Origin of the sequence: Paenibacillus sp. FSL H7-0918 (genome assembly GCF_038007025.1) — a bacterium.
In the GTDB taxonomy this organism is placed as follows: Bacteria; Bacillota; Bacilli; order Paenibacillales; family Paenibacillaceae; genus Paenibacillus_AQ; species Paenibacillus_AQ odorifer.
The window spans coordinates 749,047-864,389 of sequence record NZ_JBBOWJ010000002.1 but is presented as its reverse complement, the minus strand read 5'-3'; the positions used below and the strand labels follow the sequence as shown (position 1 = coordinate 864,389).

104 protein-coding genes and 2 tRNA genes (1 of these 106 running past the window's edge) are annotated in these 115,343 nt (G+C 45.0%); 60 read left to right on the top strand and 46 right to left on the bottom strand.

The window, feature by feature from the left end; translation table 11 throughout:
* Positions 1 to 145: 145 nt before the first annotated feature.
* Positions 146 to 1,915, top strand: coding sequence for a M3 family oligoendopeptidase (locus tag MHI15_RS17865; RefSeq protein ID WP_341164662.1), 1,770 nt, complete (start codon positions 146 to 148; stop codon positions 1,913 to 1,915).
* Here the strand turns inward: MHI15_RS17865 and MHI15_RS17860 are convergent.
* Entirely contained in the window at positions 1,912 to 3,489 is a 1,578-nt protein-coding gene (locus MHI15_RS17860) for a bifunctional metallophosphatase/5'-nucleotidase (RefSeq protein ID WP_341164661.1), read from the bottom strand. The genes MHI15_RS17865 and MHI15_RS17860 overlap by 4 nt on opposite strands.
* Positions 3,490 to 3,666: 177 nt before the next feature.
* Here MHI15_RS17860 and MHI15_RS17855 point away from each other — a divergent pair, with 177 nt between their 5' ends.
* The 5 genes from MHI15_RS17855 (at position 3,667) to MHI15_RS17835 (ending at position 8,062) form a co-directional block, all read left to right on the top strand.
* Positions 3,667 to 4,644 carry a phosphate/phosphite/phosphonate ABC transporter substrate-binding protein gene (locus MHI15_RS17855; protein ID WP_038568963.1) on the top strand — a complete coding sequence of 326 codons (978 nt, stop codon included), beginning with the start codon at positions 3,667 to 3,669 and terminating at the stop codon, positions 4,642 to 4,644.
* Positions 4,645 to 4,773: 129 nt separating this feature from the next.
* The gene (gene phnC / locus MHI15_RS17850) at positions 4,774 to 5,556 is read left to right on the top strand and encodes a phosphonate ABC transporter ATP-binding protein (RefSeq protein WP_038568965.1); all 783 of its coding nucleotides are present in this window, start codon (positions 4,774 to 4,776) and stop codon (positions 5,554 to 5,556) included.
* Position 5,557: 1 nt separating this feature from the next.
* The gene (phnE, locus tag MHI15_RS17845; RefSeq protein WP_036676482.1) at positions 5,558 to 6,349 is read left to right on the top strand and encodes a phosphonate ABC transporter, permease protein PhnE; all 792 of its coding nucleotides are present in this window, start codon (positions 5,558 to 5,560) and stop codon (positions 6,347 to 6,349) included.
* A complete protein-coding gene (phnE, locus tag MHI15_RS17840) occupies positions 6,346 to 7,149 on the top strand; it encodes a phosphonate ABC transporter, permease protein PhnE (RefSeq protein WP_036676480.1) in 804 nt (267 codons plus the stop codon). Before phnE (MHI15_RS17845) ends, phnE (MHI15_RS17840) begins: the two co-directional genes overlap by 4 nt.
* Before the next feature lie 181 nt (positions 7,150 to 7,330).
* Positions 7,331 to 8,062 (top strand): ZIP family metal transporter, encoded by a 732-nt coding sequence (locus tag MHI15_RS17835; protein WP_036676473.1) that lies wholly within the window; start codon positions 7,331 to 7,333, stop codon positions 8,060 to 8,062.
* Between the two features lie 100 nt (positions 8,063 to 8,162).
* On the opposite strand, the gene MHI15_RS17830 is transcribed toward MHI15_RS17835, so the two are convergent.
* Positions 8,163 to 9,152: an aldo/keto reductase gene (locus MHI15_RS17830; RefSeq protein ID WP_282579691.1), complete on the bottom strand. Its 990-nt coding sequence runs from the start codon at positions 9,150 to 9,152 to the stop codon at positions 8,163 to 8,165.
* 94 nt (positions 9,153 to 9,246) lie between these two features.
* Positions 9,247 to 10,095, bottom strand: a complete 849-nt coding sequence (locus MHI15_RS17825) for an AraC family transcriptional regulator (protein ID WP_341088583.1) — start codon at positions 10,093 to 10,095, stop codon at positions 9,247 to 9,249.
* 200 nt (positions 10,096 to 10,295) lie between these two features.
* Here MHI15_RS17825 and MHI15_RS17820 point away from each other — a divergent pair, with 200 nt between their 5' ends.
* Positions 10,296 to 10,847 carry a general stress protein gene (locus tag MHI15_RS17820; RefSeq protein ID WP_341164660.1) on the top strand — a complete coding sequence of 184 codons (552 nt, stop codon included), beginning with the start codon at positions 10,296 to 10,298 and terminating at the stop codon, positions 10,845 to 10,847.
* 89 nt (positions 10,848 to 10,936) lie between these two features.
* Here MHI15_RS17820 and glpX read toward each other — a convergent pair whose 3' ends face one another.
* The 4 genes from glpX to MHI15_RS17800 form a co-directional block, all read right to left on the bottom strand.
* Positions 10,937 to 11,932 (bottom strand): class II fructose-bisphosphatase, encoded by a 996-nt coding sequence (gene glpX / locus MHI15_RS17815; RefSeq protein WP_076187316.1) that lies wholly within the window; start codon positions 11,930 to 11,932, stop codon positions 10,937 to 10,939.
* A gap of 44 nt (positions 11,933 to 11,976) precedes the next feature.
* A complete protein-coding gene (locus tag MHI15_RS17810) occupies positions 11,977 to 12,783 on the bottom strand; it encodes a pyruvate, water dikinase regulatory protein (RefSeq protein ID WP_076130626.1) in 807 nt (268 codons plus the stop codon).
* A gap of 12 nt (positions 12,784 to 12,795) precedes the next feature.
* The gene (locus MHI15_RS17805) at positions 12,796 to 13,470 is read right to left on the bottom strand and encodes a helix-turn-helix transcriptional regulator (protein ID WP_076282071.1); all 675 of its coding nucleotides are present in this window, start codon (positions 13,468 to 13,470) and stop codon (positions 12,796 to 12,798) included.
* 125 nt (positions 13,471 to 13,595) lie between these two features.
* Entirely contained in the window at positions 13,596 to 14,528 is a 933-nt protein-coding gene (locus MHI15_RS17800) for a DMT family transporter (protein WP_076130627.1), read from the bottom strand.
* 168 nt (positions 14,529 to 14,696) lie between these two features.
* Here MHI15_RS17800 and MHI15_RS17795 point away from each other — a divergent pair, with 168 nt between their 5' ends.
* Together MHI15_RS17795 and MHI15_RS17790 are read left to right on the top strand one after the other, a co-directional pair.
* Positions 14,697 to 16,106, top strand: coding sequence for an aminotransferase-like domain-containing protein (locus MHI15_RS17795; RefSeq protein WP_076130628.1), 1,410 nt, complete (start codon positions 14,697 to 14,699; stop codon positions 16,104 to 16,106).
* 220 nt (positions 16,107 to 16,326) lie between these two features.
* A complete protein-coding gene (locus MHI15_RS17790) occupies positions 16,327 to 17,067 on the top strand; it encodes a hypothetical protein (protein WP_341164659.1) in 741 nt (246 codons plus the stop codon).
* A gap of 828 nt (positions 17,068 to 17,895) precedes the next feature.
* On the opposite strand, the gene MHI15_RS17785 is transcribed toward MHI15_RS17790, so the two are convergent.
* The 9 genes from MHI15_RS17785 to MHI15_RS17745 form a co-directional block, all read right to left on the bottom strand.
* Positions 17,896 to 19,305: a nucleoside recognition domain-containing protein gene (locus MHI15_RS17785; protein ID WP_076220490.1), complete on the bottom strand. Its 1,410-nt coding sequence runs from the start codon at positions 19,303 to 19,305 to the stop codon at positions 17,896 to 17,898.
* The gene (locus MHI15_RS17780; protein ID WP_341164658.1) at positions 19,283 to 20,014 is read right to left on the bottom strand and encodes a FeoB small GTPase domain-containing protein; all 732 of its coding nucleotides are present in this window, start codon (positions 20,012 to 20,014) and stop codon (positions 19,283 to 19,285) included. The genes MHI15_RS17785 and MHI15_RS17780 overlap by 23 nt, the downstream gene beginning before the upstream one ends.
* The gene (locus MHI15_RS17775; RefSeq protein WP_036679839.1) at positions 20,011 to 20,265 is read right to left on the bottom strand and encodes a FeoA family protein; all 255 of its coding nucleotides are present in this window, start codon (positions 20,263 to 20,265) and stop codon (positions 20,011 to 20,013) included. The genes MHI15_RS17780 and MHI15_RS17775 overlap by 4 nt, the downstream gene beginning before the upstream one ends.
* A 226-nt stretch (positions 20,266 to 20,491) precedes the next feature.
* The gene (locus MHI15_RS17770; RefSeq protein ID WP_076195143.1) at positions 20,492 to 20,950 is read right to left on the bottom strand and encodes an SRPBCC domain-containing protein; all 459 of its coding nucleotides are present in this window, start codon (positions 20,948 to 20,950) and stop codon (positions 20,492 to 20,494) included.
* Between the two features lie 105 nt (positions 20,951 to 21,055).
* Entirely contained in the window at positions 21,056 to 22,012 is a 957-nt protein-coding gene (locus MHI15_RS17765) for a helix-turn-helix transcriptional regulator (RefSeq protein ID WP_076280460.1), read from the bottom strand.
* 147 nt (positions 22,013 to 22,159) lie between these two features.
* Positions 22,160 to 24,106, bottom strand: coding sequence for an ABC transporter permease (locus MHI15_RS17760; RefSeq protein ID WP_341164657.1), 1,947 nt, complete (start codon positions 24,104 to 24,106; stop codon positions 22,160 to 22,162).
* Positions 24,081 to 24,851, bottom strand: coding sequence for an ABC transporter ATP-binding protein (locus MHI15_RS17755; RefSeq protein WP_036679832.1), 771 nt, complete (start codon positions 24,849 to 24,851; stop codon positions 24,081 to 24,083). The genes MHI15_RS17760 and MHI15_RS17755 overlap by 26 nt, the downstream gene beginning before the upstream one ends.
* Positions 24,852 to 25,090: 239 nt before the next feature.
* Positions 25,091 to 26,089: a sensor histidine kinase gene (locus tag MHI15_RS17750; protein ID WP_076187328.1), complete on the bottom strand. Its 999-nt coding sequence runs from the start codon at positions 26,087 to 26,089 to the stop codon at positions 25,091 to 25,093.
* Complete coding sequence (locus tag MHI15_RS17745) at positions 26,086 to 26,784, bottom strand: response regulator transcription factor (protein ID WP_076303434.1); 699 nt, start codon at positions 26,782 to 26,784, stop codon at positions 26,086 to 26,088. Before MHI15_RS17745 ends, MHI15_RS17750 begins: the two co-directional genes overlap by 4 nt.
* A gap of 1,417 nt (positions 26,785 to 28,201) precedes the next feature.
* Between MHI15_RS17745 and MHI15_RS17740 the strand changes: the two genes are divergently transcribed.
* A complete protein-coding gene (locus MHI15_RS17740) occupies positions 28,202 to 29,107 on the top strand; it encodes a GNAT family N-acetyltransferase (RefSeq protein ID WP_340012005.1) in 906 nt (301 codons plus the stop codon).
* A gap of 305 nt (positions 29,108 to 29,412) precedes the next feature.
* Here MHI15_RS17740 and MHI15_RS17735 read toward each other — a convergent pair whose 3' ends face one another.
* Positions 29,413 to 30,567 (bottom strand): phosphodiester glycosidase family protein, encoded by a 1,155-nt coding sequence (locus tag MHI15_RS17735; RefSeq protein ID WP_076219736.1) that lies wholly within the window; start codon positions 30,565 to 30,567, stop codon positions 29,413 to 29,415.
* A gap of 246 nt (positions 30,568 to 30,813) precedes the next feature.
* Here MHI15_RS17735 and MHI15_RS17730 point away from each other — a divergent pair, with 246 nt between their 5' ends.
* Positions 30,814 to 31,401 carry a histidine phosphatase family protein gene (locus MHI15_RS17730; protein WP_076282062.1) on the top strand — a complete coding sequence of 196 codons (588 nt, stop codon included), beginning with the start codon at positions 30,814 to 30,816 and terminating at the stop codon, positions 31,399 to 31,401.
* A 125-nt stretch (positions 31,402 to 31,526) separates the two neighbouring features.
* Positions 31,527 to 32,297 (top strand): GGDEF domain-containing protein, encoded by a 771-nt coding sequence (locus MHI15_RS17725; RefSeq protein WP_341164656.1) that lies wholly within the window; start codon positions 31,527 to 31,529, stop codon positions 32,295 to 32,297.
* Positions 32,298 to 32,364: 67 nt separating this feature from the next.
* On the opposite strand, the gene MHI15_RS17720 is transcribed toward MHI15_RS17725, so the two are convergent.
* The 7 genes from MHI15_RS17720 to MHI15_RS17690 form a co-directional block, all read right to left on the bottom strand.
* On the bottom strand, positions 32,365 to 33,597 hold the full coding sequence (locus tag MHI15_RS17720) for an SLC45 family MFS transporter (RefSeq protein ID WP_036680370.1): 1,233 nt from the start codon (positions 33,595 to 33,597) through the stop codon (positions 32,365 to 32,367).
* 4 nt (positions 33,598 to 33,601) lie between these two features.
* Positions 33,602 to 34,339, bottom strand: coding sequence for a glycerophosphodiester phosphodiesterase (locus tag MHI15_RS17715; protein WP_076129570.1), 738 nt, complete (start codon positions 34,337 to 34,339; stop codon positions 33,602 to 33,604).
* A 102-nt stretch (positions 34,340 to 34,441) separates the two neighbouring features.
* Positions 34,442 to 35,308: an STM4011 family radical SAM protein gene (locus tag MHI15_RS17710; protein WP_341164760.1), complete on the bottom strand. Its 867-nt coding sequence runs from the start codon at positions 35,306 to 35,308 to the stop codon at positions 34,442 to 34,444.
* On the bottom strand, positions 35,305 to 36,654 hold the full coding sequence (locus MHI15_RS17705; RefSeq protein WP_341164655.1) for an STM4012 family radical SAM protein: 1,350 nt from the start codon (positions 36,652 to 36,654) through the stop codon (positions 35,305 to 35,307). The genes MHI15_RS17710 and MHI15_RS17705 overlap by 4 nt, the downstream gene beginning before the upstream one ends.
* A gap of 32 nt (positions 36,655 to 36,686) precedes the next feature.
* Complete coding sequence (locus MHI15_RS17700; protein WP_076129567.1) at positions 36,687 to 37,469, bottom strand: STM4013/SEN3800 family hydrolase; 783 nt, start codon at positions 37,467 to 37,469, stop codon at positions 36,687 to 36,689.
* Positions 37,469 to 38,806 (bottom strand): STM4014 family protein, encoded by a 1,338-nt coding sequence (locus MHI15_RS17695; protein WP_254848861.1) that lies wholly within the window; start codon positions 38,804 to 38,806, stop codon positions 37,469 to 37,471. The genes MHI15_RS17700 and MHI15_RS17695 overlap by 1 nt, the downstream gene beginning before the upstream one ends.
* On the bottom strand, positions 38,766 to 39,611 hold the full coding sequence (locus tag MHI15_RS17690) for an STM4015 family protein (RefSeq protein WP_076309565.1): 846 nt from the start codon (positions 39,609 to 39,611) through the stop codon (positions 38,766 to 38,768). Before MHI15_RS17690 ends, MHI15_RS17695 begins: the two co-directional genes overlap by 41 nt.
* A gap of 169 nt (positions 39,612 to 39,780) precedes the next feature.
* On the opposite strand from MHI15_RS17690, the gene MHI15_RS17685 reads away from it, so the two are divergent.
* Entirely contained in the window at positions 39,781 to 41,256 is a 1,476-nt protein-coding gene (locus tag MHI15_RS17685) for an amidase family protein (RefSeq protein WP_076282059.1), read from the top strand.
* A gap of 36 nt (positions 41,257 to 41,292) precedes the next feature.
* Positions 41,293 to 41,823: an NAD(+) diphosphatase gene (locus MHI15_RS17680; RefSeq protein ID WP_076219685.1), complete on the top strand. Its 531-nt coding sequence runs from the start codon at positions 41,293 to 41,295 to the stop codon at positions 41,821 to 41,823.
* Between the two features lie 48 nt (positions 41,824 to 41,871).
* Here the strand turns inward: MHI15_RS17680 and MHI15_RS17675 are convergent, their stop codons facing one another.
* The 5 genes from MHI15_RS17675 to MHI15_RS17655 all read right to left on the bottom strand — a co-directional run bounded on the left by MHI15_RS17675 (position 41,872) and on the right by MHI15_RS17655 (position 47,782).
* On the bottom strand, positions 41,872 to 43,560 hold the full coding sequence (locus MHI15_RS17675) for a glycoside hydrolase family 13 protein (RefSeq protein WP_076219686.1): 1,689 nt from the start codon (positions 43,558 to 43,560) through the stop codon (positions 41,872 to 41,874).
* A 34-nt stretch (positions 43,561 to 43,594) separates the two neighbouring features.
* The gene (locus tag MHI15_RS17670; protein ID WP_172628781.1) at positions 43,595 to 44,416 is read right to left on the bottom strand and encodes a carbohydrate ABC transporter permease; all 822 of its coding nucleotides are present in this window, start codon (positions 44,414 to 44,416) and stop codon (positions 43,595 to 43,597) included.
* Positions 44,413 to 45,279: a carbohydrate ABC transporter permease gene (locus tag MHI15_RS17665; protein WP_038568998.1), complete on the bottom strand. Its 867-nt coding sequence runs from the start codon at positions 45,277 to 45,279 to the stop codon at positions 44,413 to 44,415. Before MHI15_RS17665 ends, MHI15_RS17670 begins: the two co-directional genes overlap by 4 nt.
* A 77-nt stretch (positions 45,280 to 45,356) precedes the next feature.
* A complete protein-coding gene (locus MHI15_RS17660; RefSeq protein ID WP_076129561.1) occupies positions 45,357 to 46,622 on the bottom strand; it encodes an ABC transporter substrate-binding protein in 1,266 nt (421 codons plus the stop codon).
* Between the two features lie 155 nt (positions 46,623 to 46,777).
* Positions 46,778 to 47,782: a LacI family DNA-binding transcriptional regulator gene (locus MHI15_RS17655; RefSeq protein WP_036680403.1), complete on the bottom strand. Its 1,005-nt coding sequence runs from the start codon at positions 47,780 to 47,782 to the stop codon at positions 46,778 to 46,780.
* 346 nt (positions 47,783 to 48,128) lie between these two features.
* On the opposite strand from MHI15_RS17655, the gene MHI15_RS17650 reads away from it, so the two are divergent.
* The 11 genes from MHI15_RS17650 to MHI15_RS17600 all read left to right on the top strand — a co-directional run bounded on the left by MHI15_RS17650 (position 48,129) and on the right by MHI15_RS17600 (position 59,455).
* Complete coding sequence (locus MHI15_RS17650; protein ID WP_076195168.1) at positions 48,129 to 49,082, top strand: AraC family transcriptional regulator; 954 nt, start codon at positions 48,129 to 48,131, stop codon at positions 49,080 to 49,082.
* Between the two features lie 6 nt (positions 49,083 to 49,088).
* A complete protein-coding gene (locus MHI15_RS17645) occupies positions 49,089 to 50,165 on the top strand; it encodes a Gfo/Idh/MocA family protein (protein WP_312150345.1) in 1,077 nt (358 codons plus the stop codon).
* A gap of 51 nt (positions 50,166 to 50,216) precedes the next feature.
* The gene (locus MHI15_RS17640) at positions 50,217 to 50,948 is read left to right on the top strand and encodes a ThuA domain-containing protein (RefSeq protein ID WP_038569006.1); all 732 of its coding nucleotides are present in this window, start codon (positions 50,217 to 50,219) and stop codon (positions 50,946 to 50,948) included.
* Positions 50,949 to 51,917 carry a sugar phosphate isomerase/epimerase family protein gene (locus tag MHI15_RS17635; protein WP_036680409.1) on the top strand — a complete coding sequence of 323 codons (969 nt, stop codon included), beginning with the start codon at positions 50,949 to 50,951 and terminating at the stop codon, positions 51,915 to 51,917.
* 1,435 nt (positions 51,918 to 53,352) lie between these two features.
* Complete coding sequence (locus tag MHI15_RS17630) at positions 53,353 to 54,264, top strand: L,D-transpeptidase family protein (RefSeq protein WP_076129557.1); 912 nt, start codon at positions 53,353 to 53,355, stop codon at positions 54,262 to 54,264.
* Between the two features lie 378 nt (positions 54,265 to 54,642).
* Positions 54,643 to 56,493: a ribosomal protection-like ABC-F family protein gene (abc-f, locus tag MHI15_RS17625; RefSeq protein ID WP_341164654.1), complete on the top strand. Its 1,851-nt coding sequence runs from the start codon at positions 54,643 to 54,645 to the stop codon at positions 56,491 to 56,493.
* 147 nt (positions 56,494 to 56,640) lie between these two features.
* Positions 56,641 to 56,940, top strand: a complete 300-nt coding sequence (locus tag MHI15_RS17620) for a hypothetical protein (RefSeq protein WP_341088592.1) — start codon at positions 56,641 to 56,643, stop codon at positions 56,938 to 56,940.
* Between the two features lie 4 nt (positions 56,941 to 56,944).
* Positions 56,945 to 57,472, top strand: coding sequence for a hypothetical protein (locus MHI15_RS17615; RefSeq protein ID WP_341164653.1), 528 nt, complete (start codon positions 56,945 to 56,947; stop codon positions 57,470 to 57,472).
* Positions 57,473 to 57,507: 35 nt separating this feature from the next.
* Positions 57,508 to 58,047 carry an RDD family protein gene (locus MHI15_RS17610; protein ID WP_341088593.1) on the top strand — a complete coding sequence of 180 codons (540 nt, stop codon included), beginning with the start codon at positions 57,508 to 57,510 and terminating at the stop codon, positions 58,045 to 58,047.
* Between the two features lie 117 nt (positions 58,048 to 58,164).
* Complete coding sequence (locus tag MHI15_RS17605) at positions 58,165 to 58,599, top strand: MarR family winged helix-turn-helix transcriptional regulator (protein WP_076129552.1); 435 nt, start codon at positions 58,165 to 58,167, stop codon at positions 58,597 to 58,599.
* 46 nt (positions 58,600 to 58,645) lie between these two features.
* Positions 58,646 to 59,455, top strand: a complete 810-nt coding sequence (locus MHI15_RS17600; protein WP_076129551.1) for an SDR family NAD(P)-dependent oxidoreductase — start codon at positions 58,646 to 58,648, stop codon at positions 59,453 to 59,455.
* 77 nt (positions 59,456 to 59,532) lie between these two features.
* Here MHI15_RS17600 and MHI15_RS17595 read toward each other — a convergent pair whose 3' ends face one another.
* From MHI15_RS17595 to MHI15_RS17585, 3 genes are read right to left on the bottom strand one after another with little or no spacing between them, the layout of a single operon-like run.
* Positions 59,533 to 61,824 carry a carboxypeptidase-like regulatory domain-containing protein gene (locus MHI15_RS17595; protein ID WP_341164652.1) on the bottom strand — a complete coding sequence of 764 codons (2,292 nt, stop codon included), beginning with the start codon at positions 61,822 to 61,824 and terminating at the stop codon, positions 59,533 to 59,535.
* Positions 61,814 to 62,152 carry a hypothetical protein gene (locus MHI15_RS17590; RefSeq protein WP_076307400.1) on the bottom strand — a complete coding sequence of 113 codons (339 nt, stop codon included), beginning with the start codon at positions 62,150 to 62,152 and terminating at the stop codon, positions 61,814 to 61,816. Before MHI15_RS17590 ends, MHI15_RS17595 begins: the two co-directional genes overlap by 11 nt.
* On the bottom strand, positions 62,149 to 62,676 hold the full coding sequence (locus tag MHI15_RS17585; protein ID WP_341164651.1) for an RNA polymerase sigma factor: 528 nt from the start codon (positions 62,674 to 62,676) through the stop codon (positions 62,149 to 62,151). The genes MHI15_RS17590 and MHI15_RS17585 overlap by 4 nt, the downstream gene beginning before the upstream one ends.
* A gap of 553 nt (positions 62,677 to 63,229) precedes the next feature.
* Here MHI15_RS17585 and MHI15_RS17580 point away from each other — a divergent pair.
* The 4 genes from MHI15_RS17580 to MHI15_RS17565 all read left to right on the top strand — a co-directional run bounded on the left by MHI15_RS17580 (position 63,230) and on the right by MHI15_RS17565 (position 67,806).
* Positions 63,230 to 63,946, top strand: a complete 717-nt coding sequence (locus MHI15_RS17580; protein ID WP_340034067.1) for a YjgB family protein — start codon at positions 63,230 to 63,232, stop codon at positions 63,944 to 63,946.
* Positions 63,947 to 64,094: 148 nt separating this feature from the next.
* On the top strand, positions 64,095 to 65,246 hold the full coding sequence (locus MHI15_RS17575; protein WP_076220633.1) for a winged helix-turn-helix domain-containing protein: 1,152 nt from the start codon (positions 64,095 to 64,097) through the stop codon (positions 65,244 to 65,246).
* A 74-nt stretch (positions 65,247 to 65,320) separates the two neighbouring features.
* Positions 65,321 to 66,622 carry an MFS transporter gene (locus MHI15_RS17570; protein ID WP_076309083.1) on the top strand — a complete coding sequence of 434 codons (1,302 nt, stop codon included), beginning with the start codon at positions 65,321 to 65,323 and terminating at the stop codon, positions 66,620 to 66,622.
* A gap of 617 nt (positions 66,623 to 67,239) precedes the next feature.
* Positions 67,240 to 67,806: a histidine phosphatase family protein gene (locus MHI15_RS17565; RefSeq protein WP_076221148.1), complete on the top strand. Its 567-nt coding sequence runs from the start codon at positions 67,240 to 67,242 to the stop codon at positions 67,804 to 67,806.
* A gap of 895 nt (positions 67,807 to 68,701) precedes the next feature.
* On the opposite strand, the gene MHI15_RS17560 is transcribed toward MHI15_RS17565, so the two are convergent.
* The 5 genes from MHI15_RS17560 to MHI15_RS17540 form a co-directional block, all read right to left on the bottom strand.
* Positions 68,702 to 69,484 (bottom strand): TatD family hydrolase, encoded by a 783-nt coding sequence (locus tag MHI15_RS17560; protein WP_341164650.1) that lies wholly within the window; start codon positions 69,482 to 69,484, stop codon positions 68,702 to 68,704.
* Positions 69,481 to 70,614: a copper amine oxidase N-terminal domain-containing protein gene (locus tag MHI15_RS17555; protein WP_340034069.1), complete on the bottom strand. Its 1,134-nt coding sequence runs from the start codon at positions 70,612 to 70,614 to the stop codon at positions 69,481 to 69,483. The genes MHI15_RS17560 and MHI15_RS17555 overlap by 4 nt, the downstream gene beginning before the upstream one ends.
* A gap of 103 nt (positions 70,615 to 70,717) precedes the next feature.
* Complete coding sequence (locus MHI15_RS17550) at positions 70,718 to 71,029, bottom strand: hypothetical protein (RefSeq protein WP_341164649.1); 312 nt, start codon at positions 71,027 to 71,029, stop codon at positions 70,718 to 70,720.
* 12 nt (positions 71,030 to 71,041) lie between these two features.
* Positions 71,042 to 71,689, bottom strand: coding sequence for a hypothetical protein (locus tag MHI15_RS17545; protein ID WP_312150327.1), 648 nt, complete (start codon positions 71,687 to 71,689; stop codon positions 71,042 to 71,044).
* Positions 71,690 to 71,860: 171 nt separating this feature from the next.
* Positions 71,861 to 72,280 (bottom strand): MarR family winged helix-turn-helix transcriptional regulator, encoded by a 420-nt coding sequence (locus tag MHI15_RS17540; RefSeq protein WP_076219269.1) that lies wholly within the window; start codon positions 72,278 to 72,280, stop codon positions 71,861 to 71,863.
* 218 nt (positions 72,281 to 72,498) lie between these two features.
* Here MHI15_RS17540 and MHI15_RS17535 point away from each other — a divergent pair, with 218 nt between their 5' ends.
* From MHI15_RS17535 to MHI15_RS17470, 14 genes are all read left to right on the top strand, one after another.
* Positions 72,499 to 73,065, top strand: coding sequence for a sigma-70 family RNA polymerase sigma factor (locus MHI15_RS17535; protein WP_076129539.1), 567 nt, complete (start codon positions 72,499 to 72,501; stop codon positions 73,063 to 73,065).
* A complete protein-coding gene (locus MHI15_RS17530; protein ID WP_076309080.1) occupies positions 73,062 to 74,024 on the top strand; it encodes a DUF4367 domain-containing protein in 963 nt (320 codons plus the stop codon). The genes MHI15_RS17535 and MHI15_RS17530 overlap by 4 nt, the downstream gene beginning before the upstream one ends.
* Before the next feature lie 653 nt (positions 74,025 to 74,677).
* A complete protein-coding gene (locus tag MHI15_RS17525) occupies positions 74,678 to 75,265 on the top strand; it encodes a sigma-70 family RNA polymerase sigma factor (protein ID WP_076303361.1) in 588 nt (195 codons plus the stop codon).
* Positions 75,252 to 76,010 carry a DUF3600 domain-containing protein gene (locus MHI15_RS17520; RefSeq protein WP_076309079.1) on the top strand — a complete coding sequence of 253 codons (759 nt, stop codon included), beginning with the start codon at positions 75,252 to 75,254 and terminating at the stop codon, positions 76,008 to 76,010. Before MHI15_RS17525 ends, MHI15_RS17520 begins: the two co-directional genes overlap by 14 nt.
* A gap of 255 nt (positions 76,011 to 76,265) precedes the next feature.
* Entirely contained in the window at positions 76,266 to 77,651 is a 1,386-nt protein-coding gene (locus MHI15_RS17515) for a helix-turn-helix domain-containing protein (RefSeq protein WP_076309078.1), read from the top strand.
* A 147-nt stretch (positions 77,652 to 77,798) separates the two neighbouring features.
* The gene (locus MHI15_RS17510; protein ID WP_076129534.1) at positions 77,799 to 77,972 is read left to right on the top strand and encodes an aspartyl-phosphate phosphatase Spo0E family protein; all 174 of its coding nucleotides are present in this window, start codon (positions 77,799 to 77,801) and stop codon (positions 77,970 to 77,972) included.
* 205 nt (positions 77,973 to 78,177) lie between these two features.
* A complete protein-coding gene (locus tag MHI15_RS17505; protein ID WP_076129533.1) occupies positions 78,178 to 79,263 on the top strand; it encodes a LolA family protein in 1,086 nt (361 codons plus the stop codon).
* A gap of 188 nt (positions 79,264 to 79,451) precedes the next feature.
* Entirely contained in the window at positions 79,452 to 80,633 is a 1,182-nt protein-coding gene (gene alr, locus MHI15_RS17500) for an alanine racemase (protein WP_036686775.1), read from the top strand.
* A gap of 215 nt (positions 80,634 to 80,848) precedes the next feature.
* Positions 80,849 to 81,130, top strand: coding sequence for a CopG family ribbon-helix-helix protein (locus tag MHI15_RS17495; RefSeq protein WP_025698676.1), 282 nt, complete (start codon positions 80,849 to 80,851; stop codon positions 81,128 to 81,130).
* A gap of 3 nt (positions 81,131 to 81,133) precedes the next feature.
* Complete coding sequence (locus MHI15_RS17490) at positions 81,134 to 81,484, top strand: type II toxin-antitoxin system PemK/MazF family toxin (protein WP_036686777.1); 351 nt, start codon at positions 81,134 to 81,136, stop codon at positions 81,482 to 81,484.
* Between the two features lie 156 nt (positions 81,485 to 81,640).
* Entirely contained in the window at positions 81,641 to 82,249 is a 609-nt protein-coding gene (locus tag MHI15_RS17485) for a TetR/AcrR family transcriptional regulator (RefSeq protein WP_081383506.1), read from the top strand.
* Between the two features lie 171 nt (positions 82,250 to 82,420).
* Complete coding sequence (locus tag MHI15_RS17480; RefSeq protein WP_076100052.1) at positions 82,421 to 83,620, top strand: MFS transporter; 1,200 nt, start codon at positions 82,421 to 82,423, stop codon at positions 83,618 to 83,620.
* A 172-nt stretch (positions 83,621 to 83,792) separates the two neighbouring features.
* Positions 83,793 to 86,021 carry a Tex family protein gene (locus tag MHI15_RS17475; protein ID WP_076129532.1) on the top strand — a complete coding sequence of 743 codons (2,229 nt, stop codon included), beginning with the start codon at positions 83,793 to 83,795 and terminating at the stop codon, positions 86,019 to 86,021.
* Positions 86,022 to 86,205: 184 nt separating this feature from the next.
* Complete coding sequence (locus MHI15_RS17470) at positions 86,206 to 86,547, top strand: hypothetical protein (RefSeq protein ID WP_076219274.1); 342 nt, start codon at positions 86,206 to 86,208, stop codon at positions 86,545 to 86,547.
* 42 nt (positions 86,548 to 86,589) lie between these two features.
* Here MHI15_RS17470 and MHI15_RS17465 read toward each other — a convergent pair whose 3' ends face one another.
* Complete coding sequence (locus tag MHI15_RS17465) at positions 86,590 to 87,645, bottom strand: GIY-YIG nuclease family protein (protein WP_076305356.1); 1,056 nt, start codon at positions 87,643 to 87,645, stop codon at positions 86,590 to 86,592.
* A 169-nt stretch (positions 87,646 to 87,814) separates the two neighbouring features.
* Here MHI15_RS17465 and MHI15_RS17460 point away from each other — a divergent pair, with 169 nt between their 5' ends.
* Complete coding sequence (locus MHI15_RS17460) at positions 87,815 to 88,585, top strand: hypothetical protein (protein WP_341164648.1); 771 nt, start codon at positions 87,815 to 87,817, stop codon at positions 88,583 to 88,585.
* 1,775 nt (positions 88,586 to 90,360) lie between these two features.
* Here the strand turns inward: MHI15_RS17460 and MHI15_RS17455 are convergent.
* Together MHI15_RS17455 and MHI15_RS17450 are read right to left on the bottom strand one after the other, a co-directional pair.
* Complete coding sequence (locus tag MHI15_RS17455) at positions 90,361 to 91,332, bottom strand: S-layer homology domain-containing protein (protein ID WP_076187528.1); 972 nt, start codon at positions 91,330 to 91,332, stop codon at positions 90,361 to 90,363.
* An 85-nt stretch (positions 91,333 to 91,417) separates the two neighbouring features.
* Positions 91,418 to 92,209 (bottom strand): SDR family oxidoreductase, encoded by a 792-nt coding sequence (locus tag MHI15_RS17450; RefSeq protein ID WP_076220605.1) that lies wholly within the window; start codon positions 92,207 to 92,209, stop codon positions 91,418 to 91,420.
* 187 nt (positions 92,210 to 92,396) lie between these two features.
* Here MHI15_RS17450 and MHI15_RS17445 point away from each other — a divergent pair, with 187 nt between their 5' ends.
* From MHI15_RS17445 to MHI15_RS17435, 3 genes are all read left to right on the top strand, one after another.
* Positions 92,397 to 94,376, top strand: a complete 1,980-nt coding sequence (locus tag MHI15_RS17445; RefSeq protein WP_341164647.1) for a translation factor GTPase family protein — start codon at positions 92,397 to 92,399, stop codon at positions 94,374 to 94,376.
* Between the two features lie 61 nt (positions 94,377 to 94,437).
* Complete coding sequence (locus tag MHI15_RS17440) at positions 94,438 to 94,923, top strand: DUF6933 domain-containing protein (RefSeq protein WP_076129525.1); 486 nt, start codon at positions 94,438 to 94,440, stop codon at positions 94,921 to 94,923.
* A 61-nt stretch (positions 94,924 to 94,984) separates the two neighbouring features.
* The gene (locus MHI15_RS17435; protein ID WP_341164646.1) at positions 94,985 to 95,512 is read left to right on the top strand and encodes a GNAT family N-acetyltransferase; all 528 of its coding nucleotides are present in this window, start codon (positions 94,985 to 94,987) and stop codon (positions 95,510 to 95,512) included.
* A 310-nt stretch (positions 95,513 to 95,822) separates the two neighbouring features.
* Here MHI15_RS17435 and MHI15_RS17430 read toward each other — a convergent pair whose 3' ends face one another.
* Positions 95,823 to 96,386 (bottom strand): CGNR zinc finger domain-containing protein, encoded by a 564-nt coding sequence (locus MHI15_RS17430; protein ID WP_076305362.1) that lies wholly within the window; start codon positions 96,384 to 96,386, stop codon positions 95,823 to 95,825.
* Positions 96,387 to 96,606: 220 nt separating this feature from the next.
* On the opposite strand from MHI15_RS17430, the gene MHI15_RS17425 reads away from it, so the two are divergent.
* From MHI15_RS17425 to MHI15_RS17395, 7 genes are all read left to right on the top strand, one after another.
* Entirely contained in the window at positions 96,607 to 97,101 is a 495-nt protein-coding gene (locus MHI15_RS17425) for a DinB family protein (RefSeq protein WP_341164645.1), read from the top strand.
* Between the two features lie 354 nt (positions 97,102 to 97,455).
* Complete coding sequence (locus tag MHI15_RS17420; RefSeq protein ID WP_370510724.1) at positions 97,456 to 99,162, top strand: cache domain-containing sensor histidine kinase; 1,707 nt, start codon at positions 97,456 to 97,458, stop codon at positions 99,160 to 99,162.
* The gene (locus MHI15_RS17415) at positions 99,159 to 99,947 is read left to right on the top strand and encodes a response regulator transcription factor (RefSeq protein ID WP_341164644.1); all 789 of its coding nucleotides are present in this window, start codon (positions 99,159 to 99,161) and stop codon (positions 99,945 to 99,947) included. The genes MHI15_RS17420 and MHI15_RS17415 overlap by 4 nt, the downstream gene beginning before the upstream one ends.
* 111 nt (positions 99,948 to 100,058) lie before the next feature.
* Entirely contained in the window at positions 100,059 to 101,381 is a 1,323-nt protein-coding gene (locus tag MHI15_RS17410) for an extracellular solute-binding protein (RefSeq protein ID WP_038569072.1), read from the top strand.
* 101 nt (positions 101,382 to 101,482) lie between these two features.
* The gene (locus MHI15_RS17405) at positions 101,483 to 102,364 is read left to right on the top strand and encodes a carbohydrate ABC transporter permease (protein WP_036686803.1); all 882 of its coding nucleotides are present in this window, start codon (positions 101,483 to 101,485) and stop codon (positions 102,362 to 102,364) included.
* A 13-nt stretch (positions 102,365 to 102,377) separates the two neighbouring features.
* Positions 102,378 to 103,268, top strand: a complete 891-nt coding sequence (locus MHI15_RS17400) for a carbohydrate ABC transporter permease (protein WP_076219626.1) — start codon at positions 102,378 to 102,380, stop codon at positions 103,266 to 103,268.
* Between the two features lie 121 nt (positions 103,269 to 103,389).
* Positions 103,390 to 103,584, top strand: coding sequence for a hypothetical protein (locus MHI15_RS17395; protein ID WP_036686806.1), 195 nt, complete (start codon positions 103,390 to 103,392; stop codon positions 103,582 to 103,584).
* Between the two features lie 26 nt (positions 103,585 to 103,610).
* Here the strand turns inward: MHI15_RS17395 and MHI15_RS17390 are convergent, their stop codons facing one another.
* The 3 genes from MHI15_RS17390 to MHI15_RS17380 form a co-directional block, all read right to left on the bottom strand.
* On the bottom strand, positions 103,611 to 104,096 hold the full coding sequence (locus tag MHI15_RS17390; RefSeq protein ID WP_076280204.1) for a hypothetical protein: 486 nt from the start codon (positions 104,094 to 104,096) through the stop codon (positions 103,611 to 103,613).
* A 96-nt stretch (positions 104,097 to 104,192) separates the two neighbouring features.
* Positions 104,193 to 104,324, bottom strand: coding sequence for a cortex morphogenetic protein CmpA (cmpA, locus tag MHI15_RS17385; RefSeq protein WP_094903512.1), 132 nt, complete (start codon positions 104,322 to 104,324; stop codon positions 104,193 to 104,195).
* A 64-nt stretch (positions 104,325 to 104,388) separates the two neighbouring features.
* Positions 104,389 to 104,751 carry a hypothetical protein gene (locus MHI15_RS17380; RefSeq protein ID WP_036686808.1) on the bottom strand — a complete coding sequence of 121 codons (363 nt, stop codon included), beginning with the start codon at positions 104,749 to 104,751 and terminating at the stop codon, positions 104,389 to 104,391.
* 120 nt (positions 104,752 to 104,871) lie between these two features.
* Here MHI15_RS17380 and MHI15_RS17375 point away from each other — a divergent pair, with 120 nt between their 5' ends.
* Entirely contained in the window at positions 104,872 to 105,333 is a 462-nt protein-coding gene (locus MHI15_RS17375) for a SprT family protein (RefSeq protein ID WP_081383508.1), read from the top strand.
* On the opposite strand, the gene MHI15_RS17370 is transcribed toward MHI15_RS17375, so the two are convergent.
* A complete protein-coding gene (locus MHI15_RS17370; protein ID WP_341164643.1) occupies positions 105,323 to 105,961 on the bottom strand; it encodes a pentapeptide repeat-containing protein in 639 nt (212 codons plus the stop codon). The genes MHI15_RS17375 and MHI15_RS17370 overlap by 11 nt on opposite strands.
* 203 nt (positions 105,962 to 106,164) lie before the next feature.
* On the opposite strand from MHI15_RS17370, the gene MHI15_RS17365 reads away from it, so the two are divergent.
* Positions 106,165 to 113,010 carry an S-layer homology domain-containing protein gene (locus MHI15_RS17365; RefSeq protein ID WP_341164642.1) on the top strand — a complete coding sequence of 2,282 codons (6,846 nt, stop codon included), beginning with the start codon at positions 106,165 to 106,167 and terminating at the stop codon, positions 113,008 to 113,010.
* A 421-nt stretch (positions 113,011 to 113,431) separates the two neighbouring features.
* On the opposite strand, the gene MHI15_RS17360 is transcribed toward MHI15_RS17365, so the two are convergent.
* Complete coding sequence (locus tag MHI15_RS17360) at positions 113,432 to 113,860, bottom strand: Lrp/AsnC family transcriptional regulator (RefSeq protein ID WP_076277914.1); 429 nt, start codon at positions 113,858 to 113,860, stop codon at positions 113,432 to 113,434.
* A 129-nt stretch (positions 113,861 to 113,989) separates the two neighbouring features.
* On the opposite strand from MHI15_RS17360, the gene MHI15_RS17355 reads away from it, so the two are divergent.
* From MHI15_RS17355 to MHI15_RS17340, 4 genes are all read left to right on the top strand, one after another.
* Positions 113,990 to 114,742, top strand: a complete 753-nt coding sequence (locus MHI15_RS17355) for an MBL fold metallo-hydrolase (protein ID WP_076277915.1) — start codon at positions 113,990 to 113,992, stop codon at positions 114,740 to 114,742.
* Between the two features lie 143 nt (positions 114,743 to 114,885).
* A tRNA-Asn gene (locus MHI15_RS17350) sits at positions 114,886 to 114,961 on the top strand.
* Between the two features lie 7 nt (positions 114,962 to 114,968).
* A tRNA-Ser gene (locus tag MHI15_RS17345) sits at positions 114,969 to 115,057 on the top strand.
* 175 nt (positions 115,058 to 115,232) lie between these two features.
* Positions 115,233 to 115,343 carry the 5' end (the start) of an oxidoreductase gene (locus MHI15_RS17340; RefSeq protein ID WP_076220227.1) on the top strand. Its footprint extends 336 nt past the window's final position, so the window shows 111 of its 447 coding nt (coding positions 1–111); it begins with the start codon at positions 115,233 to 115,235; the stop codon falls past the right edge of the window.

The window sequence follows — 115,343 nt, the reverse complement described above, 5'->3', positions numbered from 1 at the left end:
TTATAATATAGACTTTGACCCTGCCGGACGTTGGCAGGGTCCTTTTTTTGTGTATGAAGAGAAGAAGTACATTATGTCGATGCACTTTTCTGGTGGTATGGATTATGCTTAGAAGAATAGGAATCGAAGGGGGTGAGATTTGCGAATGAATATGACATGGAACTTAGATAGTTTATATCCTTCCTTTGAATCGGAGCAGTTAAAAAGGGATCGCAAGCTACTGGGCCAGCATATACAAGATTTAAAGCGGTGGGCTGAGAACCATTTGAAAGTAAAAGACGTTACAGCCATGTCTGTGGAGGGCTTTTTAAGAATTTATAATGATTATAAAAGCATATATGTATGCTTGTTAGCTTATGCAGAGTTAACACTCAGCGCAGATCGTGGCTCCGAGGAAGCCATGAATCTTGCTGATGATATTGAGGAGGCCAATTCAGAAATCATCGGGGTAGTTGTGGCTTTTAAGCGCTGGTTTAGCACTTGTGATCATATGGATGAGCTTATCGTTAGCTCACCTTATCTAATGGAGCATCAATTTTATTTGCGAGAACTCCTGTTACAATCCCGCTATGAGTTAAGCGAAGAACTTGAAATGGCCATAGCCAAAATGCAGAGTACAGGATCCAAAGCATGGAGCAGACTGTATATGGAGAGGACTTCAAGTGCACTTGCAGATCTAGTGGTAGATGGGGAAACTAGACAAGTGACACTTGCGGAGCTAAGAAGTATGGCTTATGAGAATAATACCAGCTTAAGAAAAGCTGCTTATGAAGCGGAGGCAGAAGCCTGTAGTCGTATTGCTGAGGTCTGCGCAGCCAGCTTAAATGGCATTAGTGGTGAGGCGCTGACGATTTATGGCATGCGGGGTTATCAATCTTCTCTGGAAAAAGTGTTAATCGCTTCGAGAATGGACAGTGAGACTTTAGCCGCTATGCTCACTGCTCTTCGGGAGAGCCTGCCAGCCTTTCATACCTATTATCAAAAGAAAGCCGAGCTGCTGGGACATCCGGCAAAGCTGCCTTTTTACGATATTTTTGCACCAGTCGGTGTAGAAAACGGGAAAATTACATACGCTAACGCCAAAGATACAATCTTCTCGAGCTTCGCAACCTTTAGTGAGGAACTGGCTTGTTTTGCTCAGAAGGCTTTTGATCAGCAATGGATTGATGCAGAACCTAGATCAGGCAAAGGGGGGTATGGACTTTGCATTGATATTTTTCCGATTGGCGAGAGCAGAATTATGACCCAGTTCACCGGAAATGCCATAGATATTAGTATCCTTGCCCATGAGCTCGGCCATGCCTATCATAGCTCCTGTCTGGCTAATGAAACGATGCTGAATACGGATTACCCGATTCCGATTGCTGAAACGGCTTCGATTTTTTGTGAGACGATAGTGAACCATGCCATAATTACAAATTCAACGGAGAAGGAAGCTCTGCTTATTCTGGAGAGAAGTATTTCTGATGCCGGTTATTATCTTGTAGACTTTTATGCCCGTTATTTATTTGAGATCAAATTATATGAGAGAAGAGCATTAGGCCCGCTGTCTGTTCAAGAGCTAAATGAATTGATGATTGCCTGTATGGTGGAAGCCTATGGTGAGGGCATTGACCCGGGTACAATCCATCCGTACATGTGGATGAACAAAGCTGGATATTTTATGGCTAGTAATGAATTTTTGAATTTCCCGTATTCCTTTGGTTTGTTATTCTCTAAAGGACTGTACGCGGAATATTTAAAGAGGGGCGAAGAGTTCGCCCCTAAGTATCGCCAGTTCCTTAGGGATACCAGCAAACATAATATTGTTGATGTAGCAAAAACAATGGATCTAGATGTTCACTCCGTCGACTTCTGGAGAAGTGCATTGAAGTTAATAGAGAGCGACATTGGGGTGTTCATCGCTAAAGCCTAAACAACTCTCCAATTATGGTCACAGGTAGCTTCAATTTGGCCATGCTTTTCAATGTAGTCCGTGACAATTTCAGATATGTCGATCATAATTTCTTGAACAATCGGTTTACCCTTATACATCTCATAATCTCCGCCACCGCTGGCTCTATAATTGTTCATAACAACCTCATATTCTTTAGAGTCCTCTATAGGCTGACCTTGGTACAGCAGATGGAGGACTCTTTCGCCTACAGGTCTAGCGGTATCAAGCTCGTATTGTATTCCTTCCCACATATCATAATTGTAATGCTGCGGTTTAGGCTCGATGTAGGCGGGGTTAACGATTATTATTCCGTTCTCGTCTTGTTGGAAATAGTTAGCGGTTTGTTCTAAGGCCTCTCTAATATCTTGTCCTGTCAGTCTTAGGACGGTTAAGGTGTTGGGATAAATGAAGTTCGATAAAATGTCTCTGCGTGTGATGGTTTCGCTGAAACCCTTGCAATCGTTACTGAGTAAGGCTGCTGTAGAAATATCTATGCCAGTAGCCTCCATTTGTACCTTATTCATAAATTCTATAAAAGGGTGGTCAGCTAAGCGGCATTCATCAGCACTGGAAATAGACAGGTCCCCGATAACCGTTCCTATTCTCTCATCCAGCCAAGTTTGTGTTTCTGATTCAAGAGTACTGCTCAGCTCTAGGATTATTTCATCTGCAGCTGTTGTCTCATTAACGTTAAGGAGCTCGGCATGTTTACGCTGAATCTTCCAGTGTGTATTTTCTTTTTGGAAAATAACCGAAATTTTACCGAGGGAAAGTCCATTACAACCAGGTTGTATGATTGTAACACCGTTCAACTCCCCAGCTATGGAGCGGTGCTGATGTCCGGTAATTAGCACATCTATGCCCTCTACCTCTGTACACATGGCGTAGGCTTGATTCTCCCCCGTTAGTCTTTCTACAGGTTCTCCACTGCTTAGATCGCGTTCGAATCCGCCGTGGTAAGCTACAACGAGCAGATCAGGCTGCTCTTCTGCCCGTATAATGGCACACCAATGTTTTACAGTCTCTAGCGAATCCTCAAATTGAAGCCCTTCAATATGGCTAGGGTTCTCCCAGTGGGGGATGTAATGCGTCGTAACCCCTAGAACGGCTACTTTGATTTTATCTACCCATTTGATGATATAGGGTTTACCAAAGGCGGGTTGATTTGTCGTGTTATCTATAATTCCAGCTGATAACCAAGGAAAGCAGGAATCCTGAACGGCTTTATTCAGCAGAGTTTTGCCAAAATTGAATTCATGGTTGCCAATAATTGCAGCGTCATATTTCAATTCATTTAGTGCAGCTATGCCCGGATTCAGCTCATTACTATAATGTGTAGCTGCATAATAAGTTAACGGTGTGCCTTGAATAAGATCACCGTTATCTATAAGGATCAGCTCAGGAGTATGGGATCTTTCTTGTTTAATGAGGGTAGCAATTGTTGCTAAGCCTGCTGGTCGTTTCTCCCCCGTGCGGTAATCGACGGGCCCAAAATGTCCATGTAGATCACTTGTTACGAGGATTTCACAGGTTATTGAATTCTCTTTATTCATAGGTAGCCCCTCCTGATAATAAGTTCAGACCTCATTCTAGCAGATAATTTGGTAACTTTAAGAGATTGGAATAAATTTTACATATATTTGATGCTTGGTTGCTATTGATTTAATAAAACACATCTATAGTTTAGAAGTACTCAAAAATAAAAATAGAAAACAGTGGAGGTCTTTCGTTTGAGAAAAATCAGTAAATTCGTATTGCCGCTAATGATGTCTATTACATTGCTTAGTGGTTGTGGCGCTAACAACACTACAAATAATGCAAACCAAGGATCGACGGACGGGGCAAATGCACCGAAGGAAACGGCAGCTCCTGTAGCAGAGGGTTATGTTCCAGAGAAGCTTACTGTACAATTTGTTCCTTCTCAAAATGCAGATACGCTCGAAGCTAAAGCGAAACCTCTTGAAAAATTACTGGGTGACAAGCTCGGTATTCCTGTAGAAGTAAGTGTCTCTACTGATTACAACACCGTTATCGAAGCTATGGCCTCTAAAAAAGTGGATGTAGGTTTCCTTCCTCCAACTGCTTACGTGTTAGCTAAAGAAAAAGGAGCAGCTGAGGTTATTCTTCAGGCTCAACGTTTTGGTGTAAATGATGAAACCGGTGGTCCAACAGATGAATTAGCGGATTTCTATAAATCTATGATTATCGTCAAGAAGGATTCTGCGATCAAATCGGTTGCCGATTTGAAAGGTAAAAAAATTGCCTATCAAAACGTTACATCCTCAGCAGGTTTTGTATGGCCGGCTGCAACACTAATGGATGCAGGACTTGATCCGTTGAAGGATGTACAAGCCATTACGGTTAAAGGTCATGATCAAGGCGTGCTTGCTGTGCTGAATGGTGACGTAGATGCAGCAGCTATTTTCCAAGATGCCCGGAACACGGTCGTTAAGGATTATCCAAAAGTATTTGAAGATACTCAAGTTCTCGCCTTTACTGATAAAATTCCTAACGATACGATTTCGGTCCGTTCAGATATGAATAAAGAATGGATAGAAAAAATCCAGCAGGCATTCATTGATATCGCAGCTGACACAGAAGGCCATGAGATTATCAAAGACATTTACTCTCATGAAGGTTATGTGAAATCACAAGACAGCAACTTTGACATTGTTCGCGAATACAACAGTAAAGTAAAAACAGAGTAGAACAGGCCGTTCAAGGATACAACGATGTTGGTGTATAACAGGCATTAAGGATAGCCAGCTCCGGATTCCCCCCCGGATCTGGCTATCTCTTTTATACGAATATACGAAAACACATAAAGGGATGATTTCATGATAGAGCTTCGTAATGTATCCAAAACGTATCTAAACGGAACCAAAGGATTAAACAACATTAACCTGACCATTCCAGCCGGAGAATTTGTAGCTATTGTTGGTCTTTCGGGAGCAGGGAAGTCGACCTTGCTGCGTTCCATTAACCGGCTTCATGATATTTCCGAAGGTAATATTCTTATTAACGGGCAGTCCATCACGAATGCAAAAGGAAGCCGGCTACGAATGATCCGTAGGAATATCGGAATGATCTTTCAAAGCTTCAACTTAGTGAAACGTACGACGGTGCTTCGTAATGTTTTGGCAGGACGGGTGGGCTATCATTCCACACTGCGGACGATACTTGGCAGATTCCCACAAAAGGATATCGATTTAGCCTTCGAATCCCTTGATCGGGTAAATATCGCCGAGAAGGCCTATACACGTGCAGATCAGCTATCTGGAGGTCAGCAGCAACGTGTAGCTATTGCCCGTGTTCTTGCGCAGGAGGCACAGATTATCCTCGCAGATGAACCTGTAGCTTCACTAGATCCGCTCACAACCAAGCAGGTTATGGATGATCTAAAGAAGATTAATATGGAACTCGGGATTACAACCATTGTGAATTTGCATTTTATTGATCTGGCTAGAGAATACGCTACCCGGATTATCGGGCTCCGGGCAGGAGAGGTTGTCTTCGATGGTCCTGTATCAGAGGCAACCGATGAGAGGTTTGCTGAGATTTACGGCAGACCGATTCATCAGGATGAGTTGTTAGGTGAGCCTGTACTCGGAGGCGTGTGAGATGAGTGTGAATGCAGAGAAGCTACATCCCAAACCGCCAAGGAAGATAAAACATTATTTCACAGCCATTATATTAGTAGTATTACTGTGGAGAAGTGCTGTCTTAACCGATTCATCCTTCGGGGAGCTGATCTCCGGTCTGCCGAATATGCTTGATTTGCTTAAGGAAATGTTTCCCCCGAACTGGGGGTATTTTGACAACATTATAGATGCGATGCTGGAGACGATCCGGATGGCGCTGGTTGGCACAACGTTTGGTGCCATTCTTGCGGTTCCGGTTGCGCTGTTGTGTGCAAGCAATATTACGCAAAGCCGTTGGCTTCATTATCCGGTCCGTATGCTGCTGAACCTGATCCGTACGATTCCCGATCTGCTGTTGGCTTCTATCTTTGTGGCTATTTTCGGCCTCGGTGCGCTTCCTGGGATATTTGCATTGACGATATTTTCGTTGGGGCTGATCGCTAAGCTTACCTATGAAACGATGGAGACGATTGATCAAGGACCTTTGGAAGCAATGACTTCAGTGGGGGCTAATAAGATTCAACGCATTATGTTCGGAGTCATTCCACAGGTACAGGCTCATTTTATGTCTTATGTCCTATATGCCTTCGAGATTAATGTTCGTGCTGCGGCGGTTTTAGGTCTGGTAGGAGCGGGTGGGATCGGCCACTATTATGAAGTTACCCTAGGCTTTTTGGAATACGATAAGACTTGCACCATCATCTTGTTCACATTAGCAGTAGTACTGATTATTGATTATGTAAGCACTAAGCTGCGGGAGAAATTAATATGAGTAAATCATGGAATACCCTTGTCCCTAAACCCCGTAAAAATCGTTTTCGTTGGCTGATTTATGTAGCCCTAGCCGCGTTATATATTTGGGCTTTTTCGGGAGTGCCGTTTAATGGATTCAAAGAAACCGCCGGGATCATTACTAAAGCAATTTTTGCCGGGATATTCTCACCTGACTGGGCCTTCGTTTATTTACCAGATGGGGAGGATCTCCTGCGGGGATTGCTCGAGACGTTAGCTATTTCAATCCTAGGCACTTTTATCTCGACCTTTTTATGTATTCCTTTTGCATTTTGGGCTGCAGTTAACATGAGCAAGGGAAAGGTAATTTCAGGTTCCGGCAAGCTGATGTTGAGCTTTATACGAACCTTCCCTGAGATTATTATGGCTTTGTTATTTATCAAGGCTGTTGGACCGGGTTCTTTTGCAGGTGTGCTGGCTCTGGGACTACATTCGGTGGGCATGCTCGGCAAATTGTTCGCGGATGAGATTGAGAATATCGACAACGGTCCACTCGAAGCTTTAATTTCTTCTGGTGCCAGCCGCATGCAGGTATTGTGGTTTGCGGTGTTGCCGCAGGTGCTGCCGGGATTCTTATCCTATACCTTATATAGATTCGAAATTAACGTTCGTTCGGCTACGATTCTAGGTGTGATTGGAGCAGGGGGGATCGGCACACCGTTAATCTTCGCGCTCAGTTCACGGAATTGGGACCGCGTGGGGATTATACTGCTAGGTATCATTGCGATGATCACAATTATTGATTTGATTTCCGGCAAGATCCGGAAGAAGCTGGTGTAACCGAGTTGCATAATGATATGTAAGACAAAGACCTCCTTAGGGTATGAACCGAACCTAGGGGAGGTCTTTTATGATATGATCCATACTATATTGGACCATTCGAAAATGTATGAGAAAGTAATAATTATTTTTTCTGAAACATATGTTGGTCTATCCGACTTGTACCAAAGGAGTTGAAGGTTTGGAATCTGCGCTTATTGGCAGCTTTGTATCGGCAATGGCTACCGTTCTTGGAGCATTTCCGATCCTGTTCGTGAAGAGGTTATCCGAGAAGTGGAAAGATATCCTCGTAGCCTTCACTGCGGGGATTATGGTGTCCGCCTCCACGTTTGGACTCATGCCGCAATCGATCAAAGAATCGGGGATTATCGCTTTAACCTTGGGCTTGATTACCGGAGTGCTGCTGCTTGATTTAATTGAAAATAACATCCCACATATCGATGTGGAGAATAAGCCCGGTTATACCAATATGGATTCAAAAGCGCTGCTTGTTATGATTGCGCTGTTCATCCACAACATACCAGAAGGCCTCAGTACAGGTTTCAGTTATGCCAGCGAACAGGCCAGTTTAGGTCCTACCGTGGCGATTGCCATTGGCGCACAGAATATGCCGGAAGGTTTGATTCTTGCGGTCTTTCTGATGAATTCGCGAACTAGCAAGCTAAAAGCCTTAGGAATCGTTACACTTACCGGCTTGATGGAGATGGTATCTGCGGTGATCGGGTATTTTACTGCTAGTTACCTGCATAATGTTGTGGGTTATGGTCTAGCTTTTGCAGCCGGGGCTATGCTCTTTATCGTTTACAAGGAGCTGATTCCGGAGAGTCATGGCCATGGTTATGAGCGGCCTTCGACGTATTCGTTTATTTTTGGATTATTGATCATGGTGTACATCACGCAGATATTTGGGTGAGCAAATAGAACTCTAATCTATAAAAAAGAAGACCAATGAAATGCCAGAGCAGCTTTAAGCTGCCTGACCTCATTGGTCTTTGTCTTGTTATAACTAAGCTTTATCCCCGCAGAATTGCCTCAATTTGCTCTAGTTCTTCAGCGCTAAGCTCTGGGGCATTTAAGGAAGCGACGGCATCTTCAATCTGGCTTACCTTACTTGCGCCGATCAATGCAGAAGTTACTTTGTCTCCACGGAGTACCCAAGATAACGCTAGCTGAGACATTTTTTGTCCACGTGCAGCAGCAATCTCGTTCAGTTTGCGAACCTTGCCGATCGCCTCTTCGGTAATGGCATTCTCAGACAGGAATACACTTGGACCAGCGGCACGGGAATCAGGAGCGATTCCGTTTAGATAGCGATCGGTCAGTATGCCACCTTGTAGCGGGGAGAACACAATGGAGCCGATGCCTTCTTCAGACAATACATCCTGCAAGCCATCTTCAATCCAGCGGGACATCATGGAATAGTTTGGCTGATGAATCAGGCATGGCGTGCCAAGTCGACGCAGAATTTGTGCCGCTTCGCGTGTTTGTTCAGGTCCGTAATTCGAAATCCCGACATACAACGCTTTACCTTGGCGTACCACGAGGTCCAGCGCAGCCATGGTTTCTTCCAGTGGTGTATTTGGATCTGGGCGGTGGTGATAAAAAATATCAACATAATCCAGTCCCATACGTTTTAAGCTTTGATCTAGGCTGGAGACGAGATATTTTTTGGAGCCCCATTCACCATAAGGACCAGCCCACATATAATAACCAGCTTTAGTAGAGATAACCATCTCATCACGATAAGGGGTCAGATCCTTTTTAAGAATTTGGCCAAAACTTTCTTCGGCGGAGCCTGCAGGTGGACCGTAATTATTGGCAAGGTCAAAATGAGTGATTCCAAGATCAAAAGCTCTTCTTACCATGGCGCGGCCATTCTCAAATAAGTCGTTGCCGCCAAAGTTATGCCATAGACCAAGCGAGATCGCTGGCAGGAGTAGACCGCTCTTTCCGGTGCGATTATATTTCATATTGTCATATCTGGTAGCGCTTGCGTTATACATGATTTATTCCTCCTCTAAACACTTATTACTTAGTACGTTACGTCCTTATTGTAGCGAAAGATCGCGGACAAACGTATGTCAGCAAGGAAGAAGTTTATAGTACAATGTCATTTTCGAGATGACGGCTACGGTATTCTTTTGGCGAACAACCTTTCACCTTCTTGAACATCCGCGAAAAGAGTAAGGGGTCCTGATAGCCCACAGAACGTGAGATTTCACCAATCGTGCATAGGGTCTCTGTCAGCAGCTCGCACGCCTTAGCGATGCGGAAATTTAATAAATACTGCTGTGGTGGCATACCTATTGTCCGTTTGAACAAGGAGGATAAATATTTGCGATCCAGCTTGAGCGAAGAGGACATCATCTCAACCGAAATATTTTCACAATAATGTGTATGCAAAAAGTGCAGGCATTGCTCGACGTAAATACTCTTTTGACGTGGTAAAGGAAGTACATCTGGAACTGCTGGCACCGCTCGAAGTAACAGAGAAAAGAACTCATACATAATTGCTTTTAGAGGTAGATCCAGACTGTCCGAAGCTTCAGCTGCTTGTGTCAGGAGCTCGTATAAATTCGGCATAAGCTGTTCATCCATTGGAAAGATCGGGTGCTCAGGTGACAAGGCGGTTTTGGCCAAAATATAATCAACCTGCTCCCCGGTAAAAGCTACCCAAGAATAGGCCCATGGATTTGCTATGTCTGCTGTGTAGGCAGTTACGATATGCGGATAGGTGAGAAAAGCTTGTCCTGGCCTAAGATAATGGGTCTGTTCACCCACAGTAACTTCACCTGTTCCTGCATGGATAAAATGTATTTTATATACGTCACGGACCCCAGGTCCAAAAAAATGTCCGGGAAGACACTGCTCCCGCCCCCAGTAATGGAGATGCAGGTCGGGATTGCCTCGGAAGGGACGCTCAGAATTATAGTTAAATATCGCCATGGATGATTCCTTCTCTTTCTTCTATAGATTTAATCAAGGTAGTTGTACCCGCTTACTTTTATTATACAGCATATTTTAGAAGGAATATTAACTCGGAATTGCAGACAATTCAAAGATCGTAGTTTATCCCTGTCCAGTTTGGTTAAGTAAGCTATGAAGCTGAACGTATGAGCTAACTACATCAATAGGAGGTAATGGAGATGAATAAGAGAATAGTGGGTGTCTTTGCTGCCGAATACGAAGCTTCGCGAGCTATTGAGGAGTTGAAGCGTCAGGGCTGTAGGACAGAGGATATTTCGATTATCGCGAGAAATAAAGCGGATGAGGAAACTCTTAGAGACGAGTCAGGAACCGTGGCCCCGGAGGGTATGGCTACAGGTGCAGCTACTGGTGGCCTGCTGGGTGGAGTAACGGGGCTGCTGATGGGAATTGGTGCTTTGGCTATTCCTGGTATTGGACCTATTATTGCAGCCGGACCTCTTGCGGCAACACTAGCCGGAGCGGCGATAGGCGCAGGCAGTGGCGGGTTAGTCGGCGGACTTATTGGCCTTGGCATCCCTGAAGAGGAAGCAGAGAGCTACGATAATTACGTGGATGAAGGTCATATTCTAGTAATGGCGGATGTGGAAGGCGAGCAGAAGGAGCAAGAAGTGAAACAAATCTTGGCAAAGTATAACAGCCTGAACGCAGAACGCTTTGAGAAAGTTGCTAATATAGATCCATTAGCGAGTGAACGTATTGGAAATAAATAAGAAGCAATTAGCATTCAGTGTAAAAAAACAAAACAGGCTATCTCACTAGCAAAGGATACTGCTAGTGAGATAGCCTGTTTTTTGTGGTTTTATAGAGAGACAGCATTTTGCCTAACGGTTAGCGCAGTCGGTATTTCTTTTCCTGGCAGGAAATGAATGCTGCGGATATAGCGGATCGTCCCGCTCTGTGCCCGCATAATTACCGAATGTGTCTCCGCGCGTTCTTTACCGATGAAACGGACGCCGTTCAGGAACTCACCTGACGTTACACCCGTGGCGGCAAAGAGCACGTCGCCCGTGCCAACCATGTCTTCCATGTATAGCACTCGCGTTGGATTGGCAATTCCCATGCGTACACAGCGCTGTAGCTCTACTGGTCCATCCGGGAGCAATCTGCCCTGCATTTCACCACCAAGGCATTTCAGTGCAGCGGCAGCAAGAACACCTTCGGGTGCTCCACCGGAACCCATATATAAATCGACATCGCTGTCTGGCAGTGCAGCCGCAATAGCGCCAGCGACATCTCCGTGACCAAGCAGCTTAATTCGTACCCCGGCTTCACGCAGGCTATTAATCAGCTGCTCATGCCGTTTGCGATCCAGCACCATTACGGTTAACTCGGAGAGAGATTTGCCAGTGTAATGGCAGGCTTTTTGCAGAGTGATCTCTACAGGGTCCTCGAGTCTAAGCTTACCGGCAAGTTCAGGCCCGCAGGCTAACTTTTCCATATAAATGTCCGGGGCATGCAGCAGGCTGCCTTTATCTGCTATAGCAATAACAGATTGCGCATTATGCAGGCCGCAGGCAACAACCTCAGTTCCTTCGAGAGGATCGACGGCTACATCGACAGCAGGACCTTTTTGGTTCCCGACTTTCTCACCAATATAGAGCATTGGAGCATCATCCATCTCTCCTTCACCTATCACAACAGTTCCGTCGATGGACACAGAATCGAACATGGAACGGATCGCAGTCGTGGCTGCATCATCTGCCGCATTTTTATCGCCCCGCCCAATCCAACGAGCCGAGGATAAAGCACCTAGTTCAGTTACCCGTACAATCTCAAGGGCCAGTTCGCGCTCCATTCTAATTCCCTCCAGTGCATTCTATATATTTTGTAAACTGAAATTTAGATATAACCCATAATAATACCAGCGGTTTCTTCTATAGCCTTGTCAGTAATATCAATTACAGGACAGCCCAGCTTGTTGAACAATGAAGCGGCGTATTCCATCTCTTCGGTGATCCGCGCCAGACTTGCATATTGGGAACCTGTCGGTAATCCGAGAACCTTAAGCCGCTCAGAGCGGACCTTCAGCATGTACTCGGGTTTCATGGTTAATCCGATAAGCCGGTTCGGCGGCAAGCTTAATAGTTCTTGCGGAGGACCAATCTCCGGGATAATCGGATAGTTAACGACTTTTTTTCCTCTATGGGCCAAAAAGATGCTAAGCGGTGTTTTTGAAGTACGGGACATGCCCAGCAGAACGATATCGGCTTTGAGCATGGCGCCCAGATCACGGCCGTCATCACAGGCGACGGTGAATTCTATAGCTTCTATGCGGCGGAAATAATTCTCGTCGAGCTGGTGTAGAAGACCTGGCCGCTGCTGAGGAGCATCGTCGAAGGTATCAATGAAGGCCTGCATCATAGGGCCCATGATATCAACGATCCGTAAATCAAGACGTACCGCTTCCTCGCGGATCATTTCTCTTAATTCTGGCTGCACTAATGTATAGGCGACAAAACCTTTATGCTGAGCTGCTTCTTCCATAAGCTTGCGTAGCTCGTCTTCATGCCTAATATTGCCGTATCTTTTAATGGTGACCTGCTGATTCTGAAATTGGTGAATAACGGCCTGCACGACAGCCTCTGCCGTATCTCCTATAGAATCCGAGCATATCGTTATTAAGTTGGAAGATTGCTCGATGCTCATGGGTTCCTCCTGTTATCCTTTGGCTTCAAGTTCGAGGAGAAGTTTGATGATGGAGGTTTTTGTTAAACGTCCTACCACATCCAGTTTTGTACCGCCGTCTTCAGCGGCGCTGGGAACAACCACCGGCAAACTGTCTACCTCGTGAAAAATCATCTTATGTGCAGCTTCAAGCACCGGCTCATCCGGTGAAGTTGTGACCACTTTGGGCTGGCGCGTCATAACCATGCTTACGGGCATGGAGACTGCACTGGGGTTGCCCAAGGTTACCTTTAGGAAATCCTTACGTGAAGCAACGCCCGTGAGTTTACCCTCTTCGTCACAGATAATAAGAGTGCCTACATCCTGTAGAAAAAGCGTAACTACGGCATCTTGAATAGTTGTGGTCTCACGGATAACTATAGGTACACTTTGAATTTCTTTGACCATCGTTTCCTGCAGCAGATAACCGCTTCCCTGACGACTGGATGATTTCAATCCTGGGAAGTACCCGACCTTCGGCTTGGCGTCGATATATTTGAGCATAACCAAAACAGACAGATCCGAGCGAATTGTAGGCCGGGTAAGGTTCAAACTTTCGGCAATCTGTTCGCCGGTAATCGGAGCTCTTTTGTTAACGATATCGATAATCTCTATTTGACGTGATGTCAGTTCGATCACAATTCCCTCCACTTCCGATAAAAAAGGCATTCCTCTTTAGAAAAGAAGCGCCGTTAAGCGAATCCTCCTTTCATATATGAGTCATATTTAGCTGTGTTTAATTTAACTTGTTTATATAATACGCAATAGTGGTCATAAATGCAATATATAGTACGTCATATATTTGATTTTTTTAACGCAACAGTGTTGATCTTCTTTTTTTGCAGTAATTGCTTTAAAGCATCAGCATTCACTAGGATCGTTCCGGCAATGATGGTGAACACTCCAAGAATTGTAATCCAAGATACGGACTCCTTGTAAAAGAAAAAGCCTACACCCACGGCAATCGGTGGAGAAATATAAAGCCAGGTAGAAGGAAACACTGGGTTGGTCTTAGCTACGAGCCAGTAGAACAAGGTATGGCCGACCATGGAGCCGATAACTGTGAGATAGAGCAGTGAACCTGCTGTCTCGAATGAGAAGAGAAATGCAGGATGTACTTTTTCCGTGGCAAAAGAAAGAATGAATAACAACGCACCGCCATACATCATTTGAGCCGCATTCAGCGCAATCGGTGAGACCTCAGGCATACTGTTAATTACTTTTTTGGAGTAAATCGCACCTACAGCATAGCAACACTCTCCAATTAGGACTACGGCGCAACCGATGAGCCACAGTGGTGAAATATCAACGGCGAGATTGGGGAGAACCAGCAGCAGTACGCCAGTGAAGCCGATGATGCAGCCATATAGGGAGATGGCGGGTGCTTTTTGCCGAAGAATAGAGGTTTGGAGCAGCAGGATCATGATCGGACCAGTGGCAGAGAGTACAGCTGCAAGCCCTGAAGAAACATATTGTTCAGCCCAGTAGAGACCCGCGAAGGTGCCGAAGGTTAGAGCAGACCCGGTGAACAACATTTCTTTGCGCAACAGCAAGGAGAAGCTGGCTTTTCGTTTCCAGACCATCCATAGGAATAGAACAGCGCCTGCGACAAAAAATCTTAAGCCCGCTGAAAAGAAAGGAGGCGCACCGGCATCTACGCCGATTTTGATAGCTAGAAAGGTCGTGCCGAAGATCAGACATACAAGTGCATAAGCAAATAAGATCATTTTGAAAGTCCCCTTTTGTGTGCTTTATAAAATATAAGAATTTATAAGCTGGCATTTTGTTAATCATATAGGGGAGAGGACAGAACAGATTGCCTTGTGTAGAACAGATTAATTCGGAAATCGTGTACAATATGATTACAAGGTTGTTCGGAGAGGAGTTGTAGCCAGATGAAAAAGGTTGTGGGAGCGGAGCATAATCATCCTTTGTTTCGGCAGGTCTATGAATTTCTATTAAATCGCATGGAGCGAGGGGAGTGGGTCGCACATGATAAGCTTCCTTCTATACGGCTGCTGGCGGAGGAGCTTAAGGTACATCGACTGACCGTATTCAAAGCGTACAGACGGTTGACGGAGGATGGAAAGGTTTATGTAAAAGATAAATCAGGATATTACGTGGCACCCATAATCTCGCTTCCTGCTATTGAAGTAGGAGCCGCAGTATCGGCTTATGCGCTCACTAATCCGCTGTCTGATATTCAGAGAGTGCCAGTTAAGTATCAGTTCTCGCAGGCGCTGATTGATCCGGGGCTGCTGCCGAATCTTTTTCTATCTGACTATGTCAAAAAAGTGTTCGATCTATATCCCAAGGTAATGGGAACGTATGCCTCGGTCCAGGGGGATAACGAGCTGCGTGAGACGTTAAGCCACCACTTTCGGAAGCAACATCGGCTGCAGTTAACTTCGGAAGAGCTGCTTATTACCTCGGGTGCGCAGCAGGCGATCAATCTGATTGCCCGGATTGTGCTTGGTCCTCTGGATACGGTGCTTGTGGAGCGGCCTACTTATAGTGTTGCTATGGATATTTTTCGCCGGGAGGGGGCACGGTTGGTTCCGGTTGAGATCACTCCGGAGGGATATGATCTGGAGGAAGTAGAAGCTTTGATGAAAAAGCATAAACCGCGTATGTTCTACATTAATCCAACGCATCACAATCCAACTGGATACACGGTGCCTGTGCAACAGCGCAAGCTGTTGGTAGAACTGGCCGAACGTTATCGCTGTTTACTGGTGGAGGATGACCCGTTCCGCGATATGTATTTTGATGAGGAGCCGCCGCCGCCCTTTTTTGCTTATGATACGGAGGGGTGGGTGATCTATATCAGCAGCTTCAGTAAATATGTAGCCCCTGGCTTACGAATCTGTGCGGTGGCCTGCCGATATCCATTTATGGAGCGTCTGATCACGGCCAAATCACTCGCGGACAATGGCACTCCGCTGCTGAATCAAAAAATATTTCTACATTACTACACCTCCCCACGCTTGCAACAGCATCTCGGTAAGCTGCGCATTGCACTTCAAGTGCATAAGGAAATTGTAGAAGAGGAGCTGGCGGGGACTGGCTGGGAATGGACGACTCCGCAAGGCGGACTAAATCTATGGGTGAAACTACCGGAGCATCTTACGATGGATCGCCTGTTTGCTTCAAGTATGGCGCAGTCGATCGCTTTTGTTCCTGGGGAGTTATTTGATCCACTGGGGGAAATGAAGTCAAGGCTTCGCCTAAGTTATTCCTTTGCAAGCGAAGGGGTGCTGCGCGAAGGAATACAGCGTTTGATTGGGATCGCGCACAGTCTGTGAGTGGTACAGCAGGTATGGGGGATTAAAGAAGAGGATATGAGGAGTTAAAGAAGATTAGAGGAATTAAAGAAGAGGATATGAGGAGTTAAAGAAGATTAGGGTAATTAAAGAAGAGGATTAGAGGAGTTGCTACCGGATAAACTTGTATCACTTGTTTGGGAATTCCTGTAACACTTTCCACATTTGCTCCGTCTGTAAGGTAAAGAAGGGGGTTATCAAAGTGCGAAAGATCAATTTCCGAAAGATCAATTTCCGAAAGATCAATTTCCGAAAGATCAATTTCCGAAAGATCAATTTCCGAAGTCCAATGATGATATTTCTAGGTGTCCTATTAATATTTACGGCTTTGCTGACGGTACGGCCCTCGGTCACTTACGCCTGTTCCTGTGTTATGCCTGCGGAGCCACTGGAAGCTCTTGAGAAAAGTACAGCTGTTTTTGTCGGGAAAGTAGTGGATATGAAGGAGCCGTCACAGGGGAACATAATTTCTTCTGCTGATCCAGTAAAGGTAACCTTTGAGGTGGATTCCAGCTGGAAAGGGGTCAAGGGGAATCAAGTTACATTAACTACGGCTTTATCTTCTGCAAGCTGCGGCTTTGAATTTGTGGAAGGGGAAAGTTACATTGTCTATGCTTATGCTAGAGACGGCGGAGACTCTGGTAATCTGGAGGCTAGTTTATGCAGTCGAACTAAGCGGCTAACCGCTGACTCAGTGGATCTAAAAGAGCTGGGACCGGGTATTTCGCCTACAACGCCTACCGCTTCTCCGGAGGTAACTCCGAATAATTCACCGGAGTCAGGAGCTGGGAGTAATGAGCCTGATCAAACGGGGAACCCGGCTGGGGACAGTGATTCCTTTCCACTTGTTAATGTGGGGATTAGTGGAATAATTATCGTTCTAGTGGCTATAGCTGGGGCTGTTCTATACCGTCGTAGAAATGATGGAACGCGCAAAAAATGACTCTAACTGTAGAGTCACGTCATGTAATGTAATGGTGGGATCAAGTTAGGACGTAAGAATATATAAGGGGTTGTGATAAAATAAGCGGTCGCTCGGGATAAACATCCGAGCGACCGCTTATTTGTTTGAGAAGACCTTGAGTAACTGGTGTTGGGCTGTGTTGGTGGACCAGTGGTGGAGTATGTTGGTGGGCGAAAAGGTACTGATGCTAATGCTGGTGTGTGCTGAAGGGCGGCGTAGGTCTAGAGTTGGTATGTGTGGAAGGGCGATGCAGGTCTAGTGCTGGTGCTGGTGCTCAAGTGTAGCTCGGAACCATCTAGAATCAATAATTAGGGAAATCCTCCCTGATTTTATCGTGTTTTACTCATTATTAGCGATAATTGGGGAATTGCTCCCTAAAATTCTGCGGAAATTGCCTTTTTTGCCTATAATCGGCTAATTATTAGGGAGAAATTCCGCAAAAAGTTCAATATGTGCTTATAAAGTTCGATTATTAGGGAGAAATTCCGCAAAAAGTTCAACGTGTGCTTATAAAGATCGATTATCAGGGAGAAATTCCGCAAAAAGTTTAACGCGCGCCTATAAAGTTCGAATTTGAGGGAGAATCTCCTTAAACATCAGTTCAAGGAGGGCAGAATTTTGTGAAGCAAGTTGCACTTTAGATTGTAAGGTAAAGTAAGGTGAATTCCGTGTAGCAAGGTTAATTTGGGTGATGTGATTAAGGTGAATTTAGTGAGTTAATGATGAATTTTTGCGATGTAAGTTGAAATCAGTTGAAGTCAGTTGTGATGTCACTTGAGTTTAGATCGCAAGCCTACCTCACCCTCGTCACACCCACCCAAATAACCGGGCAAGCTGAGCGACAGCAAAGGTTACTCCGATGGCGATACCCAGCGGAATGACTGCTGAGAGAACGGCCCACTTCATGCTTTTTGTTTCCTTGTAAATGTTCACGAGTGTCGTACCACAAGGATAGTGGAGCAGGGAGAACAGCATCATGTTGAGTGCGGTCAGCCAGGTCCAGCCATGTGAGAGAAAGACATCTTTGATACTGCCTAAGCTGTCGATATCAACCATAGCGCCTGAGGACATATAGCCCATAAGCAGGATAGGCAATACGATTTCATTCGCAGGAAGTCCAAGAATAAAGGCCATGATGATAAAGCCATCCATGCCAAGCAAATGTGCGAACGGATCAAAGAATGCAGCCATATGATTCAGTACAGAATCGCCGCCAATAAACAGATTGCCTAGAATCCAAGTGATAATCCCGGCAGGGGCAGCAACGACGATAGCCCGAGTAAGTACGTTAAGGGACTTATCTTTGGAGGAAATAAGTATGGTCTTCCAGATTTGTGGACGGCGGTAGGGAGGAAGCTCCAATGTGTAATGTGTGGGAACCCCACGCAGCGCAGTTTTGGACATGACCCAGGAAACGGTTAAGGTAACAATGATGCCGATTAGAACCATTCCCATTAGGACGGAGGCAGTGGTGAATGTACGAAGCGCCCCTGTCGTAGCGGCTCCTGCCATAAATAAGGAAGACAATAAAATCAGCGTGGGCCAGCGGCCGTTGCAAGGGACAAAATTGTTGGTCAGTATAGCCAGCATTCGTTCACGCGGCGATTCGATGATTCGTGTGGAGAGGATAGCGGCCGCATTACAGCCGAAGCCCATGGACATGGTTAAAGCTTGCTTGCCATGACCACCTGATTTTTTGAACAGTCGGTCCATGTTAAACGCAACGCGTGGCAGATACCCGAAATTCTCAAGCAGAGCGAATACGGGGAAAAAGATCATCATCGGTGGCAGCATGACACTGATTACCCATGAGGTGCCTCGATACAAGCCAAGCACAAGCACGCCGTGCAGCCAAGCTGGGGCATGGAGAGCCTCAAATCCCGCTGTCAGATATCCTTCGATGAAGCCAAAGAAGGAAGCGAGCCAGCTAGAAGGGTAGTTAGCCCCGGCAATCGTAATCCAGAATACGACACCGAGAATGGCGAGCATGATGGGAAAACCCCAAATTTTGGAGGTCACGATATTATCCAGCTTATAAGTGCTGTTCAGTTTCTTCTTATCCCGATAAGTAACTGCATCTCCGCAGATGCCTGCGGATACGCCATATATACCACTGACAATCTCATCCCGAATGGCTCCGCCGTCAGCGAGCTTTTTTGCGGTGGACAATAGGGAATCTAGAGCGTCAGATCCCTTAGTGATAGGCAGTGACTCCATGGCCGATGACCTCCTTTGCTTCGGGTAAATCCTTGCTTTTCATATGCTCTTTAAGTGAAGTAAGCAGGCTGTCATCACCGTCCAATAAGCGCAGTGCAATCCAGCGAGCGGGATATTTGGTACCGATGGTTTGCTCTACCAATGGTGTAAGCTCGGCAATTCCCCGTTCGATCTCTTCGTTGTAACTAATCCGCAGCGGCTGCGCTGTGAATGAGCCTGTAGCCATTCGCTCCACTTGATCCAATAAGGCATCGATCCCTATTTTATTGCGCGCCGATATCGCAACGACGGGTACGCCGAGACGTTTGGAAATACTCTTCAGGTTGATGTCGATGCCCAGCTTACGTGCTTCATCAATGAGGTTGATGCAGACAACCGCCCGTCCGGTAATCTCCAGTACTTGCAAGGCAAGATTGAGATTACGTTCCAGCGAAGTAGCGTCAAGCACTACAAGTGTCACGTCTGGCTGTTCAAAAATAATATAATCTCTAGCCGCTTCTTCATCCGCGGAATTTGAGTATAGGGAGTACGTTCCTGGTAAATCTACCGCGAGGTATGAATGGTTATTGTGTTTGAATTCGCCTTCGGCAGTAATGACGGTTTTACCTGCCCAGTTTCCAGTATGCTGTCGCATGCCGGTTAGCAGGTTGAATAGTGTGCTTTTTCCGGTGTTAGGATTGCCTGCAAAAGCGACGGTGAACTGACTCATGCTTCTACACCTCCAATTAATTCTCCGAATATTAAAGAGCTTTCTTCTCTACGCAGTGCAATGGTCGTATTGCTTACCCGAAAAGCTATAGGATCTCCTAATGGACTACGCCGCAACACCTCTACGATATTCCCGACTACGAACCCGAGGTCCAGTAATCTTCTTCTAAGCACACCTTGAACTTCAATGTCGCTGATGCGCAGCGTGCTACCCTTTGCAGCCTCTGATAAAGGAATAGTTGTTCCAGTCATGAGATCCCTTCTTTCATTTATATTTTTACCGCCTACGGTTTTTATTTTGTGTATTAGAACATTTCTTGTAGTCTGGCACAACATTAGTATATGGCAACAACTTTGTCCCTGCAACAAGAATGTTTCCCTTAGGCAAAATAAAATTAAGCAAAAAAAGCCCCTGACGAAAGAGGGCTTGTACGCTCTTTTCCGCAGGGTTGAGCTTAATTCTTAATTAACATTAAAATTACGACCAGCTGCCAAAATCAAGTGTACGTCCGGTCTCGACCAAGGTTTTAATATTACTCAGAACCTGCCACCAGGCGTTGATACTGCCAGCATATGAAGGATCATCAGGATGCCATTCATCGTGGATAAGCGTAAGCTTAGTAGTTCCACCCACCGCTTCAAGCAGCCAAGATATACGCGATTCATATCTTTCTGTACCCTTATGATAGGAGGGGCCGACCTTATGCGTGAAACGAAACGCTTTTTGTGGAGTGAACTCCAGCAGAGTCCCATATACATGTATCGTTTCATCGCCATCTGCACCGGGACCAACATATTCCAGCAATTCACCTTCTTTAAAAGTGGATTGGATTACGCTCCCGTAGTAAATCTGTTTAGTACCTTCGGGAGAGATCAAAGTCTCCCATACCTGCTCAGGTGTTCCGCCAATATAAAATTCATAGTGAAGTTCTTTCATTCCTTATTCCTCCTTGGTTTGTACAATCATTTATTCCCTTAGACTTATTTACACTATACAAAAGGATCACTGACAACTACGGTCAGTGATCCTAAAATAATCATTTTAAGTTTTATAATAAGCTGCCAGATCGGTAGCTATAGCGGACAGCTTTTGTTTCAGAGCTAAAGGCTCTAGGATTCGTAGTGTTGATCCATAAGGCAACAAGAAGTAAGGCGCATAAGTCAGTAAGGAGGTCTCATCGACTTGAAAACGGGCTTGTCCGTCAATGCGCTGCACCAGCGCATGTCCAAACAGCCAATGACTGCATAGATCGTTCAGGATTCCTTCATCGGCGGCGATGACTACTGCTATGAGTTTCTCTGGAGTATTTGGTGTGGGCAGCAAGCTTTTTAACAAAAAATCACGTGCAGAGAAGTCAGCAGGACGGGCAAACAGAGCTTCTGTGCGGTGCAGTTCAGTTATTCTATCGACTCGGAAAGACCGAATTTCTTGCCTCTGATGGCAATAAGCAACGGTGTACCATTGCCCTTTCCACAGGACAAGTCCATAAGGATCAATAGCGCGGGAAGAAATCGTCTCCCCGTTTCCCTTCCGATATTCCATCTGGAGGGTATGTCCGTTCGCCGTCGCTAATTCAAGCTCTTGCAGTAGGTGGGGAAGCGGCGCAGCAGGGGAGTGGATGGTTTCTATCCCGCTCTCATGACGCTCCATCTGTTCTAATTGCTGCGCATTGCTGTACCGTTTCAGTTTGGCGATTGCTTGATCTAGAGCTTCTACATAAGGATATCCAGTTCCCCGCGCAAAGGAGGCGGCTTGCAGGAGGGAACGTTGTTCGTCGGAGTCAAAGAATAACGGGACCTCGGAAAAATGCTCCGGAAGGCTATAGCCACCACCAGGTCCACTATCCGCGATAATGGGTACGCCACTGATGCATAACGCGTCGATGTAACGATAGACAGAGCGGACACTGATCTCTAGCGCTTCTGCTAGTTCCCCGGCGGTTCTTCCCCGTTGCTTGAGCATCCAGAGAATGGATAACATGTGATCAGCCTTGGACATAAATCAGGAACCTCCTTGCCTCATTAATTAGTAATAGTTTACTAACTATAGCAAATTGCCTATTGATCAGCTAGAGAACCTTTTGGTGCTGCCATAAGTTCCAAGCCGCGAAGTACATCCAGGGTTACGATTCTTTTCAACATGGTGTTACACCATTATTTTCTTGAGACTATGAATGTACCGTGATCTCGCAATAAGGAAATAGATAGTTTGCACAACCAGAAATACAGCAGATGTAGTAAGCACGGGCACAGTTACATTTGTGATATTAATCTGTTTCAGTATCGGGCGTATCACGACAAGGGTCTGAATGGTGGCAATAATAATCGGAATATAGAAAAGCACAGAAATCTGTTTGGTAGCAGAAGCTGACATTTCTTTAGTACTTAAACCGATTTTGGACAAAGCATTATACATTTGCTTATCTGTGTTGAGCTCAGTATGAAGCTTGAAAAAGAGAAAGCTGGCGGATGATAGCGAGAAGATCAGTGCGATAAAAATTCCTATAAAGCTAAGCATGGCGGCTCCCTGTTTGGTCGATAGATAGCTGTCTGCTCGCGATCCCAGTATAGAGCTGTATTGATGGTTAGCCTTGTTAGCGGCTTTATTCCATTGGATAAGGTCTCTGGTGACAACAGCTTCAGCTGAGCTGTCATTAGGTGTAGGACCGTCCCATGCAGGGATTTTGTATAGATATCTCACATAAGGTCTCGTGTACTTCTCTGCTGAATTTGAAATCTTATGATATAAGTTGTCATCTACGATTAGAAGTGAGGTGGCCATTGGATCTACTGGATGCACCTTTGGTGTTCGTAATTCTTTTAACATCAGTTCCTCATCTTTTTGAACCTTCAAATGAATCGCTCGATTAGCAGCATAATTCTGTGAATCCATATGTGGGTTCAGCAGCAATACAGATTCTTTTTCAGACAAGGGTCCAACCTCGGACACATCCATCTGTAAGCCCAGTTGATTGAACTGTGAGCGGGAGATCAGATCAATTCCAAGTATTATTTCCTTATCGATTCCTTGAATGGAAGCAGAGATTAGATCTACTTTATTCTCTGTATACTCGACTTTAGCATTCTTTAATTTAGTGTGAATGGGCTCTAAATCTGGTGCTTCATCCTTCGGATCATAAATCGTATAACTCACAGCGAATGGGGATTTTTTATAGAGGTCTGAGTTCGCTTGATTAATCGATAAAAGAATTCCCGAAGCCATACAGGCAAGCGAGGTAACCACAGTTACAAGGAACAGCATTCTTGCATTGTCTTTAATCTTATAACTCATCTCGGAAATCCACAGCAGATTGGTTCCGCGCCACAACCGTTTGCGTCTTAGTTTTAGTAGGCGAATGCCCAATACAGATAACTGAGAGTAGAAAAAGTAGGTTCCAGCGATACCTGTGACAGCGGCGACTAACAGTGAGGACGGGGACAATTGCTTCCGAATCGCGAGAGCGCCGACGGTCAACAGTAGAAGCCCAAAGAGCGAGAACAACAAGGAGACACGGGGTTCTTTTTTAGGTTTAACATTTCCCTTAAGCAGTTCAAGAACTTGATGTTTACGAATGAACAATAATGTGAAGACCGAAATGACCAGAAATAATGAAATGAAAGAGATAGAAGTAATCATTAACGCCTTCATTGGCCAATAAAAGGGTAGTGGCTCCATGCCCATAATTGTCGTGCTTAGCAGCAAGAATAACTTGGATAAAAGCATGCCGAAAGACACACCTGTTACTATAGAGAGCAGTCCGATCAGCATGTTTTCTATAAGAATCAGCTTGTTGATCTGGCCAGGGCGTGCGCCTAAAATCATCAGTATGCCGAACTCCAGATTACGCATTTTCAGAAACGCACTAATCGAATATAGTACGAAAAAGAACGCAAAGATAAACACAATGTAAGAAGCAATTTGCATGCCGGAGGCTGAATTCGCACCCAGCGCGATGTTGGTAATACTAGGGTGATAAATAAAGACTGAATAAGAGAAAAAGATCATGACCATAAAAGCACTGCTTAAGAAAAAAGCAAAATAAGCGCGCGAATTACGGCGTACATTATTAAACGCGAATTGAGGAAAGTTCATGACTATTCCCTCCCCAGAACGAAAGTGTGTCGATAATCTTTTGGAAGAAGGCCTGACGGTTATCTCCCCGGTGAATTTCGGCTGCTAGTTTGCCGTCTTTTATAAAAACAATTCGGTTGCAGTAGCTCGCTGCCAGTGGATCATGTGTTACGAGCATTAGCGTGGTGCCTTCTTTGTGGTTAATATCCTCCAGCGATTCCATCACCATCCGCGAAGAATTGGAGTCAAGCGCACCCGTAGGCTCATCGGCCAAAATAATCGAAGGAGAGGTGATGATCGCCCGGGCAATTGCGGTCCGCTGACGTTGTCCCCCTGAAATTTCATAAGTGCGTTTGCTCAGAATATCGGTAATGTTTAAGCGTTCAGCGACTCTTTGAAGCAAGATTTCCATCTGTGAGAGCTTACGGTTATCCAAAGTCAGGGGCAGCACAATATTTTCGGCGACGGTTAATGTCTCAAGCAGGTTGAAGTCCTGAAACACAAAGCCTAGCTGTTTTCGGCGAAAGTGAGCGAGCTCTTTTTTATTCAAAAGATAAGGGTTGCTGCCATTGATATTCACTTCGCCAGAGGACGGCTGGTCGATTGTGGATACCATATTGAGCAGTGTTGTTTTACCGCTACCAGACGGTCCCATAATTCCGACAAATTCACCTTTTTCAATATTAAGATGAATATCGGTGAGGGCTTGGGTCACTATTTTGCCAGGGTATACCTTATGAAGTCCTTTGACTTCCAATACGTTCATATCATTCATTCCTTCCAATACAAAAATGATTTCATCCGCCTTATTCGGGGAACGGGTTATGTATATAATTTATAAGATCGAGAGATTAGCTGCTATGGATTTACCTTAAGGTTTCCTTACAGAGACGTTAAGGTTATGTTCGCCATTCTCCTTGTGGGGAATGGGTTGAGAGATAAGTAGCCTATAAAGAAGAAGGAGGCTTCAAAGCCATGAATAATGACGATGAAGTCCCCTCAATATTATTTCTGTAGATGATCACTGTTGCTAAAAATAAGTCGCACGCGGGTTCCTTCCCCGAGCCGGGACTGAATATCCACCTTGTGTTCGAGCCTGTTGCAAATCTCCCGGACGAGATACAGTCCCATCCCCGTCGATTCATGATAATGTCGTCCGCGGTCACCCGTAAAGTAGGGATTAAAGACCCGCTTCAGATCCTCAGGAGAAATGCCGATCCCTTGATCGGTAATATCCAGAATCGTGTCGGTGCCTACACGCTGAGCTGAGAGGGTAACGGTCTTGCCAGTACCGGAGGTATAGTTTACGGCATTGGTTAAGATTTGGGCCAGCATAAACATTAACCATTTAGCATCGCTATATACCGCGAGATTGGCATCCACCTGTACATCTACTTTTATACCCCGGCGTATGAATAGTCTGCGATTTTCGGCTACCGCCTCACTAACGGTTTTGCGCAGAAGTAACGGTTCAACTTGAAAATCATTTTCAAATCGGTCAAGTCTTGAAGTGTAGATAACCATCTCCAGCCCTCTGCGCAGACGTTCCAGTTCCTCCTGAATACTTGCGGCAGCCTCCTCTTCAAGATCCTTTAGCGTAAGCTGAATTACAGAGAGCGGGGTCTTCATTTGATGAACCCAGCGATTCATGAATACGATATGCTGATCCATCTGGCGCGCATGCGCATTCACTTGCTCCTGATACTGGCGGTCAATCAGCTGCAATAACTCATGGATAGCTTCTGAAAGAGGAGTGTCTCCTAAGGAAACAAGATGTTTTTGGAGCATGTCCATAGGTTCGCTTAATGCTGCATACAATCTCCGGTGCTGAACGTATCGGTAGCCTAGATATAGCAGTAGAACTACGGTACTCAAGGCGATTCCATAAAGCATGATAGAGATCGGTCTGTTCTCACCAGACAGCCAATACAGCAAAGGGATAAGCAGCATCTGAAGCAGATAGAATAGGATCAGTGAGATCTGGTCTCTCCAAAAAAGCCTCATGGCGTATCCTTAGAAACATTAAGCCGATAGCCAGCGCCTCTTACGGTTTCCACAATGTCGCCAAGACCGAGATCCTTGAGCTTTTTGCGGACACGGGTTATGTAGACATTTAATGTATTGTCATCTATGAAATGCTGATCCTTCCACATGAGATCGAGCAGACGCTCCCGGTTAACCACTCGTCCTTCCTTAAGCAGTAAAGCTTCCAGTAGAACCGCTTCCTTCTGGGTTAGCTCACTCGTGTGCCCGTCGTATTGGATCATATATCGTTCAGGATAGAGGATTAAACCTCCAGATTGGAGTTTATGCTCTTCTTGAGTCTGTGAGTATGAACCATATGCTCTACGTATGTGGCTGCGGATTTTGGCAAGTACAACCTCATAGTGAAAAGGCTTAGTGATATAATCGTCCCCGCCATTCTCAAGCGCCATCACCTGATCCATTCCACTATCCCGTGCAGAAATGAACAGAATCGGGCAGAGTGAGAGGGAACGAATCTGGCGGCACCAGTAGAACCCATCGTATTTAGGCAGATTGACGTCCAGTAAGATAAGGTCAGCCGAGCTTTCATTAAAAGTCTCCAGCACCCTGTTGAAATCCTCTACAATAATTGTATGGAACCCATATTTCGATAGGTACGTGCTCAGCAAGCTTGCCAGCTTGGCATCGTCCTCTATGATTAGAATCGTCTCCATATTTTCACTCCTTTGTTCAGTTATACAGTAACATGTACAAGGAAAATTATGCAAAAAGAGTACTCTTATTCGTGGTCAACGTAAGAATCTAGCTAGACTTACCGAAGGGGAATTTGGCTGATCTAAGCCTAGCTGATCTAGCTCTAGCTGGCCTAGTCTAGCTGGTCTAGCCTAGCTGGCCTAGCTCTAGCTGATCTAGCTCTAGCTGATCTACCGCTAATCGATCCAAATCTAACTGATCTAAAATCTAACTCATTTAGATCTAAGCAATCCAGATTTAGCTCAAGCAGCTTATTCAGACTTAATTGCACTTTGTACACTTATTTCTGCGTAGATAGACCCTAGAAGCCGTTTAGTTGCACTTCGTGCAGCTAAAAAGGGTGAATTCGGTGCAATTAAAGGAAAACCGGAAATTTAACTGCACGAAATACAACTAAACTAACTTTTGAAGGAGCATTCTGAGGAATAGTTGCACTAAATGCAGTTAACGGATGCGTGGAGCTCATAATTATCGCTTGGAAATAGTTGATCAGTGACTATTTCCTCCCGAAGAAGAACGCCCACTCCAAAACTTACTCTAATTGCACTTTGTACACTTATTTCTGCATAGATAGTCCCTAGAAGCCATTTAATTGCACTCTGTGCAACTAAAAAGGGTAAACTGGGTGCAATTAAAGGAAAACCAGAAATTTAACTGCACGAAATACAACTAACTATTTTTTTAAGTAACATTCTGAGGAAATAGTTGCACTAAATGCAGTTAACGGATGCGTGGAGCTCATAATTATCGCTTGAAAAAGCTTGATCAGTGACTATTTCCTCCGGAAGAAGACCGCCCACTCCAAAACTTTCTCTAATTGCACTTTGTACACTTATTTCTGCGTAGATCGTCCCTAGAAGCCATTTAATTGCACTTCGTACAACTAAAAAGGGTGAATCTAGTGGAATTAAAGGAAAACCGGAAATTTAACTGCACGAAATACAACTAAACTAACTTTTGAAGGAGCATTCTGAGGAATAGTTGCACTAAATACAGTTAACGGATGCGTGGAGCTCATAATTATCGCTTGAGAAAGCTTGATCAGTGACTATTTCCTCCGGAAGAAGATCGCGCACTCCAAAGCTTTCTCTAATTGCACTTCGTACAACTAAAAAGGGTGAATCTAGTGGAATTAAAGGAAAACCAGAAATTTAACTGCACGAAATACAACTAACTATCTTTTTAAGTAACTTTCTGAGGAATAGTTGCACTAAATGCAGTTAACGGATGCGTGGAGCTCATAATTTCCACTCGAGAAATGTTTGTTTTGTGAACGTACGGATCATATTAGGTAGTATAAAATAATAATAACTAATTATGATATATGCTTCATTTTGCATCCCCCTTAATATGAAATTAAAGAGAGGGGCGTGGAAAATGAACATTAATTTTAGAAGCTACCGTTCTGAAGATCTGCTAAAGGTACGTCATTTTCTTATACAAAGTTACAGTAAGCTAAAGACTCCAAATACCTGGCTTATAGACCGCTGGGAATTTGTTATTTTTTTTCAGGAGACGAGAAGTGGAACGCTGGAGCAGTGGGAACAAAAAGTGGGCTTATGGGAGTATGAGAATGGAGAGCTTGCAGCTGTAGTGTGCAGGGACGATGGGTTCTATTTTCAGTGTGCTGAGATGAATCCTCCGGAAAAATTACTTGAAGAAATGTTCGCTTTTGCTGAACAAAAAGCTGAGGAAGAGAACGGTGGTTACGTAGAGCTGTATGTGCCAATACCGGAGAATATGACTTCTGCGGCGGAGGTTGCTCGTAAGAGGGGGTATCATCAAACGGGTGGTAAGGAAAGCGTAAACTCCTTGCGATTGGATGAGGAATTCCCTGTGGAGCTCCCCTCTGGCTTTAGAATATGCAGCGGAGATGAGATCGAGGTTACTGCAAAAGCGCTCGGACATATCATGGCCTTCGACTATGCAGAAACGGCGGAGGCAGAGCTCACGCTGCTGCATTATGGGAATATGAGTAACGCTCCAAGCTATAATCCGCAGCTCGATCTTAGCGTTGTGAATGACACGGGCGAAGTGGTTTCCTTTTGTAATATTTTTTGGGACAGCAGCAATAGAATTGGTGCTCTGGAGCCTGTAGGCACATCCATTAACTATCGAAAGCTGGGACTGGGACGGGCGGTTCTACACGAAGGATTTAACCGTTTAAAACAACTCGGAGCTAGTAAAGTTTACGTAGGTTCTATGCAGCCTTTCTATGAGGAATTGGGCTTTACTACAGAAGTTTGGTTACAGGTGTGGGAATATTCAGGTCACACAGATTAAGTTGCACCGGCTGCCCCCGATATTGGATCTGTCAGCAGTACCTAAACTGGCAACGTACTATGAAAAATCCCCTTGATGGGTAAGTCATCAAGGGGATTTTTGGGTTTGAGCTCGGCAATCATACGCTGCACAGTAATCTCATACGTCGCACAGCAATCATACCGCCAGAGCAATTATGCGCTGCAAACTGCCTCTGATTGCACTTTGTACAATAGAATCATATATTCTTAGTAGCCATAGTCGAGCAGTAGCTGAGTCAAATCACAAAGCTCAGCACTCGCAACTAGCCGTCTGGCCCAGAGATTTTATTGATATTTGACTACAATTGCATTGCTGATCTGACGCCCAGGGGACGTAAGATATTTGCCGTTGTAGTAGAGCCCGCTGGATGCACCACCATCCAGATTCATGGCTTGATACGCTCCAGCTTGCTTCATCATTTCTGCCAGCTGTGGGATGGTGGCTCCACCAGTGGTCAGTAGAATGAGCTTATGGTCGCGTGTTAATCCGAGCGCGCTGCGTGCTCCGCCGCCGGTTAAGATTTTTGGATCTTTGAAGCCTTCTGCCGCGACATTTAGGGATACCTTGCCGTTCACAAGAAGACGCGGGCCGGCTTGAAGAGCTCCTTCCATGGAGCCGGAAGCGAAGCGGCTTGTGAATTCCAGCCCAGGAATCAGTGACGCCAGATGGTTACTGTCATAGGTAAAAATCGTCCGGCGATCCCCGGAGCTATTTTTAAGCATTTTTCCGCCGCTGACAATGTACCCGTATGGAGCTTTGTATGCTCCTTTTGTATAGGCATCAAAAAATGTTCCGTTAATCGCAACTACGGCATTATTACGTTTAGCCAGACTGCTTAGGTCCTCTACTTTTCCGACCGTATTTCCAGCCAGTACGACATCAAGTTTCACCTTAGGATGCAGCAGGGACACTGTAACCGTCTGGGCTTTGAAGGATCTGCCGCCAACTTTGAAGGTTTTACTAGCGCTGACAACTGGTGAAGAATCTGCTTTGATTAGTGCGCCGGACTGTACAGGAACAGTGGTTGCAATATCATTACTCTTAAGGGTTAATGAAGAGGCTTCCTTATCCCAGGTTAATTGAATGCCAAGCGTTGTGCTGATAAAAGACAACGGGATATATACCGTGCCATTATCACTGAAAGCAAGATCAGTTAGCGTAACCGACTTTTCATTGACGAGCGCAGCGGTTTGACCTAATGTAAGCGTTATGGTGGTGTCTGCATTCGTAATGCTTATACGTTTTTCGTTAGGATTCCATACAGACTGTATACCAGTGAAGCTATTTAAGAGACGCAGTGGTATGTATGAATGGTTATTCTTGTCCACATAGACGGTGTTTTTAGGAACTGGTGTTGCACCAACAGTGGATGGGCAAGTGGCGACAAGTGGAACGAGCAGTAAGAAGGTAAGAAACAGAGTGGACCCTAGCTTTTTCATCATAAACAATTACTCCTTATCTTGTAGCTGTTGTAAAAAACGACAAGGTTTATTATACCTCATGTTCAAAAACTTGGATAACCTTTATTTTTAAATGTTCATAGGGTGAATCTGATAGAATATAGATTATATTATTTATATTAGCACTGAAATTGCACTGAGATTAGCACAATAACCAGCACAATAACCACCACAATAACCAGCATCACAATTGCCACTAGACTCAATAGCTAAAAGGAGATTTTTATGACTACGATAGGTTTAATTCGCCATGGAAGTACCGCGTGGAATAAAGAAGGCAGAGTGCAAGGGCATACAGATAATTCATTGGATGCTGAAGGCCTGCAACAGGCACAACTACTGGCTGAACGTCTTAGCACAGAACAATGGGATTACATATATTCAAGTGATTTACTCAGAGCGCGGCAAACGGCAGAGGTTATTGCAGAAAGATTAGGCCTTGAGATCACGGGTTTAGCGTCGGGCATTCGAGAGATGTATGCGGGACTTATTGAAGGAACTACGCAGCAAGAGCGGATTGAACGATGGGGAACCGATTGGAAGACGTTAGATTTGGGTTTGGAAACTCCAGAAGCCAGCGAGCTCAGAGGCAGCGAAGTGATTGAAGAAATTGCGGCGAGACATTCAGGCAGTCATATTCTGATCGTTAGCCATGGTGCAATTTTACGCAGTAGCCTTAGAAGACTACTTCCAGAACTGGACGGCACAGTATTATTGAACAATACGTCAATTACGCGAATAACAAAATCCGAATCGGATGGCTCCTGGAACTGCGAGTTATATAATTGTGCGCGGCATTTGGAGAAAGAGTAAGTGTTCAGATAATGTTCAGAGCTTTTTTATATATTGGTATCGCAGTACAGTAAGCTAATTATTTGTAGTTCAGAAGGATGTGCGAATTAAAGGTGGTAGAGGTTCAGATTTATTTACAAACGTTAATGTCCATTATCATCGCAGGGGTTGTAGGTTATTTAGTATTGAGATTTTACCGGGATGTTGCTAGTAAGGAACCAAAACAAAGAGCGGTTTATACGGGCCTTTCCATTATAACTATCGTCGTTGGATTGTGGGCAATGCATCAGCTAGGCAAAAAAACCTTAGAAGAAACTATAGAGGTCAATGGGGGGATTTTCACTCCGTTATTGATATACGCGCTTACGATAGCTGTTTTAATGTTTTTGCTTACACGGCTGAACCTTGTTTTGGCGGAAAGAGAGCAGCTTAAGGAACTTGCCTATAAGGATGGCTTGACGGGGCTCTTAAACAAGAATGGAATGGATCACTTTTGGGATCGCTGCAAAGTAAATGAGCAACTAGCCGTATTGTTTATGGATTTGAACCGTTTCAAATCGATCAATGACAGCTTAGGACATCATGTGGGTGACTTACTGCTGCAAGAGGTGGGAGGAAGGTTAAGTCAATTCTCCAGCAAAAGAAAACGCCATATTTTCCGCATAGGCGGTGATGAATTTGTGATTGTAGCTAAAGGCTGCAATCAGAAGGAAGCGGAGCAGTTAGCGGTGCAGATTCTGGAGAAGACGACCAGACATTATCAGCTGGGAGAGCACAACCTCTTTGTATCTGCGAGCATAGGCATCAGCATTAGTCATGGCAAGGTGGATCATTTCAGGCTGCTGCACGAAGCAGATACAGCGATGTACACCGCCAAACAGCTGGGTACAGGTCGTTATTCAGTTTATAAAAATTAGTTTGTTAAGTGTAAAATATAAGCGTCAGCTCTGGACATAAATAGATGTCTAAGGCTGACGCTTTTTTTTAGGCTCCCGGTGTGTGAAACTTGTGGGGGACTTGCTTGCGTCCCTTCATCAAGAAGAGGCAGAGCAGGGCAACGGCCATACTAATCGCTGCTACATAGAACAGGATGGAGTAATCAAAAATATCAATCATTAGCCCCAGCAAAGGTGGCGAGCTGATCGCTGCCAGTGAAGAGACCAAATAATACATCCCTGTTCGAGTACCGATACTCTCCTCAGTTCCCGTTGCAACAACATAAGGATAAGAGTTGATGTTGATACAAGCCCAGAAGATTCCTCCTGTCAGGAGTAACGCTCGAAGCACCAGCAGGTCCTGTGCAAACCCAACAAGCGCAAAGACCGTCATCAGGCCACATACGCCGACGATAATGATCTTCTTTTTCCCGAATCGCCCACCCAGCCAACCGCTCGGAATAGCGAACAGCACAAAGGCAAGGGAGAAGAAGGTAAGGGAGAAGGAGGCTGCTTGTTCACTGAGGCCCAGATGGTTTTTGCCATACAATGTAAACAAGGTTTCGACCCCTTGATAAGCTACAAACCAGAAGAAAATCGCTGCCAGTAGAAAGACTGTAGTACGATCCAGCTGGCCGCGAAAGGAGACTCTGGAAGGCTTAACTATCGTCGCAGAAGGGCTCCCCGCTGTATCGGATAGAAGCGTAGGGCTTATATTCACACCATCCCGTTTTTCTTTGATGAAGCGCGATACGATAAACAGACATAACAGGGTAATCAGTCCAGCAACGAGAAATGGCAGCGCAGGATTTGATTTATAGAGGATCGAACCCACGCCGAAAGCCAGAATTGATCCGAATCCACCCATGAAATTAATTAATCCGTTAGCCTTTGTACGCTGCTCTTCAGGTGTTATGTCGGGCATGAGAGCGACGGTAGGGGAACGGTATAAACTCATGGCTAGATTCATCAGCATCATAAATAAAAGCAGTGTAAATAGTCCGGTATGAAACGGAATCAGCATAGTCAGCACGGCAGCGAAGGGCATACCGATCATAAGATAAGGCATTCTGCGTCCAAAACGCGAGGTCGTGCGGTCACTCCGATTGCCGATCCAAGGCTGCAAGAATAAGGCGAAGTAATTATCAATCGTCATCATGAAGCTGATTAGGGCCACGCTATGTACATATTTTTCGAGGAAAAAAGGTACAAATGCGTTATACAGACTCCATGTAATGCTGATGCTGAAAAAGCCGAATCCGAGCAGCCAGACTTTTTTCACACCATCACACTCCCTTGTCAGCCAGAAGTCCAGCGAGTAGGTCTGGATGATCGGTAATAATGCCTGATACACCAGCTTCAATTAAATATTTCATCCGCTCGGGATCGTTAACGGTCCAGGGATGGTAGACAACGCCATGCTTCGCCGCTTCTTCGACGAATTCAGGCAGTACTGCAAAATGATACGCATGCAACGCAGTCGCTCCAAGTGTAGCTGCATAATCCCAAGGACGATACAAGCCTTCCCCGTACAGAATTCCTGTTCTGATCTCCGGTGCCAGCGACTGACAGTAAGCTAGTGAATAATGGTTGAAGCTCGAAAAAATGACGCGATCGCTCATCTTGAAATCCCGTACGGCCGCGATCACTTTTTCCTCCATACCCGGATATAAAAAAGTGCCATTTTTAAGCTCGATATTTAGTATGGTATCTCTACCTTGCAGCAGATCTAATAAATCTTCCAGCAATGGAAGGCGCTCATCTTTGAATTCAGGTCCGAACCATGAGCCTGCGTCCACTTCCAGCAGTTCTGCGAGTGTATGATCCTTCACATAGCCGGTTCCGCTTGTTGTGCGGTTTAGAGTTTCATCATGAATGAGGACTAGGCCGCCATCCTTGGTCATTTGTACATCAGTTTCTATTCCGGTTGCACCCAGCTCAAGACCTTTGCGAAATGCTGCCATAGTATTTTCTGGACACACTGCCGACGCTCCACGATGCGCAAAATTAATGATGTTGTTCATAAGTTATTGTCCCTCCAACTTTAGTGTTTGCTATGCCCCTATAGATGGGGGCTACTTGTCATATTCCACAGAGAGTAAAGAAACCCTGTCTGGAATTTTAAATCAGTTATTCATAGCGCCATACGGGATTCGTTCCAAAAGTCCAGCTTCATAGATGCTCCGCAGCTTCAGCTCGGGCATATGAATATAACCGATATAACAATCGCATACCTTCATTCGGCAGCTTCTAACCGCAGAGAGACCCTCTAGCCCATCACGGTAAAGATTGCCTATGACCCCTCTGTCCTTATAGCAGCGTTTCACAAGCCCAGCGCCCTGTACGTAAAAAACATCTTTTCCTGCATTGCAGGCTTGGCCAAGGCTTTCATAATCCATAGCATTCACAGAAAAATGTGGATCAATCTCGCTAAGGAAGACAAAATCCTCAGCTGTATAATAATCAGGTTTATCTTTGTAAGCATTGACCCATAAGTACACGTTCTCTGGTAACGCAGAACGAAGTGAAGCTATAGCTGAAAAAGCGCTGCGTATTCCAACGCTTCCCACACTAAATGGAACGTCGTTCTCATATAAAGTCAAACATTGCGCCAGAAATTTATCCTCCCGCACTTGTCCGGGGTGGTAGGTGGCCCAAAAGGCCACTTTTTTACGATTCATCTGGGAGACGAAATCCAGGTTGGCAGAAAGGTTGGTCTGAATCGCTACCTTCTCAACATGGTCCATATTGGAGAGGGCAATCATTGCTTCTTTGTACCAGCGATGAATCAGCCCTTCGCCATAGGGATTAAAAAATATAGAAAGCCGATGACCTGCCGCACCTTGCTCAGAGGCCCACGCTACAAAGGCTTCCAGCCCCTGGCGGTCCTTGGCGAGCGTAGCTGCGCTGTCTCTTGTTTTGCCAAAAGGACAATAGGGGCAATCATAGTTGCAGGACGTGAGGGAACCGCGGTAGTAGAGGACCGCATTCATGGCAATACGAACCTTTCCATCTGCTCTCGGATCTCCCCAGAAATAAACCAATCCCCAATCGAATCAGAGTAACCCATCCCTTCGGTGGTAAGGCGCAGGATGCCATCTTCCTCCTGCCCAAGACCGGAATGAAGCAGGTTGGACAGCTCAGGATAATCGCTCCAGAGCGATTGACCGAAACGCTGGCTGTAATCTTCAAGCTTCAGCCCTTCGCTATGTAGAATCGCCTTCAGAATAAAGCGGCGTTTCTGTTCTTCAAAACTCAGCACAATCCCGTAATCCGCAGTATCGTAACGATCCGTCGCAACGTAATCAGCAATAATGCTTTCGGTTGCTTTACGGCTTACCCCATAACGGGAAGCGTAATGCACATGGCGGGTGTAGGATCTTGCTCCGCAGCCCAATCCGACCATTCCTTCTTCTTGGCAGCTATAATCGAGAATGGGTTTAGCTGTTCCTGCGTCTTCCTTGGCGAAACGACGCATGGAGTATTGGCGATATCCTCTCGCTCTAAGCAGCTGCCCAGCGGCTTTGTAGCAATCTAGGCGAATATCGTCCTGACGCTGGATATCACCTGGCTTCACAATCGTATGCTCACGGGTGTAGAGCGGATAGATGAAAATTTCCTCTGGCTCAAAGCTGATCGCTTGATTGAGCGAATATAGCCAAGAGTCGACCGTCTGCCCCGGAAGCCCGTAGATCAGATCTAAATTCAGTATGGGAAAATCATATTTCCCCAGCAGCTCTAGTGCCCGATATACCTCATCCGGATTTTGTGGGCGATAGATGGCCGCCGATTCAGCAGCGACAAAACTTTGGATGCCCATGCTGACCCGATCCACCGTATACTCTTTTAGAATATTCAGTTTCTCTTCGGTAATCGTCTCCGGTGAAGTTTCCACTGAGATGGAGGCTGTATTTGTGTCCAGTCCCATCGTATCAACGGCAATGTGGAACAAGCGGCGGAGCTGATCTGCTGCCAGCAGGGTGGGAGTTCCACCGCCGATCGCAAAACGCGCATAAGGTTTATGTCTGGTGAATTCCGCCCATTGCTTTGCTTGGCGTTCCAGGGCATCCACGTATGTGGCATGAACATTTGCGCGTTTATCAGGCAGGGTAAATAGGTTGCAGAATCCGCAGCGTGCGCCACAAAACGGAATATGCATATATAGAAAGAAAGATTCCGCAGGCTCATCACGCCAGAGTGTTTCTAGCGGCATCGGAGGCTGCAAATCCCTGTAAGCCGTTTTGTGTGGATAGGAATACAGATAAGAACGGTAAGGGTGAGCAGTAATGCTGTCTTTCCACTTGTGAAGCTCTTCTAAAGAGAAGGACGATAACGTCATATCAGTTCTCCATCCTTTCCTTGTTATAAATATTATAAAATAAACTCCCGATAAGGGACGTTCCATACCGTCTCGTGGGCAAGGCGATGCCCCTGATAGCCATCTTCCCCATAAGCGGTTCCATGATCTGAAAAAGCCAGGCAGAAGACAGGATTGCCGCGTTCCCGGAACGCATCGAACAACCGGCCCAGTTCACCGTCCACATAACGAAGAGCGGCGCGCTGGCTGTCTACGGAGTCTTTTTTAGCACCAGGTACAAAATAATGATTTGGTCCGTGAATGGCAGAGACGTTGAGGAACATAAACAATCTTTGCTCGCTAGGAGTATCCTTTAGCAGCTTCAAGGCATGGTTCACCTGATGCTCTGTGGAACGCGGATTGGTCACACCGAAGGTCATCCGCCAGTAGCTTTGCTGGAAATAGCTTGGCAACACACGAGCGAGTGGATTTTTTTTGGTGAAAAAAATAACACCTCCAATACAAACCGTGCGATAGCCCTCGGCAGCAAGTCCTGACACGATATCCGGTGTATCGAACAGCCATGTATGAGGATGCGTCTTCATTCCGGTATTTCGGGAATGGAACATACGGATATGCTCAGTCTTATCCGTTGTAGCTGGAGTAGGCAAGAAGCCGCCGAAAAAAGCGTGATGGGCCGCATAAGTAAAGCTGCCGGGAGTATGTCTTTTCTCCCAGGATCCCGTTCCGCACAGGTTCGGGCAGTTCGCTTCCTCCATAGTAGCTGCATCGTATCGAAGGGTATCAAGCGTGATCATTAGAATGTCATGGGTGCCAACGATAGTGTTCATATCCATTAAGAGGATCCTTCCTTTATAAGCGGTGTTGAGGGATGAGTAATATAGTCTCTGGCGGTCAATACCTTCATTTCCCACTCGTAGGTGCTGCAGCCACGGTATTTTACATCGTACAGCAAATCGCCAAAAGGATTAACATCGGCGACAAAACACTGCTGCGATCCTCCAGATATCAGCACGTCTATCCCGGCAACTCCAGAACGGGGAAATGCCGCCAGCGCTTGCAACGCGGTATTTCGTACCTGCTCCTGTATGAATTCTGATAAACCGGCTTCTGAAGGAGACATCCGCTGGCTGCGTAAATGCAGATTCGTAATTGGGGTGGAACTTACACGAGCAATTGCATGACAGGCCTCGCGGAGAACCACGAGCTGGCGGATATCGAAGGCTTTGCCGTTATGGCCGATCTTAGGGATCCATTGCTCGGCATAACCACCATGCCGATAAATCCAGTTAATAATGCCGGAGATCGTGGCGGTATCTGTGTATCGCCGCAGTTTACCGGAATTATAGTAAATGGGCGGTCGGGTGATGTAATTCTCGACCCCCACTGTAGTTAAGGCGATTTCGGCACCTGTAATGGGATGGAGCTGATAGGCAATCACCCCGGAAGCGGCAGAGCCGAAGGCTAGCTTAATGAATACCCGGTGCATTCGCCGGGAGATCATCATCTCACGGAGAGAGGCATAGTCGGTAGGCTGCTGTTCCTCGCCTAATGGACGAGGAATAGTGATGCCTGCCCCACTCAGAATCTGTTGTGCCCGCCGTTTATCGGTCATGGCCGCAATATCAGCGGGGTCATTTAACCATAGCGAGCCTGGACAAACCTCTTTGGCTTCGCGCTGCAGTCTAGCCAGCATGCGGCAATAACCGCGGAACCATTGTGAAGGATGATGCAGGACACCCTGCATCTCCTTCAATTGATGGGCTACCTTCACACGGAGTGGGCGCGGATCAGGTCTTTCAGCGTAGGGATGCAGCGAATCGTCAACATCAACGGTATCAGGTGCGCCAAGAGCGATTAAGGCACGTTCTACTTCAAAGCTGCTGCCAGGCGATTCCAATCTCAGCAGCGGGGGAGCCGCACTGAGATCTATTCCGTTATAAACAGCCGGCTGACTGGATAACTGCTGCTTCTGCACTTCCAGCAGATCACCTAACGATTGGCCTTGCAGAAATTCAGCGTACGATAAAATGATGGCAGGTGGCATTCCGAGATCGGAACGTGCTTGCTGAATGCCGCTAGTCCGTTTATCCCCAGGAATACCGATAACGATCATCGGCCGCATAGGGGGCTCACTCTGTGATGGAAGGATAACGCCAGTCTTCCTCATCATCGCTTTCCTGTTTGTCGCTGACATCGACAGGTAATCCACTCTGCTGCCACCGGCTGATCATCTCGTCGGACATAAAATGATGGCTTAGATTCAATGCTTTTAGTCCCTTGATTCTCTCGCTGGCAAGAAGCAATTCAGCACCTTCGTCGCTGAGGGTACCCAGAGATAGATCTAGCGTATCCAGCTGATCTAAGATAGGCGCATTTGCTACTGCACCGGCGATTTCATCTTGTATTTCGCTATTTTTTAATCCCAGATAGGTAAGTTTAGGGAACTTTCCTACTTCTATAAGAGGTAGAATATCTGCGAGGCTTCCGTCAAAGCCGTAGTTATCTACGCCAAGATATAGTTCCAGCTTACGTAAATTCGGCAATTGGCTGGCTGCAATATTTTCAAGTACGGCTTTACTTAAGCCGCCGCTAATAATTATCAGTTCCTCCAGCTTGTCATGCTTTAGCTCTGAGAAGCTCAGCTCATTCCCGCCTTGAATCGTGAGTGATTGTAATTCTGGAAAAGCAGGGAGCAGCGGTGATAGATCGCTTTGGGTAATCCATGAAATCTCGCATTCCTCATAGCCCATCTCACCAATAAAAAGCTTGCGTAAAGCAGGGAAGCTGGCGCTATGCGTAACCAGTGCCTCTACAACCTCTTCCGAGCTATTCTCGTAGGCTTGCCCCCAATCACCGATAATTAGGCTGGTCAGCGACGCACCTTCAGGGCTGCTGCTTAACTTCTCAATTGCTTCGCCAATTCTTTGACCTTCTTCGAATTCGTCGTATCCAATACTAAGCTTTACTTCCGTCATGGGTGTTCCCTCCCGGAAAAATTTAACTTCGAAAATACCCTATCATCTGTAGCCGAGGGAGTCAAATAGCTGAATATAACTATAGTTAAACTCTCCATATTATTGAGGTGAAATTTTGTGGTAGGTTTATACTAGAGGCAATTTTATTTTTTTGGAAGGAGTTATTCGTATGAAGAATAAACTTCAGGAATGGATTATTGAGACGGATATAATTAAAATGCAAGAGGCTCTGGAAGCAGGTTTAATTACCTCAGAGGATATAGTTCAAGTATATTTGGAGCGGATCCATAAATACGATATAGACATAAACTCTATTTTAGAAATAAATCCAGAGGTTATACAAATCGCGCGAGCACTCGATAAAGAACGAGCAGAAAAAGGGAGCCGCGGGAGCCTGCACGGTATTCCTATTGTATTGAAGGATAATATAGACACCGCGGATAAGATGCATACGAGTGCCGGTTCTGTAGCTTTAGCTGGATCAATTGCGGCAAAAGATTCATTTGTAGCGGCCAAGCTTCGATTGGCGGGGGCTATTTTACTTGGGAAGGCGAATATGTCGGAGTGGTCTAATTTTATGTCTAGTACAATGCCTGCGGGATATAGCTCGCGGGGAGGGCTTGTACTGAATCCGTATGGACCTGGGACGGTATTTGTCAGTGGTTCCAGCTCCGGGCCTGCGGCAGCCGTAGCAGCGAATCTGGCAGCAGCAGCGATCGGAACGGAAACCGCAGGATCTATTGTCGGTCCAGCCAGCCAACATGCTCTTGTCGGAATCAAACCTACGGTGGGATTAGTGAGCCGTTCTGGAGTCATTCCCATTTCAGTAAGCCAGGATACCCCTGGGCCTATAGCTAGAACGGTTACAGATGCGGCAATTATTTTAGGGGCGTTAACCGGAGTGGACGACAACGATTCAGCAACATTTTCAAGCGAAAAATACGCTTATACAGACTATACTTCAAGTTTAGATAAAAGCTTTATACGACAAGCAAGAATAGGTATTCCACGGCATTATTATAAGCATTTAGACGCTGAGAGGCTTGCAATTATGGAAGCAGCTATCTTGACCTTGAAGAATGAAGGGGCTACCCTTATAGATCCTGTCACAGTACATGTTGAACAACAGAATTGGAATAATGATGTGATTTGTTATGAATTTAAAAAAGGGCTCAACCAGTATTTAGCACAAGTAGATGATTCCGTTCCGATTCACTCTTTGCAAGAATTGATAGCCTATAATGAAAGACATGCTGAGATTGCCTTGCAATATGGGCAAGACACCCTGACAAGATCAGAAGAAGTAACATTAACTGAAGAGGCCTATCAAGAGAAGAGACAAGAATACAAGGAATTAGCGCTTGAGCAAGGAATAGATTATGTGTTGGAGCAATATAGTTTAGACGCGTTATTGCTGCCTGGTGATGTAGATGGCATGTATATTGCGGCACGCTTAGGTTATCCATTAGTTACCGTTCCGGCGGGATATGTATCTCAAGGCATTATTGATGCGGATGGGGATTCGACCAGGGGACCTTTTGGTGTTGTTTTTTCCGGAAAAGCTTATAGCGAGCCTACGCTCATAGCCTTAGCATACGGGTTTGAACAAGCTACGTATCACCGGATTCCACCTCAATTGGAGTAGAATTAGGCTAACTTAGAATAGAAGGAAGCGATCAGTTTGAAGTATTGCCTGGAATGTGGGACAGAGTTAGTAATGAAAGAAAATGAAGGGGAAGGGCAGGTACCTTATTGTAATGCGTGTGAAATGTTCCGATTCCCTATTTTCAGCACGGCGATTAGTACAGCAGTATTAAACAGGGAGAAAAACAAGATTTTATTAATTCAGCAATATAATCGGCCAGACTACATATTACTCGCAGGATACGTGAACAAAGGTGAAGATGCGGAAACGACTCTCGTACGTGAGGTAAAAGAAGAGGTAGGACTTGATATTGTCGCTTATGAATATATGCGCAGCTTGTACTTCGCACCATCCAATACGCTAATGCTGAATTTTATAGGTGTTGCAGATTCGGAGGACTTGAGCCAGGTGAGTACTGAGGTTGATCATGCTGAATGGTTTACTTTGGAAGAAGCCGCCAGAGCGATTAAAAAGAACAGCCTAGCCGAAACCTTCTTACTGGCGATTATTGAGAAATTGAACGCGGGACAGGTACAGGTCAATCCGGTAGCTGTTGGAGGAAAGTAAAAAGGAGCCGTGAGGCTCCTTTTTATTGTTTCATGTAGGGGGTCTAGTTTATTTAAGCTTATACACACGAGCTTCATAAGGACGAAGCTGAATTGTGTTTAGTTCTTCTTCTGGATTTACTTCGTAATTGGCAATAAGCAATGCCTTCGCTTGGAACTTCACAGTAGAAGGAAGTTCGAAGGTCGCAGGCTCTCCGAAGAAATTCAATACAACCAGTAGCTGTTCTTCTCCAAGAGTACGCAGATAAGCATATACCTGTTCATTCTCCTCAGCCAGAATTGTATAATTTCCGTATACGATAATTTCATGCTGCTTGCGCAGCTCAATAAGTCTCTTATAATAGTAAAAAATAGAATCAGGATCAGCCAGCGCCTGCTCCACATTAATTTCCTTGTAATTAGGATTTACGGCTAGCCAAGGAGAGCCCGTCGTGAAGCCTGCCTGCGGCTCGGCGTTCCATTGCATCGGCGTACGGCCATTGTCCCGGCCTTTAATGTAAATGGAGTTCATGATTGCTTCTTCCGAATGTCCGGCAGCCAAGTATTCTTTATACATATTCAAGATTTCAATGTCTTTGTAATCGTTGATGGAATCAAACTGTACATTCGTCATGCCGATTTCTTCGCCTTGATAGATGTAAGGTGTGCCTTGGAGCGTGTGCAGCAGTGTTGCCAGCATCTTGGCAGACTCTTTCGGATATAACTTATCATCTCCGAAGCGGGATAACATACGCGGCTGATCGTGGTTGTTCATATACAGACTGTTCCAACCTTTACCGTCCAGCGCGATTTGCCATTTGGAAATGATGGACTTGATGTCCGCCAGCTTCCAAGGCTGCACATTCCATTTGCCTCCAGGTCCGGAATCGACGTCCATAAGCTCGAAATGGAATACCATGTTCAGCTCGTTGCGATCCTCGGAAACGTACAACGAAGCCTCCTCGGGAGTGACATTAACGGCTTCGCCCACTGTCATGATATCGTACTTGGACAGGACCTCACGGTTCATTTCCTGCATATACTCATGTACGCGTGGTCCGTTAACGAAATAGTCTCCTCCGAAGTGGTACGTAGGCTGTTCTCCGTTATTTTCTGGGGCAACGCTAGGTAATTCCGGTACTTTGGAGATCAAGTTGATTACATCCATACGGAATCCGTCAATGCCCTTGTCCAGCCACCAGGTCATCATATCGTAGACTTCCTGGCGCAGCTTAGGATTATCCCAATTCAGGTCGGGTTGCTTTCTCGAGAAGAGATGGAGGTAATATTCCTCCGACTTCTCATCGAATTCCCAAGCCGAACCGCTGAAGAAGGAACCCCAGTCGTTAGGCTTCTGTCCGTCCTGGCCCGGCCGCCAGATATAATAATCACGATAAGGATTATCCTGCGATTTGCGGGACTCCACGAACCAAGCGTGCTCATCAGAGGAGTGGTTGACCACAAGATCCATAATCAGCTTCATGCCGCGGCTGTGAAGTCCAGCTAGCAGTTCCTCCCAATCAGAGAGTGTTCCGAAATCATCCATAATACTTTGATAGTTACTGATATCATAGCCGTTATCGTCGTTTGGCGACTCGTATACCGGGCATAACCAGACTACGTCGACGCCAAGCTGATTTAAATAATCGAGTTTCGAGATAATGCCCTGCAGATCACCGATGCCGTCCCCGTTACTGTCTTTGAAGCTGCGGGGGTAGATTTGATAAACTACGCTTTCTTTCCACCATTTCTTATCCATGTATAACTCTCCTATCTCTCTATATAAATCTTAGTTATTTAATGGACCCTGATGTTAGTCCACTGATAATCCATTTTTGCGCGAACAAATAAACCACGAGCATCGGGGATAAAGCAAGCAGATACGAAGCAAAGGCTAAGTTGAAATCTGTGCTGAATTGACCTTGGAAGACATACTGTACAAGCGGAAGTGTGTATGAATCCTGATCACCTAGCAGAATCAACGGCAGCATAAAGTCATTCCAAGTCGACAGACAGGAGAGGATACCAATTGTTGCACTGACCGGAGCAAGAAGTGGGAAAATAATCTTCCAGAACGTTCCGAATGTCGTTGCACCATCTACTGTGGCAGCTTCCTCTAGCTCATAAGGAATAGAGCGGATATAGCCAGTGTATACAAACACGTTAAAAGCCAAGCCATAAACAATGTATAGAATAATAAGACCCAGAATGTTGTTCATATGCAGATCCGTTGTCACTTTGACCACAGGCAGCATAATAATCTGGAAAGGAATAAACATTGCGCTGATAAAATAAAAGTAGAGCGCTTTGAAGAATTTTCGGTTCATATTGCGGGCAATCGCGTAGGCTACCATGGAGTTGGTAAGCAAGATGAACACTACTGATGTTATTGTGATCGTGGCGCTATTTCCTAAGGCGTTGAAGAAATTGGTTGCCTTAATGGCATTGGCGAAGTTCTCAAAATGCAGGCCAGTCGGCAGTGAAAAGATGGATTGAGCCATTTCCTCGGGATTTTTTAGCGCGATAGCAATAGTCATGTACAGCGGAAAAAGGATCAGTAGTGAGCCTAGCGCGATAAGAATCGTTGCAGGCCAGTTGCTTGATTTTTTGATCATAAGTCCATCTCCCGTTTCTGCAGAAATTTAAGCTGAAGGGCGGAGATCACAACGATCACGATAAAATAAATCACGGCGTTCGCCGATTGATAGGCAAATTCTCCGCCTTGGAAGCCGCCTGTATAGATTAAGTGGGCAATGGATTGTGTTGAACGTCCAGGTCCCCCACCTGTCAAGGCTACGATTTGGTCGAATACCATTAAGCCGCCCTTCATCGCCAGCACCATGTTGATCGTGAAGAAGGAAGCAAGCATTGGAAAAGTAATGCTCCAGAATTCTCTCCAGCGGCTAGCGCCGTCCAGATTGGAGGCTTCGTAAAGATCTTGCGGAATCGTCTGTAGACCTGCCAGATAGAGAATCGTGTTATAAGCAATTCCCTGCCAAACGGCTACAATGACGATACCGATCCAGGCCCAATCGGAGTTGCCGAGAATGTTCTGCGAAAGGAATTCGCTGCCAAGCTTCTCGCCCCAGATAGGGAATACATTTGCGAACAAATAGTTGAAAATAAAGCCGACAATCAGCACGCTGAGGATATTTGGCAGGAAATATACACCGCGGAAAAAGTTTTTGGCTTTAATCTTGGCGTTAAGCCCAAGCGCAATCAACAAACTGATGATGTTGATGAGAATAGTTGTTAAGATGGCATATTTAAAAGTGAACACATATGAATTCAGCACATTTTCGTCTTGAAAAATGTTAATGAAGTTCTTAAATCCTACGTAATCAAAGCTGTCACTGAAGCCGTCCCAGTTAGTGAACGAATAATAAATACCCTGCAGTGCAGGAAAGGTGTGAAAGGCAAAGAAAAGAAGCAATGCCGGTATAGTCATTAGATAAAAGGCGACTCGGCGTTTGGCCATCATGTAATCCTCCTTGGAAAAGAGAAAGAGAAGGGGGAGTCCCGTTCTCTTTCTCGGCTCTTATTTGTCAGGTCTCGTTATTTCCGGTCAGCTACCTTATCCCATTCTTTATCAAGCTGTTTCAGGTACGCATCAACATCTTTCTTTTGCAGGAAGGCTTGATTGATGGTATCCACTTTCATTGCACTTGGGATGTAGTGGTCCGCAAAGTCGGCCAAGTTACCTGAGGTAAATGCTGCTTTGAAGCCGTCCATTGTTGGATCATCTTGAGTTACACCTTGCACAGCTGGGAATGCTTTTTGCTCGTTAATGTAGAGGCTGACATTCTCAGGCTGGAGCAGGAATTCAACGAATTTTTTAGCTTCTTCTTTATGTTTAGTGCTCTTAGAGATAGTCAACAATGTGTCTACGCCAGAAATGACCTTATTGTTAGCAGCATCATTTGTCGCTGGGAAAGGGAATACACCAAGCTCAATGGATGGATTAGCCTTCACGATTTCTGGGATCGCCCATACCCCTTGCAGATACATTGCAGATTCACCTTTAGCGAAAGCTGTGTTGCCGTCATTGTAGCCTTTTCCAAAAATATCTTTTTGACCGAATTCCGTCAGCTTAAGCAGCTTTTCAGCAATTTCGGTGAAGCTGTCTGCGAAAGTCACAGTACCTTCAGTACGTTGCTTGAAGAAATCATTGCCTTTAATGATTGTAGAGAGGGAGTTGAACGGCGTAAGGGTTGTCCAGGAATCCTTAAGGGTCAGGTAAAAAGCATTTTTACCGCTGTCCTTGAACTTTTGAGCGACGGCAATGAACTCATCCCAAGTGGTTGGCACGGTAACGCCGGCTTCAGTGAACATCGCTTTATTGTAAATGACACCACTTGCGTTCGAAGAGAATGGAAGACCATTCAGCTCGCTCGAACCTGTCAGGTCTTTCAGCATTTGAACATAAGCAGGCTGGATATTTTCAGCAAGTGGATCACTTGAGAAGTCTTCAAACAGACCACTTCCGGATAATGTTTTGTAGGTGTCAGTGGCACCGATACCGACCACGTCAGGGATATCTTTTTTAGCTGCACGAGTCTTCAGCACTGTTTCGGCATCCGGTGGGTTCACTTGAGTGACTACGATGTTCGGATTGGCTTCATTAAATTTCGCAACCAGCTTGTCGAAGGTGGCTTTGGCTTCGGTCTTATTTTGGAAAAACTCGATTTTTACCTTGTCACCGGAGGAGTTCCCGCCGCTAGATGTGTTGTCAGCCGCATTGTTACCACTATTGCTACCGCAGGCGCTAAGCACGGACATAGCCAGTAGACTAACCATTACGGGTTTAATTGTTTTTTTCATGATAAATCCTCCTAATAATGTGTTGGTATTATGGTGAATTTGATAAGAGTAAACGTTTACGTTGACGGCAAACTTAAATGATGTTCGTGTTCTTCTAAGCGACGGGTATGCAATAAAGTGAACAGTAAACGTTTACGTAATATTGATAAAAAGACTTAGGTAAGCGATCTTACCGTTTGTCTTTCCACAATTGTGTGATCGACAATCTGGCTGTTGACAGACTCGCCTGTTTCAATCATCTGAATGAGCTTCTCCACGGCGATCTTTCCAATATCGTACAGCGGTTGGCGTACTGTTGTTAAAGGCGGAATAACCATTTTGGCTAATCCAAGATCGTCATATCCCATAATGGAGATATCCTCGGGCACGCTTAGACCATTTTTGATAACGGTGGAGAGGGCACCAATCGCCATTTCATCACTAGCAGCAAAAACGGCAGTCACATCAGGCGCTTGCTCCAAAAGAGTCTCCATAGCTATACTTCCGCTCTCATACAAAAAATCTCCGTAAGCAAGATAGCGGCTGTCAAAAGGAATACCATTTGCTTCAAGCGCATGCTTATAACCTTCTGCTCTTGGCGCACCAGCGATAAGATCGCTAGGGTTTCCACTAATCATGGCTATTTTGCGGTGACCTTTTGAAATTAAGTAGAGGATAGCGTCAAAAGCTGCTCGATAATCATCTACTTTCACATAAGGGACCTTGGCGAATTCTGTTTGGGAAGAGACCAATACAACGGGGATCCTCATGGTTTCGAGCACATCGTAATATTCTTTCTTAAGGACTTCACTAGAAAAAATAATGCCATCAACCTGTTTCTCTCTCAGGAGCTGTAAGTACTTCAACGTTCTTTTACCGTCCTGATCGGTATTGCATACCATCACACTGTAGTTCCGGTCATTGGCCAATTCTTCAATACCTTTGAGCAGATCGGAAGAGAAAGCACCAGAAACACTAGGGAACATAACACCAATGGTTTGTGTACGCTTATTGATTAGACCCCGGGCAATCGCATTGGGTTGATAACCAATTTCTTTGATCGCCTCATTTACCTTTTGTTTCGTTTTGTCCGAATACCCACTTAAATTGTTTAGCACGCGAGAGACTGTGGCAATGGAAACGTTCGCTTTCTGTGCAACATCTTTAATCGTTGGGTTCATTCCTATGAGCTCCTTAAACTACGGTTATCCTTGAATTAAACGCTTACGCTGATGAGAGTAAGTTATGAAAGAAGAGAACGTAAACGCTTACCCCGAATATAAATGCTGGTAGGCGCTTTTGTCAACTGTACCTAAAAAATAAAAAAATGATCAAAACTACGCAAGAGCAGTAATCTTTAAATAGGAATGAAACCAATGAATATACCAAAAATTTACTTAGAAATATCGGAATTGACAAAAGAATATTGGAGGTCTAACATTTAGAGAGTAAACGCTTACGTAAAATTTTAAAATATGGCATGCAAGCCCTGGTTATAATGATTTACTCGGATAAGGAGTTGCATTTATGAATATTTATCTCGAGATTCCGGATGTGGATAAGCACTTTCCTTACCGCAGTTTACTCTGCAATGGTGATACGTTGTGTTATCCGCATTGGCATAAAGAAATTGAAATTATCTATGTTACCAAAGGAAGCCTGAATCTGGGAATTAACGATACCCCTATTCACATGGAGCAGGGCGAAGTCCAGTTTATCAATGGTGGGGATGTGCATTATTTTCTCTCTTCACCTGAGAGTGAACGGGTAGTGATTCAATTTGACCTGAATTTGTTTCAAGAAGTAGCCGCTTTGAACGGTAATGACTACTCACTTCGTGAGGTCTTTACGCTTATGGAGTATTCCAGTTCTAGATGGCCCGTGGCAACTGCCGCGAAGGTCAAAGGGCTGATTGAGAGTATTTACGAGGAAGATGTACAGCGAAGAGAAGGATATGTTTTTCTAATCAAGGCTAGATTGTTTGAACTGCTGACCGTTATTCTACGGGAGGTACCGAAGAGTCCGATCAAGAAACAGCCTAAGTTCTCGGAAGATACACTGAATCAATCCAGAGAAACACTGGAGAGACTAGAGCGGATTTTTATCTATGTGGAGCAGCATTACCAGGAGGCTATTACGCTGAATGAGGTAGCTAATTATATGGGTTTTAGTCCTTATTATTTTACCAAATTGTTCAAGAAAAACACGGGCATGACCTTTATCGCGTTCTTAAACGAATACCGGCTTAACAAAGCCAAATGGATCTTGATCAATGAAGATCTGCCGATGTCTGCCGTGGCGGAGGCAGCCGGGTTTGGCAGCGTGAAGACCTTCCATCATTTTTTCAAGGAAGCAACGGGAATATCACCGCTGAAATACCACAAGACAATATTCGGGAATAATACAGCAAGATTGCAGGAAGAAAGCCCTTCCTCAGCTTTGTATGATAGAGATATCAAAACAGGAATAAGTGGAGGTTAGACCAGAATGACTTTAACAGTAGGAATTATCGGCTGCGGAGGTATTGCGAACGGCAAGCACATGCCCGCGTTAAAAAAAGTAGAAGGTGCGCGAATGGTTGCTTTTTGTGATATCGTCGCTGAACGTGCCGAGAAGGCAAAAGCGGAGTTTGGAGATGAGCAGTCCGTAGTTTACACAGATTATAAAGAGCTTCTTAACGATGCAAGTATAGATGTGATTCATGTATGTACGCCGAACATTTCCCATGCGGAGATTTCCATTGCGGCTATGGAAGCAGGCAAACACGTAATGTGTGAGAAGCCGATGGCTAAAACCACGGCAGAAGCACAAGCGATGATCGAGGCCTCAGAGCGAACTGGGAAAAAGCTGACCATCGGTTATCAGAACCGTTTCAGACCAGATTCAGCTTATCTGCATGCGGTATGTGAGAATAATGAGCTTGGTGAGATCTATTACGCCAGAGCTAAGGCTATCCGTCGTCGCGCGGTCCCAACTTGGGGTGTGTTTTTGGATGAAGAAGCGCAAGGCGGCGGTCCGTTGATTGATATCGGCACTCATGCGCTCGATTTGACCCTGTGGATGATGGATAATTACAAACCTAAATATGTCGTGGGCAACGCTTATCATAAGCTGTCCGGTCGTAAAAATGCTGCAAATGCTTGGGGCCCGTGGGATCCTGAGAAGTTTACAGTGGAGGATTCCGCCATTGGATTCATCACTATGGAGAATGGGGCTACCATCGTCTTAGAAGCAAGCTGGGCACTGAATACACTCGATGTCGGTGAGGCCAAAACGGTACTTTGTGGGACTGAAGGCGGAGCAGATATGGAGAAGGGTCTGCGCATTAACGGAGAAGCCTACGGTAAAACCTTTGAAAAGTATATCGGTCTGGATGCCGGTGGCGTCGACTTTTATGATGGTGCAGGAGATGATCCTGCGGTGATAGAGGCAGCTCAGTGGATTGACAGCATTGTAAATGACACCGAGCCTGTAGTGAAGCCGGAGCAGGCGTTGGTTGTGACTCGCATCTTGGAGGCTATTTATAAATCCTCTGAAACTGGTATGCCTGTGTTTTTTGAATAATCAAGCAAATTCGATGGTCATAGATAAATATGAACTAGGAGCGTGTCGCAAGTGACAAGAGTAACCGTATGGAATGAATTCCGTCATGAACGTCAGGAAGAAAGAATTCTTAAGGTCTATCCGCAAGGTATTCATGGACAACTGGCAAGTTTTCTGCAAGAGGCAGGACTGGACACTCAGACAGCTACGCTGGATGAACCAGAGCACGGACTGACGCAAGAGGTATTGGATAACACGGATGTACTGATCTGGTGGGGACATATCGCCCATCATGAAGTAAGTGATGAGATTGTAAATCGTGTACATGCGCGAGTGCTGCAAGGTATGGGACTTGTAGTGCTTCATTCGGGCCATATGTCCAAAATCTTTATGAAATTAATGGGCACCAGCTGCGATCTGAAATGGCGTGAAGCTGAGGAGAAGGAGCGTCTGTGGGTCATGGACCCAAGTCACCCGATTGCTGAGGGCATTGGTGAATACATCGACTTGGAGCAAGAGGAAATGTACGGTGCGCATTTTGATGTGCCAGCACCAGAGAGTCTTGTATTTGTCGGCTGGTTCGAAGGCGGCAACGTCTTCCCAAGCGGATCGACCTACCGTAGAGGCAGCGGGAAGATCTTTTATTTCCAGCCTGGTCATGAATCTTATCCAACCTATTACAACAAGGATATTCAAAAAGTTATCATCAATGGCGTGAACTGGTGTGCACCAACGAAACGTGACTATCCGGTTTACGGACATTCTGAAGCCTTAGAGCCTATCAAAGAAAAGGTGGTCGTATAAATGAAATTAGGCGTATTTGATCCTGTATTTGGAAGCTTGAGTCTTGACGAGATGTTAGATAAAATCGCCGCCGCAGGTTTGAATGCGGTAGAGATCGGCTCGGGCGGTAATCCCGGTAATGCTCACTGTCCGACAGATGAGCTGCTTGCCAGCGAGTCAGCACGTCAAGAATATTTGGAAAAGTTCACGAAACGTGGCATTATGATCAGTGCCTTCAGTTGCCATAATAACCCGATTTCACCAGATAAAGAAGAAGCCCGCGCCGGGGATGAAATTCTCCGTAAATCGATCAAGCTGGCTTCACTCATGGGTGTTAAGGTCGTGAACACTTTTTCGGGAACGGCTGGGGACAGCGATGAGGCAAAAGCACCGAACTGGCCAGTCACACCTTGGCCTACCGTGTACAGCGACATCAAAACCTGGCAGTGGGAACATAAGCTGATCCCTTACTGGAAGGAAATCGGCAAGCTGGCCGAGGAGCATGGCGTTAAGATCGGCATCGAGCTGCATGGCGGCTTTCTGTGCCATACCCCTTATACGATTTTGAAGCTTAGAGAAGCAACCTGCGATGCTATCGGAGCCAATCTGGATCCGAGCCATCTGTGGTGGCAAGGTATTGATCCTGTAGGTGCTATCAAGATTCTCGGTAAAGCTGGCGCGATTCACCATTTCCATGCCAAGGATACTTACTTGGATCAGGACAACATCAATATGTATGGTCTGACCGATATGCAACCTTATGGCGATGTGCAGACCCGCGCATGGACCTTCCGCTCCGTTGGTTGCGGTCACAGCATATCTGAGTGGTCAGATATCATGAGCGCGCTGCGCACTTACGGTTATGATTATGTGGTGAGCATCGAGCATGAAGACCCTCTTATGACGGTTGACGAAGGCTTCCAACGTGCAGTAACCAATTTGCAATCCATTCTTATTCATGACCAGCCTCAGGGTATGTGGTGGGTGTAAGGTCGAATTAGAAAGCCTTGATTCTCTATTTAGAGAATCAAGGCTTTTTTTGCGTGTAGTGGGGATGGGGGGGGAGAGTGGAAGAGCGGAAGAGCGGAAGGGAGTAAAAACGAGCTGGCAAAGAGATAGGGAGGAGGTAGGGACGAGTAGGAGCTAATAAGAAACGAACTAGAAACTAACTAACTACCAATCAAAAATGAACTAGTTTGCTAACGGACTCAGATGCAGCTATTCGCGACTTTTAGACCTTTTTGAGCAAGTTTCGGACCCGAGAGACCTTATTGTTCCTGAAAAGCAAGAAATTCGAGGTGTTTGAGCAAATAACTGCGCTGGAGTCCGATAGCATCTCAAAACAGCGGATTTGTTGCAAATAGGGTCTCTGGAGTCCGCGACTTATGCGCTTATGCGCTAGCTGATCTTCGACGGTAAAATCGTAGTTAGTTTGGAGGCTGGTGAGTTGAGCTTCGGGATAATGGGATACGGGCAAATGTGCAGCGCAGTTAGTTTGGGGCTGGAGCGTCAGGAGCGTGGTGGAGATGTGGTAGAGATGTGGTAGGTAACTGTGCTAACGGACTTAGATGCAGCTATTCGCGTGTTTTAGGGTTTTTGGAGCGAGTTTCGGACCCGAGAGACGTTATTGGTCGTGAAGAGCAAGGAATTCGAGGGTATTTGAGCAAATAACTGCGCTGGAGTCCGATAGCATCTCAAAACAGCGAATTTGCTGCAAATAGGGTCTCTGGAGTCCGCGACTTATGCGCTGATGCGCTAGCTATTTTCAACGGTAAATCGTAGTTAGTTTGGGGGCTGGTGCGTTCAGCTTCGGGAGAATGGGATACGGGCAAATGTGCAGCGCAGTTAGTTTAGGGCTGGAGCGTCAGGAGCGTGGTGGAGATGTGGTGGAGTTGTAGTGGAGATTTGGTGGAGTTGTAGTGGAGATATAGTGGAGATGTGGTGGAGATGTGGTAGGTAACTGTGCTAACGGTAACGGGCAAATGAGCAGACGCAGAAATGTATGAGACATAGGGCAGAAATGATAGAGACATAGGAAAGAACAAGGCAAAACTGTGCTAAGGACTCAGATGCAGCTATTCGCGTGTTTTAGGGTTTATGGGGCGAGTTTCGGACCCGAGAGACGTTATTGGTCGTGAAGAGCAAGGAATTCGAGGTGTTTTGAGCAAATAACTGCGCTGGAGTCTGAAAACATCCCAAAACAGCGCAATAGTTGCAAATAGGGGCTCTGGAGTCCGCAACTTATGCGCTTATGCGCATGCTGATCTTTGCGTATCTAAAGATCGGCTTTTTGTCGTGCATTCACTGGTTACAGTATTGCAATCTCTGCGTCAAGCGGGAGTGGACGAGTTGAAAAGAATAGGTACAGGCTGGTACGCAACATATTTGAAATGATTTCGTCTTTATATAACGGAGGTGGAGCAAGATGAATTTATGCTTTTCGGGAGGCCGGTTTCAAACTTTTTTACAGCGGAACATTAAACTGATGCTTGTATTTGGACTTTTGTTCGCTGCTTGCTTTACAGGAGTTGGAAGGGTGGAAGCTGCTGGCTCAGATCTGATCATCGTGAACAAAAAAACAAACAAACTCGCGTATTTCAGTGACGGCAAGCTGGTGAAGACTTTTCCGGTTGCCACAGGAAAGTCGAAGGAACTGACGCCAGAAGGTAGCTTCAAAATGGTGGTTAAGGTAAAAAACAGACCCTACTACAAAGAGAAAATTCCCGGTGGGGACCCGGCCAATCCGCTTGGCGACCGCTGGCTGGGGCTGGAAGTGAACGGGACCTATGGCACGACGTATGCGATTCACGGCAATAATAATGAGTCATCGATAGGGAAGTATGTTAGCGCCGGTTGTATTCGAATGCATAATGATGATATTCATTGGCTGTATCCAAAAGTAGCCAAGAATACTCGAGTTATCATTACAACGAGCACACTGGCTATGGAGAATATTGCAACTAAAAACGGGTACTCTGTGGGAAGTAATAAGTTTGCGGGGACTTTTGAGATCAATGGGACGACAACAAAGCTGAAGGATCCTTTTATATTGGAAAATTCCCGTGTGTTTGTTCCGCTGAGAGAATCCGTGGCCTTACTGGGTGGTACTTTGCAGAGTGAAGCGGGGACAGGAGCACTGATAATTACGATCGGCAATCGTACGGTGACACATAAGCCATTATCCAATAAGGCTATTGTGAATGGGAAATCCATTACGATTTTACCGTCACGCAATGAAAATAACCGATTACTAATTCCGCTGAGTATCCTGCCTGATTTATTTGCTGTTCAGGTGCAGTGGAATGCGCAGACTCAGGTGGTAAAGATTAAGTTATAATTGTTCTTGGCCTTTTATTTCTGATTTAAATTGTTATATACTGTACTTATTCTAAAATACGGACAATTACGGAGGGCCACCGACTGATGAATAACTAACACGTTTCCTGAAACAGACCATAAAGTTTGTGAAGTGCATATGCACAAGTCACGGAGCACCCGCGCAGGGTGATAACGGTCAGGGATACGTGTGTCGGTCGGGGGTCTTACGATGCTTTTATATGGATAGTTCTATCTATTGTGTTGGTTTACTCTGCATCCAGCAGGTGAACACGGCCGTAGTCTATCCATGTCTGGGCACATTCCCCCTTCATACGCTATTCGACCGCAGACCGTTGGCTGCGGTTTTTTATTTGCAATGAAATCGGAGGAATGAAAGATGACTATAATTAAAGTGAAGAATTTACGTAAGGAATGGAATGGGATCCCTTTATTTAAGGAGGTATCCTTTGAGATAGTAGAAGGAGAGCGCGTGCTTTTATTCGGACGAAACGGGATTGGCAAAACCACACTGCTTAAGGGGCTGATCGGTCGCCTTACTTTTGAAGAGGGAAGTATCTATCATGGTTTGCCATCTGAAGAATGGGGTGTGCTCGATCAACAGCTTGAGGTACCGGGGGAAGTAACCGCATTGGACTACGTTCTTTCAGGGTCAGCACAGCTGCCTGAATTAAAACGCCAGCTGGAAGCCCTCAGTCAGAGACTGCAGGAGCAGAAAGCTGATAACGAAGCTGAATTGGCTGAATATGCAGAGGTGTACGATCGTTACTTGCAGCTTGATGGATATGGCTGGGAGGTCAAAGCGGAAAAAAGTCTAAAGCAGCTCAAGCTTGAACATGCAGTCTGGGATTTGCCATACACCTCACTTAGTGGAGGGCAAAAGACACGGGTGCAATTAGCAGCATTATTAGCCCGGCAGCCCAAGCTATTGATTCTGGATGAACCGACCAATCACATAGATGGAGAATCGATGGAGTGGTTGGAGCATTGGGTGTGCAACTACCCTGGAACCGTGTTTTATGTATCACATGATCGTACATTTATTGATCGAACTGCGACGTCTGTGCTGGAGCTTAGTCCGGAGGGATGCCGGCGTTATTCGGGTGGATATACACAGTACCGGGAGCAGAAGACTATAGAGCTGAGAACATTGGAGGGACAATATAAAAAGCAGGAGCAAGAAAAGGAGAAGCTGCTGGAGAGCATTAGGCGGTATGCAGAATGGTTCCAGCAAGCGCATCGTGCTGCCGGACAAAATGATTTTCTGCGTTCGAAATCCAAGAAAAATGTGTCTCGTTTCCATGCCAAGGAAGCTGCGCTGGAACGGTTAAATAAGAACCGTGTAGAATTGCCCCATGAGACTGGCAAGCTGAAGATGAAGCTGGTAAGCGAAGAGTTTCTGGCAGATTCTTTACTGACACTCCGTGAGATAGAGTTTGCCTATCAGGGGAGTGCGCCTTTTCTTAGGGATTTCAGTTTGTCGCTAAACCGGGGAGACCGACTGTCTATTCTGGGTCCTAATGGTGTTGGAAAGTCTACGCTGCTGAAATTGATTGCAGGGATCAATAAGCCTACAAAAGGTGAAGTGCGGCTGCATCCACGGACGACAATCGGTTATTTTGCACAAGAGCTAGATAACTTAGAAATGAACTCTACGATTCTGGATAGCCTGCTTGAACTGCCGGGAATGACCCAGACGGAGGCGCGGACAATTCTGGGTTGCTTTTTATTTACGCGGGACGATGTATTTAAACGGATTGGGGATTTGAGTTTGGGAGAGAAATGCCGTGTGGCTTTTCTCAAGTTGTATTTTGGAAAAGCGAATTTATTGGTTTTAGATGAACCCACTAATTATCTGGACATTGATACTAGGGAACGAGTAGAAGAGGCACTTATGGTGTATCCCGGCGGGTTAGTAATGGTCTCGCATGACCGTTATCTTCACTCTAAAGTGGCTAATCGCTTGGTGATATTAGAGCCGTCTCAGGCACCAAAGTTTTTTCAAGGAACGTATGCTGAATACTTCGCAAAAGACAGAACCCGTCTGCTTACTGGTATAGAACAGGCTCGGGAGGATGACCTTGCCCTCCTGCAGCTGCGTCTGAATCAGCTGATTCAGAGTAGCAGTGTGGATTCTGAGGCGAAGAATGCAGCGCTAGTGGCGGAAATCGTTAATTTGCAGCGACAAATACAGGAACTAAGGGGCGAGGGGAAACCCGCATCCTCCTAAGCTGATAAAAAACACAACCTTGCTCAGGATAAATTTATCTTGGGCAGGTTGTGTTTTTAGGTAGGAGTCGTAAGGTGTAAGGTGTATAATTTGGAGGAATGTGGATTTTTTTAGCGATAAAGAAACCTTGAGAGGATGATTGCAGAATTGCTGAAATTGGGCTCTTTTATATTGGAATTACTTCGCTTGTGTATATTGCTTGTGCTGACTTTGTTAGTTTTGGGTTGGGCAGAAAGATTGATTTATCAATTGATATTTGGTCAGCCCGTGTATAACTGGAGTATGGGACTCGGGAATTTATTGTTATTTTTTATGCTGTACCGGAATCATTTTCAGTTTAAGGGCTGGTATAAATCAGAGAAAAATAAAAAGCTAACGCTCCTCACCACAAGAATAATCACCGTAATTTCTATAGGACTAATAATCCTGCCGATAGGGCTAGGCTGAGCTTATGAAGATTAGAATCATTGGAGCTTGCGGCAGCGGCAAATCCTATATCGCCCGGGAGTTATCTAGAAAATACGGTGTAGAGTATTACGAGACTGACAACTTGGTATGGGACAGAAGTGCCGAGAATTTGCGCTTTTCAGTTGAAGCAAGGGATGCTCAGTTGGAGGAAATCCTTGATAAACCCTCATGGATTCTGGAAGGCGCACATTACAAATGGGGACAAGAGAGTTTTAAAGCTGCTGACTTAATCGTTATTTTGAATCCTAATAAAGTGATCAGGGATTTGAGAGTGTTTACAAGGTTTATAAAAACAAGACTGGGTTTAGAGCAAGCGAATTACAAGCAGTCATTTAAGAATCTGTATGTGATGATTTTTGAATGGAACAGTGGATATGATCATGAGGCCGCACATAGGATTATAGAGTTAACGGATACTCTGTCTGATAAACGGGTAATTGTGAAAAATAACAAAGAGCTGGAGTCCATTATCCAAGAGCATCTGAGGAAGGGATTGTTAAATAGGGATTGAGCGACAAAGTAAATGATAGAGAGAGGAGTGCTTACATGGATAACATTCTACCCGAGCATTTGGATCAGGAGAATTTTATAGGCTTTTGGAAAAGAGTGCTGGCTTCCATTCTTGATTTCTTGGTCATTGGAATACCTGGGGTTATCGTATACTTGATACTCAATTCATTAGCTGTTTCATTACACTCGGAGATACCTATTATCCTGGAGTACATTTTGTTTATCGCATTTGATATCTTTATGATCGTTAGATTTGGCGGAACTCCAGGGAAGCTGATTTTAAAAATAAAAATTGTCAATGAGCAAGGGAATTACCCTACAGTGAAGGAAGCTCTGATTCGAAATGTTTTCCGAATGATTAGTATGATTCTTTCAATGGTAATTGTGGTCAGCAGCTATGACTTTACCGTTATTTCCGCCAAATTATCCTTATGGTCGGATTTGGCTTTTGACCTCACTCAAGTCCTGGGTCCAATCATGCTGGTGGATTACTTGTTGGTTGGATTACATCGCCGTAAACGTGCGATTCACGATTTGCTGGCTGGCACTTATGTTGTTGAGAAATCCGCAATTTGAAGAATGCTTTTCACCAAGCATTCTTTTTTTTAATATTAGATATTTTACTATTAAATATTTTAGTGTTAAAATACTTCTATAAGCAGCCGATCATCATGAATGCCAAAGGAGAACCTCTTGGAAAATCCAGATATTTTTAAGCTAATACATGCAGTTGAATTATTTACGAATGAAGTTATTGTCCGATGGATGAACGCATTTGATCACAATATTGGGATATCTCCAGTTCTAGTCTTGGGCGAATTGAATAAAAAAGGCCCCTTGAAGCAGACTATTTTGGCTAAGAGACTAGGATATACGCCGGGAGCAATGACTAACATTGCTAATCGACTAATTAAGCAGGAGATGGCCGAGCGAAAATATAACGAAGATGATCGACGGAATGTACTTCTATCTATCACGGACAAAGGAAAAGACGTTTTGAAGGAAGCACAGCTTAAGGGACAGGAGCTAAGAGCTGAAATGTTCCAAAAGCTCAATGAGGAGGAACTGCAGCAATTCTTGAAAATCTATGAGAAGTTGTTAACGAGCTTTGATAGCTCTGAAACATAAACCAAGTCATCTTAGAAGCACAATAACATTATAAAGGGGTATGAACATGGGAAGAGTTCAAGGTAAAGTTGCATTAGTAACTGGAGGCGCTTCAGGTATTGGCTTATCAGCTGCCACTCTATTAGCTAGAGAAGGAGCAAAGGTTGTTATTGCCGATTTTAATGTGGAAGCAGCCAAAGAAGCAGCATCTAAGATTAAAAATGAAGGCGGAGAAGCTGAAGGTCTTTTCTTAGATGCCTCCCAAGCGGATTCGATCAAGGAAGCTGTTGACTTCACAGTTGCTCAGTATGGCACCATCACAATATTGTTTAATAATGTAGGTCTAACTAATCTGCAAAAAGACCTTGATGTGGTCAATATAGATTTGGAAGAGTGGGATCGCCTGATGAACGTAAATACCAAAAGTGTTCTGTTAGGCAGCCGGTTTGCTATTCCTCATATGATTAAAGCGGGCGGAGGCTCGATCATTAACACAGCTTCGATGTCAGCATTCGCAGGGGATTCATTGCGTACTGCTTATGGCTCCTCTAAGGCAGCTGTTGTGAACCTTACTCGTTACATCGCTACACAATATGGTAAAGACAAAATCCGTTGTAACGGGGTGGCACCAGGGCTGATCCTAACACCTGCCGCTGCAAGAAATATGCCGCCAGCGGTATTGGATATTTTCCAAAAATTCAACGCGCTTCCTTATCACGGTGAAGCTGATGATATCGGCAATACGGTTTTGTTCCTGGCATCGGATGAATCCAAATTCATCACAGGCCAAACGATTGAAGTAGAGGGTGGCCACTATATGTCTAACCCAAGTATCACGGATTTCCAGAATTATATGATGGAAGCTAAATCTAAATAAAAGACTACGCGTAATTAAAAATCCGGTCCATGCTCGAATTTGTCGAGCGGGACCGGATTTTTGTTTATTTTAATGAATTAGCGTACCTCTAAAACCTCCTGCATAAAGGTCTTCAGAGCAGAGGGTTTGGCACTTGCAATCCATTGCTTCAGCACATCCGTCTGACCGTTCACGTACCATTCAAGCTTCTCTTTTAACTCTTGGTCAAAGACTTTAGGTTGATTCTTTTGTTCCGCTAACAGTTGTTTAATCATTCGTGGCCAGCGATACCCACTATGACCAAAGCTGAGTTCAGGATAACGCTCAGCAAGTGTCATTACCGAAGAGAGTGATTCACCAGCGTATAATTCTGCCGCCAAAAAGCTGCCAATAAAACGATGGCTATCATCATACTTTAGGGCGATCGCGAATTGTTTACGAGCTTCTTCCAGCTTCCCTTGTTGCATGAGTGCTGTGGCGTTAATAGAAAGTACATAACCGTTAGTATTAGGTCGGTTTAGTTCGTTGTAGTAGGAATAATATTCGTTATACGACTTCCAGTCCGCATGGTCAAAATAGTACTGCGATAATGTGAAGGCGTAATTAGTAGAAGGCTGTAGTTGTATTAGCTTTTCGAGTAAAGGAATCGCCTTATCTTCTAATGTTGTATCCTTTGTGAGGGATGATTTTGCCAGCATCAACTTTACTAGCATGTGCAGGGCATGAACATCCTGTGGGTCATCGGCAATATTTTTTTGGTACATTTCTAGTGCCTGATCCGTTTTTTTATCCAGTAGTAGTTGGTCAGCCGTAGTAAGCTCTCTTTCCTTGAGATAAAAGAACGGCATATTGCCGACGGTGTCTTCGTTCAATCTGTAGCCATTACTGCGGGTAATCAGGCGTCCATCTGCATCTAAGGCTTCAATATTCCAAGAAAAGCGCACTTCGGGATTCATAAATCCGAGAAGGGAGAGGGGATCAATAGATTCCCAGCCATCTCCACTGCTGCCATAGGAAAAACCGCCGCCATCGTAAAGTTCTTCTACAGGAATGGAGATATGGTTATCTACAATACGATCCCGAATTTGTACGCCCAACACGGCCCCCTCCCCGCCACCGCTTAAACGATAGTAAGCTGCTCCTTCAACAGCTTTCCAGCTGAAATCTATGGTCTTGCCTGTTAGGGTTTCCTGATTAATGGGAGACTGCAGCTCAAGCAGAGGTTGTAGAACTATGCTCTCATTCAACCTGTCATCTGGTTTAACTTCAATCCAATCGTCATATTGTACAGGCCAAGTCCAGCCGTCGATCTGATCATAGCCAAGTCCAAGCTGTAACTGATAAAAGCCCGGAATCACACCGTGAAATTCGAAACGTCCTTCAGTATCTGTGACGATTCGGTAGGGTTCAGCAGAAGTGATGCTATGGTTAACTTCGCTTTCAGCGCGGAGAAAAATACCTGCCCGCGGAACTGGGGTGCCATTGCTTCTTGTAAGGGTACCGGAGACGACAGCAGTTGAAGTATTTCCCATATCTATAGCAGACTGAATTGCGGTTCGAAGCGATTCCAGCTGTCTTTCAGTATCCGAAGTCCCAGCTTCTGGTGCTGCTGCTGATCCTGTATTGTCTCTGGAGCCTTCGTTCGAACTGCTGGTGGCAGCGTTCATTTGTTTATGAATATCCTGCCAGAATTTTTTGTAGCTCTCCAAGCCATCGTTTACTACGGTAAGTGCTTCCTGCGCTTCGCCTTTTGTAAAGAGTAAACGCCCGGTAAGCCATGCCTTTTGTGCGTTTAGCTCTTCCTGAGACTCGGATGGAAAGGGGGTTTGTTCAAGAATTGTTTCAGCGGTTGTTATATCGCCACTATTTAGGGCTCGCTCCGCTCGAAGGAGCTCCAGCTGTTTAGCTACAGAGGAGCTGCTGTTTAACTGTTTCGCTGCGGTGATTAGCGCTTGATCTCCATCTTCCTTTCGGCCAAGAGCATCATATTCATAAGCTAACTGCTTAGCCGCAAATATACGTGTATTATCCGAAGGCCCCTCAAGGATATATTCCTCAAGTAAAGGTACTATGTCCTCCGGTAATAAACCGGAACGCTGGGTTTCATCATTACTCCACTGGCTCATCGAAGGACTGACATTAACGTCATATCTGTAGGGATCATAGCTGTGATCCTTATCAAGGATGTTTGTGCGGATTAGCTCCATACGTTTACTCCCGGTTGTGGATGCCAGCTTTTGCAGAAGATCAGTTCTAGCTATGTTAGATTGAATAGCTGTGCTCTGATCTATCTGCCTCTGTGAAGGTAAGAAGTTAAACAGAAGAATAAGCAGGGAGGCAGGGAGCAACACGAATAACACCAGATGTTTGATTTTTATCTTAATTCTCATGTTTTTTCACCGCCTGCTCGTAGATATCCTTCCAATACGTATTGCCTCCAGCTTCGATTAGTTCTCGGTTTACACGCTGCGGGGTATTTTGTTGTGGCTGCTGTTTAATCTCTGGCTGATGCAGGGTCAGCGAAACGATTAGAATTATGGCACCGATCGCACCTATAGGTTTGACAGGGATCTCAATTTCTTTATTCCACAGCGCCAATAAACGGGCTCCAAAGGTTGGAGGGTGAGTCTGCTTAATGACCCGGTCGTGTCCAGTGAACTGGAGGTTCTTTAATTCTTCATCCAGCTGCTTTTTGACCGTATCGCGTTCTGTATTCATAAGAAATGTCCCTCCTTCACCAAAATCTTTTTTAAGAGCGTCCGGCCTCTGGCGAGTCTGGATTTGATCGTATTTTCAGATGTATTTAATTGCTCGGAAATTTCCCGGATGCTCATCTCATGAAAGTAATATAAAGTCAGACATTCCCGGTATAGATAATCAAGATTTCTCATGGACTCGGTGAGCCTGACATTATGCCATTCCACCATAAAAAGCTCTTCTGCTCCGGCTGTGAAGTCAGCATCCCCGTTGGTTTGCAGCTCTGACCCTCCCGCCGGGAAAATATTACGCCAGCTCCAAGTCCGTTGCCTCATGCGGCAGCGATTGACCACTATCCGTATCAGCCATGCCTTCAGCCGATCCGGCTCCTGTAACTGACTCATTTTGGTATAGGCTTGAATAAAAGTATCTTGTACCGCTTCTTCGGCACTTTGTCTATCTTTAAGCAGTAAAGAAGCGGTTCGCAGCAGCATAGCTCCATATTCGTCCATTAACAGGCGGAGAGCTGACTCATCTTTTGCCACAATTCTCTCTATAATATTCAGATGCAGCTCCCCTCCCTTTACTAATAAGATGCGGCTTGGAGGATTAAGGTTGCGTTTGAATGGAAAATTCTTCAACAAATGTCGCGATTACAGTTCGTGTACTCAGAAGGACGCAGGAACGCCGGATATGGGTTTACTGTTGGAATCTATTGCACAGAATGCAATGGATTGCTTTTTAAGCAGGATTATCTCCTTTCTATTGTACGTTCTGCAATGAAACCTTCGAGGCTGGGAATGACGTCTAAGGTCATATGGTTCATTAGTTTATGAGCTTATGAGTTCACGAGTTTATAGTTAAATGGAGTTATGTGGAGATTTTAAAAGAGAAACTTACTTGAGTTAGGTGTCGGAAAAAAGGGTTTTATGTAGAAAAATAGAGTGTGTGAGAATTTATATTTGTAGATATGGGTAAAAGAGGGTTAGCCAGAAGAATTGCCGCTATCCTGCAACTATTTGATTTTCACCTCGTCTGTATGTTCAGTTTCATTTTTTGCAAGTCGACTTTAAGGTAATCCACTAAGGAGATGACATCATGTCAGTACAGATAAAATTAATAGCAGGCTCTATCCTGCTCACAGGAATGATTGGGCTTGCTGGATGCAGCTCGAATAATGAGGCGGGGAATTCAGAATCCCAGGCAACGGCGCCAACAGAAACGGCTGTAACAGCAACCTCTGAGCCGGAAGTGAGCCCAGCAAGCACCCCAGCAGCAACTGCACCAGAAACTGCACCAGAAACTGCACCAGAAACTGCACCAGCAGCGACTTCCTCCCCTACGGAGACTGATAAAGATTCAACCAGCTCAAATTCACAAAATAGCGACAAACAGCTTAAAGAGTTACTCGAGCTTGCCAAAAAAGGGAAGGTGCCTGGTGTAAAATATGCCGCTCATACCGGACTCATTGATGAGGTCGAAGCGGATTGGGGCAAACCTGATCAACAGGAGTCAGCGGGAAAAGGTATTTATGCAACCTATACTGACAAACATGTCGTGTTTGGATTTAATAAAGGAAGTTTAATCTTCGATGTTCGTTCAAGTGATTCCGCGCTGCAAAAGCTGACGCTGAAGCAAATTGAGGCAACACTCGGTAAGTCTGACGATACCAAAGTGAACGGAGAGGATAAGATTTACACCTATCAAGCCAATGACCAATACCAGCTGAAATTTATTATTCCAAGCTCGACCGGTACAGTAGATCACATATCCGTATTTAGTGAACAGGATTCTTTTAACAATATGGCTGGGTAAGTGGCATGGGTTAGAAGAGGAGAGAGCAATCATGCAGAGGAATCTGTGGGTTGCTCTTTTTGTATGTTCTTTTTTGAGGTGGAGTAGGCCTTGGACGGACTGTTATAATGAAACCAATGAGCGGGTTCGGGGAAAGTGAGGTTCTATCATGCAGCTGGAATTAAATGAAAGTGAATATAAAGTGACCGCAGAAGGGATAACGATAGAATTATTCCCAAAAGAATTTACGCTTTTTCAGTTCTTGTACAAAAATAGAGGGCGTACATTCAGTCGAGAACAACTATTGGATAAAGTATGGCCGCTTGAATATCCGGTAGAGCGAACGGTAGATGATCATATTTATCGGCTTCGTAAAAAGCTAGGCAAGCTTCAAGACTTAGATATTAAGACTGTTCGGGGATTTGGTTATAGTCTGACTATGCAGGAGCCCTCAGCTGCTATGGCCAATCCGACTACATATGACTTAGAGATGCAAAAGACGATGCGGGAAGTATTCAAGAAATATCACCTATATGGCCAAGGTCGCTCGATGTTAATCCTCGCACGCCAACAGGATGTTTTGGGGTATGCGATGGATCCGTTTTATTCGATCTATATTCATTTTGTACAGGGAGATTTGGATTGGCTGCTGAACACAACCGAGGTGGGGATAGAGGAACGGTTTTATTCCTTATTAATCTGTTATGTTCTATTGGGTGATCCTAAGAAAAAACTAGAGTTCTGCGAGTTAGTCCTTGAGAAAAAGATTCTTTTGCCGCCTCAGCATCGAGAAGTGGAGATCCTTAATATTCTGGATTTGTACATACTGGCTGGGCAACCGGAAAAAGCATTGGAACGACTAAAGCTAACATATGAAGTGATCAAAGAGCCGGGGTATGAGAGTTTCATTCCTATTACGGCGACCTCAGAAATGCTTGCACACTTGTGGATGGGAACAGAAGATCACGTAATAGAACGGATGGCAACAGACATTGAAGCGCTTTTGCTGGAGAAACCTTATTTGCGTGAGATCGGCAGTTATAAAGTTGCAAGGGGCTTGTGGTTTCTGCGGCGCCAGTCTTGGCGTGAAGCCGAGCAACTGTTGGATGAGGCACTTCAGGTGCTTGAGATGTCAGGGTTCGTGCCGATGCGGATATATGCATTATACCGAATTGTTCACTATTGTAACCAATTTCCACCCAAGCCAGCTTTGTATCGCAAATATGTGAATTTATTTGAACGAGAGAAGGAAGAGCGGGGGTTCCATCGGTTAGAACAATCCTTGGATACCGTGCTTACGAACCTTGTGACCGCCCCCTGATAATTCTCTGACAATTCTCCATTACATTAAGGTCATGCTAATAAGTTCTTAATTGTAATTTGGAGGAATGTTTAATGAATGCTTCAACACAAGCAGGCACGAGCCTGCTTAAGAACAAGGTGTATATGCGTGTGTACAGCGCATTTGCGACAGCGACCTTTGGGGATTGGTTTGACGCCTTGGCGATTCAGGTACTCGTAGGGTACCGCTGGCAGGCCAGCCCGCTAATGCTGGCTTTGATTCCGGTCTCCATAGCTTTGCCGGGGATTTTGCTGGGCTCGTTCGCAGGGGTAGTGGCTGACCGACTGAACAAGCTGAAGCTGATGCGAATGTGTGATCTGCTTACGGCACTGTTAACCGTATTCGTATTATTTGCACCCAGTATGGTGTGGTTGCTCCCATTACTGATGTTGCGTGCTGCCATTTCTACGTTAAACGTGCCTGCTCAGCAGTCGATGACCCGTAGTATGGTTAGAGAAGATCAGCTGCTCCAAGCCACCTCGCTTAATGGGCTTGTGAATCAAGGCTCGAAAATCGCGGGACCTTTACTGGGCGGCTTCGCGTTGTCTGTTCTTACGCCACAGTGGTGTATATTAATCAATGCTTGTCTCAGAGGCTGTTCCTATTTGCTCCTACTTACAGTTAAGAAAAGTGATGTAGAACAAGTTCGCACAGAAGGTAAGGGGGATCAAGAGGAGCGTGTTGCTCTACGCACGATGTGGAAAGAAGGCTGGAGCTTTATGCTGCGCAGCAGACTGCTTCTAAACAGCATGCTGTTTGGTTTAGTTGGTGCGTTGGCCATTCAGATGATCGATTTCCAGTTCACTAGTCTATTCAGAATTATTGCACCTTCTGAGGAATCTATGCTGGGCTGGCTTGTTGCGGCAACAGGCGTGGGGGCTGTATTCATGATCATGGTCCTGAACAAATTGAACAGGGGAACAGGCTACGGCTGGAAGCTGGGTACGGGTTACGCGCTTATTGGTATATCGGTCGGAGGGCTGGGCCTGCTTCAGCCGGGAGTCTCCATCCTTACTGTATTGCTGCTAGGATTTTTATTGGGTCTCGGGAATGGAATGTTTATGATCACCTTCAATTATTGTCTGCAAAAAGAAACACCCCCGCACATGACAGGGCGTGTGTTCGGTATTCAGAGTACCATTCTTAGCGGTGTTATGATCGGCGCGCCACTCCTTGGCGGAGTGATGGTGCAGGTTGCTGGGCCTAGCCGTATCTTTTTGAATTTTGGCATCGTAATCGCTCTGATTGGTGTGCTGGGCATCGCATTCGGGCGCGTGCTGTGGCCTACGCAGAAAGAGAAGAGCGATAGCTCTGCGGAGCAGGCTAGGACGGTTGAGGTGATGGAGGGTAGCTAGGAGGTAGCCCGCTAGTCTAGCTAGCGTGACTTCCTAGCCGATCGCTTGCGGGACTAGAAAGTTTGAGTGGGAGAGAGAATCTTGGGTGACTCTCTAGCCGATCCCTAGCGGACTAGAAAGTTTGAGTGGGAGAGAGAAACTAGCGTGACTTTCTAGCATTTAGTTGCAGAATGTGCAGTTAAATTCCCTTTCAGCGATCGAACTGGGATTTAGTTGTACTTTGTGCAGTTATTATTTGATTTTCTCCCTTTTAGTCTAGGAAAGATGATTTTTAGTTGCATGGAGTACACTTATTTGCTCAGGAGGCCTCTTTTACCGCTTAATAGTTGTATATAGTGCAATTAATAGTCTCCTTAGTCATAGTCGCCTTAATATGTGACTTCTCAGTGAGCGATATCTCAATAAGTGACTTCTCAATAAGTATCTCCTTAATAAGTGACCTCTCAATAAGTTATTACTTTGTGATCTAAAGCAACTGCTGCACGAAACGTTATAAGTTACAATATTACCTAGCCCGATAGGACAGTTTCTCGTCCATAAGGGCTTTTTTAGTATGTAGAGGAGATTGGTTAGAACATTAGAATTTGTAGAGGTAAAGGAGGGAAAGGAGGGAAAGGATGGCTACTTTTATTTATATGGTGAGGCACGGTGAGTCGCCCAAACTGCCCGGAGGAACTGAAAGGACTCGCGGACTAACCGCGAAAGGGGAGGCAGATGCCCGCAAGATAACGGAAAAATTACGTCTGGAAGGAATTCAAGTCTTCTATTCAAGTCCATACCTTCGGGCTATACATACGATTTCTGGATTGGCGCAGGAGTTAGGAGCAGAGATTCAAAGTGTTGAAGACCTGCGGGAGATCCATTTCTCGGACGGAAGTACGATTATGACTGATCAGGAACTGTATCCATTACTGGCAAAAATGTTTGAAGATCCGGATTTTGTCCCAGTTGGTGGGGAATCCATTCATGCGTGTCAGAAGCGTTCAGTTAGTGTACTGGCAGAAATTCTGAGTAATCACAGCGGTCAAAAGGTTGCTATTGGAACTCACGGGGCAGTCATGACGCTTATGATGAACTATTTTGATGCCAAATATGATCTGAATTTTTTACTTCAAACCACAAAGCCAGATATTTATAAAATGGAGTTCGCAGGCGGAACGTTAGTGGGTGTGGAGCGGTTATGATTATTGGGGGCTGCCTACAGGCGGCCCGAGCATCATCAACCTGAGACTTACGGACCCAGATGACATTATTCACAGATTATTAGCCTTTGGAGCATGGTTTCGGACTCCAACGTCGTTATTCCTTAAAAAGAACACCTTATTGGGTATTTTTTATACCAATAGCGACTCTGGGGTCCGTTCTCATCCCAAAAATGGGGAATTGCTGCATATAAGGTCAGCGGTGTCCGATAGCGGCTTCACACGCGTAAATACGTACGAGAAATGAGAAATACATACATGTAAATGGGTACGTGTAACTACGTACAGGTAAATAAGCACGTAAACTACGTACACGTAAATACGTACAGATAAATAAGTACGCGTAAACTACGTACACGTAACTATGTACAGGTAAATAAGCACGCATAAATGCGTACAGGTATAAGTACGTGTAAATACGTTTGTGTAAATGCGTACAGGTATAAGTACGTGTAAATACGTTTGTGTAAATGCGTACAGGTATAAGTACGTGTAAATACGTTTGTGTAAATGCGTACAGGTATAAGTACGTGTAAATACGCTTGTGTAAATACGTGCATGTATAAGTACACGTAACTACATACGCGTAACTACGTACACGTAAATGCATACGCAAAAATATGTACGCGAAAATATTACCGAATCAAACGAAAATTGGTAAGGGGATCTGGATTAAGTAAGTTGGCTTGTGAACAGTACTTCCACTATGAAAAATACGGATTCACAAGCTAAGTTGTGTTTATTCATAATGTTGGTCTGGCGTTAGAGCAGGCTCGCTAAGGAGCGGCTTTTCTATCTTCTATGAAGCTATATATCTATCTACAAGCTATAGACCTATCTACAAAGCTATAGACCTATCTACAAGCTATAGACCTATCTACAAGCTATAAAATCGCTTAGTATTCGCAGTCAATAACTCTTCCGCTTCACCGGGAGTGTAACCATGGAGCGCTCCCCAAGCAGCGGCGACTTCACGAATCATAGACGGATGGGTGACTTTCCCTGCAAAAGGTCCTTCGAACGGCCAAGGACCATCGGTTTCAGCCATGACTAGCTCTGGGGGATAACGGCGGGCAAGCGCCTGTATCTCTGGCTCATACAGGATATCCGGGGTGAAAGAGATATAGTAGCCGTTCTTAATCATGCGGGCAATGGCTTCTTCCGGACCTTTGAACCAGTGGAAGTGGGCATGCTGTATGTTATGTTTCTCCAGGAGATCACAAGCAATAAGCGCATCTTCATAGACAGCATGCAGCACCACAGGTTTATTGAGATGGGAAGCTAACCCAAGCAACTGATCCAGCAGCTCAATATAGGGCTCCATATCAAAGGTTTCGCCACGTTCTAAGGCTTCAGCACGCGAATAGTAAGGTAGCCCGATTTCCCCCACAGCAATATAATCCTCACTAGATTGACTCTCGATCCATTTCAGTAGAGCAGCCAGCTCAGCATCCTGCGGCAAGGGTTGCTCTGGATGAAAGCCATAAGCTGGACGGACCACGCCGGGATTTATGGCTGCAAGTCTTTGGGTGCGTATACAAGAGTCCAAGTTCATAGAGACAGCGATAAGGGCTTTAACTCCCATGTCAGGCAGTTCACTCAGTATCTGTTCGGCAACTTCAGGTTCATATTGCTCTAAATGTATATGGGCATCAATCATAACTGTTCACCCTCCACGTAAGAAGCTAATTCCTCATGAACCTCAAAGCGAATAGAGTCGGGTTCCATTCCATCTTTTCCCGGTTTGTAGGCAAAAGTTAGTGTGCCAATACTCTCCAGAAATCCAATATAAACATTTGTTTCCGCCTTCAGCTTGCCCTCTTCCACTATGTAGTGAGTAACAGCACCAATGCCGGCTTCTTCGCCTAGATTGCCATCCTCAGCACGATCTGGATATCGCAAAGTCACCATGGATGGAGTTGAGCCTTTAACTTGAATTTGAATCAGGGCGTCCCCTTTTTCATTAGAAATTTTTGACGTAACCAATGCGGAGGCAGCTTTATCTGCAGAAGGGACAGTGACTTCTTCCCACTGGTTAGGCTTAATCACGTGAAGCTCTTGCATGGACATGCCCGTACCTGTTCCGAGCCACAGAATGACAACGATTTCTTCCTGCCCATCCTGATCGACGTCGGCATAATGAATCTCAGGAGGGTAACTTAGGAGTCTGGGTGCTTCCCAATCAAATGTATGCTTGTTACCGTTCACCTCTACAACAAATCCCTCATAGGTACCGCCATCTTTAAGGGCAGCATACAGCTTCACTTGGTCATTTTCTGTAGCAATAGCAAGAGGTTCGCTGGGTGTTCTGACGGTAGTACTAACATCCCCTGATGTTATTAATACTTCAGTTCCAGCTGCATTCAGCTGCGCAGTGGCACCAGACAGAGAGTTTAAGGAATCGGCTGGAATATATAAAATACCGTTTCGTAAAATAGCTGGTCCTTCAAGTGAGGTTTGATAACCGTCAGCTTGCATATACTCATTGTCCGGCGTCAGAACATAACTGCTGCTTCCGTCAGAGATGGTTAAGGTCTTTAAGTTATTATCCCATTTTTGTTCTGAGGTGTAGTATTCCATTAATACTTTTGCAGGTACATAGACCTTATCATCTAGGAAAAAAGGGGAGAGAGTAGGAAGAACGGCTTCGCCGTCGACGATTAGTTTCAGTGGTGCTGAAGTAGCTTGTGTTTGGTTAATAGCCATTGTTGTATCCATATCTATGGTTGCCGATGCTCCGCATCCGGCCAAAAAGAGCGTGATAGCTCCGATAGCGATGATTTTATTCATAATTACCTCCAGGATAAAGTCCAGTCCCCTTAAGTATAGAATAAAACAGCGCGTTGTAGGTCACTTTCTATTAACAAAGAGAATACAAGCTTGTTACAGTTCGCTAGTTTTTAATAAAATGCAGGCATCCACGCAATAAACGACGAGTGTAATAGAAAGAAATGAACAAAAGTAAGGAGAGGCAGAGACCGATTGGAAGGCTGAGAATGTTCGGTAAATCATAATCTGGAAAGGCATTTAGTCCTATTCCTTGGATGCCAACAATACCTAGTACACCACCGATAGGTGCAATGATTGCACAGACAACACTCCCCACGGCCCAGACACTAAGGATTGGTACACAGAATAAGATGATGGCTCCTTTGGCGATGTTTTTGAGCACAGTGGCTCCTGACAAATGAGTGCTTTTTTTCATGTAAACTCTCCTTTATGGGTTTAAAAATACAGTTCGGTCAACTTGCGACTTAAGATCCACCGTAAGACTTTTGCTATAGCGGATTTCCCCAATGGTACAACCCGGTCCGACGATGATTTCTTCACCGCACACAAGGTCAGCTGTCGTCCGGTATAACGCTATGTTAGTTCCTTCAATTGTTGTGCAGGTAAGTTTTCGAAAAGGGTGCATCAGCGCATTAATCAACTTGGAAGAGGGTTTAACGATAATGTTACCGCCAGCTCTCATAACCTCGACAGTGCTTCTATTGCCTAAACGGATCTCAATCGATGAATCTGCAGTTAGTCTGTTTATCTTCACAGCACCTTCAGCATAAAAAGTCCCAGCTGCAGCATTTTCTGCTACGGACATGTATCCAGAAGAGCGGAGATTATCTGCTTGGATATTTTGAACGCGCAGACTCCCTAGATTGTTTACCTGATTGGCCTTACAATTCCCCCCAATTGTACAGTCACCAGATACTTTGAGTTTAGAAGTCGAGACGCTCCCTTTGGTACTTAAGTGGCCAAACACATCAACCGTGACCGCATTAATATTCTCTCGAACAAACTGCGAACCTCTTACCTTCAAGGGTGGATCGATCATGTCAGTACGTTCATAAGTATTGTTATTATTGGACATTTACAGTACCGTCCTTTGAAATATATTTTAATGATTAAAATATATATTAATTATAATATATAGTCAATATAATAATTTGGGAGTTAAACCTAAAAAAACACTGCCGTCAGTTTCCTGACAGACAGTGTTTATAGAAAAGAGTATAGCTGATAAGGAGCAAAATGAAGGCTGTTAGTGCATCATTTGTTCCATCAATTTATTTATTTGTTCTAAAGTTCCGGAGATTTTATTCAGATCAGGGGTAGGAAATGCTTCAAATATTGTATGGATACGCTGATCACCTTGTTCTGTAAGGACAATATTGACAACTCTGCGGTCTTCTTTAGTCCGCACCCGTTCAATAAGTCCAGCTTCCTCAAGCTTATCGCACATGGAAGAAGCGGCTCCGGGTGTAACCACGAAGCGTTCAGAGATGTCAGTAATGTTCAAGCTTCCGGTAAGCCGGAGTTGAAACAGCAGCATGATCTGATTGTGAGTCAGGGTTTCCTTTTTAGTGATCATATCAATGAAAAACTGGGATTTCTGCTGCACGTTTGCCATAGATTCCATGACCTTATGGATAGCATTTTGTTTCTCTTCCTTTATGCTCATAACATTGCCTCGCTCCAATTTACTTTAGTTACTAAAATATATAGAAGCTATAATAAGCTTGTCAAGTTGCCGGGTTACTGTAGCTTGGTTAGAAAGACTGAAATTAGCGCTGGAACTCTTCTTTTTTTATGTCTTGTAATGAAATTGGAAATGTATCGTATTAACTGATGAATTTACTTAGCTAAGTGAAAATGTGGTGGGAAAGGAGAGTTCGATTGATGCATGAGCGCGCATTGCTTCATCCTTTTGTAAAAGAGAATATACAGGAAAATGCTGACATAGATGTTTTGTTCACAACGATTTTTGAAACCTACTATAAAAGAATATTTAACTACATCGCTTACCGGGTTAGTTCTCTCCATACGGCTGAGGATCTGACAAGCCTCGTTTTTGAGAAAACGTTGGCGAAACTATCGACCTATTCTCAGGAAAAAGCTCCTTTAGAGGTATGGTTATTCGCCATTGCCAGAAACGTGGTCAATGATCATTACCGGAGTTTTAAAAGGAAAATTTTCTTTTCGCTGGATGCCGTCAAGGAACTGGTTTCTAGCAGGAAAGATCCGGAAAACTTGATCCTCCAGGGAGAACGTAGTGGAAGGCTTAACGAAGCCTTGAATACATTGAGCTCAAAGGAGCGGAATATTGTGGCTCTAAAATTTGGTGCTAATCTGAGAAATAGAGAGATTGCCCAGGTTACGGGAATTTCGGAGAGCAATATCGGTGTGATACTCTACCGGACTATGAAAAAGCTGAAGACTGAAATAGGGAGCGTGGAGCAGCTATGAACAGTAAAGACATACAGCAGAAGTTCTCAGCAGATTTAGATGAAAGTATATATGGAGCGGCAAATGATTTAAAGGGTGCTGGGGAGTACAAGGAGCTGCTGGAGCTAGGCAGGGTTCTGGCCCATAAAGATCTCAGCGAGGGCTCTGACAAAACAGCCATTCTGAATAAGGCACGGAGAAAGTATGCCGGCCAAAAGGAGGAGAAAGGATTGCATACAAAACATAGATTAAGACGTCCTGCTGTTATGCTGGCAACTTTGCTAGTGGTTAGCGTATTAAGTGTAACTTTTGTGCAGCCGTCATTTGCGCAGGAGCTGTTAATGAAAGTATTGCAAACGATAAACTTAGGCCATATTGTAGCCCATGAAGTAGAATTTTCTGCGGATTCCAACGTGATTCCGGATGACTTTAAGGGGAAGATTTTTGATAGTAAAGGAAATGCGCTTGTGACCCTCGACGCTGCTCAAAAGGCAGGTGATATCTACAATGCTGACGGGGAAAAAATCGTCGGAGTTGAAGACGGCAGACTGGTTACGCAATCTGAGAGGGATCAAGAGAAAGCGGAATTGCTGATCGAGAGGGATTCTAGCAAGCTAAACGAATATACGATTTTTGATGTGGGCTTACCGGCGTATTTACCAGAGGGTTATACCTTTGATCGTGCAGAGTTTTATAAGGATAGCAATGGTGATGTGATCAATAGCAAATATATTAATTTATATTTTGTTAATGAAGCTACCGATGAGATCATCTCGATGCAGCAGCGGCACGCTGATTCCGAAACGGCTTATGAGATGTCGACGGATGGCACCATCGAAAAAGTGAAGATTAACGGAGTTGATGCTGTATTGGTTAATGGAAAAGGGTTGGACTGGGAAGCCAATGGAGTGTTATACGGTGTAACATCAGCTAGCTTGGACAAGAATGATTTGATCAAAGTTGCTGAGTCTATCCGCTGACTGATTTTTTAGTAAGATAGGTGGTTACTGTTCGAGTATAACGGGTAAGGGGATGATCCATATGGATCTCCCCTTTTTCGCTTTATTGAGGGCACATGCAAACAACGATTGGGAGAATATAGCTGTACTTCGTACAACTATATTTCTGCGAAACATCTTTCCAATGAAAATAGCTGTATTTCGTACACTTATTTTCACGATTTACACCACTATAGGAGATTTCTCTGCTTTTTAGTTGTATAGAATACACTTAAAATCAGAGTAACCCCTTTTGCATACGGAATAAGTGTACAGAATGCAGTTATCTCATAGATTTCGGCAGGGTCCGGCCAAAGCGGGTGTGAAAAGGAAGATCAGCTTCCACCTGCGCATAATTTGCTCAAGCAAAGCTGAAGATCAGCTTCCACCGCCCATAATCTGCTCAAGCAAAGCTGAAGACCAGCTTCCACCGCCCATAATCTGCTCAAGCAAAGCTGAAGATCAGCTTCCGCCGACTTCATCTACTCCAATAAGCCGCTGCAGAGTAAAAACACCAGGCAGCGATTCTCCAATAACCGGAAAATCGCTGCCTGGTTGTTTTTTTAAAATAAATCGAACGATTTATTCTCTATTTACCAATACATAGTGTAAGACCGAAGGAGGGATTGAGAGGGATGAAACATCCAAATGAATATTCTCAGCTCATTGCGCTTACGCTAGCCGGCAGCCGTGAAGCGTACAGTGAACTATATGAAGCAACGATTCGGGATGTGTATCAGACCGTTCATTTTCTCGTTCGCGAAACCTCCGATGTGGATGATGTTGTTCAGGAGATTTATATTCAGATGCACCGGTCGCTTGAGCAATTTGACGTCAATCGTCCTTTTAGGCCTTGGCTTATGGGGCTGGTTATGCGGCAAATTCATGCCTATCGAAGAAAGAGATGGACGCATCTCCGAATGGTCAAAAAAGTAGAGCAGACTGATCTAAGGATGGAACCTGATTTCACTAGTGATGTTGTGGACAGGTTAGCTAACCGCCGTCTACTAGCAAGTGTTGATCGTCTTCCATTTAAGCTGAAGCAGGTGATTATTCTGCACTATTTAAATGAATATTCACAGGAAGAAAGTGCCGCGATACTGGGTATCCCTCTGGGTACGGTGAAATCCCGTATTCATGCTGCACTGCATAAGCTTCGTCAGAAGCCAGAAAATCATACTCTTTTTAAGGGAAAGGTGGAGGACCTGCATGAATTTCAATGAAGAGTTACGGACAGTTCTGCAGGAAGAGGCGAGAAATCTAAGTGCCCCACCGGAACTGAAGGAGCAAATACTAAATCAGACCGGGACTAGGTTAGGGGGAAGACGAATGAAAAAATGGCTTGTAGCAAGCATTTTGGCGGCTGCATTATTAATTCCTACTGGAGCATATGCCGGATATAATTATTTGGCGGATACCCTGTATGGCTCACAAGCAACTGCTGCTACGATTGGAGTAACCCAGCAACAATATGACAGGCTTGAAGCCAAACTGCAGAGCGCGAAGCAAAGTTTTAACGAAGAGGAATTCACAAAATTGATGTCATTACTAGAGGAATTGGGAGCTTACAATCTGCAAATGGCCGATGCTGAAGGAGTCTTTCACCTGGAACAGTTAAGTGCGAAGGATCAAAAGGCATATAACGATTTACAGGTTGAGCTTAAACCTTATTTTGAGAAAATGAATGAAACGGAGATCCCTAAGGCAAAGTCGGCTGTCGTTGATCGTGATACTTTCTGGGATGGCTTGCTGGAAAAAGCAGAACAGAGGCTTACTAAAGAAGAGTTTGCGGAGATCGAACAATTAATAAATGAGTTGCAAAGCTATGATGCCAAGGTATTTGATGCAGATGGAAGTGTTCATATGGATCGGCTTTCGAAAGAGGAGATACAAAACCAAGAGAAGTTAATTGAAGCGCTCGGCCCTTATATAAATAAGCTGGACATGATGATTAAACCTAGTTCTTAGTTGAATTTAAATGCATGTATTGAATAACGATGGATAGAAGTAACATTAGAAAAGCCACCAGAAAAGGTCTAATACACCTTGTGTTCTGGTGGTTTTTTACATTCGGCTAATTTGTATTTTATACATCACTAATTGAATAAATGTATAATCAATTGAGTCAAAAAAAGTATTTGACCACTGGAATAATTAGACATATTATTATTTAAATACTATTGATCTATATATGAATCATGATGGCGAAAGGTGGCTTTGATCATGAAGCAGATGACCATTCGTGCAGAACTGGCGGACTACCTCAAGAAGAATGGAATAACAATTAATCAATTCGCAGAGGTATCTAAAGTAAATTCAGGCACGATTAGCAACATTATGAATGGGAATCGTCCTATAGCCATGCAGCAATTAGATCGGATTACAAAAGGTATGGGATTAGAGGAAGGCTGCTTTTACGATATGTATGTGGAGGAGTGTTTTATACATTCCAATCCCAATTGGAGACGTCTTCGACCTTTTCTATATCGCTGTGCTGAACTAGATAAGCTGGAATGTATAAGCCGGGTGATTGGAATCATGATGGACAGCCTATCTTATACACACCCGTTGTTTGATACAGCAGAAGATTTCTTTGCACAAGGGAAATATGAAGCTGCAGCGTTGTTATACCGGAGTGTGGCGGAGAGTGAGAAGTATCAGCATTCAGAGCGGCTGGCTTTTTGCCAATACAGATTGTTTACGATTGCTCTAGGGGGCGATCAGGATGTGAATTTGCGGGCAGCGGTGCAGTTTGAGGGCTTTGTAAATCGGCTTGATGAAGTTGATCAGCTTGACGCACTGAAGGTTCTGGCGAATACATATAGCGCTTTGAGGCATTGGGATAAGGTAATGGTAATGACTAAGGAATTGGGCAAAAAAGCATCCATTCAATATAATTATAATAATGAGCGAGCCAGAAAAAACGGGCTACAAAAGGAACCTGCAATGCCCTTATTTTCATATATTTTATATTCTTATGTGTTACGTTCAGTAGTTTACAGAGAGCTTGGAGATTATGATAGAGCATTGCATTATATCAACCTTTACATGGACATGAGCTGGATTCGTGAGGATACGGAGGAAGCTTTGCAACTCATGAATCAATGTATGGGTTGGGCGCAGGCTAATATTTTTTTGCTGAAAATTTTAAAAGGTGATGCAGCAATGCTTCCGGAATATGTGACCTATATTGAAGATAGAAAAGAAGAATTTCTTCCAGGCCTGTTCAAAATCCTTCAGGCAGCCAACCACTATGATTTTAATGTGGATGATATTCTTCAGCGGTTTGAGCCAGAAATATCAGATTTTAGAGATCAGCAGCGAAATCTTAAATGTTATAATCGACAAATTATCGAAGACAGATACACTTTTTTTATGGCTGAAATAGCATTGTATTATATAAGAAGAGGAAAATATGAGCTTAGTATAAAATATATAATGGATAGTTTAGAGAATTCTGTAAGGATTAATAACGAATCATGTATAATTAAGTGTGTCGGAATGTTTGAGCAGCTTCGGCATATTGCATCTTTAGAAACGCAGAAAGAGTACCAGAATCTGCTTAGAATCAATGAAAAGAAAAATTGCTTTGTTATTGACAGTGCTTAGTAGTGATAGTTTCATAGAAGATATCAATCAAGAGAGTTCCCTGATTAAATCTGGAATCGCTTTTTTTGAATTCTAGTAATGCACTTCAATGTAAAATTAAGAATTTGACATATACCTCTAGAATATTTCATTAGGGAGGTAGTGTTAATGAATGATCAGGAAATTATCCAAAAGAGAATAGAGGGTGCTAGAAACAAACTTTATTTGATGGAGAGGCAACATGGAGGGCTTTCGCATCCAAATGTGATCAGACAGTCCATGAGATTAGATGAATTAATTAATCAGTACAATAAAGCAGTACATAGTGATAACGAGAATTGAAGAGAATGGTAAAACACCCTACATAATGATATTGCAACTTCTGATGAAGTATAGAGCCAGCGCTGTGCGCGGGCTTTTTGGCTTGTTGGAGCTCATAAAATAAATCAATGCTGCACGCTTGTCATGCCCGTCTGCATATTGCGGCCAAGTCCCTCATAGACATGTACTAATCAATGCATTCAAAACAGGTTAAGGGGATGATGTCATGCGCCGGATAACATGGGTACTCGCGATCATTATGAGCGTGGCCCTGGTGATGACGGGGTGCGGGAAGAAGGATGCCGCTTCCGTAGTCAAGGATTTGAACAATGTGGCTGACAAGTTGGAAAGTAAGCAGGGAACGTACCAAGGTTCTGGCACAATGACCCTGTATACCGGGGAACAGCCGCAGGAGTATAAGGTAGAGGTATGGTACAAGAATCCTTCCTACTACCGGATCAGCTTGGCAAATGTTCAGAAGGATATTACGCAGATCGTACTTCGTAATGATGAGGGAGTATTCGTACTCACACCAAGTATGAATAAGAGCTTCCGCTTCCAAAGCGATTGGCCGGATGATCAAGGGCAGGTCTATCTGTATCAGACGTTGGTTCGTGGCATAGTTTCGGATAATAATCGCCAATTTGTGGAAGATGGAGATAACTATGTGTTCGAGGTAGCCGCGAATTATCAAAGCAATGCCCTTGTACGACAAAAGATTTGGCTTGATAAAAAGACTTATGAACCTAAACAGGTTCAAGTCTCGGATTCTGAAGCGAAGGTAGTTGTAAACGTGAAGTTTGACACCTTCAAATTCGATACGGATTTCACCAAGGATTCTTTTGATATGGAAAAGAACATGGCCTCGGGTAAGTCCGCAGAGAGCACAGTAGCTGAGGTTGATGAGAATGGTAATCCAATTACAGCTCCTGAAGGCCAAGAACCGGCTGAGCAACCAGTGGCTGCAGAGCTTGGAGACTTTGGGATCATTGAACCTGATTATATTCCAGCTGGTGTAGAGTTTAAGGACTCCCATAAATTGGAGGGGAACAAAGACCATGCTGTTCTCATCCGATATGATGGGATTTATCAGTACACTATTATGGAATCCCGTCCACTGGACCGTGCGGTAGCACTGGCGCCTGGAACCCTGAAAGACCTTGGTTTTACATGGGGAGTTCTGAGTGGGGATGAGCAGCAGACATTGACTTGGATGTCTGAGGGAGTAGAGTACCGAATTACAAGTGCCAATCTTCCTGCTAATGAAATGATGCAAATTGCCGCTTCTATGGAGGCACAATCGGGTAAATAATAAAAAGTAGGCGGATACTGCGTTTTGTGGGATTCTTTCCTCTACAACGTAGTATCCGCTTTTCTTTATTTGCCGGGGCTCCAGCACACATTGACAGCCACCTTCTGTAGCATTACCATTGGTACTAAGACAATGATTAATGCAATGCAGCAATGACGTTTTACTACAACGTAAGAAGGTGACTTGAAGTGCAAGCAAGCTATCGACCGACAGTAGCCGAAATTAATCTGGATGATTTGCGTGCCAATTACGAAGCCTTTCGCCGCTACTTGCCGGCAGAGACAAAGTTTATGGGATGCGTCAAAGGAAATGCGTACGGCCATGGAGCAGTGGAAGTGACACGGGAGCTGGAAAGACTCGGAGCAGATTATGTTAGTGTGGCTTTTTTGGATGAAGCATTGGAGCTGCGTCAGGCGGGAATACTGATTCCTATACTGGTGCTTGGCTACACTTCCCCAGAAGGAATAGCCGTTGCCTGGGAGAACCATGTAACTGTAACACTGTTCACACCGGAGGTACTGGAGGCTATAAGACAGCTTCCTATAGATCCGGAACATCGGCTGAAGGTGCATATCAAGATTGATAGCGGGATGGGACGACTGGGTCTTTTACCAGCTGACGCACCTGCATTTATCTCTGAAGTGCAGTCTGTTGCGCAGGCGGAGCTGGAGGGTATGTTTACCCATTTTGCCAAGGCAGACGAACAAGACAAAAGCTATACACTGGAACAGCATCGACGGTTCATGAGCGTGGCGGAAACGCTGCGGGAGCAGAACATTCAGATCCCGATCATACATACGGGCAATAGCGCTACGGCCATTGATTCACCTTATTTATCCAGCAACATGGTGCGTGTAGGCATCAGCTTGTACGGATTTTATCCCTCCACAGAGGTGAACCGTCAACTGGTAGAACTACGTCCGGTATTGACGCTGAAGACGCAGGTTGTATATGTCAAAAGCCTGCCTGCCGATTGGGGCGTCAGTTACGGCACTAGGTACATCACAGAGAGCGAGGAGATTATTGCAACGCTACCTGTGGGGTACGCAGATGGATATTCCCGCATGCTAACTGGCAAAGCGGAGGTGCTAATACGTGGACGCCGCGTTCCTGTCGTCGGAACAATCTGCATGGATCAGTGTATGGTATCACTCAAATCTTTCGCTGCAGAAGCGGAACAAATTAAAGCAGGCGAAGAAGTTGTTCTCATCGGCCGTCAAGCTGACGTGATGATCACGGCAGACGAGTTGGCTCTCCAGCTTGGAACAATTCACTACGAGGTTATCTGCATGTTGGCTCATCGGGTGCCCCGCGTTTATATAAGTGAAGGCACACTTCCTAAATTAGTAAATGCTCTGCTCACAAACTGAAAGTTCTTGACAGTGATGTTATACAAGGGAGAAAATAGAAGGAATTGTATCGTATTAGGAGATGTGACTAAAAGCCTATACGAACCACCATTTCTAGTTTATAATGGGATGCAGCATACTTGATATACTGGCGGCATATATTCCTTGTATAAAATTCCTTGTATATTGTAACACTGGAACACAAGGGCAGAAGGTTTGTGGGGGTGGAAGAGAAGGTGGCTAATTTGCAGAACACCAAAAGAATCATGATCAGCTTGCCCGATCATCTCTTGCAGGAAGTGGACGGAATTGTTCAATTGGAGAATTCCAACCGGAGTGAATTGATTAGGCAGGCCATGAAGCTGTACTTGAGCGAACGGAGGAAACGTTCCATCCGGGAGTCCATGCAGCGCGGCTACATGGAAATGGCTAAGATCAACTTGACCATGGCATGCGAGGCTTTCCTCGCGGAGGAAGATGCAGACAGCACTCTTGGCCGCTTAGTAAGCGGGGTGTAGACATTGATCGTTAAACGTGGCGATGTTTTTTTTGCTGATCTTTCGCCGGTTGTAGGTTCTGAACAAGGCGGAGTAAGGCCAGTTCTGGTCATCCAGAACGATATTGGCAATCGCTTTAGCCCGACGGTAATTGTGGCTGCAATCACAGCCCAAATCCAGAAGGCTAAGTTACCTACACATGTGGAAATTGACGCAGCTGCTCATGGCTTTGACAGAGATTCTGTTATTTTGCTGGAACAGGTTAGGACGATTGACAAACAACGCTTAACTGACAAGATCACCCACCTTGATGATGAAACGATGAAAAAGGTGGATGAATCGCTGCAAATCAGCCTTGGTCTGATTGATTTTTAATCACCCTAGGTTATAGATAACTCATGAGATTGGCGCTCGGGTACGAATCCGGGCGTCTTTTAATGTGCGTTTTTGCGTATAGTAAATAAAGAATCGTTAGGTCTTCACTTTTTGAAAATGATCTGATATTATTAGACCGTACGGTCGGTTTAGGAGGTGCTTAGAATCAAAGGACGCTCAGACGGAGAAGAAACTAAAAAAAGAATTGTGCGCAAGGCCACGCAGTTGTTTGTACAAAAGGGTTATGCTGCCGTAACTATGAATGAAGTTTGTGTAGCCTCGAATGTCAGTAAAGGCAGTCTGTATCACCATTTTCCGAGCAAGGATGAGCTTTTTCTATTTGTAGTGGAAGTGGATACGTTAGAGTGGCTGCAAGCGTGGGATGATAAGAAACAGGAAATTGTAGGGATCGAAGAACGATTTTATGCGTTAGCCGAACACTACGCAAATGATTTTCAGAATCCATTGATTCATGCGCTCGAGGAATTCTCCAGAAGCAGATGCCACCCGGAAGAGATTAGCAAGCGGCTTTCACTTCTTTATGAAGCAGCCTCACATGCTTGTCGTGATCTTTTGAAGGAAGGTATTGAAACGGGATATTTGGTAAAGGGCGACTTAGAGAACTATGTAATCATCGTGAGTGGCATGCTTGAAGGGATTGGAAGAGTTTCTGAATTCTCGATTCATGAGAAGACCCAGGAGGATATAAAAAAATATTACCGGGAAGCAGTAAATTTATTATTACAAGGGATCCGTACGGGGTAAGATAACGAGGGGCATGAAAAGAAGCTTTACATTCAGGAACTTGAAGCTGAAGCTTCTCAAAGGCACCGGAATAGGAAGGGTTATTTTTTTACTATTATTTAGACCGGATGGTCGGTCTTAACATGCATAATATTCGAAGTTTTGGCTTTAAACACACGGAGGGTTAATACAATGTCATTGTTACTTAGAAACAGAGGCGCTATGCTGCTTGTTATGCTTAATATTTTTCTGGCTTTTACTGGAATTGGGCTAGTAGTCCCAATAATGCCAACCTACATGAATGAGCTTGGGATCAGCGGAAGTACTGTCGGGCTCTTGGTCGCCTCCTTCTCGCTTGCCCAATTATTAATATCGCCATTTGCCGGCAGATTATCCGACAGAATCGGTAGAAAAAAGGTGATTGTAGCAGGTTTGATCGTGTTTGCGATATCGGAGCTGATTTTTGGTCTGGCCAATGTACCTTGGCTCTTGTTCGTTTCGAGATTGCTTGGTGGTGCAGGAGCTGCTTTAATTATGCCGGCAGTTATGGCTTATGTAGCGGACACGACTTCTTTTGAAGAGAGAGCTAAAGGAATGGGGCTAATTAATGCAGCCATTACCACCGGCTTTATTATTGGTCCTGGGATTGGCGGTTATCTTGCTGAGCTTGGAATGCGGGTACCCTTTTTCTGTGCGGCTGGGGCAGCTGGAGTTGCAGCTCTAATTACAGTTTTAATTTTGCCTGAGTCTCTATCTGAAGAGAAACGTAAGGAAGCGACGTTATCAAAAAATAATCAGGAAAGCTTCTTGACGCAGCTGATGCGTTCTTATCGCGAACCGTATTTTTTCGGCTTAATTATTGTATTTGTTATGGCTTTTGGGCTGGCTAATTATGAAACGGTGTTCGGATTGTTCGTGGACCATAAATTTGGCTTTACGCCTAAGGATATCGCTTTTGTAATTACCTTTGGTTCTATCGCAGGTGCGGTGGTGCAGGTGTCCGCGTTTGGCTGGATCTTGAATAAATTCGGGGAGAACAAGGTGATCTCCACTTGTCTTATAGTCTCATCATTGTTTATTCTGCTGACCTTGTTTGTAAGCGGCTTTTGGGCGATTATTACGGTTACCTTTATTGTGTTCTTTGCAATGGATATTCTGCGTCCAGCAGTAGGCACACAGCTTTCCAAAATGGCCGGAGAATCGCAGCAAGGTTTCGTAGCGGGAATGAACTCAGCTTATACAAGTCTCGGAAATATTGCTGGGCCTATCGTCGCAGGTTATTTGTTTGATCTTAGTATTAACTTCCCATATGGGGCAGCCGCGCTCGTTCTGGCTTTGTGTTTTGTATTGTCACTGAGTTCCGGAAAACGGGGAATGGGACAGCGGGCGTAATCGCCGAATCCGGGCTCTGACGACTCTACCATGCCTCGCTTTATCGCACAGCGGTTCAGTACAAAGCGCGCTATTCGGGCTGGTCTTTGGTGCAGAGCCGAATCTGTGATACTATTTTAATTATGAGATCAAGATATGTATAAGCAGATTGTGTACGGGAAGAGGGATACTAATGGCGGTAGATAACAGCAATACGGAAGTCATTACGGATGAGGCAAACGCACAGCGGGAGCAGGAATTGATAACCGTAGCGATTGCCAAGGAATTGAACATTAGTCTGAAACAGGTACGCACTACGGTAGGACTGCTGGATGAGGGAAATACCATTCCGTTCATCGCCAGATATCGGAAGGAAATGACGGGTGAGCTGGACGAGAATGCGCTTCGTGATATTGAAGAACGGTTGGGTTATCTTCGCAATCTAGGCGAACGTAAAAAAGACGTTATACGCAATATTGAGGAGCAGGGCAAGCTGACCAAGGAGCTTCATGAGCAAATTATCAATGCGGTCAAGCTTCAGGAAGTAGAGGACTTGTATCGTCCCTTCAAGCAAAAGCGTAAGACGCGGGCTAGTGTTGCGAAGGAAAAAGGACTTGAGCCGCTTGCTAACTGGATCTTGGAGCAGCAAAGACAAGGGGATCCACAGACTGAAGCATCGAAATATATTGATGTGGAAAAGGGAGTAGAGAGCGCAGACCAAGCGCTGCAAGGCGCACTGGATATCATTGCCGAGAACATAGCAGATGATCCTGCGATCCGCTCTTGGGTTCGCCAGTATACAGCAAGTCAAGGTATTCTTGTGTCTGAAGCAAAGGATGCAGAACAAGAATCTGTATACGAAAATTACTATAGTTACCGTGAACCTGTACACAAAATGCCACCTCACCGCATCCTAGCAATTAACCGTGGTGAGCGTGAAAATATATTAAAGGTAGGCATTGAGGTCGTCACTGATAAAATTCATGCCTATATCGCACGGAAGATCATTAAAGGGCCATCCCCGGTGAAGGAACTGCTGGAAGCAGTGACTGAGGATGCCTACAAACGTTTGATTGCTCCTTCTGTAGAGCGTGAAGTTCGTGGAGAGATGACCGAACGTGGGGAGAACCAGGCGATTTCGATCTTCTCTGGCAATCTACGTAGCCTTCTGCTGCAACCGCCAGTGAAGGGACGTTGTGTGCTGGGTGTTGACCCTGCATACCGTACTGGCTGTAAGCTGGCTGTTGTAGACGATACAGGTAAGCTGCTAGAGGTAGCTGTGACCTATCCGACGCCGCCGAACAACAAGAAGCTCGAAGCTGCTGCTAAGTTCAAAGAGTTGATTGCTAAGTACGGCATTCAGCTCATCGTAATCGGCAATGGTACAGGCTCGCGTGAAACGGAGCAGTTTACAGCAGAAGTGATTGCCGAGATTGGCAATCCAGAGCTGGCGTACCTGATCGTTAATGAAGCGGGAGCGAGTGTCTATTCGGCTTCCAAGCTGGCGCAGGAGGAATTCCCGGATCTGGATGTAGCGGAGCGCAGCGCGGCTTCTATCGCCCGTCGTGTGCAAGACCCGCTGGCGGAGCTGGTGAAAATCGATCCGAAAGCTATTGGTGTGGGACAGTACCAGCATGACGTCTCCCAAAAGCATCTGGAGGAGAGTCTTAAAGCCGTCGTGGAATCAGCGGTAAACCATGTTGGCGTGGATGTGAACACGGCATCTCCTGCCTTGCTCTCTTATGTAGCAGGGGTTAATGGAACAATTGCTAAGAATATCGTTAAATTCCGGGAAGAGAACGGCAAGTTCACGACTCGGAAGCAGCTGCAAAAGGTACCTCGTCTAGGTGCCAAGTCCTATGAGCAATGTATCGGCTTCCTGCGGATTCCGGGTGGAGACAACACCTTGGACCGCACGCCTATTCACCCCGAGTCCTATCCGGTGGTGGATCGTTTGTTCCGTGAGCTAAGCCTCGATGTGAATAAGCTTGGCAGCAAAGAAGTGGCCTCACAGCTTGAGGTGCAAAATGCCGAGGAGCTGGCTGTGAAGCTGGATGTCGGCGTGCCTACGCTGCGCGACATCCTGGAGAGCTTGCAGCGTCCGGGCCGCGATCCGCGCGAGGAGCTGCCGCTGCCGATCTTCCGCACCGATGTGCTGAAGATCGAGGACCTGGTTCCTGGCATGGAAATGCAGGGAACCGTCCGCAACGTTATCGATTTCGGCGCATTCGTCGATATCGGCATCAAAAACGATGGGCTGGTGCATATTTCCCAGCTCAGCGGCAGCTTTGTGAAGCACCCGATGGACGTTGTCTCCGTAGGAGACAATGTCACCGTCTGGGTGATGGGGGTTGACCTGAAGAAGGGCCGGGTCAGCTTGACGATGCGTCCGCCGCGTGTTGAGGCGGGAAGCGTAAAGTAGACAGATCGCAGTGATCCTCAAAGAACGACAACAAGAAGCCAGTCTCCATTATTGGGGACTGGCTTCTTGTTGATTATTTTCAGCTGGAACCCTTTTTGTCATTATAGAAGTGAAGGACGTGCACTCTTTGGGTAAGTTTAGAGTAACAGTTGAACTAATGGCTTATTACTAGGAGGAGATAGATGTGGGAAATCCATTGAAAGAATTAAAAAATAGTGTGAATGGCCTGAAGCAATCCCTTGACGGAGTTAAGCAATCAGTAGAGGGGTTGAAAGAACCTATAGATGAGATGAAGGGAAACATTCAGATCACGTTGGAGCAGGCGAAGGACAGATCTGAGGGATTCAAATCGGAGATCAATCGTATGAAGGAATGTGTGGAGGAAACTAAGCTGGTTGTTAATGAGGCGAAGGAAACGGTAATGGAGGCAGGTGAGGTGCTGTACACTCAAAAACGCTATAAAAGATTGTTGAAGAAGCAAAACCGAAAAATGCAGCCTGCAAAGGCAGGCCGCCGTTTAATATAATCAGCCGGAAGTCCAAACATTTACCGCAGTTACGAAATCTTTTTAATTATAGGAATGAGAAGGAACCGCATTTAAAAAAATCTGCAATAGCTCATTTACCGAAGTCTCTATATTGGAACGTTGCTCAGCTGCAAGCCAATCCTCTTGAATGATGATGTAGCTGCAGGAGCTGCTTTTTAAATAGCTGTATATTATTTGTGCTTCGTCAATTTCATGGCGGCCGATCGCTGCCGGGGTCTGATTGGGTTCACTGTGAAAAGTGGTCATAATCGCTGACTTTATTGCCGCTTGCAGGTGGGTGATATCCGGTTGATCATATTGTAGCTTGGTATGGGACAGGATACGGTTGCCCTTGAGCAGAATGAGTTTAAGCGTCTGTTCATTCATGGCCTCAAGAACTGCAATATTCTGATTCTCTTGAGCGAATTCGATGACCTTCTCTTTGTGAATCAGGAAGCTAACAGCTCCAATATAATCCCTGTATTTGGCGGCGGTTTCGAAGTCATAGTGCTCCGCGGCCACTGCCATCCGTTGCTCCATTTCCTCGAGGATGCTGGAATCTGAGCCGTTTAGTAAGCCAATGACCTGATCAATAATTTTATTATATTGAACAGCGGCATCTCCGCCTGCACACATCCCAATGCATAGGCCAAGCGAATGGTTTAGGCATAGGGAATTTTTAAAGCTAGGGTTGCTGCAAAGGATTTTTGAGCTTTCTTTAATGCCTTGCACTGCCCGTTCCACCGTGCTTCTGCTTGTATAGGGACCCAAAACCTGAGTGCCTTCTTTGACCGCAGGATCATAGGTAATCTCTAACGAACGTATTTTTTCATCCGCTCCTATTACGATATAGGTATAAGCCTGCGGATTTTTCATTTTTTTATTGTACATGGGTTTGATCTCTTTAATTAATTGGCATTCCAGCATAAAGGCTTCGAATTCTGTATCCGTAAGGATGATTTCCAGATCTTTAATATTTCTTACAAGCTGCTTAACCTTTGGGGAATGAGACTTTGAGTTTTGAAAATAGGATTGGACTCTCCGTTTTAACTGTTTTGCCTTGCCAACATATATAATATGACCGAGATTATCCTTCATGAGATAAACGCCGGGAGTTAGGGGAAGGCTTTTAAGTTTTTCTGTTAAATGAATGGTAACCCCGCCCTCTCATAAGAGTTGTATGATTGATAGTTTTAGTATAAGCTTGCAACCTTCATTTGTTCAAATCAGTCTAAAGAGTGAAGGATCAAAGCTGAGGGGGGATCTCATGTATTTCGCAAAAAACATCGGTGGGCTGGCGCTCATAGCAGCTATGTTATGGCTTACAGCATGTAGCGGAACGCCAGAAGCGGGAAGGGAGCCGAAGCAGACGCCAGTGCAGACACAAGAGCAGACGGAAAAGCAGAAGCCAGAGCAGTCACAAATGCAGACGCCAGAGCAGACATCAACTGCACAGTCAGCGGCTACTACGGAATCACCACAGGAGACTGAGACATCAAGTACGGGGCAGCCGCAGGATCTAGAGGGATTACCGCCATCAGTTGAGGAAGCAGCGACGACGGTTATAAGGTCAATTAAAAACAAGGATATGAAGCAATTAGCGGCATGGGTACATCGGGATAAAGGGCTACGTTTCTCTCCATATGCATACGTGGATACAAAAAATGATCTTGTATTCACCCGGGAGGAAGTAGAAGGATTAATGAATGACTCTACCAAAAGAGTCTGGCGAACATTTGCTGGCTCCGGTGATTTAATCGAGCTGACATTCGCAGATTACTACAAGCGGTTTGTTTATGATGCGGACTTCATTCAGAAGGCCGAAATTGCTGTGAACAAGGGGCTTGGGCAAGGGACGACGATCAATAACTTAAACGAAGTGTATCCTAAGGAGCAATATGATTTCGTTGAATATCATATTGCTGGTATCGATCCTTCTGTCGAGGGTATGGATTGGCGCAGCCTGCGCCTAGTCTTCGAAAAGATCGGAGAAGACCATGCATTAGTCGGCATTATTCATGATCAATGGACGCCTTAGCTTACGGACTCAGATGACGCTATTATGGACGCCTTAGCTTACCGACCCAGATGACGCTATTATGGACGCCTTAGCTTACGGACTACAGATGGCGCTATTATGGACGCTGTTTGCCTGCTTCAACTAATTATTCACGTCCGTTGGTATACGCTGATCCTTACGGACCCAGATGACGCTATTCGCGTGTTTTTAGCGATTAGAGCACAGTTTCGGACTCCAGTGCAGCTATTCATTACAAAAAGGCACATTTATGGTGCTTTTTGTGCCGATAGCGACGATGGAGTCCTTTAGTAGTCCAAATGTGCGATTATACTGCGAATAAGGTCATCTGGGTCCGATAGCTACTGCAACCCCATCCGCTGCAACCCCATCCGCTGCACACCTAGTTGCTGCACACCTAACTGCTGCACACCTAGTTACTGCATACCTAACTGCTACACACCTAACTGTTGCACCCCATCTGCTACGTTCGCATACCGCAAACATTGGAACATCGCTGATCTGTATCTTGTTTTTGGGTACCTGCTTCAGCGGATTTTCATATTCGTTGATACAGGATGATCCTTACGGACCCAAATGACGCTACTCGCGTGTTTTTAGCGATTAGAGCACAGTTTCGGACTCCAGTGCAGCTATTCATTACAAAAAGGCACATCTATGGTGCTTTTTGTGCCGATAGCGACGATGGAGTCCTTTAGTAGTCCAAATGTGCGATTATACTGCGAATAAGGTCATCTGGGTCCGATAGCTACTGCAACCCCATCCGCTGCAAATCCATCTGTTGCACACCTAGTTACTGCACACCTAACTGCTGCACACTTAGTTACTGAACACCTAGTTACTGCATACCTAACTGCTACACACCCATCTGCTACGTTCGCATACCGCAAACATTGGAGCATCGCTGACCTGTATTTTGTTTTTGGCTACCTGCTTTAGCGGATTTTCATATCCATTGATATACGCTGAGTATTACGGACCCAGATGACGCTATTCGCGTGTTTTTAGCGATTAGGGCATAGTTTCGGACACCAGTGCAGCTATTCATTAGAAAAAGGCATATCTATGGTGCTTTTTGTGCCAATAGCGACGGTGGAGTCCGATAGTATCGTGAAATTGGCATTTTTCTGCGAATAAGGTCATCTGGGTCCGATAGCAGCTGCGTCCGTGCAAATATGATCTAATCGCTCGAAGTCTGATGTTCATCCCCGTCAAGTAGCTTTGCACACGAATATGACCTAATCGCTCGAAGTTTGATAATCATCACTGCCAAGTAATCAGCATTTCTGAGCCTGAGTTAGCTTGCGAACCCAGCGACGTTATTTGTAAATTTATTGCGATTGGAGCACAGTTCGGGCCCTGTGCAGCTAGTCGTTAGAAATAGGCCCATATTGGATGTTTTTTAAGACAATAGCAATTATGTAGTCCGATAGCGGCTGCATTCGTTACCTAATCAATCAGAGTTTGGAGTTGGGATAAAGGGAGAAGGAACAACAAATAAGGGATGCTTCAGCAACCATTATGATGGCTTTTGAGGCATCCCTTATTTGCTTATAAAAATGAACTTAGATACCTGAGGAAAGGGAAGAGAGGCGAAGGGGAACTTTGGGACTGTAGGAGCGATAGCAACCGCTGCTAAGATTTCCATGGGAAAGCCATCTTCGTAAGCATAAGCTTCTCCGTATCTCAGCCGTCATAAACGGTAGCTGGAAGTCCAAATATTCACCGCGGCTGCGACTGACCCTTAACTCTAAAACCCTCAAGTTCGATTTATATTATTGTGCCGCGCTAGACGAATAAGAGGCGGAGCCAGTTACAGGTTGAGCGATAGCTTTGTATCCATCTGGCAGATAAGTGGCAACAGATGCTTTTGTGATCACCTGCGCGTACATTTTCCCTGGTTCAGGAGCAGTCACGTTAAAGTAAATCACAGCCGTATTGTCTTTACCAAATTCGATTCGCTCAATCACCAGCCCATACCCGGGGTTAGGTAGATTATTAACGGTAAGGGTGGCTTTATTTACGCCTTCACCCGCTTTGGTCAACGTAACCTCTGTTTCGTAGGTTGGAGTAGTGGGACTGCCATTAGATACAATTACACGTTTAGCAAAAGCGGCTGCATCATAGATCAGAGCGGCTGCTTCAGAGCGGGTAATAGCATCATTCGGCCGGAAACTACCGTTCTTATCGAGTGTGGCAATATGTGTATTCAGCAGGATCTGGAGACTATTTATAACCTCCGTAGAGAGTTTATCGCCATCCTTAATGTCTACATACATCAGCGTAACAGGGAAGTTACCTTTACTTTGCAACGCTTGCGTCAATAAGTGCGCGAACTGAGCACGGGTGATAGTTCCATTAGGATCCACTGTCCGGTCGAGTGAAAGGCCATTTTGCTTGGCAGTCAGGAAAGCCGAAGCATACCAGGCCTTGTCGTTCACTTTATCAAAATAATCACTGGCTTTGGAAGAACTACTACCTGCCGCTGGTTGCGGAGTCAGATTCAGACCCCCAACGATGAATTGTATCCCTTGCGCAAAGCTTACTTTAGATTTAGGAGCAAACTTATCTTTGTCTACTCCGTTTATAATCCCCTCTTTATGCAAAGAGTTGATTTTTGCTTCCGCAGGATCACCTTTCAAATCTGAAAAAGCAAAAGCGGATGCCCCAAAAGACACACTCGCTGCCAAAATGCCGCAGGCTATAGTCATTTTTTTAGCGTTATTTATGAATAATGGTTTTTTCATTTGCGTCACCTCCATACTCTTAGATGGTAGATTAGACCAAAATGTTGCATAGAATTTAAAATATTATAACGGTTCAAGTAAAATATTATCCACGCAGTAGCGATTCGGCACCATCTACATAAATTTCAGTTCCCGTCACATGAAAAGATTCATCCGATGCGAGAAATAATACCAGATTGGCAACCTGCTCAGGCTTACCCGGTGCATTTTCCAGCGGATGATTACCTTCCGGAAACTCCACAGGAATCTTCACTTCTTGAAGATCATCGCTTTTATACGTATTATCTCCAATTTGTGTATCGATTGATCCAGGACAGATGGCATTTACACGGATGCCGTATTGCGCCAGCTCTAGGGCAGCCATTTTCATAAAAGCAACTTGTCCTGCCTTGGAAGATGAGTAAGCGGAAGCGCCAATGTTCGAGAATACTCGGTTGCCGTTAATGGAGCTGGTGATAATGATGCTGCCGCCATTTTCTTTCATGTGGGGGATGGCGTATTTTACTGTGGCAAAGGTGCTGCGTAGGTTGGTATTCAGTGTCTGGTCCCAATCTTCGATTTCTAGTGTTTCGATGGGAGACCATGTACCATTAATGCCAGCATTGGCAAAAATAATATCAATCTTCTGGGCCGCCTCCCCAACCTTACGAATACTTTCTTCGACCAGACCTGGATTGGAGACATCGCATTCAATTACTGTTGCTGTACCGCCAATAGATTCAATCTCACGTTTAGTTTCATAGGAATCCTCGGGAGTGCGGTCAAGCATATATACCTTAGCTCCCTGTTGGGCAAACCGTATCGCTGTAGCTTTTCCAATACCGGAACCAGCACCTGTAACCACTGCAACTTTATCCTGTAAACGTTTATCTGTCATGATGAATTTCCTCCTCGGCGTTAAATTTCTTATATTAGTAATTACATACCCGGCATAGCTGAATCTAACCATTTGAACTGGAGGGTGGAACAACGTGGATGGATATATTACTATGGAACATAAGGATGTAAATAATAAAAATTCAGATAAATTTAGATAAATCTAGCTCATGATAGGGGAACTATAGATGATTCAGCAGCAGGGAGCAGAACGGATTAATGTGGGGATATTTGCCCATGTGGACGCCGGGAAGACAACAACAACGGAGCATATTTTGTATGAAAGCGGTCGCATTCGAGCGCTTGGCAGCGTAGATACGGGGACGGCATTGACGGATTCTATGGATGTGGAGCGGCAGCGGGGGATATCCGTACGGGCGGCATTGGCTTCTTTTGCTTGGAAAGGTGTGCAGATTAATCTGGTCGATACCCCGGGGCACGTCGATTTTCTGTCCGAAGTTGAGCGGTCTTTGCGGGTGATGGATTGTGCGGTGCTTGTTCTTTCAGCCGTGGAGGGTGTGCAGGCCCAAAGCGAGATGATCTGGAACGCGCTGCGCAAGCTGGGAATCCCCACACTTATTTTTGTGAACAAAATGGATCGTGTAGGTGCTGACCCTGAAGCTGTGCTGGCAGAGGCGCGGAATTATTTGTCTAGTGATATTATTCCAGTTCAGCAACCCATCGGCAAAGAGAAGGAGTACATAGGAGCAAGAGATTTATGGGAGAATGAAGCTGATGCTAACAAGCGAACAGAATTATTAGAGGTTTTAGCTGAACGGGACGAAGAGCTGTTGGAGAAGTATATGTCAGGTAGTCCGATTGATTTGGCTGAATGGAAAAAATATATGAAAACAGCCTCCTCATCAGGTCGCTTTTTTCCGATGGTTTATGGCGTCGCCGCCAAGGGGCTTGGGATTACTGCCTTGCTGGATGCGATGGTTGAGTATTTTCCGCGCGCTGGTGGGAATGTGGAGGGTCCGGTGTCAGGCATCGTATACAATATTCAACGTGATAAAAGTATGGGACGGATGGCGTTTGTCCGCCTGTATGAAGGGACGATCCGTAACCGCGATACGCTGATGAATTATACGCAGGATATTCAGGGAAAAGTGACCCAGATCCGCAAGGTCGAAGGTGGTCGGACCGAGGATGTCGGAGCGCTTGAAGCGGGAGATATTGCTGTTATCTATGGTCTTTCCGGGGTGCGCATCGGAGATGTGCTCGGCCATCCGGGGGCCATTCCGGAGGAGGCGAAGCTGGCTGTACCGCTGCTAACAGTGCGTGTATTCTGGGAACCAGATATGGATGACCATAAGGTTATCGGAGCGCTGCAGGAGCTGGCGGATGAAGATCCGCTTTTGGATGCACAGTGGCTGCAGAATGAGCGGGAGCTGCATATCAAAGTAATGGGACCGATTCAGCTGGAGATTCTGAACAGTGTTCTGGAGGAGCGATATGCGCTGAAGGTGACCTTCGGTCAGCCTTCTGTCATTTATAAAGAAACGCCAGCCCGTGCAGGGGAAGGTTTTATCGCTTACACGATGCCGAAACCGTGCTGGGCGATTCTACGCTTTCAGATTGAGCCTGGACCTCCGGGCAGTGGTTTAGTCTATGATTCGATAGTGCGGAGTTCCGATCTGCTGCCGCAATACCAGAGCGAAACCGCACGCCGTGTACCGGAAGCCCTACAACAGGGCTTGCACGGCTGGGAGGTTACCGACCTTAAAGTGACCTTGACCGAGGGACAGCATCATGTATGGCATACCCATCCGCTGGATTTTGCTGTGGCGACTCCGATGGGAATTATGGACGGACTCGCTCGGGTAGGCACTAAGCTTCTGGAGCCGATTCTGCAGGTTCGCATCGTGGTTCCTGAGGAGAATGGCGGCCGGGTGATGAACGACCTCGTGCAGATGCGCGGCACGTTCGAGCCTCCCGTGCTGCAAGGCGAACGGATGATTATCGAAGGACGTCTGCCGCTGGCAACGTCACTTGATTATCCTGTCAGCTTAAGCTCCTACACGAAGGGGCGCAGCACGTTTACTTCTTTTTTTGACGGCTATGAAGAATGTCCACCAGACGTATCTGCTGAGCGCACCCGCCGGGGCGTGAACCCACTTGATCAGGCGAAATATATATTAAGCGTGCGAAAGGCACTGCAAGGGTAAATTGAGGTAGAAGGACTATTGAGACTAATAGGCAGGGTGAAGACAAAGGAGCGTGTCAGCGATGTTAGTACTAAGATATACTCAGAAATTATTAAAAGATATGAAAGTAGCTCCAGTAGAAGTAGAAGACATCTCCTCCTTTTTTAGTTGGCATGTGAATATTATGCAACTCAGAAAAAAACATATTTTATTTGTACATGATGCAAGCCGGTTATGTATATTATTGGATGGAATAAGAAGTGGTCAAGCTGATAAATTGGTTGAAAAGTTCAGAATAGAACTTAAGGAGTATTTATTGCAGGAGGGTTTTAAGAAGCAGCTCATAAATCAGTATTTACTAGAGGCCGGAGAAATCACTATATCCCGTACAAATAATAAAAGTGTACTTGGAACAATGAATGAAATAACACTATACAATTCGGTAGCTCAAAGTGATTTCAGCTTGCTTGAGAGGAATAAGTGGTTGAACACTATTATATATAAACCTATTGATTATAAAGAGCCCATTAATGTCTTTAGAGAATCCTTAAATAGTTACTATTCATAAGCAAGTACTGTCAATCTTGGACTAGCTGAAGCTTTTATCGGAAATCTGAGGGGGAAATAAATTGAAGATTAGAGAAGCAACAGCTAGTGATATAGACGGGATCGCTTTTGTCCACGCTGCGAGTTGGAAAACCACGTACAGAGGGCTAATTTCGGACGAGTTTCTCGATAAAATCACAGTGGAAGCAAGAAGAAAGCTCTGGATTCGGAATTTTGAAAACCCCAATAAAGACGAGGTTATGTATGTGGCCGAAGATGGGGCTGGGACGATTATTGGTTTTGCAAATGGAGGAACGCGAAGAGGGTCAGATCTCTCTGATCTCTATGATGCGGAGCTATATGCACTCTATTTGCTTAAGGAACAGCAAGGAAAGGGTCTTGGAAGGCAACTCATAAGAAGCGTAGCACAGAATTTATTGGAGAAAAATTATAGCTCATTCATGACTTGGGTGGTAACAGGAAATCCCGCGATTCATTTCTACCACAAAGTGGGTGGGCAATCTGTTGCGACAAAAGAAGTGAAGATTGGGAATGAGATTGTTGAAGAGATCATGATCGGGTGGAGGGATATTGGGGTTGTTGGGGATTAAGAGCCAAGGAGAGCGATGTGCAGAAGCTTTTAACTGTATTTTGTACAACTATAATCCCACAAATAACCCGCCAAAGGATATAACTGTATTTCGTACATCTATTTTTGTGATTTATTACTTTATGGGCACATTTTATAGTTTTTAAGTGTACAGAATACAATTAAAGTCCTGATGATCCCCTTTGGATGCGGAATAAGTGTATGAAATGCAGTTATTTTACGAGTTCATTAAGCTCTGCCAGCCTTTTTCCACTTGCCCATAATCTGCCGTAGCAAGCCACCACAAACCGGAGTATCGTTGCTACAACCGCCTATTCCCCCTCAGACTCAGCCTTCTTCCGCGCCCGGAAGCGCCGCACCTTCATAAGGTTGCCACAAGCTTTGTCATCGCAGTACCGCTTGGAGCGGTTGCGTGTATCATCATAATAGACCCAGAGGCAATCGGGATTCTCGCAGATGCGGAATCTTGTGGGTTCTTTTTCAAGCAATGCCTCGGCAAAAGACGCCGCAATCTCCGCCATCACCTGCTCCCAACCGCTATGAAGTGGCAACAGCTTTATTTCCGCTTGCTCGTCGCCTTTCCACACAATTCGCCGTGTAACAGGACCCTTGTCCAAATAGATATTGAGCTGTTCAAGCATTTCTCCATACACCGTGTTTCCTTGCACAATAGCCTGTACCCAGTTCCATAGTAGTGAGCGAAGCTTTTTAAGCTGCGCCATTTCTATCGTGTTCGGCATCTGTGTTTCTAAAAGAGAATACTCCTTCAGCCATTTAAAAACCCATTCTTCTTCATCGAGCCTGTCCCGATCTTTATTCTTATCTCCTGTTCGCCAATCCCGCCAGTAGCTGTTAATGAAATCCTCCCACAACACGGTCTGTTCATCCTTTCCGATTCAACGCTCATTACAAATCATTGTAACAGTTAAAAATAAGTTTAGCTAGTTACTTGAATACAATCTGGAAATATGCTACATTTCTTTTGTAACCACTATATTGTGGTTTAAGTCGTTACATATTAGTTCGCTTTGAAGTAGTTCTTTTTGAAGCTACACCATGAAGTTTATGTTTACACAAATTTTTAGGAGGTTGAACATGCAAAATAAAATCAGTGAGGTCTTGCTCCAAAATTGGGATTATTGCATGGATATCGAGGATTGGACTCCGCCGCTTAGCGATGCGCTGGAAGGTGTGGATAGCAAACAGGCTCTCTGGAAGCCAGAGGGTGGGGCGGCCAATTCTATCTGGGAAACGGTTAACCATCTAACTTATTATAAGGTGCGTTTGCTGCGAAAGCTACAAGGGTTGCCCAAACAACCCGATGCTGAAAGCAACGATGATACCTTTACTGTAACAGCTGAAGGAGAAGAAGCATGGGCGAAAGCCGTTGCAGACCTGAAGGACGTGCATGCTGCTCTTAGAGAAATCATTGAAGCGTTGGAAGAAGGCGCGTATGATTGGGGCGGTTCGGGTCATGCGCCAGGGGAAGAGGTAATGAGCCTTATCCTACACGATTCTTACCATACTGGACAAATTATTATGCTGCGTAAATTGCAGGGTTCATGGGTGTCCAACCGTAGTTTTAATTAGAATCTCCACATTTAAAAATACAAGCCGTACACTGCTATTCCGGTATACCCGGGTCAGCGGAGGTACGGTTTTTTTTTGTGCAACTCTGGTAGGCACGAGTATATATTCTATATTGTTTTTTTGGTTGATTTGGATAAATTAAAACGCGATATGGATATGGGCTCAGAAACTAATCACTGATATCATATAATCCAAAGGCTGAATTAACAAATAACTAGAGCTGCAGATGATTCCTGAAGATTTAAGGGTCATCTTTTTTGATGAGGAATCAAGTCTATCAGGCGGAAGGGAGTGTAAAGATTGACGAGGTTTGGACAGTTAAACACATTGCGTAATCAAATTTTCCTGGGTTTCATGTTTGTCATGGTGATCGTACTCGCCACGGTTGGTTTTTTTATGTACGGGCAAGTTTCGGTTCTATTACGCAATAGTGCGGAGAAGCACATTGAACAGACTGCAGTTCAGGCAACGGGCAAATTGGATGTACTGATCCGGCAGATTAATACGTTGACGGCGCAAGTGGCAACCAACGCCTCCATTCAGCGATTGCTCGCTCAAGAGGCTGAAGGAAAGCCGATCAGTTTCGCCGAACGTCAAACCATCCAGCAGGAAGTACGTAAATATGAGGCGTATGCGACAGGGATTCGTTCCATTGAGCTGTATGCAGGTGATTATCAGAAATTACTTTCGGTTGATGACGCCAGCTTGAACAATCGAGTATCCGAAGAATGGATCAGCCGGGTGGACGAGGGCAAAGGACGTCTCGTATGGTTTGGACTTGACCCGCGGAATTCGGATATCGTCATTGCGATTCGTAATATTAGGCTGATTGATCATTCATTCACGAAAGCTGGCTATATTATGGTTCAAATTGAGAAAAGTTACTTCCAGCTTACGGATGAGGTGGACAGCTCACAGGCGGAAACGCGTGAATTAATGAGATTATTTGATGAAGCGGGACGGCAAATTTCTTCCGATTTTTCCGTAAATGTCAATGCAAATAAGATACTGGATCATGGAGGAGAAAAGGTTGAGGTTGGCGGAGAAGACTACATTGTAATTCAGAAGCAGTCCAAGGCAACAGGTTGGAGGCTAGTAATCCTCACTCCAGTTGACTATACAACAGAGGGGATATCTGTCCTTCGTACAGCGATCATCGTATCTGGTGTTGTTGGCAGTTTATTGTTTCTCATCTTTACTTTTATTTTATCCACGATGATTACACGGCCCATACTGAATTTGATAAAAGTGATGCGCGGTTCGCGATTCGGAACCTTGAAACCGATTTCAGTCACTTCTACCACTATGGAGATCAATGAGCTCAATAATACTTACAACCAGATGGTTCACTCTCTGAATGAACTAATTGAAGTCGTCTATCAAAAGGAGATCGTCCAGAGTCGCACAGAATTAAAGGCACTTCAGGCTCAAATCAATCCGCACTTTCTATTTAACACATTAGAAGCATTCTACTGGGCCCTCGATGAAAAAGGTGAGGAGGAATTAGCTCAAATTGTGGTTGATATGTCGGGGCTTTTTCGTTATGTCATCAATCGAACTGATGATGATGAATGGGTGACTATCGGCGATGAGCTCGACCATGCCGAAAGATATTTGAAGATTATGGAGATGCGTATGCTCGACAGGTTATCCTGGCGGATTGAGTCAGATGAAGCTTGCCGAAGTGTCCCGCTACCGAAGCTGTTAATCCAGCCTCTTGTCGAAAATGCGATTCTTCATGGCGTAGAGCAAAGGGTTGGACCGGGGACAGTCATGCTAATTGTCAGACCTTCAAGTCGTCCGGGATATACATTGGTTACGGTAACTGACGATGGTCCAGGGATGGATGCAGCAAAGATATCGTCTATCTATCACACCATGGAGAAGGGGAGCATGAGGTCTTCCAAAGGGACTGGGATTGGTATTGCTAATATAGAGCGGAGACTGAAACTCAGTTACGTAGACAATACGGACGGGCTTGAAATACGAAGTGAAGAAGGTTATGGAACTAGCATCTCTTTTGAAATACCGAATGAACCTGGAGAGGGGAAAAACACGTGAAAACTATACTCATCGTAGATGATGAACCGAGAACAAGAGAAGGGGTTCGTAAAACATTAGAAGCCTGGTCATCCGGTCAATATCGCATCGAAACCGCAGCAAGCGGTGTTGAGGCACTGGCATGGCTGCAAAATAACGAAGTTAATCTGCTTATTACCGATGTGCGCATGCCTGAGATTGGAGGGCTAGAATTAGTTGAAAAGCTGAACGAAATGCCTCATCCTCCAGTGGTTATTGTGATCTCCGGCCATCCTGAATTTGACTATGCACAGAAAGCCTTGCAGTTTGGTGTAGTTGAATATTTACTGAAGCCACTCGACAAAACGAAGCTGGTCCGAGCAGTGGAATTAGCATTGAAACGCAAGGATGATATTTATCGAATCGAACGAATGGAGAAGCTGATCGATCCCAAGCTTATGGAAACGGTACAGCAGGAGAAAGTGTATAGCACTCAAGTGCGTGAGGCACTCCGATACTTAGACGAACATCTTCACGAATCGATATCCATGCGTGATATAGCGGATCAATTACACATGAATGCCAGCTATTTCAGCGTCCTTTTCAAAGAGCAGACGGGACTGACTTACAGTGAATATGTAACGAGAAGGAGAGTACAACGAGCCAAAGAACTACTGGTGAGCACCCGGCTGTCCATTGCTGAAATCGCGGAACAAGTAGGCTATCAAACAGCCAAATATTTTGTGAAGGTATTTCGTGCACTCGAAAATGTTAGTCCAGGGCAATACCGGCAGAACGTCATGACCACGGAGGAAAGAATCCAATAATAGTGGTATTAGTCCCAATCCTTATGACCTTACGACATCATGGGATCCAAGCTACAATCTAGTTAAGCGGTTACAAGGCCGCTAGACAACAATAGAAAAGGGGTTGTAAGCGTGCGCAATAAAAAATGGACAATATTGTTCTTAACGATGTGCCTCGTTCTTGTCACAGCTGGTTGTGGTCAAAAAGATAACAATGCAGGTGAATCTAAAGGTAGTGCAAATGGGGGAAGCGACAAAGTCACCGTTAACTTCATGCATTTATGGCCAGAAGGTGTTTCTGCCGGACAAAATAAAATTGTTAATCAAATCATTAAAGAATATCAAACAGAGCATCCCAATGTTGTGATCAAGCAAGAGGTTCTGGACAACGAGCAATACAAAAATAAGTTGAAGGTATTATCTGCTTCTAACGAATTGCCAGACGTTGGGGTAACTTGGGCCGCTGGCTTTTTGCAGCCTTACGTTGAAGGAAATCTGTTCGCACCTGTAGATGACTTGTTGAATGGTGAATTAAAAGACAAGTTCGTCGCAGGAACTACAGAAGCTTATGCTATTAACGATAAAACGTATGCGCTTCCACTTGAGTTTAACATCGCACCTATCTACTACAATAAAGCTATTTTTGAAAAGTATAATCTTGAGGTTCCACAAACCTACGATCAGTTTAAGCAAGTTGTAAAAACACTATCTGATGGGGGCATTGCACCGATTGCTCTCGGCAATAAGGATCGCTGGACAGGATCGCTTTGGTATATGTATCTGGCTGATCGGATCGCAGGCCAACAGGCACTTGCAGGTGCGATCAGTGGATCAGGCTCATTTATGGATGAAGGATTAGTAAAGGCGGCATCAGAGGTCCAATCACTTGTAGACAGCAATGCATTTGTTAAGGGATTCAACGGTTTATCAAATGAAGAGGCAAAATCAGAGTTCGTAAATGGCAAGGCGGCAATGTACATGATGGGATCATGGGATCTGCCAAACTTCACAACGAATGAAGAAATTCCACTGGAATTCCGTAATAGTGTTGGTTTCTTCAAATTCCCGACAGTTGAAGGCGGGAAGGGAGACATTAACAGCTGGGTAGGTGGACCAGGTGTAGGATTATTTGTTGCTGAGAACTCTGAGGTAAAAGAAGAAGCAAAATTATTCGTCGAGTATTTCGTATCCAAATGGGGAGAGCAATCCGTAACTGGAGCAGGCGTTATTCCAGCTACGAAGGTGGACACCGCCACACTGGATCTACCACAGCTCTACATCGATTTGTTTAACGAAATGAACAAAGCTAGCAGCATCACTTTATTCGCAGATGTTCAAATGCGTGCCAATGCAGCAGAAACGCATCTGAATATGATCCAGGCTCTTTTTGGCAAAGCGGTGACGCCAGAGAAGTATTCCGAGGAGCATGACGCGGCCATCTCTAAAGGCAACTAAAGCTTCGACAACTAGGCGAAGGGGACAATTAGCTTATCCGGCAGCGTGATGCCGGATAAGCCTTTCCTCAAACGGTTTATGAAGGAAAGGAGTCGGACACTTTGGATAAAGTGATGTCTAACAAAAAAATAATCGCGTTATATGTATTTCCCGCCTTGCTTCTCATTCTGGCTATTGTATATATTCCGATTGTTCTAACGGGTTATTATGGACTGAATAAATGGAATGGCATAGGTGCTCTGACTTTTATCGGATTTGATAACTATAAAGCTTTGCTAACAGACCAAACCTTCTGGAATAGTGCTTGGCATTCTCTGCAGTTAGCGTTGTTTTCTACCCTAAGTCTCATTATTTATTTGGCAATTGCTATGGTATTAGCCGCCCGGATCAAGGGAGCTAACTTGTTTCGCAAAATATATCTGATTCCGATGCTGCTATCGTCCGTTGCGATTGCGCAGCTTTGGCTAAGAATTTATCATCCGACGAACGGAATTGTGAACAGCTTATTAGTATCCATTGGTTTTGCTAATCCTCCTGCATGGCTTGCAGAGCCTACATTAGTTTTGTTTGCTTTATTTATTCCCATTCTGTGGCAATATGCTGGTTTCTATATTCTGATCTATTACGCAGCACTCAAGAATATCCCGACCTCTCTGGAAGAGGCAGCAAAGATTGACGGAGCCTCTGCCTTACAAATCGCTTGGAAAATTAAGCTTCCACTCGCAATGGAAGTCATTAAAGTTACGATTGTTCTGGCCGTTGTAGGTTCTCTGAAGTATTTTGACTTAATCTTTGTTATGACGGATGGAGGTCCTAATGGCTCTAGTGAAGTGATGGCGTCTTATATGTATCATCAGGCTTTTCGGGCTTATGATTTTGGCTACGGGAGCGCAATTGGTTTCTTCCTGCTCGTCATCTGTCTCGTCATTACTTGGGTCATTCGCAAATTAACTGCTACGAAAGATTCGATCCAATACTCATAAGGAGGGGCGCTTCATGATGTCTGGAACTGCAGGAAGGCTAGAAATCGGGCCAAAGACAGGCGGCGCTGGCACGGAGATCACACGTAAATTAGGCTACTCATTGCTATATATCGTGTTGATTGCCGTTGCTGCTCTGCAATTGTTTCCGCTTGTATGGCTGCTGTTTTTCTCATTAAAAAATAATCAGGAAGTGTTCAACCTTCCTGCTCTATCGTTGCCGATGAATCCTCATTGGGAGAATTACGCGAAGGTCTGGAATGTAGGGAACATCAACGTGTATTTCTTCAACAGCGTATGGATTACCATCGTGGCTACGGTGTTAACGGTTATCTTCGGGAGCTTGGTTACGTATGCAGTTACCAGAATGAAATGGAAGGGAAGCTCGTTCGTACTGGGATTGTTTATGGTAGCGATGATGATTCCTGTTCACTCCACGCTTATTCCTTTATTTAGTATATTCAATAAGATTGGCTTAACGGATCACCCTTTGTCACTTATTTTGTCTTATGTCGCTTTTAACATGCCGATAACGATTATGATTTTGCTGGGCTTCTATTACGCACTGCCACGCGAAGTGGAAGAGGCTGCAGTAATTGATGGTTGTTCCGTGAACAGAATGTTTTTTAGAATTATACTTCCTATGACAAGCTCGGTGATCGCGACTACAGCCATTATTAATATGATCTATAACTGGAACGAATTTATTTTTGTAAACACATTTATTAGTTCTGATTCTTACAAGACGCTGACCGTGGGGGTGCAAAACTTCATTGGTCAATATACGACGGATTGGGGTGCGATCGGGGCAACGCTTATGATCAGTATTTTGCCTATCCTGATTACATTCCTGTTCCTCAGTAACCGTATCGTTGAGGGAATTGCGGCGGGTTCGGTTAAAGGGTAAGTAGAAAGAAGACCTGAATTTCTCAGCTCGAAAAGCTGAAGAGAATTCCGGTCTTTTTTTTAATCCAATCTAGAATTTTGATTCAATCTTGAAAGCCTCGGGTTAATGGAGGCTATCAAAGATGAACATTCGAAAGGAGAGATTGCTGATGGAACCGGGCTATAAGGATAGAAGTGTTGAAGTGGAGCATAGGGAGGTACAACGGAAATCGGATTCCAGCGTTGTCGCATCTACCTTTATTAAATATGCTGCTTACATTATTATATTTTTTGGTTTTCTGTTCTTTTTGGTTAAATATGTATTTCCTAAGTTTTAATAAAGATTGATTCTTAAGGCGGAGTCTTATTGTTTCTCTGCGATGATCTTTTTTATTACTGCTATAGTTTCTGGTGCAGCATTCTCCAGCATAAACTCAATTGCAGCGAACTGCCGCATAACGTACCTGTGCTCAAGCTTTTCTAAAGGGTTGAAAAAGCCTTCCGGATAATCGATAATCTCCAGATCCCGCTCCGTGACCTGTCCTATGTATTCAAAGGCGTATTCGAATGTACCTTCCGAAATATATAAATCGACGATTTCTTCAATTCGCTTGCGATCAATATGATCCACGACAGTTAGATAATTAGGTGCACTCCAGTAGGCCCCATTTAGACAAGCACCACTTTGGATGTAGTCTTGTCGGATCGCTTCGATGTTCTTGAAGGTGTAGAAATCCGATGCCCAGCGGGAGCGGTCAGGGAATGTGACTATGACATAGAGATTATAATTGTCCTCTTCCTCAGTCCCACTTTCCGGAGACAGCTGTATATGTCTTGTTCTACTGATCATAATTATAAGTCCCCTTTCTTAACAAAAACGGCTACCGTCTTTTTAAAAGACGGTAGCCGCTGCTTTAAATATGTCCTAGATTTTAATCATCCGAGGCTATAACTTCATCTCATTACTCGATTCCGCAGAATTACGATAAAAGAACCAGCACTCATTCAGCAGCTTGATCTGACGGCGGTCTTTTTTGTAATAAGCTTTCATTAGCTGATGGCAGAGCCACTGTGGCAAGCGAATCCCTCCTCTAACAACTTACGTAAGTTAGAATATGGAGAAATAAGCCTAAAGGTGCGGATTACAGTAGGCTTTCTGCTTCCTCTTCGTACCACTGCTCCAATTGAGCCTGTAGTGCTCGTATCTCAGTAAGCAGGGAGATCAGTGGGTAGTTCTTCTGCTCTTGAACAGAGGCGAAGGCTTGTTCCAATCTATTGATATAATCCAGACCGGACTCCAGGGAGTAATCCTCACGTAACAGATCCAGCGAATCGCACTCGGCGATGGCTAAGGGCAGATCCGGAACATTATCGGCTGTCAGCTTGTCGATTTCTTTGTTCAGGCGTAAATTGAGCGCACTTAGTTGGTACGCATATTCCTCAGGCATTTCCACGAATTGTAATTCTTGATTTTGCTGCAAAATTACATACCGCATTTTCGGCATTGTTCATTCTCCCTCCGTACTTGTCTTCCTTCTTGACAGTTTAGCCTATGCACAAGTTACAATTCAAGTAGAGATCTTATTTCCCGTGGAAAGGACTTGTGATAGAACGCTATGGAAACTATGAGCAACGAAGAGCTGCAGCTGTGGATTGAGCAGGTATCACGGGACAGCTTTGGCGTGCCGTTTAGGCATAAGGCCAGCTTTAACAGCCGGTTGTCCTCAACGGGTGGCCGATATTTTACCAAAAGCCATAATATAGAGATTAATCCCCATCAGCTTGCCATGTTTGGCAGAGAAGAGACGGAGCGGATTATAAAGCATGAGCTCTGCCATTATCATTTGCATTTGGCTAAGCGAGGGTATATGCATCGTGACGCTGATTTCAAAAGCCTGCTGGCGCAAGTCGGCGGAAGCCGCTACTGTCAGACACTGCCGGGTGCAAAAGCTCGGAAGCCGCTGCCCTATCGATATAAGCTTGTATGCAGTGCCTGTGCCATGGAGTATCCGCGTAAGCGAAAAGTAGACCCTAAGCGTTATCGCTGCGGTAAATGTTCGGGCAAGTTGAAGTTATTTATTTTATAACCAAACCTAATAATCCGACAAAAGAAACAGCTTGCTGAGGCGAAATGATACATCCTTCTAAATCTTTGATATCCACGATCAAGCCACTGAACTCGCAGTCACTAAGGTCGATCCCATTAAGCTTTGATCCTGACAATGTGGCTTGATCCATATTACACTCGCTGAAGTTGATTTTTTGGAAATTTGACTGATAGTAGTCGGAACTCATTAATGAGCTGTTCTCAAAAGCAACCTGCTTCAGATTAGCGAATCGAAACGTAGCAAAATCCCCGATACAATCTACTACACGAACATTCTGGAATCTGCCTCTTGTAAAGTCTGTGCCGATGAGCTTGCAGTTTCTAAATTCAGTTCGATGAATAATGCCATTCGTAAAATCCACATTAGATAGATCACAGTGATCAAATATCACGTCCATAAGCTCGATCCCAGTTAGGGAGCACTCCGTAATCGTTACATTTTTAAAAATCACGCGATCAAAGCTGACCTTATTAGCCTCTTGATTATCAATAACCGTATCGCTGATGCTGCAACAGCTGAATTCGTCTTTAGTTTGCAGTGAATATATTTGCTCAGGAAGAAGAGAGTCTGGATCTGCTATTTTTGGCGAATCAATTTTGAAATTCATATGTACCTCCGTTTGTTTACTCCTTGCGGGTAGCTAAAACTAACTATCATCGCGTTAAACCGATTTGTCAATCTTCATGAAGGTTGTAGGGATTGGATATCCGTACAAATACACCTTTTTCTGGATAAAATCGCACATCGTTTTGTAAGCGTTCCCAAACTAATATGAAAAGGAAGTCCATATTAATTAGAGGGGGCACATGTATGAAACGAATCAGGTCCGCAATGGCGGGTCTGCTCGCGCTGCTGCTGATTTTTTCAAGCTTGCCTGTAATGGGAACCGGTAGTGGTTCCGTGGGAGCAGAAGGGGTTGGAGGAACAGGCGCTGAGCAAATTCCATCAGGTACGGTACTCATCAAGAATAAGTGGAAAAACAACTTTTTATATGAGACATCCGCAGGAATCGTGCGTTATGGCATGACCAATCCAGCCGATGCTTCAGCGCATTGGACGGTTGAGACGGTGAACGGGCTGTCACGAATCAAGAATGTGAAGACAGGCCATTACATTACAATGGCTGGTAACAACGGCAAAGAGGATTCACTTAAGGCGGCAGAACACCAAGGTTCAGGAAGTGTTGCGGATCAGTGGCTAATTGATACTTCCAATCGCAATGGATACATGATCATCCGAAGTGCGACTGTGCCAGAGGGGAAGTTGGTTATCCACGAGGAGAATCAGCTTGGTTATGCGCAAGTAAGCTCGGATATCAATGTTACGTTTGAGAGTCCGCAGTGGGCTTTTATAGATCTAAATGCAGCACCTGTACGGCTAGAGAGTCGTCTCCGCCCCGGTCAGGTAATGTATGAAAGTGAAGGGAATGTTCTTTACGGTAAACAGCCTGTCAGCAATGAAGCGGCCCAGTGGTATCTTGAATCAGGGACGGATGACGGAACAGTAATGATTCGCAACCGTGCGACAGGTCATTATATTAAGCAAAATGAAGTGACCTGGGCTGGGGTTTTTTCGCAGGAAGTCGATATGGATCACGTGAAGCTAAGTGAATGGGTCCAAGAGCATGCACCAGGCCCTGATGGGACGGGCTTCATTACCCTTCGTAACAGTGGTTTAACTGAAGAGGGGAGTCCATTATGGCTAAATCCACAATTCAGCGATGACAATAATGTGCGATCTAACAGCTGGCCGGGTTCAGCCTCTAATCCAAGCGCGCAGTGGAGAATCGTGCCTATTTCCGAATTACAGCCTGTACGACTGGCAACTTATACGGATGCACAAGTGGCTACAGATTTCTTATATGAATCCGCAAACGGCGAGCTTAAGCATGGAATTATTGCGCCAGATGCCGCTAACACCTCTGACTATCTATGGTATATAGAAGATTATGACGGTAATAAGCGTATCCGTAATGCGGCAACCGATCATTATGTTTCTTATAGTGAAGGTACTGCCAAGGCCTTGCAGATTAGTGGAAGTCAGCCGTCGGATCAATGGATTTTTAATGATTCCGATGATTATGATGATTACCAGACGCTTCAGAATCTCGAAAGCACAGGCATTTATTTGTCTACATTGGGTGGAAAACATGCGGGTGCGATTGGGGATGCGACTTCTTTGAGCGCTCAGTGGCAGCTTTTAGATCCTAACACACCGACTGACGGCACCGGGCCCTATTACCGGATTCAGAATGGCTGGAAGTCATTTTATTGGTATGAGAGTGTTGATGGTCTTTTAAAATATGGAAATATGCAGAAGGACGGCTCCGATCAGTGGCTCGTGGAGAAATATAACGGCCGCAAGCTGTTCAAAAACAAGAAAACAGGCCATTACATGAACACGATGAATATGCCAAATGGCCACCTTCAGGTCACAGAGCTTCCAGACAGAAATCATGTGGAACGAGAATACATCTGGACAGGCAAAAATGTTGGGAACAACACCTACGTAATCAGTAGCGTTCTCGACAAGGAACCTAATAAAATCCCAGAGAAGTATATTTCACTTCAAAACCTCACTAAATATGCTGAGTACGGAGTGATCAATCCAGGTTGGGGCAGTCCGCAGTGGAGATTTGTTCCGGTCACCGAGAAAAAACAAGATTTGTTCCGTTTTCAGCTAGATGCTGTAAATGGAGAGGATCAATATCTTAAGGACGGTCCTTTGCTGACTTCTCCAGCTGCAATAGAGGAATTGCCAGAATCCAAGACGGTTACTGAAGCTGTCTATGCTGACCTGGAATCTGCACACTCTAACGAAAATCTTGCACCTCTAGCTGCTGAGAACGAGGATGTAACAGTAGGCCAGGCTACTTATGGTCCACTTGATTTGAATGACGATTCCTTTGTCTGGCAGTTGCAAGAAATAGCGGGCAGCAATGGATCGGTGAAGATAAAAAATAAAGGCACTGGACGTTATCTCTCCCTTGAGCATATAGGTGGGGCTGTAGATGAGATTGATCCTAAAGTTAGCGTTCAGACTTTGCAAACAGTGTACGATGTATGGGCCAGCATTAAGTGGAAGGTTGATATGCAGGCGTCCGGTGTGACTACCATTATGAGCTCATGGGCTGGTCACTATATCTATGGTGCGCCTGATGATAACGGCAACCCAATTCTCCGAATCAGTAAAGCTGCAGATACAGCGGAAAAAAGCAGTGCACATTTTACTGCTGAAGCGGTTGAAGCGATTGCTCCGCCGCTGCCTGATTACCCTGTAAGATTCAAGAATGCAAGCAGCGGAGAGTATTTATACGAAAATGAGCATGGGGTTGTTCTGTACGGGCAGCCGTCAGCAGACAATGGATTTTCGCACTGGAATGTATCTGTGCAGGAGGGTAAACAGACGATCACCAACCGGGCAACAGGTCATTTTTTAACGCTGAATGGTGATTATTCATATTTGGAGAGCAGTAGTACAGATCCTGCTGTAGACGGAGCATCCGCCTGGGAAGTAAGCTTGGCTTCCGATTATACACATTACACCATTCGTAGTCTCTTTGGAGAATACGACGATGAATTAATAAACATTGCCAATAAGACAGGATATGCTGAACGTGCGCTTTTGCTAGAAAGTGAGGGTACGGCACTATGGACACTTGAGGCGGCTCCACAGGAGTTTACTACTCCATCTGGAGAACTGCGCAATAACAATACAACAACTCCAGTTCAAGATGATACCAACATCATAACCATTGTACCGAAAGGCATGGCTGGTAAAGTATTGGCCGAAAAAGAGGGGGCTGTCCTATATGCAGATGCTTCCGATATGGCGGCTCAATCCCAGTGGCTGGTCCAGGAGATAAACGGACGCAAACGGATTATGAATGTTCAGACACGACATTATCTTTCGCTCAATGAATCGGGCCAAGTGGTCTTGTTAGCTGCTGGAGATACAGAAAGATCCCAATGGAAGCTGGAAGAGAAGTTAGGTTATGCTGTTCTGCTAAGTGCGAACGGAACAGGTCTTCTTTCTCACAGCACATCGGCTGTTCAGCTTGGTTCTGCTGCAAATGGAACTGATAGTGAGCTCTGGAGCTTCTTACCTATCCCTGCTGATGCAATTTATGCAGGAGGAGAAGCATTCAAAGGGGAACGTGTTATACGGTTTGCAGTCAACGCCCAGCAGGCTGGGGAATACGATGCTGTTATTCGATACAAAAATACCGCTGCTGCCGCAACGGATCTGGCACTAGAGGTGAATGGATTAAACGAAGGGGGCAAGGTTAGTCTTGGCAAGTCTGCCTCTTGGAAGACTGTAGCGGTAAAACTGCAGCTTCGTGCAGGCATCAACACGGTTTCTCTAAGCAGTGACAACGTGGATTGGAGTAAAGTAACCCTTGATAGCCTGACCGTAAAAAACAGCGTAAACAAAACATACCGTGGAGCAACGGTTCCATATATCAGCTATGAAGCTGAGGATGCGGCAACAAACGGAACGTTGATTGGTTCGTCGCGGAAATATCTCAGCATGGCTTCCGAGGCTTCTGGACGACAAGCGGTGGCCTTAAAGAATACGGGAGATTATCTAGAGTTCAAGCTTGCAGAATCAGCTAACTCCATCGTTCTTCGATATTCTATTCCTGATAGTCCAGATGGGGCTGGTGCGGAAGAAACCTTGACTCTATATGTGGATGGAATTAAGAAGCAGCTTAAGCTGACATCCAAATATGCTTGGGAATATGGCAGCTACCCATGGTCAAATGACCCTCGCCAAGGCAGTGGACACCGCTTCTTTGACGAAATCCATGCTCTGATTGGTGATGCTCCTGCCGGAGCAACTATTCGCTTAGAGAAGGGAACAGGAGACAACGCAGCTTCTTACGTCATTGACCTGGTGGATATGGAGCAGGTTGCCCCTGAGTTGGCTCGCCCGGACGGATTTATTTCCGTAACGGATTTTGGAGCGGCAGCGAATGATGAGGGAGATGATACCGCAGCCTTCAAGGCAGCCCTTGCCGAAGCGAATGCGACAGGTAAAGGTGTGTGGTTCCCGGCGGGTACCTTTAATGTCGGTGAGGGTCTGCTGGATCTGGATACCGCTGAAATACGTGGTGCCGGCATGTGGTATACGGTTCTGAATGGAGCTAAGTTTTATGGTCACGGCGGTAAGGTTGGTGTTTACGATCTGATGATTGAAGGCGGCATTAACGAACGGGATGATGAAGCGATCACCAACGCTTTCCATGGTGCTTTTGGCCAAGGTTCGATTATACAGAACGTTTGGATAGAACATACCAAAGCAGGCTTGTGGTTAACTCAGCCGATGGGTGAAAAGGCGCGTACGAAGGGTCTGTACATGGCAGGTCTGCGGATCCGCAATCTTATGGCAGACGGGATTAACTTTGCCGTAGGGACTGGCAACAGCATGATGGAACAAAGTGACATCCGCTATCCAGGGGATGATGGAATCGCAATGTGGTCGTTTACAGACGGCAAGTTGACGGATGTGAATGGTACGGAACGTACACCGAGCTATAATAACACGGCACGTTTTAATACGGTATCCTTGCCTTGGTTAGCGGATAACATTGTAATCTTTGGGGGGAAAGATAACAAAGTCCAGGACAACGTGGTAAAAGACACTGTGACTAATGGAGCCGGGATTGCAGTCTCTACCCGTTTCACCGCCGAGCCCTTCCAAGGAACAACGGTTGTGGAGCGAAATACCTTGCTTAGAACTGGCAGCTACGATTCCGGTTACGGCGTAAATCTGGGTGCGTTATGGCTTTATGCTGGTGAGAGTGATCTGAAAGGAAAAGTACTCATTCGCAACAATACGGCACTGGACAGCACTTATTCGGGGTTGATTGCTCAAGGTGATCTAGAGGGAGATACTCTCACTTCCATTGATAGAGTTGTGCTGACGAATAATGTATTGGATGGCGCAGGTACAAGCGGTATAGAAGTTACGAAAAATCTGAAAGGGAGTCTGCTGGTCGACAACATGATTATTCGTGGTGAACGGATGAACCTAATGACCAATGCCTCTCCTGACTTAAGCATTAAAGAACAAAATCAAGGAATAGCCTCAGCCATTAAACCGTTCTCTATCAAACTAGCAGATGGACAGAGTGGGCCTGTGATATTAGAGCAGGGTAAGTCAGCTACGCTTAAGGTACTAGATAAAGAAGGCAGAGATCTTACCGCACAAGCTAGTCTAAATATTATGAGCAATGAGATTGCTACATTTACCAACGACAGTCTTAAAGGAATTAAAGCGGGTATCACAGACTTCACGGTAACTGTGGGCAGCGATAAGAGGGGATATACAATTGAGGTGCTATCACCTGGCGGGATAGATCCTGTAGACCCGATCGATCCTGTGGATCCAACAAGTACTCCTAGTCCGACGAGTACTCCAGAACCAACAAGTACTCCTGGTCCAACAGACCCTACAGGGTCAGTGAACCCTGTTCAACCCGGCACACCGACGGCTACACCAGCACCTACGCCAGCAGCTAATCATGATGCGCAGCTAAAAGCTAAGGCGACTGCAGGGCAGGCTGTTATCGAGATATCAGCTAACGGTGACGGCACAGCCTGGTTTAGTGCAGATGCTTTACGTAAGGCGGCGGCACTTAGCCCCAAAGCTGTGCTTGTTATTGAAAGTGGAGGGATGAGCTACCGCTTCCCGTTAGAGCTTGTGGAGAGTGTGCTCAAAGCCGCACAAATGCCGGCAGGCACACTGGAGTTCAATGTAAATTCGCTAAGCGGAAAAGGATTGGAACAACTGCTTGCCAAAGCTAAGCAGCAAGGCTTTACTGTGCAAGGAACACCGGCTAATTTCACTCTAAAGGTAACGGATGGAAAAACCTCTGTAGCAGCAAGCGGGTTCGGTACCACTTATGTAGATCGTACATTTATGCTTAAGGAGGCGCTGGATGCGAAGACAGGTGTAGTCCTTATATACGATGAACAGACGGGTTCCTTCCGTTATGTACCTGCATTGTATGAGCTCGTTAATGGGATGACCAAGGTTACGGTTAGGAGCAGTATTGCGAGCGGTGTATTTGTCGCTGCGCTGCACCCTGTGACTTTTGGAGATATTTCCACACATTGGGCGAGAAATGAGATTGAGAGACTTGCCAGCCGACTGATCTTGACCGGACAATCCACAGATACCTTTGCACCTCAGAAATCTGTCAGTCGTGCCGAGTTCGCAGCTATGCTGATTCGATCGTTAGGTCTTGTAGCTGCGAACACGACGAAGACCTTCAGTGATGTGTCCGATTTATCTTGGTATGCAGCGGACGCCAGAGCTGCTGCAGCCTTAGGACTGGTTCAAGGCTATGAGGATGGAACCTTCCGTCCGAACGCCCCTATTACACGGGAGCAAATGGCTGTTATGGCAGCCAGAGCAATGAAGCTGCTGAATCTAGAAGCTGAAGGATCTAGAGCAATCGTTGCTACAGATGTTTTCAGAGACGCTTCAACTATTTCCTCATGGGCTAAAGAAGCAGTGTCTGACCTGGCTGCAAAAGGCATTATGAAAGGTCAACCATTAGGCAGCTTTGCACCTAGCAGTGATACTAGCCGTGCAGAAGCCGCCGTAATTCTTGTACGGTTGCTTAGAGCAGCTGAATTATTGAATTAACTACCGCGGTAGAAGCTACAATATGGCATAAGTAAAAGGACAGCAGAGCAGCGATCCTCCGGTTATTGGAGAATCGCTGCTCTGCGTTTTTGACGATGGCTGGCCTGCTATAAAAGCTTATGAGCAAGCGAAAGCTCATTGACTTTGAGTAACCCATTCACTTGCATAAACACCAACACCAACATCGCCGAGCTATCATTGGCTGAGGCTTACGGACCCCAATGACGCTATTGGCAAGTTTTTAGCCTTTTGGGCAGGGTTTCGGACTCAAGTGATGCTATTCGTTCGAAAGAGGCTCATATTTGGTGTTTTTCGTGCCAATAGAGGCAATGGGGTCCGATAGTATGCCAAATATGTGATTATGCTGAGTATAAGGTCAACTGGGTCCGATAGTAGCTTCATATCCGATTCCGATACAGCCTTATTTTAGCTTTCCCATCGATAGATTGACTCTGTAATTTCCGAACTTCAGCAGTTCGTCGAGAAAGCTATTCAACTCCTCTTGGCTTCCGGTACGAACACGTATCCAGTAGCAGCCTTCTCCGCTGACCCTATGTATTTCTTTTACACTATCATGCTGCTTTGCGAATGTCTGAAAGGCTGGGTGAACCGTATTCGAACCCAAAAAAACAGTAATAAAGGCATGAATAGTCTCCCCAACCTTATCCGGATTCCAGCGTACCGTGTAGCCTTCAATCACTCCGGTGTCCTGCATTTTGCGAATACGTGCGCCCACAGCCTGACCGGTCATATGCACTTGCTGCCCAATATCTTTGTGACTGATCGTGGAATCTTCAATTAGAAGCTGCAGGATGCGAAAATCCACATCATCTATAAAATAAGAACTCATTATTATCTAAAATCCTTTCTGCGTGAAAGTAGAACAGGCCAATCTTTTTCCAATCTCAATGTATTCTGTTTCAAGGTCCAACTATAATTAATTGTAGCAGAAGATATCTGAAAGAAAGAAGGGCTTCCGATGAAAATACAGCATATCCGCAATGCGACCCTATGGCTAGAGTATGGTGGCAGTACATTTTTAATTGATCCTATGTTGAGTGAACAGGGTGCTAATCCACCTATTTTTAATACTGACAATGATCGCCGCAATCCGCTCGTTCCTTTGCCGGGAGCCGTAGAACAATGGCTGAGTCCTAATGCAATTCTTGTCACACATCTTCATCAGGATCATTGGGATGCTGCTGCCATTTCTTTGTTGCCGCATGATCTACCACTATTATGTCAGGAAGGAGATGGAGATAAATTAGCGAAGCAGGGGTTTGAGCATACCACGGAAATTAGCGGTTCTCTGACGTTTAATGGAATAACTATAACACGTACTGATGGACGGCATGGCACTGGAGTAACTGGTAAACTTATGGGTAAGGTATCCGGGTTTGTGTTTCAGGCGGAAGGCGAACCTGTTCTATATGTGGCTGGGGATACGATTTGGTGTGATAAGGTGAAAATGGCATTGGATGCTTTTAAACCTGAGGTGACCGTTGTGAATGCTGGTGGTGCGCAGTTTTTAAGCGGATGCCATATTACAATGAATGAGCAGGATGTCGTAGACCTATGTGAATATGCTCCTTCTACTAAAGTGATTGCTGTGCACATGGACGCCATTAACCATTGTTTGGTTACCCGAGATAAGCTAAAAGCTCATTTAGAGAAGGAATCGTTGGGGGATCGGGTACAGCTTCCGCAGGATGGAGAATGGTGTAATCTATAGACGGAGAGGGATGGAAATCTCTTTAAAAAATCTAGCAAGCGGCCGAATAATAGCATAAATTTGAAAACGATCACAAAAATTATTTTGCCCGCTTGACTAGACCTTGAAATCATGATAAATTAATTCATGTTCACTTGTAATGTTCCCTGATAGCTCAGTTGGTAGAGCACTCGACTGTTAATCGAGTTGTCACAGGTTCGAGTCCTGTTCGGGGAGCCATTTTCATGGAGAGATACCCAAGTGGCTATAAGGGGACCCTCTGCTAAGGGGTTAGACTGCGTAAGCGGTGCGTGGGTTCGAATCCCACTCTCTCCGTTCTGAATTACATAAGAAGAGCTTCCATTCTGGGAGCTTTTTTTTTTGTTGTGTAAATTTATTTTTTGGTTGCTATATGCGATTCTGAGAACGGTGAATTCAATATTTTGGAAGGGGAATGGAGTGGAGGGATCGAATGTTTATTTGATAAGTGTGAAGAGTTTAAAGGAGGAGCATGAAAACTATAAATCAAATACAAACAAAACCGTCAAGCCGATATGATAGTTTTGATCCCGATCAAGAGGGAAATAAAAATACTATTTTTGCCGACATAATAATTGATGAT

What these genes read in the sequence shown, in the direction of transcription:
- MHI15_RS17865 (WP_341164662.1), top strand. Translation starts at nt 146, where the DNA reads ATGAATATGACATGGAACTTAGATAGTTTATATCCTTCCTTTGAATCG.
- MHI15_RS17860 (WP_341164661.1), bottom strand. Translation starts at nt 3,489, where the DNA reads ATGAATAAAGAGAATTCAATAACCTGTGAAATCCTCGTAACAAGTGAT.
- phnC (WP_038568965.1), top strand. Translation starts at nt 4,774, where the DNA reads ATGATAGAGCTTCGTAATGTATCCAAAACGTATCTAAACGGAACCAAA.
- phnE (WP_036676482.1), top strand. Translation starts at nt 5,558, where the DNA reads ATGAGTGTGAATGCAGAGAAGCTACATCCCAAACCGCCAAGGAAGATA.
- phnE (WP_036676480.1), top strand. Translation starts at nt 6,346, where the DNA reads ATGAGTAAATCATGGAATACCCTTGTCCCTAAACCCCGTAAAAATCGT.
- MHI15_RS17830 (WP_282579691.1), bottom strand. Translation starts at nt 9,152, where the DNA reads ATGTATAACGCAAGCGCTACCAGATATGACAATATGAAATATAATCGC.
- MHI15_RS17825 (WP_341088583.1), bottom strand. Translation starts at nt 10,095, where the DNA reads ATGGCGATATTTAACTATAATTCTGAGCGTCCCTTCCGAGGCAATCCC.
- MHI15_RS17820 (WP_341164660.1), top strand. Translation starts at nt 10,296, where the DNA reads ATGAATAAGAGAATAGTGGGTGTCTTTGCTGCCGAATACGAAGCTTCG.
- glpX (WP_076187316.1), bottom strand. Translation starts at nt 11,932, where the DNA reads ATGGAGCGCGAACTGGCCCTTGAGATTGTACGGGTAACTGAACTAGGT.
- MHI15_RS17810 (WP_076130626.1), bottom strand. Translation starts at nt 12,783, where the DNA reads ATGAGCATCGAGCAATCTTCCAACTTAATAACGATATGCTCGGATTCT.
- MHI15_RS17805 (WP_076282071.1), bottom strand. Translation starts at nt 13,470, where the DNA reads ATGCCTTTTTTATCGGAAGTGGAGGGAATTGTGATCGAACTGACATCA.
- MHI15_RS17800 (WP_076130627.1), bottom strand. Translation starts at nt 14,528, where the DNA reads ATGATCTTATTTGCTTATGCACTTGTATGTCTGATCTTCGGCACGACC.
- MHI15_RS17795 (WP_076130628.1), top strand. Translation starts at nt 14,697, where the DNA reads ATGAAAAAGGTTGTGGGAGCGGAGCATAATCATCCTTTGTTTCGGCAG.
- MHI15_RS17785 (WP_076220490.1), bottom strand. Translation starts at nt 19,305, where the DNA reads ATGGAGTCACTGCCTATCACTAAGGGATCTGACGCTCTAGATTCCCTA.
- MHI15_RS17780 (WP_341164658.1), bottom strand. Translation starts at nt 20,014, where the DNA reads ATGAGTCAGTTCACCGTCGCTTTTGCAGGCAATCCTAACACCGGAAAA.
- MHI15_RS17775 (WP_036679839.1), bottom strand. Translation starts at nt 20,265, where the DNA reads ATGACTGGAACAACTATTCCTTTATCAGAGGCTGCAAAGGGTAGCACG.
- MHI15_RS17770 (WP_076195143.1), bottom strand. Translation starts at nt 20,950, where the DNA reads ATGAAAGAACTTCACTATGAATTTTATATTGGCGGAACACCTGAGCAG.
- MHI15_RS17765 (WP_076280460.1), bottom strand. Translation starts at nt 22,012, where the DNA reads ATGTCCAAGGCTGATCACATGTTATCCATTCTCTGGATGCTCAAGCAA.
- MHI15_RS17760 (WP_341164657.1), bottom strand. Translation starts at nt 24,106, where the DNA reads ATGAACTTTCCTCAATTCGCGTTTAATAATGTACGCCGTAATTCGCGC.
- MHI15_RS17755 (WP_036679832.1), bottom strand. Translation starts at nt 24,851, where the DNA reads ATGAACGTATTGGAAGTCAAAGGACTTCATAAGGTATACCCTGGCAAA.
- MHI15_RS17750 (WP_076187328.1), bottom strand. Translation starts at nt 26,089, where the DNA reads ATGAGGCTTTTTTGGAGAGACCAGATCTCACTGATCCTATTCTATCTG.
- MHI15_RS17745 (WP_076303434.1), bottom strand. Translation starts at nt 26,784, where the DNA reads ATGGAGACGATTCTAATCATAGAGGACGATGCCAAGCTGGCAAGCTTG.
- MHI15_RS17740 (WP_340012005.1), top strand. Translation starts at nt 28,202, where the DNA reads ATGAACATTAATTTTAGAAGCTACCGTTCTGAAGATCTGCTAAAGGTA.
- MHI15_RS17735 (WP_076219736.1), bottom strand. Translation starts at nt 30,567, where the DNA reads ATGAAAAAGCTAGGGTCCACTCTGTTTCTTACCTTCTTACTGCTCGTT.
- MHI15_RS17730 (WP_076282062.1), top strand. Translation starts at nt 30,814, where the DNA reads ATGACTACGATAGGTTTAATTCGCCATGGAAGTACCGCGTGGAATAAA.
- MHI15_RS17725 (WP_341164656.1), top strand. Translation starts at nt 31,527, where the DNA reads ATGTCCATTATCATCGCAGGGGTTGTAGGTTATTTAGTATTGAGATTT.
- MHI15_RS17715 (WP_076129570.1), bottom strand. Translation starts at nt 34,339, where the DNA reads ATGAACAACATCATTAATTTTGCGCATCGTGGAGCGTCGGCAGTGTGT.
- MHI15_RS17710 (WP_341164760.1), bottom strand. Translation starts at nt 35,308, where the DNA reads ATGAATGCGGTCCTCTACTACCGCGGTTCCCTCACGTCCTGCAACTAT.
- MHI15_RS17705 (WP_341164655.1), bottom strand. Translation starts at nt 36,654, where the DNA reads ATGACGTTATCGTCCTTCTCTTTAGAAGAGCTTCACAAGTGGAAAGAC.
- MHI15_RS17700 (WP_076129567.1), bottom strand. Translation starts at nt 37,469, where the DNA reads ATGGATATGAACACTATCGTTGGCACCCATGACATTCTAATGATCACG.
- MHI15_RS17695 (WP_254848861.1), bottom strand. Translation starts at nt 38,806, where the DNA reads ATGATGAGGAAGACTGGCGTTATCCTTCCATCACAGAGTGAGCCCCCT.
- MHI15_RS17690 (WP_076309565.1), bottom strand. Translation starts at nt 39,611, where the DNA reads ATGACGGAAGTAAAGCTTAGTATTGGATACGACGAATTCGAAGAAGGT.
- MHI15_RS17685 (WP_076282059.1), top strand. Translation starts at nt 39,781, where the DNA reads ATGAAGAATAAACTTCAGGAATGGATTATTGAGACGGATATAATTAAA.
- MHI15_RS17675 (WP_076219686.1), bottom strand. Translation starts at nt 43,560, where the DNA reads ATGGATAAGAAATGGTGGAAAGAAAGCGTAGTTTATCAAATCTACCCC.
- MHI15_RS17670 (WP_172628781.1), bottom strand. Translation starts at nt 44,416, where the DNA reads ATGATCAAAAAATCAAGCAACTGGCCTGCAACGATTCTTATCGCGCTA.
- MHI15_RS17665 (WP_038568998.1), bottom strand. Translation starts at nt 45,279, where the DNA reads ATGGCCAAACGCCGAGTCGCCTTTTATCTAATGACTATACCGGCATTG.
- MHI15_RS17660 (WP_076129561.1), bottom strand. Translation starts at nt 46,622, where the DNA reads ATGAAAAAAACAATTAAACCCGTAATGGTTAGTCTACTGGCTATGTCC.
- MHI15_RS17655 (WP_036680403.1), bottom strand. Translation starts at nt 47,782, where the DNA reads ATGAACCCAACGATTAAAGATGTTGCACAGAAAGCGAACGTTTCCATT.
- MHI15_RS17650 (WP_076195168.1), top strand. Translation starts at nt 48,129, where the DNA reads ATGAATATTTATCTCGAGATTCCGGATGTGGATAAGCACTTTCCTTAC.
- MHI15_RS17645 (WP_312150345.1), top strand. Translation starts at nt 49,089, where the DNA reads ATGACTTTAACAGTAGGAATTATCGGCTGCGGAGGTATTGCGAACGGC.
- MHI15_RS17635 (WP_036680409.1), top strand. Translation starts at nt 50,949, where the DNA reads ATGAAATTAGGCGTATTTGATCCTGTATTTGGAAGCTTGAGTCTTGAC.
- MHI15_RS17630 (WP_076129557.1), top strand. Translation starts at nt 53,353, where the DNA reads ATGAATTTATGCTTTTCGGGAGGCCGGTTTCAAACTTTTTTACAGCGG.
- abc-f (WP_341164654.1), top strand. Translation starts at nt 54,643, where the DNA reads ATGACTATAATTAAAGTGAAGAATTTACGTAAGGAATGGAATGGGATC.
- MHI15_RS17615 (WP_341164653.1), top strand. Translation starts at nt 56,945, where the DNA reads ATGAAGATTAGAATCATTGGAGCTTGCGGCAGCGGCAAATCCTATATC.
- MHI15_RS17610 (WP_341088593.1), top strand. Translation starts at nt 57,508, where the DNA reads ATGGATAACATTCTACCCGAGCATTTGGATCAGGAGAATTTTATAGGC.
- MHI15_RS17600 (WP_076129551.1), top strand. Translation starts at nt 58,646, where the DNA reads ATGGGAAGAGTTCAAGGTAAAGTTGCATTAGTAACTGGAGGCGCTTCA.
- MHI15_RS17595 (WP_341164652.1), bottom strand. Translation starts at nt 61,824, where the DNA reads ATGAGAATTAAGATAAAAATCAAACATCTGGTGTTATTCGTGTTGCTC.
- MHI15_RS17590 (WP_076307400.1), bottom strand. Translation starts at nt 62,152, where the DNA reads ATGAATACAGAACGCGATACGGTCAAAAAGCAGCTGGATGAAGAATTA.
- MHI15_RS17580 (WP_340034067.1), top strand. Translation starts at nt 63,230, where the DNA reads ATGTCAGTACAGATAAAATTAATAGCAGGCTCTATCCTGCTCACAGGA.
- MHI15_RS17575 (WP_076220633.1), top strand. Translation starts at nt 64,095, where the DNA reads ATGCAGCTGGAATTAAATGAAAGTGAATATAAAGTGACCGCAGAAGGG.
- MHI15_RS17570 (WP_076309083.1), top strand. Translation starts at nt 65,321, where the DNA reads ATGAATGCTTCAACACAAGCAGGCACGAGCCTGCTTAAGAACAAGGTG.
- MHI15_RS17565 (WP_076221148.1), top strand. Translation starts at nt 67,240, where the DNA reads ATGGCTACTTTTATTTATATGGTGAGGCACGGTGAGTCGCCCAAACTG.
- MHI15_RS17560 (WP_341164650.1), bottom strand. Translation starts at nt 69,484, where the DNA reads ATGATTGATGCCCATATACATTTAGAGCAATATGAACCTGAAGTTGCC.
- MHI15_RS17555 (WP_340034069.1), bottom strand. Translation starts at nt 70,614, where the DNA reads ATGAATAAAATCATCGCTATCGGAGCTATCACGCTCTTTTTGGCCGGA.
- MHI15_RS17550 (WP_341164649.1), bottom strand. Translation starts at nt 71,029, where the DNA reads ATGAAAAAAAGCACTCATTTGTCAGGAGCCACTGTGCTCAAAAACATC.
- MHI15_RS17545 (WP_312150327.1), bottom strand. Translation starts at nt 71,689, where the DNA reads ATGTCCAATAATAACAATACTTATGAACGTACTGACATGATCGATCCA.
- MHI15_RS17540 (WP_076219269.1), bottom strand. Translation starts at nt 72,280, where the DNA reads ATGAGCATAAAGGAAGAGAAACAAAATGCTATCCATAAGGTCATGGAA.
- MHI15_RS17535 (WP_076129539.1), top strand. Translation starts at nt 72,499, where the DNA reads ATGCATGAGCGCGCATTGCTTCATCCTTTTGTAAAAGAGAATATACAG.
- MHI15_RS17530 (WP_076309080.1), top strand. Translation starts at nt 73,062, where the DNA reads ATGAACAGTAAAGACATACAGCAGAAGTTCTCAGCAGATTTAGATGAA.
- MHI15_RS17525 (WP_076303361.1), top strand. Translation starts at nt 74,678, where the DNA reads ATGAAACATCCAAATGAATATTCTCAGCTCATTGCGCTTACGCTAGCC.
- MHI15_RS17520 (WP_076309079.1), top strand. Translation starts at nt 75,252, where the DNA reads ATGAATTTCAATGAAGAGTTACGGACAGTTCTGCAGGAAGAGGCGAGA.
- MHI15_RS17515 (WP_076309078.1), top strand. Translation starts at nt 76,266, where the DNA reads ATGAAGCAGATGACCATTCGTGCAGAACTGGCGGACTACCTCAAGAAG.
- MHI15_RS17510 (WP_076129534.1), top strand. Translation starts at nt 77,799, where the DNA reads ATGAATGATCAGGAAATTATCCAAAAGAGAATAGAGGGTGCTAGAAAC.
- MHI15_RS17505 (WP_076129533.1), top strand. Translation starts at nt 78,178, where the DNA reads ATGCGCCGGATAACATGGGTACTCGCGATCATTATGAGCGTGGCCCTG.
- MHI15_RS17480 (WP_076100052.1), top strand. Translation starts at nt 82,421, where the DNA reads ATGTCATTGTTACTTAGAAACAGAGGCGCTATGCTGCTTGTTATGCTT.
- MHI15_RS17475 (WP_076129532.1), top strand. Translation starts at nt 83,793, where the DNA reads ATGGCGGTAGATAACAGCAATACGGAAGTCATTACGGATGAGGCAAAC.
- MHI15_RS17465 (WP_076305356.1), bottom strand. Translation starts at nt 87,645, where the DNA reads ATGAAGGATAATCTCGGTCATATTATATATGTTGGCAAGGCAAAACAG.
- MHI15_RS17460 (WP_341164648.1), top strand. Translation starts at nt 87,815, where the DNA reads ATGTATTTCGCAAAAAACATCGGTGGGCTGGCGCTCATAGCAGCTATG.
- MHI15_RS17455 (WP_076187528.1), bottom strand. Translation starts at nt 91,332, where the DNA reads ATGAAAAAACCATTATTCATAAATAACGCTAAAAAAATGACTATAGCC.
- MHI15_RS17450 (WP_076220605.1), bottom strand. Translation starts at nt 92,209, where the DNA reads ATGACAGATAAACGTTTACAGGATAAAGTTGCAGTGGTTACAGGTGCT.
- MHI15_RS17445 (WP_341164647.1), top strand. Translation starts at nt 92,397, where the DNA reads ATGATTCAGCAGCAGGGAGCAGAACGGATTAATGTGGGGATATTTGCC.
- MHI15_RS17440 (WP_076129525.1), top strand. Translation starts at nt 94,438, where the DNA reads ATGTTAGTACTAAGATATACTCAGAAATTATTAAAAGATATGAAAGTA.
- MHI15_RS17425 (WP_341164645.1), top strand. Translation starts at nt 96,607, where the DNA reads ATGCAAAATAAAATCAGTGAGGTCTTGCTCCAAAATTGGGATTATTGC.
- MHI15_RS17420 (WP_370510724.1), top strand. Translation starts at nt 97,456, where the DNA reads ATGTTTGTCATGGTGATCGTACTCGCCACGGTTGGTTTTTTTATGTAC.
- MHI15_RS17400 (WP_076219626.1), top strand. Translation starts at nt 102,378, where the DNA reads ATGATGTCTGGAACTGCAGGAAGGCTAGAAATCGGGCCAAAGACAGGC.
- MHI15_RS17395 (WP_036686806.1), top strand. Translation starts at nt 103,390, where the DNA reads ATGAACATTCGAAAGGAGAGATTGCTGATGGAACCGGGCTATAAGGAT.
- MHI15_RS17390 (WP_076280204.1), bottom strand. Translation starts at nt 104,096, where the DNA reads ATGATCAGTAGAACAAGACATATACAGCTGTCTCCGGAAAGTGGGACT.
- MHI15_RS17380 (WP_036686808.1), bottom strand. Translation starts at nt 104,751, where the DNA reads ATGCCGAAAATGCGGTATGTAATTTTGCAGCAAAATCAAGAATTACAA.
- MHI15_RS17375 (WP_081383508.1), top strand. Translation starts at nt 104,872, where the DNA reads ATGAGCAACGAAGAGCTGCAGCTGTGGATTGAGCAGGTATCACGGGAC.
- MHI15_RS17370 (WP_341164643.1), bottom strand. Translation starts at nt 105,961, where the DNA reads ATGAATTTCAAAATTGATTCGCCAAAAATAGCAGATCCAGACTCTCTT.
- MHI15_RS17365 (WP_341164642.1), top strand. Translation starts at nt 106,165, where the DNA reads ATGAAACGAATCAGGTCCGCAATGGCGGGTCTGCTCGCGCTGCTGCTG.
- MHI15_RS17360 (WP_076277914.1), bottom strand. Translation starts at nt 113,860, where the DNA reads ATGAGTTCTTATTTTATAGATGATGTGGATTTTCGCATCCTGCAGCTT.
- MHI15_RS17355 (WP_076277915.1), top strand. Translation starts at nt 113,990, where the DNA reads ATGAAAATACAGCATATCCGCAATGCGACCCTATGGCTAGAGTATGGT.